Raw genomic sequence first — 115343 nt, 5'->3', positions numbered from 1 at the left:
TACAGATCGGGAATGGACGCATGAATGTGAGAAGTAGCGCGCATTGTGACACACCCCCCCCGAAGTGGCAATCCATTTTCACGCTGTGAAAGCAGATGGTGACGCCGGACGGGTGACGCGCAGGGTTCCCCAGACCACCGCCACCAGTGAGGCGGCCAGCACCGCGAGGGCCAGCGGAATCGCGCCGGGGCCACAACGCGCGGCCAGCACACCCAGCACGTAGGGGGCCACGATGCCGCCCACACTGCCGGAAGTGAGCAAAAACGGCACCAGCCGCGCGGGAAGATTGCGGGTGGACCACACCAGCGCCGTGGGGAACATCGGTCCCATGGCCAGTCCAACCAGAATATAGGCAGTCGGGGCCAGCGCCGCCTGTGTTGCGGCCAGCCCGGCCAGAGTGGTCAGAACCGCGCAGACCAGCACCAGCCGCTCCGGGCGCACCCGCGCGCCAAAAAGCCCGGTCAGAATCCGGCCCATGGTCAGACCACCCCAGTATCCGGCCACGATCACAGCAAACGACGCATACCCCAGACTTTGCAGGTGACGGCCCGCCCACGCGCCAAAGCCCACCTCCAGGCCCACGTAACACGCGATCAGCACCAGAAAAAAAGCCACCTGCACCCCGGCCCGGCCCGGCGCAGTGGGCAGCTCCGGCTCGCGCATCGCCGGAAAACCCCAGATCCGCGCACTCATCAGGGTCACGCCGCACAGCGCAGCCACGGTCAGGAAAGGGATGGCGAGGTTGCCTGACACCCCGGCCACCAGTAAGGGTGACAGAATGCTGCCCACCCCAAACACCGCGTTGACCAGATTGACCGCCCGCGTGCCGATGCTGGCGTAGGCCGCGTTCAGGCCGCCGCTGACGCCGCCCAGGCCAAAGCCGCCCAGCAGCGCCCCGGCAATCGCCAGCGGCCAGGTGGGAGCAAACGCCACCAGCGTGACCCCCAGCGCCAGCGTAACCAGCGCGGCCACCACCACCCGGCACAGGCTCAGGCGCAGCAGCAGCAGGCCCACCAGCGGCGGGGCCAGCGCCGAACCCACAAAATGGGCGCTGGCGATGATGCCCACCCCTGCCGTGGAAATGCCGTAGCGCGTCTGAAACAGCGTGAAGGCCGGGCCGTACATCGCCTGGATCACGCCCAGCGTGAAAAACGCCGCCGTTCCCGCCGCCAGAATACTCAGCGTCAGTGGGGGATTGGAAGAGATTCGGGCGGTCATGCGGCAGTCACGGGGCCATCACGGGGGAGAAGGTAGCACGCCGAATATACCGAGGTGGAATGCTTTGCCCGCTCTCCTTTCCACTCCCTCACACCTTGACGTTCACCACCGTCACCCCATGTCCGCCCTGATTGGGTTCGGCGTCGTGGTACGACTCGACTTTCTTGTCGTTCTTGAGATACTCGCGCAGCAACCGGCGCAGCACACCCTGGCCCTTGCCGTGGACCACCCGCAGCGGCGTTTCCTTGAGGGCCGAGGCTTCCAGGATGGCGGTGCGCAGCTCCTCCACGGCTTCCTCCACGCCCAGGCCGCGCAGTTGCAATTCGGAGGCAAAGTTGCTGGGGGTGGTTCCCGCGAAGCCGCTGCGAAGGCCCCTGCTTTTGGGGGCCGCGACCTTGACCTCGGGGCGCAATCTCACGTCACGCCTCTTGACACCCACCTTCATGACGCCCAGTTGCACCACCAGATCGTCACCGCGCAGCTCCAGCACCTGCCCCCCCGCGTTGTAGGTAGGAACGTCCACCACGTTGCCCACCCGGATCGGATCGCCGCGTTCCTCGCGCACCACGGGGGCAGGGCGGGATTTCTGGGCGGCGACGCGCAGTTCGCGCAGCTCCTGCATCACGCGCGGGCGGGCGCTGTCCTCCTGGGCGCGGGCGCGCAGGGTACGAACGCGCTCCACGGCGTCGGCGTACAGCGATTCGGCCTTCTGCGAGGCCTCGGCCAGCATCTCGCCCCGGCGCATGTCCAGAGATTCACGCTCGTGGCGCACGCGGCCCAGTTCGGCCTCGGCCTCGCGGCGGGCGGCGGCGGTGCTGTCCAGTTGGGCAGCCAGATCGGCCCGCTCACGCTCCAGCCCCTCCAGCATGCGCTCCATGATCCCGGCGTCCTCGCCCAGCAGGGAAGTGGCCCGCTCCAGCACGTCTTCCGGCAGGCCCATGCGCTGGGCGATGGCCAGGGCGTAACTGCGGCCCGGCTGCCCCACTTGCAGCGCGTAGGTGGGGGCCAGCGTCTCCAGATCGAAGCCCATGCTGGCATTCTTGAGGCCGGGGGTTTCCAGCGCAAACAGTTTCAGCGGTGACAGGTGCGAGGTCACAATGCCGCGCGCGTCCTGCGCCAGCAGCGTTTCAATGATGCTCTGCGACAACGCTGCGCCCTCGTTGGGATCGGTGCCGCTGCCCAGCTCGTCCACCAGCACGAGGGTGTCCGGCGAGGCGAAGCGCAGCACGTAGCGCAGGTGCTTGAGGTGGGAGGCGAAGGTACTCAGGCTGGCCTCGATGCTCTGCTCGTCGCCGATGTCTACCAATACATCCGACACGACGGGCAGCTTGGCGCTGGCGGCGGCCACGTACAGCCCGCACTGATGCATCAGCACGGCCAGCCCCAGCGTTTTGAGGGTGGCCGTCTTGCCCCCCATGTTGGGTCCGGTAATGAGCAGAACTTTGGTGTCGCCCAGCCGGATGTCGTTGGGAACGGGGTTGTCGATCAGGGGATGCCGCGCCTCGCGCAGATCATAGGTGCCGTCCGTGACGGCTTCGGGGCGGTTCAGTCGCCAGTCGCGGGCCAGCCGGGCGCGGGCGGCGATCAGGTCCAGCTCCCCGATGGTGGTCAGGGTCATCGGCACGTCGGCGTCGGCGGCCAGCAGGCCCGACAGCTCGATCAGGATGCGCCGGACCTCAGCCTCCTCGTCCAGAATCAGGCGGGTCAGCTCGTTGTTCAGTTGCGTGACGGCTGCTGGTTCCACGAAGTAGGTCTGCCCCGTTGCGGAGGCGTCCACGATGATGCCCTGCACCTGCCCCACGCGGCTGGCCTGCACCGGCAGCACGTAGCGGTCCCGGCGAATGGTGACGATGTTTTCCTGAAGGATGTCGGCCCATTTTTCCAGCGTGGCGGCCAGCTTCTCGCGGATGCGCCCCCGCAGCGGCTCGATGCGCTTGCGGAGATCTCGCAGGCGGTGGCTGGCCTCATCGCGCACGCCGCCGTCGCGGTCCAGGGCCGACAGCACGCGGCGGATCAGCTCCGAGTGTTCGCCCAGGCCCAGCGCCACCTCACGCAATGGCCCGCGTGAATTGGCGTTGATGGCGCGTTTGACGGTCATCGCGCCGTCCAGGGAATAGGCCGCCAGCAGCAATTCCTGACCACTCAGCACCCGTCCGTCCTGCGTGCGGGCGTGCAGTTCGCGGATGTCCTGAATCCCGCCCAGGCTCAGGCTGACGCCGAAGAGGGCGTCTTCCACCTCGTCCAGCTCGCGGGCAATGCGGCCCGGATCGGCAGAGGGCGACAGGCTCCGCGCCCGCTCTGCGCCCAGCGAGGTGCTGCTGCGCTCGGCGAGGGCGTCGCGAATGCGGGGGAAATCCAGGGCGGTCAGGGCGCGAGCATCGAACGGCATCTTAGGGGGAGCATAACAACGCGGGGGCCAGGAAATCGTGCGCCTTGTGGCTTAGGTGGGGGTTAAGTGTCGGGAACCATTGCAGGAACGTTCACGTAACGGGCAGCATCCCAGCCAAGCAAAGGAGATTGCATGTCCCGGTCCGCGAAAACCCCCAGGCAAATCAAGATCAAGGTTCCACCCTTCGTCGGTTCAATCTTGGACCGTCTGTTTGCCGCCTCCACCGTCAAGCCGGGCGCAAGCGTCCAGCCACCACACGCTGCTGTACTTCAAATCAGAGGGCTGTGTGGGCTGCGACAGGCTGGATATGTTCATCGGGCGGCTGGCCTCAGCCTCCGGGCTGGATTTGCGGGTCATTGACGCCCGACGCGGCGAACTGCCCGAACACGGGTACGGCGAACAACTGCTGCTGGACGCGGGTGGCAAAATTGGACGAGCCTACAGCGTGCGCTCTTTCCCACACTTGTCCTGACCACGCCAGCAGGCGAGATAGAAAGAGTGATGGTGGGCGGCAGTTCGGAGGAAGGGGCGATACGGGCAGAACTGGGGCTGGCCTGACGCCGGACGACAGCGCCTTACTGTGGGTGTATGAAACTGGCTGAAGCCCTGATTGAACGCGCCGACTTACAAAAACGCGCCGCCCAGCTTGAGGAGCGCATCGTCAGAAATATGCTGGTGCAGGAGGGTCAACAGCCTCCCGAAGACCCGCAGCAATTGTTGAAGGAATTTATGGAAGTGACGGCTGCGCTGGAACTCCTGATCCCACGCATCCACCGCGCCAATCTGAGCGCCACTCTGCCCAGCGGCCTGACCCTGACCGACGCCCTGAACCGCCGCGACATGCTGGACCTGCGCCTGAAAGTGCTGCGCCGCGCCGCCGCCACCGCTTCCGAGCGGCAGAACCGCTACAGCAACAGCGAGGTTCGGACCCTCTCGGTGTTGCCTGCCCGCGACTTGCAAAAGCAGGTGGACGCACTGGCAAAAGCCCGCCGGGAACTGGAAACCCAGATTCAGCAGGCCAACTGGTTGACGGAATTGCCCGGCTGAGCGCACATTAGGGATGGGTGCGCGTCTGTGCGGGCGGAAACCTACCTCGCAGCGGGGATCATGCTGCACCTCATGGTGACGTCTGGGGCGACGTCTGGGGTTCGACTCCTCACCCCTTCACCGGGCAGGCCCAGCACCTTTCACCACTGACACCGCACATTTCACCCCTCACTTCCACGGCTTCGGCGCACACCGCGCACCCCCACCGCCACTTCTTCGGGGGTGGCGTCGTGGTGTTCAGCCCTCCTCCAACCGCTCCACCAGACTGAATTCCCCTTGCTTGATTTCCCCGCCCCAGGCGCACGCCCCAGCCTCAGCAGTTCTTCAAAGGCGGCAAGGTCTCTATCCATGCCCATGCCACTGGCCGCTACCGCCTGACCGTCCCTGAAGGCAAATTCAATGAACTTCAACTCGTCCGGGTCACCCCAGAGGTGGGTGTCGTCCAGGCTCTCGGCGTGGCCCACGTAGCGCAGGCTCTTGCCGTACTGCTGGGTCCAGAAGAAGGGAACGCGTTGATCCATCGGTTCCAGATTGGCGGACTCCAGGATGCTTTGCGCGGCGGTCATGCCCTCCTGCAAGGCCACGCGCCAGTGTTCCACGCGCATCTCGCCCAGCACGGTGGGGGCCAGGGCGATGTCGCCCACGGCATATACGTTCGGCGCGGCCAGCAGATGGGCGTCCACGGGGACGGCCCCCTTCTCATTGGCGAGGTCAGCCAGCAAATCAGAATTGGGCTTCACGCCAATGCCCAGCAGGACCAGATCAGCCTTGACAGTCTCGCCACTTTTCAGGCGCACGGCCTCGGCCTTCCCTGAACCCTCGATGGCCTCCACCTCGGCATTCAGATGGAATTTCACGCCCTTGTCCTCGTGCAGCTTGCGGATGGCGCGGCCCACTTTCGGCGTCAGGGCGCGGCTTAGGACCTCGGCATCCTGGCCGACGACGGTGACCGATGCGGCCCCCTCGATCAAGCTGGACGCCGCCTCCAGGCCGATGAAGCTGGAGCCGATGACGACGAGGTGCTTACCCTGCGCCGCGTCTTTCAACTGTTCGGCGTCGCGGAATGAGCGCAGTTGATAGAGGCCGTCCAGTTCCGCTCCGGGAACTTTCAACTTGTTCGGCGTGGCTCCGGTGGCGACGATAACCGCATCAAAACGGAGTGAATCGCCGTCCAGACGCACCTCGCGGGCCTCCCGGTCCAGTTTCGTGACCCTCACGCCCTCGCGCAGATCAATCCTGTTTCGCTGCGCCCATCGAACGTGTGCATACCGCCGTCGGTCACGTCGCTGGCTTTGAAAGTCAGGGTCATGGTCTTTCCTCCTTGGCTTGAAGTAGAGAAATCACGGCGTCCGGCTTCTCCAGCGGAATCAGGTGGCCGCTGCCGCGAATAGGAACCGCTGCTGCCTGTGGGAAACGCGCCAGCACTTCCGAGCGGATGGTGTCAGGCGAGATGGCCGGGTCATCCTCCGAATACAGGACGGTGATGGGCAACTTCAGGCCGTCCAGCTCACCGGATATATCCTCGCGGCTGCCCACGTCCGTCTAGGCGGTCCAGGCGTCGCGGCTGGCGCGCAGGCCATCCTGAATCAGTTGCTCGAAATCCTGATCGGGGATGGATTGATGGGTGATCTCGTGGTACTGGGCATTCAGGGCGTCCCGGTCACCGTAAGCGGAGCGGAGTTTGGCGCGGCCTTCCGGTTTCATCGGCTCGGGGGTGGGTGGCGAGAGGGCGATTAGCAGCAGCTCCGAGACGGGTTCGGGATTCCGGGCGGCCAGCAGCAGGGCCACCTTGCCGCCCATTGAATGCGCCTCGACGCGATAAGGTCCGCCGCCTGCCCCGCGCAAAGTCCCGGCCAGCGCCTGCGCCATGTCCCCCACCGTCTGCCCGGCCCGGCCCGCCTCCGCCGCGTCGCCAAAGCCGATCAGATCAACCGCCTGCCCTTCCACACCCTCCAGCACCCGCCGCCAGAGGTGACGCGAGGTGCCAAAGCCGTGGACTAGGGCGAGTGGCGTCATCTCAGGCCCGCTCGGCAAAGTCCTGATCCGGGGGCGAACCCCGGAAGGCGTCCTTCCCCTCTATCTTCTCCAGCTTGACGGGCCTGCCCTCGCGCGCCGACTGGTAAATCGCGGCCATCAGTTGCTGGTCCTGCAAGCCCTCCTCGCCGGGGGTGAAGGGCTGGCGGTCTTCCTCAATGCAGGCCGAGAAATGGTCAATTTCCAGCGCGAACTGATCGGTTTCGGGCAGGCGGTGTTCGGTGATGGTTTCCAGGGTTTGCACTGTCAGGCGCAGGTTGGTGTAGTCAAAGGCGGGGTCCAGCGTCAGGCGGGCCGCAGCGCCGAACACGTCCAGCGTGCGGGCATGCGCCGCGCCGTAAGAGCAGGAGCAGTGGGCGATCACGCCGCTGGGAAAGGTCATCTGCCACGCCACGGTTTCCTCCACTTCCCCAAAGCGCTCGTCGTCAGGGGTGCTGAAGGTCTGCGCGTAAACGGAAGACGGCTCCTCGGCCAGCAGAAAACGGATGGTGTTCAGGCAGTACAGGCCCACATCCAGCAGCGAGCCGCCGCCCGCCAGTTTGTCCGTCAAACGCCACTGGCCGTCATTCGGCTCCACCTGCACGTTGACCGAGTGGATCAGTTTGACCTGGCCCAGCTCGCCATTCTGCATCAGGTCACGCGCCCGCCAGTGGTGCGGGGTGTACTGGCAGCGGTAGGCGGTCATCAGCTTGACGCCGTACTTGGCGCAGACCCTGACCATCGCCCCGGCGTCTTCAGGGTTCGCCGCCAGCGGTTTCTCGCACAGCACATGCTTGCCAATTTTGGCGGCCCGCCGGGTGTATTCCAGATGGAGACTGTTGGGCAGCACGATGTAGACGGCGTGGACGTCCCCGCGCTTTTGCAAGTCTTCAAAGCGGTCATAGTCGTAGGCGTCGTCTTCCGTCAGGCCGTAGGCGAGGGCGGTGACCACTGCCTTGTCATGGTCATCGCTGACCACCGCCGCCAGCCTGGAGCGCTGGCCCACGGCGAAGGCGGGCAGCAACTCGTCGATGGTCAGCGTACCGATGCCCAGCACGGCGTACCCGATCTGCGCTTTTCTGGCCTCAGGCAGAGGCTGAAGGTCCTTGCGTTCGGCGGTGTTCTGATGGGTCATGTGAACTCCTTTGAAGGAAGGTTATTCGGGTGGCGCGGGGCGGATGTTTGCGGTTCGTTCCCTTCCAGTCTCTCCCCTCAAAGTGGAGGGGTCAGGAGCGCGGCGCTTGCCCTTTCAAGTCGCCCAGCAGGGCGTCCGCCGTCCGCAGGCTCAGCGCCATCTGGGTCAGGGCGGGATTGACGCTCAGGGAACTGGGGAAAATGGAGTTGTCGCAGATCCACAGGCCCGGCACGTCGTGGGTGCGTCCGGAGGGGTCCACCACGCTGGTTGCGGGATTGCTCCCCATACGGGCCGTTCCCAGGGTGTGCGCGGCGCGGGGCAGCGCCCACACGTCCCGCGCGCCAACGCGGTCCCACAGCTCACGCATCAGGGCCTCGGCGTGGGCGTTCATCTTCTGCTCGTTCTCGCCGAAGGAGAAGTGCACGCGCGGCTTGGGCAGCCCGCGCCCGTCCAGCTCGTCGGAGAGTTCCAGACGGTTGTGTTCGTAGGGCAGGCACTCGCCCAGCACGTTAATTCCGGCCACATGATTGTAGCCGCTGAGATGCTGAACCAACTCCGGCCCCCACTTGAGTGTGCCGCGCGCGTATTGCGTGGCGTAGGTCACCGGCATCACGCCCAGCGATTGCAGCAGGTAGCCGCCGATCAGGCCGGGAACGCGGTGGGTGTCCTCGCTGATCAGGCCGCCGGGAATGCCCTTGTAGGGGCGCAGATCGTCCTCTACCTGCCCCCACACCTGAATCCCGACATGCGCCATGAAGTTGCGCCCCACCTGCCCGCTGCTGTTGGCGAGGCCGTTCATCAGCAGGAGGCGCGGCGTTTCCACCGCTCCAGCGGCGAGGATGACGGTTTGGGCCGAGAGATGCTCCACCTCTCCCCCGCGCATGAATTCCGCGCCGGTCACGCGCCCATTCTTCATCGTCAGCGCCGTGACCTGTGCGCCGTCCACGATCCGCGCGCCGTGGGCCTCGGCCAGTGCCAGGAAAGTCACGTCCATGCTGGCCTTCGCGCCTATGGAGCAGCCCGCCTGACAAAAGCCCCGGTTGGTGCAGGTGTGGCGCGTGCCGTATCCCTCCTGCTCCTGCGGGCGGCTGAGGGCGGCGTTGGCGGCGGGTGAGGTCTTCATGCCGATCTCGGCGCAGGCTTTTTGCATCAGCCGCGCGGCCCCGTTCAGCGGCAGCGGCGGGTGGCGGTAGGCCCGCTTGCGCGGCGGCCCCCACGGGTACTCGGCGGGACCGGAGACGCCCAGAAAATACTCCAGCTCGTCGTAATACGGCTCCAGTTCGGAGAATTCCAGCGGCCAGTCCTCGCCCACACCGAACTCGGTTCGCAGCTTCAGATCATCTGGCTGGGCGCGTGGTGTGTAGGCGGTGTAATGCAGCGTGCTGCCGCCCACGCCGCGCCCGCTGTTGTTGCGCCCGAAGGACACCGGATCGTTGCCCGCCGACAGCCGCTCATCGGTCCAGAACAGGCCCAGTTGCGCGACTTCATCGGTGGCGATGCCTTCCGGGGGATGGCGCACACCCGCGTCCAGCGCGGCCACCTTCAGACCCGCCGAGGCCAGCCGCGCCAGCAGCGGTGCGCCGCCCGCCCCGGTGCCGATTACCAGGATGTCTAAATCAGTCGGCAGGGAATCAGCGGGGGCCATACGCAACCTCGCGTGGTTCCAGCTCGTTCGGGCCGACGCGGGGCCATTCGGGCGCGTCCGCAAAGCCCGCGTAGCCAAAGCGGTACTGCGTCAGCGGATGCGCCATGAAGGCTTCCGTTAACTCGGCCAGCAGGTCTTCAAAGGCGTGCGGGTGGGCAGACTGAACCCCATGAATGGCGGTGTCCTGAGCGTCGCCGTCCAGCGTCTCAAACCCATCCGGCAGGGCGGCCAGCAGTTCCCGGTAGGCCTCCCCGTCCGGCAGCGCGTCGGCGTAGCGCCAGCCATCGCCCACGCCGGAGTGCAGGCGGTGGTCCACCGTTCCGGTCAGGTTCAGCTCGGCGGGATTGTGGGGAACAAGGCGCAGGGCCAGGGCGCGTAGCCGCTCAAATTCCGCCTCACCAAAGAACTCGCGCTCATACCGGACGTCCAGCCGTTCCAGCAGCGCCCGCCGCGTCGGCTCTGTCACATGCGCCGAGTTCAGCAGGGAGAGGACGGCGCTTCTTTCCTCCACCGTCACGGTGAAGACCCCGGATTGCCAATCAAATTGAACATAACATCCAGTCTAGGGACGCGGCCTGACCCGGCCTGCGTGAATGCCTACGGGGAGGCTTTATCGGGCGTCAACCGATGTCAACAAAAAACACCGCCCGGAAGCGGTGTCGTCTCCTCAACTCTCCTCTAGCGCCCGGCCAGCAACTGCCAGATGGCCGGATTCGCCACCCAGCCATACCAGACGTTCGGCAAGATGCCCAGCACGGTCACGCCCGCCACGCCTAGTCCGATGGTGAGGGTGGTCGGGAAACGCTCGCCGCGCGTGTATTCCTTCGCGGGCGTGCGGTCCGGCATGAACATCAGCATGGCGGGGCGCAGGTAGTACACCAGCGCGGCCACACTGGTCACGGCGGCCAGCACCGACAGCCACACGTAGCCATTCTGGAACGCCGCCTGGAACGCCAGATACTTGCCGAAGAAGCCCGCGAAGGGCGGCAGACCTGCCAGCGACGCCAGACACACCGACAGCGCGATGGCGTAGCCGGGGTGGCGGTAATACAGCCCGCGCATGTCGTTGATCTCGAAGCCCGTCTCGGTGCGCTGAAGGGCGGCCACCACGGCCAGGGCGGCGGCGGTCATTAAGGTGTAGACCAGCAGGTAATAGCCCAGCGCCGCGCCGCCCAGCGCCTGCGTACCCAGCAGGCACATCGCCAGGAAGCCGGTGTGGGCCACCGCCGAGTAGGCCATCATCCGCTTGAAATTGAGCTGAAGCAGCGCCGCCGTGTTGCCGATGATCAGCGTGGCTGCGGTCAGAATCTGGAGGACCCCCGCCCAGCCGGGCGCGTCGGCCAGCGCGCCGCCAAACACGCGCAGCATTCCGGCAAACGCCGCCACCTTGACCACCGTGCTGAGGAACAGCGAGACGGTGGTGGGTGCGCCGCTGTACACGTCCGGGGTCCACTGGTGAAAGGGGACCAGGGCGATCTTGAACGCGAAGCCCGCCAGCAACAGCAGACTGCCGCCCACTAGAATGCCCGTATTCTCGGGCGTCAGGTTGCTCACGCTGCCCACCTTCGCCGCAATCGCGGCGTAATTCAGGCTGCCGGTTGCGCCGTAGACGAAGGCGATGCCGTAGATCAGGATGGCGCTGCCCGCCGCGCCCAGCAGGAAATACTTCAGGCCCGATTCTTCGGCGCGGCGCGAGTCCTGCAAGGTGGCGAGGACGTAGCCCGACAGGCTCATGATCTCCAGGCCGATCAGCATGACGATCAGGTCGCCGGAGAAGACGATCAGCAGGCAGCCGGTCACGGCATACATCAGCATGGCGTCGAATTCGGGGAACGAGACCCGCGCCCGCCACGCCGTATCCAGCGACACCAGCAGGGTCATCAGGGTTCCCACCAGAATGGTCAACCCCAGCAGAATGGCGGCGTTGTCGGCCTGCAAGCCTCCAGCGAACGAACTCAGGCCCTGATTCCACAGGAATATCATGCCCGCGCCTGAAAGGATCACGGTGACGATGTTGATGACGGTCAGCGTGCGGCGGCTGACCCAGAAGCCCAGCAAGGTGCTGAGGAGCGCGCCCGCCAGCACCAGCAGGATGGGCAGCAGTGGAAGAAGGGCGACATCGGGAGCTTGCAACATGTTAACTGCCTCCCAGGGCAGCGAGAACGGATTTCACGGCGGGTTGCATCAGGTTCAGGGCCGGGGCACTGTACACGCCGAAGAAGATGGCGATCACCAGCGGCAGCCCCAGGATCAGCCATTCGGTATGGACGAGGTCACGCACCGCGATCCCGCCAAGGGGCCGCGCCTGCCAGAAGGTGGTCTGAAAAGCAGTGAGGGCGTAGGCAGCGGCGGCAATCGTCGTGAGGCCCGCCGCGAAGGCGACCCACGGCGACACCTGATACGCGCCGAGCAGCACCGAGAACTCGCCGATGAATCCGGCCATTCCGGGAACGGCGATGGACGCGAACCACAGCGCCATCGTCATTCCGCCCAGAGCACCGGCCCCGGTCATCAGGCCGCCCACGCGGGTATCCAGGCTACCGATGCGCTCCTGCACCATGCCCACGCTCAGGAACAGCGCCCCGGTGTAGAGGTTCTGGAAGGCCAGCAGGTACATCGCGCCGATCACAGCCGTTTCGTTCAGAGAAAAGACACCCAGCGCCACGAAGCCCATGTGCGAGAGGCCCGCGTAGGCCAGCAGCCGTTTCCAGTCTTTCTGCCCAAAGGCCACCCAAGCGGAGTACAGCGCGGTGAAGGCGGCCAGTCCCATCAGGATCGGGCGCAGTTCCAGCGAGGCGTCGGGGAACAGCGGAATGGCAAACGTGAACAGGCCGTAACCGCCCACCTTGTACAGCGTGCCCATCACGTCGGGGACGCCGCTGTCGTGGTTCTGCTCGTGAAAGTCGGGCAGCCAGGCGTGCAGCGGCCACAGCGGCAGCTTGACCGCCATCGCCGTCAGGAAGCCCAGGTACAGCCAGGTCTGCGCCGGACCAGTTACTAAGTTCTGCTTCAGATCAACGAGGGCGAACGTCGGGCTGCCGCCCAGGTAGCGCACGCCGATGATGCTCACCAGCATCAGCAGGCTGCCGAACAGCGTGTAGGCCGCGAACTTCACCAGTGCGCGCATCCGGTGGGCCTTGCCGTAGATTGCCAGCATCAGCAGGGAGGGCAACAGGGCATCCTCAAAAAAGACGTAAAACAGGATCAGGTCACGCGCGGCGAAGATGCCGAGCAGCCCGGTTTCCATCGCTAGAATCAGCGCCAGCATGGTGCCGGGGTTAGGAATGCGCCGCGCCGCGTACAGGACAGCGATGAACGACATGAACGCGGTAACAAGCGCCAGCGCCAGACTGACGCCCGACAGTTCCACGCTGTAGGTGATGCCCAGCGCCGGAATCCAGTTCAGGCCCAGCAGCCCGGAGCCGCCCGTATACCAGATCATCAGGCCGAGGCCAAGGGTCAGCACGGCCACGAATCCGGCCAGCTCGTCGCGCCAGCGGTTCGGGGCCAGAAAGAGCAGCAGACTTCCCAGCAGCGGCAGGAAAATCATGATGGTGGGAAGCCATTGGGGATCAAACATGGGGGGCCTCCGGGGTGAGGGGTGAAGGGTGAGAATTAGAGATCAGCGGGAGAGGGTTGAAAAGGTTTGTCCAGCACAAAGACGCCAGCCCCCTCACGCGCCACTCCCCACCATCTTCAGCGCCCAGTACCCAATAATCGCCGCCGTTCCCAGCAACATGCTGACTGCGTAGGCCCGCACAAAGCCGCTCTGCCACAGGGTAAACAGGCCGCCGGGAGCCGCCGCGTTGCTGGCAATGCTCCCGATCAGGCCGTCGGTTCCCCGGTCCACCGTATCCAGCGCCCCGGCAATCCCCCGACTGGGTGCGGCCACCAGACCGTCGTAAACATTGTCCAGATACAGAGCGCTACTGCTGAACTGTCCCAGCGGGCCATTGTCCAGTTTTTTGGCGCGGTGCTGAAGGTACGCCCAGCCCAGCCCCACCACGCCCGCCAGCACGGCGAAAATGGTCAGGCTCCACTCGGTAGAGGGCAGGATTTCATGCGCCTCCTGCGGGATGGCGCGGCCCAGGTAGCTGTCAAAGGCGTGGCCGCCGCCCAGGAAGGTGGGAATGTTCAGGAAGCCGATCAGCGTGGCCCCAGCCGCCAGGATGCCCAGCGGAATCTTGGTGATGGTATCGGCCTCATGCGGGTGAGCGACGCCCGTGGCCTCTGCTCCCCGGTACTGGCCGCGCCACACCAGGAAGTACCAGCGGCCCATGTAGAAGGCGGTCAGCAGCGCCACGATCAATCCGATCAGGTACAGCAACGGCTGCGTCTCGAAGGCGGCGGCCAGAATCGCGTCCTTGGAAAAGAAGCCGCTCCAGATCGGAATGCCGCTGATGGCGAGGACGCCCACGGCGGAAACGATGTGTGTGAATGGCATGAACTTCCGCATCCCGCCCATGCGCCGCACGTCCTGTTCGTTGTGCAGGGCGTGAATTACCGCGCCCGCCGCCAGGAACAGCAGCGCCTTGAAAAAGGCGTGGCTCAGCAGATGGAACACGCCCGCCGAGTACGCACCCACGCCCACCGCCAGGAACATGTAGCCCAGTTGCGAGACGGTGGAAAAGGCCAGAATCTTCTTGATGTCGTGCTGGTTGAGAGCCGCCAGCGCGCCGTACAGCGCGGTCAATCCTCCCACCCAGGCCACCCACAAGGAGGCATTCGGGGCCAGTTCGTACAGGAAGTGGCTGCGCGTGATCAGGTACACGCCCGCCGTGACCATCGTGGCGGCGTGGATCAACGCGGAAACTGGCGTCGGCCCCGCCATCGCGTCGGGCAGCCAGGTGGTCAGCGGCAACTGACCGCTCTTGCCGATTGCGCCCACCAGCAGGAACAGGCAGGCCAGCTCCACTCCGGCGGTGGCGACATTCACGCCTTCCACCCGCGTCGCCAGTTCGGGAATGCTGAGGGTACCGTACAGCTTATATAGCAGGAACATGCCCAGCATGAAGCCCAGATCGCCGATGCGATTCATGATGAACGCCTTGCGGGCTGCGTTGGAATTGTTGACGCCCTCCTGCTCGCCCGCCGCCCGCAGATCCTTATCGCTGGACTCGCTGCCGCGCCCGCTGAACCAGAAGCCGATCAGCAGGTAAGAGGCGGTCCCCACGCCCTCCCAGCCGACGAACATCAGCGGGTAGGAGTCGGCCAGCACCAGAATCAGCATCATGGCGACAAAGAAATTCAGGAAGGCGAAGAAACGCGTGAATCTGGCGTCGTGGCCCATGTAGCTGATGGAATACAGGTGAATCAGGAAGCCGATCCCCGTGATGATGAGAGCCATCAACGCGCTCAGTTGATCCAGATAGAAGCCGACGCTCAGATTGGCATTCAGCGCCATATTGGGCAGCCACGTCCACAGCGTTTCCTGTGCGGGAGTGTCGCCCTGGCCCAGGTAGCGCAGGACGGCGACGACAAAGGCCGCGCCAATTAAACCAGTCGCCAGCCAGCCGCCCGACTTGCCGGGGAACAGGCGCGGGAAGACCATCAGCAGGGCGAAGCCGATTAAAGGCAGCAGCGGAAGCAGATACAGAAGGGGCAACACGCTCGCCACTCAGCCTTTCATCGCCGCGAGATCGTCCACGTTGGTGGTCTCGCGCTTGCGGAAGATGGCGACGATGATGGCGAGGCCAATCGCCACCTCGGCGGCGGCCAGGGTCATCACGATAAATACGGCGGTCTGCCCGGTCAGGTCTCCCCACGAGCGGGCAAAGGCCACCAGCGCGATGTTGGCGGCGTTCAGCATCAGCTCCACGCTCAGGAAGACCATGATCGCGGTGCGGCGGGTCAGCACGCCGATCATGCCCAGGGCAAAAAGAATGCCCGACAGGGCAATGTAATAACTCGTTGGAACCATTAAGCCCTCACCTCCCCTTCGTCGTTGCGGTGTTGGAGACTCTGGTGCTGGAGGACGGGCTGACTGCCGCCTCTGGAAATGGCCGAACCCACCGGCGGGGTCAGCAACTCGGCCTCGCTGTCCGGCACGTCGTCCGGCTGCGGCACGGGCCGTTGCACCAGCGCCACCGCGCCCACAATGGCAACCAGCAGCAGAATACTGACGGCCTCAAACGGCAACAGGAAACGCGTGAGCAGGGTTTCACCGATCACCGACGCCGAGCCTCCGCCCAGCGCCAGCGTCGCCTCGGCCACCGGGCGCGGGTCCTTGTAGGACACTGCCAGGATGGTGAACGCCCCGGCCAGCACCACGCCGCCCAGCCCCGCCAGCTCGCGCACGAAGGGAATCGGATCGCGCCCGGAGATGGGCTGGTTGGCATTGAGCAGCATGATCACGAACAGGAACAGCACCATGATCGCCCCGGCGTACACGATCACCTGCGTGGCCGCCAGGAACGAGGCGTTCAGGGTGGCAAACAGCCCCGCCACGCTGATCAGCGTCCCGACGAGTCCCAGCGCCGCATGCACGGCATTGCGCGCCGCGATGGTAATAACGCCGCCGACCAGGGTGAGTGCGCCGAGGAGGATGAAGGCGATCATCATTGGGGGCCGCCTTTGGCTTGCCGTAGAGGAGCAGATGGAGCATTCAAATATCCAGATTTTTGACCCTTATTCAAGCAATTCACGGATACTCCACCCCCTCCAGTTCCGCGCGTGGCGGGCCGTCCAACTGGAAGCCCAGGCGGACGGGCTTGCCACTCTTGGCAGCCTCGCGGCGCTGGGGAATTGATCCGGTCACGCCCACCAGCATGTCTTCCTTGGCGTACACGAAGTCGCCGTAACGGTAGTCGGCCATTTCAAACTCGTTGCCCATGACTACCGCGCCCGTGGGGCAGGCTTCCTCGCACATGCCGCAGAAGATGCAGCGCAGCATATTGATCTCGTAGACCTTGGCGTAGCGCTCGCCGGGGCTGTGGGGCGAGGCCGGATCGTTCTCGGCGGCCTCCACGTAGATGGCGTAGGCCGGGCAGGCGGCGGCGCACAGCGAACAGCCGATGCACTTCTCCAGACCGGTGCCGGGGTGGCGCGTCAGGACGTGCCGCCCCCGGAAACGCGGTTGCAGGGTGGCCCGCTCTTCCGGGTAACTGACGGTCACGGGCTTCTGGAACAGCTTGCCCAGCGTCAGGCCCATGCCCTTGGCAATGTCAAGAACGCCCATATGGAACTCCTTCGGGGGGTGAGGGTGGAGAGGTCAAAGCGGATTGGGGAGAGGAAACGGAACGCACGAAGCCATCCATCTCAATCGCCTCCCACAGGACGCGTCGCCTTGGCTGGCACTTTTGGCGCGGCGGGCGCACTCCACAGCGAACGCACACGGTCACCCATCACGAACAGGACCAGCAACGCGGCCAGGCTCAGGAGTCCCAGGAACCACAGGCCCAGGCCAGAGGGACGCAGGAACGCCAGGTGAAACGCCACCAGCATGGTGTTGCCCAGCGCCAGCGGCAGCACCAGCTTCCAGCCGAAACGCATCAACTGGTCGTAGCGCAATCGGGGCAACGTGGCGCGCACCCAGATGAACAGGAACAGGAAGAAACCGATCTTGACCACCAGCCAGATGATCGGCCAGCCGCTGATGCCGGGAATAAGGCCGTCCAGAAACACCGGCCCCCGGTAGCCGCCGAAAAACAGCGTCGCCATCAGCGCAGAGGCCGTCATCATGTTCACATACTCGGCCATCTGGAACAGCGCCCACTTGATCGCGCTGTACTCGGTCAGGTAGCCCGCCACGATTTCCTGCTCGGCTTCGGGCAGGTCAAAGGGGGTGCGGTTGACTTCCGCAAAGGAGCTGACCAGAAACAGGGCGAAGGCGAAGACCTGGAACAGAATGGTCCAGCCCTGAAGCGCCTGCCACTCCACGATCACGCGGAAGTTGGTGCTGCCGATCAGCATCAGCGTTCCCAGCACGCTCAGGCCCATGCCCAGCTCGTAGCTGATCATCTGCGCGCTGCTTCTCAGTGCGCCCAGCATCGGGTATTTGCTGCCGGAGGCCCAGCCGCCCAGGAAGATGCCGTACACGCCCATAGAGGTCAGCGCCAGCAGCGCCAGCAGTCCGGCGTCCAGGTTGTAGACCCACGGATCAGCGCCGAACAGGCTGCCCGCCGGACCCGCCGGAATGCCCCCAAACGCCGTCAATGCCGTGCCAATCGCCAGAATCGGCGCGAGGGTGTAGACCAGCTTGTCGGCCATCGTGACCTGAAGGTCTTCCTTGAAGATGCTCTTGATGGCGTCCGCGAGGGGTTGCAGCAGGCCCATCGGCCCCACGCGGTTCGGCCCCCAGCGAATCTGCATGCGGGCCAGCAGGCGGCGCTCCACCAGGGTCATGTAGGCGAAGGCGGTCAGGAGTGCGAGGGCCACCAGCACAGCTTTGAGTAGGGTGATCAGGGCGGGAATCAGCCAGTCGGGCATCAGTCATCCCCTCCCACGGGGGCCGCGCCCAGCATCGGCAGCGGCTGGAGGTTGGCGGGAATCAGGGTCTGGATGGAGGGCTGCATGCGCTCGGTCCACAGGTGCGGAACGTGCGTCTGCTCGGTGGGAGCGACGTGGGAGCTGCGGAAGGCGTGAATGACGCCGCGTTCGGGCAACTCGCCCAGCCTGAGACCCAGTTTCTGCTCCGCCAGCGCCTGCGCCGACTTCAGGCCACGGACGGGGGCGCGGACGCCCAGCGCTTCCGAAACGGCGGTCAGCGTGCGGATCAGATCGGCGGCCTCGCCCGCGCTCAGGGCGGCCTGTTCCAGTTCCAGCAGGCGGCCTTCCAGATTGACCGTCGTGCCGCGCTTCTCGTAGTTGGTCACGGCGGGCAGTACCACGTCCGCCAGCCGCGCGGTGGCGGTCAGGTGCGAATCGTGAACAATGGTCAGTCCCCGCGCCCGCACGCCAGGGTCCAAGCGGCTGATGAACGCGGCGGGAGCATCGGCCACGCGGGCAAACGGCAGACCACCTTCACGCGGCACCAGATTCAGCGCCGCCAGTCCCTTGCTGTTGGCCCCGGCGGGAATCGCCAGCACCTTCGCCCCTGTGCGGGTTGCCAGTTCGCTCAATTGCGCCGCGAACGAGCCGGAAGCGCCGTTCAGCACGTCCGCCCCCAAAATGATGATCACCTTCTCGCTGTCGGTGAGCAGCTTCAGCGCGGCCTGCAATTCGGCGGTGTCCGGGCGGCTCAGGCGTTCCAGCGCGTTGTGGCCGTTGGAGGAGGCGCGGATTCCGGCATGCTGCCACAACCGCGTTTCCTTCCCGATGACCGCCAGCTTTTCCGGCTTGCGGGCCGGACGTTCCACCAGCCGCAGGTCTGCAATCGCCGTGCCATGTGCGTATTCAGGTGGGAGGAGGCCGCCGCGCAGCATTTCCAGAATGCGGAGTTCCAGAATCGGGGCTTCCTCGCCCAGATCGGCTCCGATGACCACCACGGCGTCGGCAGTCGCCACGTCGCTCAGGGTAGCCGCGCCGTTCGGCATGGCGTCCAGCGAGACCTCATAGCGGGGCCAGTGGTCCACATGGGGGCTGCCCACAGCGTCGGCCAACGCTTCCAGCGCCACGCCTTCTTCCAGCGTGCTGTCGGCGTTCAGGTACAGGGCCAGATCGGTGGCGTTGTGACGGGTCATGCCCGCCCGGATGGCGGCGATGGCCACGTCCCAGCTCGCCTCCTGCAATTCGCCGTCCACGCGCACCAGCGGCACGGTCAGCCGCCGCTCGGAGGCGAAGGCGTGACCAAAGCGGCCCGCATCGCAGATCCACGCCTCGTTCACCTCGCGGTTCTCACGGGCCACGATGCGCTCCAGACGGCCATTGCGGGCGTCCACAGTGATAGAGCAACCCACCGAGCAGAGGGTGCAGGTGGTGGGCGTGTGGTCATACTCCCAGTTGCGCCCCCGGAAGCGGGCCACGTTGTCCAGCAGCGCCCCCACCGGGCAGATGTCGGCGATGTTGCCCTGGAATCCGGTGGGCAGGCCGCCCTCCTCGGTGTCAATAAAAGTGTGCCCGCCGCGCTCGATGAAATCCAGCACTTCCTGGCCCGGCACTTCCTCGAAGTAGCGCACGCAGCGTTTGCAGTGAATGCAGCGTTCCTGATCCAGAATGATGAAGTCGCTGAGTGGGTAGTGCTTGTCGGCGTGGCGGCGGTCAAAGCCGAAGCGACTCGCGCCGTAGCCGTATTCAAAGGCGCGGTCCTGCAACTCGCACGCGCCGCCCTTGTCGCAGGTGGGGCAGTCCAGCGGGTGGTTCAGGAGGGTGAATTCCATCATCCCTGCCTGCGCCTTGGCCACCACCTCGCTGCTGCGGGCGGACTTGATGTGCATGCCCTCGGTGGCCTGCATGGTGCAGGAGGCCATCGGCTTGGGGAACCAGAAGATTTTCGGCTGCCCCGTCGCGTCGTCCAGCACGAACGAGCCGTCCTTTTCCTTGCGCGGCGAACCGGTTTCTACCAGGCACATGCGGCACGCACCCACCGGACTCAGGTACTTGTGGGCGCAGAAATACGGCACATCCCCGCCCGCCTCGAACACCGCGTCAATGGCAGAGGTTCCAGCCGGGAGTTCGAGTTCTACGCCGTCTACATGGACTTTCATAGTGCGCCTCCAGCGGCGCGTCTAACCGTCAAACCGTTTAAAGGTCTAAAGGCAAAAAAGAGAGCGGTTAGACGGTCAGACGTTTTGACTTTTAGACGATGAGCGCGGCGAATCATACGTCCTTCCAGCGGTTGCGGGGCGGATAGGTGGGCGTCTGCAACTGCGCCAAGGAGTCGTACTCTTCGCGGAACAGTTCAATGCTGCTCAGCACTGGCCCCAGGCAGGCGTCGGCCAGGGCGCAGAAGCTGCGGCCCCCGATGTTCTCGGACATATCCAGGATCAGTTGCACGTCGCCGGGCTGGCCGTGGCCGCGCACCAGTTTCTCGTACATGCGGGTCATCCAGCTTGAAATGCCCTCACGGCAGGGCGTGCATTTGCCGCAGGATTCGTGGCCGTAAAAGCGCACCATGTTCCAAGTGGCGTTCACGATGCAGTCGGCCCTGGGGATCACGGTGACGCCGCCCGTGCCCAGCATGGACCCGCCAGCGGCGATGCTCTCGTAATCCATCGGCGTGTCCAGGGTTTTATCGTCCCAGCGCATCAGCGGGCAACTGGAGCCGCCGGGGATGATGGCCTTCATCTCCTCCAGGGGACCGCCCGCCCAGTCGTAGATCAGCTCGCGGAAGGTGGTGCCCAGCGGCAGCTCGTACACGCCGGGCCGCGCCACCGGGCCGGACACCTGAAACAGCTTCATGCCCTTGCTCTTCTCGGTGCCCATGCCCGCGTGCCACTCCGCGCCGAACTTCAGAATCTGGGTGGCGGCGCAGAAGGTTTCTACGTTGTTGATGGTGGTGGGCAGCCCGTACAGGCCAGCGGCGGCGGGAAACGGGGGCTTCAGGCGAGGATTGGCCCGCAGCCCTTCCAGGCTGTTCATCAGCGCCGTTTCCTCGCCGCAGATGTACGCGCCCGCTCCCCGGTGCAGGTGGAGCTGGAAGTCAATACCGCTGTTCAGGACGTTTTTGCCCAGCAGCCCGGCGGCCCGCGCCTCGTCAATCGCGACCTGGAGGCGCTCGGCGGCATGAACATACTCACCGCGAATGTAGATATAGCCCACGCTGGCGCGCATGGCGTACCCGGCGATCAGCATGCCCTCGATCAGTTGGTGTGGGTCTTCCGAGAGCAGGTAACGGTCCTTGAAGCTGCCCGGCTCCGACTCGTCCGCGTTGCAGATGATGTAGTGGGGTTTGCCGTCGTTGAGCGGCATGAAGGACCATTTGAGGCCGGTGGCAAAGCCCGCGCCGCCGCGCCCGCGCAGACCGGACTGCTTGACCTCGTCGATCACGGCGTCCGCGCCCATGCCGAAGGCGCGTTCAAGGGCCTCGTAGCCCCCATGCCGGCGGTAATAGCCCAGCGTCCAGCTTTCCGGCTGCCCCACGTGGGCGTACAGCGTGGGCGCGAAACGCGGGTCTTTGCCGCTGGTAATCGGCTTGGGAGGAGTGGGAGCAGTTGCGGGAAAGGCAGCGGTCATGCTTCACCTCCTGGGGTGATAGGCGGGAGCTGGCCCAGGCCGGTGATGCTGGCCCCGATCGCCTCGCCGCTTGCCAGCACCTGACGGCCCTCGGCGTTGACGGTCACAGGAACCGGATTGTCGGGCAGCGGCTGAAGGTCCGCATGCAGCGATTCCAGGATGCGGGCGCATTTGCTGGGAGTGACGTTCTCGTAGTAGCCGTCGTCGTTGATCTGCATCATGGGCGCGGTGCCGCACGAGCCGAGGCATTCCACCTTCTGCACGCTGAACCGCCCATCGGGGGAAACCTCGCCCGGCTGCACGTCCAGCGTTTCCACCAGATGGTCCCACAGCTCGTCGGACCCGGCCAGCGAACACATCACCGTGCTGCACACCTGAAGGTGATACTTGCCAGTGGGCAGCGTGTGGTACGTGGAATAAAAGCTCATGACGCTGCGGACCTCGGTGGCGGTGGTGCCGCACAGGGCCGCGATTTCATCCAGGCGCGTCCCGTTCACAAAACCTTCGGCGTCCTGCACCTCGCGCAGCAGGGGCATCAGCGCGCTGCGGCGGCCCTGCGGGGAATCGGGGTAACGCGAGAAAATATCCGCGACGAGGGATTGTTTATCGGCGAAATAGGTCAACCTGATTCTCCTGACGAGCGAAATACATTATTATCTTGGCTACCACAAGCAAAAAATCCCCTATGATATTGATAGCAACCTGAATGCATCTTTAAACATTGCCTGACAGAAACTTGAATCATTGCTTCGGCCTTTTGAAGAAATACTGCGTACTGTCTAAGGTTCCATGATCATTAACAACTTTTACCAATTTCCAGCCCTGATTTCCGATATTACTCATGATTAATCCTAAAATAGACTCTTCTTTGCTAATTTGACGTCCTATTAACTTTTCACCTAGCTCATTTAAATCTATAGCATTGAAGCTTTTATCTGGAAAGCGTAAGTTGTAGTTTTTTATCAGTGCAGTAACAAATGTCATAATTGAATATTCCCACTTCTGCGCTCCTGATTCTGTTTGTGCCAAAGAGTCAGCAGGATAAATAAATACCAAAAGAATGCCTACACTTAGAAATTTTCCTGCCAGCGACTGCCTGAGAGTATTCATCGGTCCACATCCCCAAGAACGGGGTCAATGGTGGCAAGAATGGTGATCAAATCGGCGAACTGTGCGCCCACACAGGCGTATTCCAGGGCTTGCAGGTTTACAAAGCTGGGGGCACGAATCTTAACCCGGTACGGCATGGAGCCGCCGTCTGACACGATGTAATACCCGACTTCGCCGCGTGCCGATTCGGTAGGCACATAGACCTCGCCCACGGGCGGGTGAAAGCCCTCGGTGACCAGTTTGAAGTGGTGAATCACGGCTTCCATGCTGGTTTCCAGCTCGTGGCGAGGCGGCAGCGAAATCTTGCGGTTGGGATCGCTTACCGGGCCGGGCCGCAAACGCTCCAGCGCCTGCCGGACGATCTTGATGCTCTCGCCGAACTCCCACAGCCGCATGTTGAAGCGGGCCAGGCTATCGCCGTCGGGGCTGGTCACCACCTCGAAATCATAGGTTTCGTAGCCGCAATACGGGTTGTCCTTGCGGTTGTCCAGCGGCACGCCGGAAGCGCGCAGATTTGGCCCGGTCAGGCCCAGATCGAGGGCCACGTCGGGCGGAATGATGCCCACACCGCGCGCCCGGTCCTGAAAGATGGGGTTGTTGGCGAACAGCGTGGTGTACTCCTGCACGCCCTTTTCCATCTGGACCAGAAAGCGCGAGACCATCGCTGGCCAGCCGTCGGGAATGTCGCGGGACAGGCCGCCCACCCGGAAATAGCCCTGGTTCATGCGGTAGCCGCAGACGGCCTCGAACAGGTCCTGAAGGGACTCCTTCTCGCGGAAGGCGTAGAAAAACGGCGTCAGTGCGCCCAGATCCAGCAGCCCCGTTCCCACGAAGACCAGATGGCTGTGCATCCGCCCCAGCTCGTGCAGAATCACGCGGATGGTGGTGGCCCGCTCCGGCACCTCGGCCTGAAGCAGTTTTTCCACGCTCAGCACGTAGGACAGCTCGTGGCTGAAGCAGTGCAGGTAATCGGTGCGCGGCGCGTAGGTCACGCCCTGCTGATACGTGCGGTTTTCAAAGGTCTTCTCGAAGCCGGTGTGCAGGTAACCCATGTGCGGCGTGACCTTGACGACATATTCGCCGTCCATGTCGACCACCAGGCGCAACACGCCGTGCGTACTGGGATGCTGCGGCCCCACGTTCAGCGACATCATCTCGGTGTGCAGCAGCGCCCCGGTGCGCCCGTGCAGCCGCTCATCTATGGTGGATTCCTGGTGGTCCGGCGTCATCTGGCGGCGCGGCAGGGTGCCGGAATCCGGGTCCTGCCGCAGGTCACGCAGGGTCTCGCGCTCCTTGACGGCGGTGCGGTCCTGGTCTTTGAGGGTCATGTCAAACCTCCTTGGGGACGGCCCAGAACTGGCTCGCCCATCACTTCGGTCCCCCCTCCGGCATCACCGGGGGCAGGCGGTCCTCGCCGCGCCCGCGCCGCAGTTCTCCCCGGTAGCCGGTCAGGCCGGACTGCTGCCCGGTCACGCCCGCACGGAAGGCGGCGGGATCCAGAAAGCGCCCGTCGCGGAACAGCGTGGGCGTCTCGCCCAGCGGGAAATCTTTGCGCAGCGGGTGGCCTTCCAGATCGTCCGGGGTCAGTACCTTGCGGAGGTCTGGATGCCCCACGAATTCCACGCCCATCAGGTCATAAACCTCGCGCTCCAGGTAATTGGCGGCCTTCCAGACCGGGTAGAGGCTGTCCAGCGGCTGCCCCTCATCCAGCCACACCCGCAGGAACAGGCGGCGGTGGTCGCGCGGGTGGTAAATGTTGTGCAGCACGGCAAACCGCTTGGGCCGGGGCTGGGTGTAGGTCAGGTAATCCAGGCCCACCGTGTCCATCAACATGAAACCGCGTGCCTTGAGGGCCTGGGCCACCTCGCGCAGCCGCTCTGGCAGAACGAGGGCGGTGGGTTCCGCCGAGTCGTCCTCGGTCAATCCCAGTTCGGCCATCAAGCCAGTCACGTCGCGCGGGTCAGCGGGCGGTGTGGGGGCGGCGACAGGCATCCGGCCCACCGCCGCGCCGCCCTGCGTGACCTCCACGGTTACGGGCAGGGCCGGATTCGGTGTGACCGTGATCGCGGGCGGATCGGCGCGGACAACGATCTGTGCTGGTTTCACCTGGGCCTGATCCGGCGAGGATTGCCTGCCCGCGTCCGGCCCGGTCAGCCGCTCGGCTTCTGACGTGACCTTCTGTCCGTCGTTTTTGCCCGTCACCGGGTCCACGCATCCACCATCGGCAACTGGTGGCCCAACTGGTCAAAGGCCTCGCCGCGCACCTTTTTCTGAAGCTGCATCACGGCGTAGATCAGGGCTTCAGGGCGCGGCGGGCAGCCCGGCACAAAGATGTCCACCGGCACCACGCTGTCCACATTCTGCACGATGGCGTAATTGTTGAACATGCCGCCCGAACTGGCGCACGCACCCATGCTAATCACCCATTTGGGATCGGGCATCTGGTCGTACACGCGGCGCATGATCGGGGCCATCTTCTTACTCAGGCGTCCGGCGACGATCATCACGTCGGCCTGCCGGGGACTGGCGCGGAAGACCTCTGAGCCGAAGCGGGCCATATCGTTGCGTCCGTTGGTGCTGCTCATCATCTCGATGGCGCAGCACGCCAGCCCGAAGGTCGCGGGCCACAGGCTGTTGCTGCGGCCCCAGGCCACCAGTTTCTCCAGGCTGGAAAACAGGATGCCTTCGGATTCCAGTTCCTGCCAGTCGCGGTCGATCAGTTCTTTCAGGGGCATGATGGCACCTCCGTTTCACGGCTTTTCAAGTCCGGTGCAGGGCTAAAGGTCAAAAGGTCTAACGGTCTAAGCGCACCATCTTTAGCCGTTAGACCGTTAGACGGTTTGACGGTTAGACGGCGCACAGCGCTTACGCCCATTCCAGCACCCGCTTTTTCAGCACGTACACGTAGCCCACCAGCAGCAGCAGCACGAAGGTTAGGGCCTCGAAAAAGGCGAAGGGAATCAATTTCTGGTAGGCCACCGCCAGCGGGTAAAAAAAGGCGGTCTCGATGTCGAAGACGATGAACAGCATCGCCACCAGATAGAAATGCACCGGGAAGCGCTGGCCGGTGCCGACGCCGCCGCCTTCCGGGTCGTTGCCGGATTCGTAGGCCATCAGCTTGGCGCGGGTGGCTTTTTTTGGCCCCAGGATGGCGCTGACGATGACGGCCAGCACACCGATGCCCACGGCCACCAGTAACATGATCACGAAGTTGAGGTATTCGATAACGATGCTCCTTTGTGCCCCGGTTTTCCCTGATCCCAGACAACTCGTGAAAAACAGCACGAGCAGCATCAAAAAAAGAGAGGCAAACGAATGAGACGGGTGGGTTATGTTACCCCTCTGTTTTACCACGTTTACGCCCAGCGGGCGCGGTTCTTTGACCCTGTTGAGCGCCGCCGGACTCTTCTCTATCAGAACGCGGGAAGGCCGCCACGGCGCGGGCTGCTGGATGGTCACGAGGCCCGGAGCAGCAAGCTGGGGAGAGGCCCGGCTCCTGGCCATCGCAACAGGGGGTGCCACCGGATCAGCAGCTTTGCCCGCGCCGCCGTCAGTTCACCAGTTCCACGAAATCGTCATCGTCGGCATCGTGGGCCAGCGGCAGCGAGAAGGTAAAGGTGGCCCCGTGGCCGCGCTCGGACTGCACGCCGATGGTGCCGCCGTGTTCCTCGACGGCCAGTTTGCAAAAGGCCAGGCCCATGCCGGTGTCGAAACGCCCGTGCAGGGTCAGGCGCGACTGCTCGAAGGCGGCGAACAGGTTGGGGATGTCTTCCTCGGGAATGCCCTCGCCGTCGTCCTGCACGCCAATCTGCACGGCGTCCCGGATGGCGCGCACCGTGACGGCGATGTGGCCGCCGCCGGTGGTGTGCTTCATGGCGTTGCTGATCAGGTTGGCCATCACCCGGCGCAGGATTTCCGGGTCGGCGCTGGCCGGGCTGAGGTTGCTCTCCACGTCCGTGCGGACCACGCGGTCGTGCAGGCCGCTGCCCACGTCGCCGCAGGCCAGGGTCAGCACTTCCCCGAACATCGGCGAGAACATCAGCTCGCGCCGCAGGTTCATCTTGCCCGCCTGGATCTTGCGGATATCGAGCATGTTGACCGCCAGATGCAGCAGGTGCTGGCTCTCGTCGCGGGCCACTTTTAAGAGTTCGCGGGAGTCGTCGGGGACGCGGGCGTCGTCCTGCACGATTTCCAGCAGGCCCATCACGGCGGCAATCGGGTTTTTCAGGTCATGCACCAGCATGTGGACCAGTTGATCGCGCACCCGTTCCTCGTGTTCCCAGCCGTCGCTGCGGCGTTGCAGGGCAGCCACCCGGCCATGCAGATCGTGATGCTGCCGCGCCCGGGCCAGCATGTTGCCGACCTGCAAGGCCAGCGCATTGGGGGCGGTGGTGTCGCTGATCAGCGCGTCGGCCCCGGCAGACAGCAGCGCGCCCAGGCCGCGCGTGCCCACCGCCAGCCACTGGGTCCCGGCCAGTTCGGCGCGCTGGCGCAGTATGGGCAGCACCTGGGCAAGTGGCACCCCCGGCAGATCGGTGTACAGCAGCGCCACGGCAGGCGGCTGGACATGTGCCTCGCGCAGCAGGGTTTCGGCGTCGGCAACGTGCACCACCGCAGCCTGCGTGAGCAGCGGCGCAAGCTGCGAGGCGCGGTCGCGGTCGGCGGAGACCACAAAGACAGTCTGGACATCGGTGCTGGACATGGTCTGAGGGGCAGTGTACCCCGCAGGCCGGGTCAGCCTGGGTACCTCAGCAGACACCCCGAGACCGTCAGTGGCGGGGAAAGCGCTGAGGGCATTGGTCCGAATGACAGCGTCAGAAAACAGACCGCTGCTGCTTTCAGTCTCTTCAATGCCCGGCAAAACTCACTCACTGTCCTGGGCAGCACAGACTGCCGTCGTGGACAGCCGCCCGGGAGGCCGCCCTTCCTCCCCAGGTGGACGCTCGCCCGCCCCCTTCGGTCGACAGCGAACAGCTCTGTGGACCACTGCTCTGAAGGCGGGCAAGGCCCACTCCTCCTTCCCCGCGCTAAGGAGCCATCAAGTCCCGCGCCGCCGTCTCCAGATTGCCGCTGCCCGCCAGACTGCTGCCCACCAGCACGGCGTCGGCCCGCCCACGAATCTGCGCGATCTGCTGCGGGCTGCGGTAGCCGCTCTCGGCCACCAGGACGCCGGAAAACCCGCGTTGCCGGGCCAGCCGGATCAGGCGCGGACTGACCGCCAGATCGATGTTCAGGGTGGTCAGATCGCGGTTGTTGACGCCGATGATGCGCGCCCCGGCGGCCAGCGCCACCTCCAGCTCGGCCTCGTCGTGGACTTCCACCAGGGCGTCCAGCCCCAGGTGGTGGGCCAGGTGCAGATACGCGCCCGTCGCCGCGCCCAGCACGCTGACCATCAGCAGCGCCGCCGCCGCGCCCCATTCGGCGGCCTCGCGCAGCATGGCGGGGTGGACCACGAAGTCCTTTCGCAGGACAGGCAACCCCACCGCGCCCAGCACGCTGTGCAGCGCCTGCGGGTTGCCGTCGAAATGGCGGGGTTCGGTCAGCACGCTGATGGCGGACGCGCCGCCCGTCTCGTAGGCGCGCGCCGCCGCCGCCGGGTCCAGCGGGGCAATCGCGCCCTGGCTGGGGCTGGCGCGCTTGACCTCGGCGATCAGGGCCAGCACCGGGCCGCGCAGCGCCGCCTCGAAACGGCGGGCGGCGGGGCGCGCGGGGCCGAGGTCCGGGCTGGCCTGCTGGTAATCCCCGGCCCGCTCCTGCACGATGCGGCCCAGGACACCCGGCACGGACTTCAGATCAAGAGGAGGCAGGCCATTCACGCGCCGGAGTATACGGGGCAGCCGCCCCCCAGGAGAACGCGAAACCAGGGGGGCGCATGTTAGCCTGACGGCCATATGAGTTCCCCTTCCGCTTCCGGCCTGGCCCCCGGCCCCGGCCCCGTGCAGATCACCAGCGAGCAGATTCAGGCGCGCGTGCAGGAACTGGCCGCCCGAATCCGCCAGGACTACGCGGGCCGCGAGCCGCATCTGATCTGCGTCCTCAACGGCGCGTTCATGTTCCACGCCGATCTGGTGCGCGCGCTGGGTGTGCCCTGTACCATGGACTTCTTGCAGGCCAGCAGTTACGGCAACGCCAAGCAGAGCAGCGGCGAGGTGCGGTTGGTCAAGGACCTGCAATTTCCGATCAGTGACCGCCACGTCATCCTGGTCGAGGACATCGTGGACACCGGCATCACCATGAATTACCTGCTGCACTACCTGGAAGGGCGCGGCCCGGCCAGCCTCAAGATCGCCGCCCTGCTGAGCAAACCCAGCCGCCGCAAGGTGGAAGTGCCGGTGGAATACCTGGGCTTCACCATCCCCGACGCCTTCGTGTACGGCTACGGGCTGGACCGTTCGCAGTACGACCGCAATCTGCCGTTTATTACCAGTCAGGAATAAAGGTCTAGGGGGAGGATATTTTTGCGCCTCTCTCCCCGTGCGAAAGGGACGCCGCGAAGGCAGCGGGGGTGAGGGGGCCACCGGGCAGGCCGGAGTGTCCGCCAGTCCGCCCCCCGCGCCCCGCCTGTCTGGGCCGCCCGGCCCCCTGACCTGACGCCAGCGCTACCCTGTGGGCATGACCGACACCGCCAAGAAGCGCAAGCTCAACTGGAACTCTCACCAGGTCACCCAGGGCGACGAGCGCGCCCCGAACCGGGCCATGCTGCGGGCGGTGGGCTTCACCGACGGCGATTTCGAGAAACCGATCATCGGTGTGGCCCACGCGCAAAGCAACATCACGCCGTGCAACAACGGACTGGGCGAGCTGGCAGGCCATATCACCGACGCTATTCAAGAGGGCGGCGGGATGCCCCAGGTCTACGGCACTATTACTGTGTCGGACGGCATTTCAATGGGCACCGAAGGCATGAAGTGCAGCCTGGTCAGCCGCGAGGTGATCGCCGACAGCATCGAGACCGTCTCGCGTGGACAGTCGCACGACGGCGTGATCGTGGTGGGCGGCTGCGACAAGAATATGCCGGGGGCCATGATCGGCATTGCGCGGCTGAACATCCCCGCCATCTTCGTCTACGGCGGCACCATCAAGCCCGGCCATTACGGCGGCCAGGATCTGACCATCGTGAGCGTGTTCGAGGCCGTGGGTGCCTTCGGCGCGGGCAAGATCAGCCGCGAGGACTTCACGAAGATCGAGAAGAAAGCCTGCCCCGGCAACGGCTCGTGCGGCGGCATGTACACCGCCAACACCATGAGCAGCGCATTCGAGGCGATGGGCATGAGTCTCCCCTTTTCCAGCACCATGAGCGCGGTGGACGCCGAGAAGGCCACCAGCAGCGCCGACAGCGCCCGCGCCCTGCTGGGGCTGATCGAAGCGGACATTCGCCCGCTGGACATCCTGACCCAGAAAGCCTTTGAGAACGCCATTACCGTGATCATGGCCGTGGGCGGCAGCACCAATGCCGTGCTGCACCTGATGGCGATTGCGCACGCCTGCGACATCGACCTGAGCCTGGCGGACTTCGAGCGCATCCGCGAACGCACCCCGGTCTTCTGTGACCTGAAACCCAGCGGGCAGTATGTGGCCACTGACCTGCACGAGGTGGGCGGCATTCCGCGCGTGATGAAGATGCTGCTGAGGGAAGGCCTGCTCCACGGCGACTGCCTGACCGTGACCGGCAGGACGCTGGCCGAGAATCTTGAGCACGAGCAGGACACCCCCGACGCCGGACAGGACGTGATTCGCCCTTACGCCCAGCCGCTGTACACGCAGGGCCACCTCGCCATCCTGCGCGGCAACCTGGCCCCGGAGGGCAGCGTCGCCAAGATCAGCGGCCTGAAAAGCATCAAGATCACCGGCCCGGCGCGTGTTTTTGAATCCGAGGAAGCGTCGATGCACGCCATCATGGCGGACCAGATCAATCCCGGCGACGTGCTGGTCATCCGCTATGAGGGGCCGAAGGGCGGGCCGGGCATGCGCGAGATGCTGTCGCCCACCTCCGCGATTATCGGCAAGGGCCTGGGTGACAGCGTGGGTCTGATCACCGACGGGCGTTTCTCAGGCGGCACCTTTGGGCTGGTGGTGGGCCACGTCGCTCCCGAAGCCTATGTGGGCGGCCCGATTGCCCTGGTGCAGGAGGGCGACACCATCGAGCTGAACGCTGAGACCTGTGAACTGACCCTGCATGTGGATGACGCCGAGATCAAGCGCCGCCGCAAAGAGTGGGTGCAGCCCGAACCGCGTTACAGGCGCGGCGTGCTGGCGAAATACGCGAAACTGGTCAGCAGCGCAGCGGTAGGGGCGTACACGGATTGAGGTCAAATCCCCAGAAAGTGGGGCCAGCCGGGACTGACGTGCAGGAAAAACTCGTGGGGACGGAAGAGAGCAGGATGGGCCAGTATCGCGCCCATCCTGTTCTCTTCCCTTGGCCCTATGCTTCAGCGCCTGTCGGCCTCAGCTCCGCCGCCAGCTCCCGCACGGCCCGCAGCATCAGCCCGCCTTCAATGGTCTGCACGCGCGCCTTGAGCTTTTCCAGCGTGTCGCCGGGCCGCACCACTACCTCTTCCTGCACCAGCCGCGGCCCCTCATCGATGCCCGTCGTGACCAGATGCACCGTCGCGCCGGACCGGGTGTCGCCCGATTCCAGCACCGCGTGGTGAACGCGGTCCCCGTACATGCCGCGCCCGCCGTGTCTGGGCAGCAGACTGGGGTGAATGTTCAGCACCCGCCCCGCAAAGGCGTTCAGCACGAGCGGCCCCAGTTCGCGCATGTAGCCGCTGAGGATCAGCAACTCGGCGTCGGCCTCCCGCAAAAACTGAAGGATGGCCGCGTCCAGCTCATCGGCGTCCGGATACCTGGCGCTGCTCAGGTGGGCCGTCTTTAAGCCTTCCTGCCGCGCCCATTCCAGTGCGGGAGAGCGGCTGTTGTTGCTGATCAGGGCGACGGGCACGGCGTCCAACTCCCCGGCCTGGCACGCCTGGGTCAGGTGCCGCGCCGCGCTGCCGCCGTGGGAGGCGAGAAAGGCGAGATTCATGGGCGGCCCGCTTCCGGCTTTCCGCCTTGCCTCACTGCCCCAGTTCCTCCAGCAGATAGGCGCTGGTCAGAATCCCGTTGTGGTAGTCCTGCACGGCAAAACTCTCGTTGGGACTGTGGGGGGCGTCCTCGTTGAGGCCCAGATCCACGAACAGCACCGGGCTTTTCAGGATGTCGGCAAAGTAGGCCACGATGGGAATGCTGCCCCCGGTGCGGGCAAAGATGGCGGGCCTGCCGTACACCCGCTGAAGGGCACGGTCCGCCGCCTGCACATACTCGCTGGAGGTATCGAACTTGATCGGCTGGCCGCCGTGGTGATCCATCACCTTGACCGTCACGCCTTCCGGGGCGATCTGCGGCACGTAGTCCTGAATCAGCCTGGTAATCCGCTCCGGGTCCTGCCCCGGCACCAGTCGCATGGAGACTTTCGCCCCGGCCTTCGCGGCGATCACCGTTTTGCTGCCCTCGCCCTGGTAGCCGCCCCAGATGCCGTTCACGTCCAGCGTCGGGCGGCCCCACAGCCGTTCCAGCACGCTGAAGCCCTCCTCGCCGGGCAGGGCGGATACGCCGATGCTCCCCGCAAATTCGCCGTCGTCCTGCGGCAGACCCGCCCACATTTCCCGCTCCTCGTCGGTCAGCGCTTCGATGCCGTCGTAAAAGCCCGGAATGGTCACGCGGCCCCTGTCGTCTTTCAGTTTGGCGATGATCTCGCACAGGGCGTTGATCGGGTTGGGCGCGGCCCCGCCGTAGCTGCCGCTGTGCAGGTCCCGGTTCGCGCCCTGAACGTGAATTTCCACGTAGCTCAGGCCGCGCACGCCGTAGGTGATGGTGGGCACGTCTGGCGCAAAACGGCTGCCGTCGCTGATCACGATGACATCCGACTTCAGCTCGTCCGCGTGCGCTTTCAGGTACGGCACGATGCTGGGACTGCCGATTTCCTCCTCGCCCTCGATAAAGAACTTGACGTTGATGGGCAATTCGCCCTGCGACAGCAGCAGTTCCACGCCGCGCACATGGGCGTAGACCTGCCCCTTGTCGTCGGTGCTGCCGCGCGCATAGATGCGCCCGCCGCGTACCGTGGGTTCAAAGGGGGGCGTGGTCCATTCCTCCAGCGGCGCTTCGGGCTGCACGTCGTAATGGCCGTACAGCAGCGCGATGGGCTGGCCGGGCGCTTTCAGGTGTTCGGCGTACACGGCGGGATGCCCGCCCGTCTCGTCTACCCGCGCCGTGAAACCCAGCGATTCCAGTTTGGCGCGCAGAAATTCAGCGGCCTTCGCCATGTCTGGCTTGTGCGTGGGATCGGCGCTGACGCTGGGAATCCTGAGCAGCTCGAACAGTTCGGCATTGGCGTCGTCGCGGTTCAGGGCGGCACTGAGATCGGTCTGGGTCATGGGGCCGATGATAGAGGGTGGGCGAGGTAGAGGGGTTGGCCCCACGGCATGACCCCTCAGTCGGCCCCGCCGCCAGCTCCCGTTCAAGGGTGCCAGGGCATTTGTCAAAAGAGCTGTTCACTTTTGACCGAGCAAGGTGCGTGAATTGAGTGAATTTTGCCTAGTCTCAGGGAAAGCGGTCCGAGGGGCCGGACCTGCAAAGCTGGGGTCAAGCCGTGACAGCTTTTCCCTTGCCCCCCAGCACAAGTCATCCTTTTTTCCTGTGCACAGCCATGCACCACGGTCCATTCTCATCAACCTTGCTTCGGGTATACTCAGGCTACGTTATGGCCTCGGACTCTAAACATCGCCCAGTGTATGTGATCTCGGTGGCGGCGGAACTGGTGGACATGCACCCACAGACACTGCGCCTGTACGAGCGCAAGGGTCTGATCCGTCCGGGCCGCAGCACCGGCAGGACCCGCCTGTACTCCGAGCGCGACATCGAACACCTGCGCGAGATCCGGCGGCTGACCCAGGAGCTGGGCGTGAACCTGGCGGGCGTGGAAGAGGTGATGCGCCTCCAGCATGAGCTGGATGACCTTCAGGGTGAGTTCGAGGCCGAGATCACGCGCATCGAGGACGAGCTGCGGGACCGCGCCCGCGCCCTGCCCAGCAGCGAGGGGCGCGTGGACCCCAGGGACCGCCCGGTGTACGTGATCTCCATCGCCGCCGAACTGGTGGACATGCACCCGCAGACGCTGCGCCTGTACGAGCGCAAACAACTGATCAGCCCTGGGCGCAGCAGCGGCAAGACGCGGCTGTACTCCGAGCGCGACATCGAACACCTGCGCGAGATCCGGCGGCTGACCCAAGAGCTGGGCGTCAATCTGGCGGGGGTGGAGGAGATCATGCGCCTGCGCCACGAGCTGGACGGTGCGCGCTCCAATCTTGAGGGCAATGTGCGCCGCATCCAGGACGATCTGAGCGAGCGCATGACCAAGCTGCGGACCCTGCCCTCGCCGGAAGCGGCAGAGGAAGACCGCTAGGCGCGTGTCGGTTCCTGCGGTCCAGAACAGGGGGGCGGGGATCGCCGTCGTTCGGGGCGGTCCGGTGCTCCTCGTCCGCCGCCGCGACAATGGACTGTGGGACATTCCCGGCGGCGGTGTGGCAGTGGGCGAGCACGCGCTGGACGCGGCACGGCGTGAAGTCAAGGAAGAAACCGGTCTGGACGTCACAGACGTTACACTTCTGGATGTGTTCAGTGGCCCGACTTACCAGCACATCTACCCCGACGGCAACGTGGTGGAGTGGGTCACGGCGCTGTCTCTGGCACGCGATTTTAGCGGCATGCCCACAGCGGGCGACGACGCCGGGGTGCGCTGGTGGCCGCTGATCCGGCTGCCCACAGACGTTTCTCCAGCCACCGCAGCCTATTTTGCCGCCCTGCGCGCCCACCCTGAGGCCACGCCTTGAGGGCACTGTGGGTCATCGGGGACATTCACGGCGCGTATGGCAAATTGCGGGCCACCCTGTGGCAAGCGGGCCTGATCGACTTCGATGGCGGCTGGACTGCCGCAGACGCGCACCTGGTCTTTCTGGGCGATTACGTGGACCGGGGGCCACAGGGCACCGAGGTCATCCGGCTGATCCGCAGCCTGGAAGTGCAGGCCGCCGAATTCGGGGGCGCGGTGACGGCGCTGCTGGGCAACCACGAGGTCATGCTGCTGGCGGCGCTGCTGTTTGGCCACAGCGACCTGGACGACGCGCTGGGCTTCCGCGAGTACTGGCAGAACAACGGCGGGCAGGCGCGCGACCTGGCGCTGCTGGACCCCGGCGACCTGGCCTGGCTGGAGGCCCGGCCTGCGGTGGCCCAGATCGGTTCCTGGCTGCTGGTCCACGCCGACAGCCCGATGTACCTGCGCCTGGGCGAGAGCACCGGGGCCGTCAACGCGCATGTGCGCGCCCTGTTGCTGGAGCGCGACGCCGATGCCTGGGGCGCGTTCCTGAATGCCTTTGCCGACCGCCTCGCCTTCGCGCTGAACGGCGGCGAGAAGACCGCGCGCCGGATGCTCAGGACCTTCGGGGGGGACCATCTGGCGCATGGCCACACCCCCGTCTACGTGCTGCTTGACGAGTACCTGCACGGCCCGGCGCTGGACGCGGGCGCACCGATCCTCTACGCGGACAAACTGTGCGTGGCGATGGACAGCGGCATGGCCTACCGTGACGACGCCGGATTCATCGCCCGGCTGGACGAGGACGGGATCGCCGAGGTGATCTCGAATCCGGGCGGCAGCCAATCGGACTGAGCGGAGCGGGCGTCATCAGGGCTGGCAGAGGATGAGGAGTTTTTGCGCCCTACGGCTGATGGTCCGCGTGGTCGCGGCTGGCAACACCGATCACACCCCCAAGCTCTACCCCGGACTGGGCCACAGCCTCGGCCCAGCAAAGGACATCACGCTGGACAACTTTGCCCCGACGGCGCGGGGACCGATGGACGACATGGCGGCGTGGCTGCGGGCAAGGGCGCACTGAACAGTTCCAAGCCTGGGCAAGGTCATCCTGATCAGCCACAACATGCCGCACGTCTTTGAAGTCGCAGACCGCATTCACGTTCACCGCATGGGCATGCGCGCCGCCGTGCTGAACCCCAAAAAGATCAGCATGGCCGATACGGTGTCGGTGATGACCGGGGCGCTACGGCCCGAGGACCTGAGCGCGGAGATGCTGGATCACTGAGCATCAGTGTCATGCTCAACCCGCGCCCCAGTCCGCCCCTACCTCGGCAAAACGCTCGTGCCCATCAGGTACTGATCCATGGCCCGCGCCGCCTGCCGTCCCTCGCGGATGGCCCAGACCACCAGGCTCTGCCCGCGCCGCATATCGCCCGCCGCGAAGACGCCGGGAAGGTTGGTCACGTAGCCGCCCTCTTCCTCGGTTCCGGCCATCGCATTGCCGCGCGTGTCCTTGTCGATGCCGAACGCGTCGATCACGCTGCCCACCGGACTGACAAAACCCATCGCCAGCAGCACCAGTTCCGCCGGGTGGATTTCCTCGCTGCCTTCAATTTCTTTGAGGTGACCGTCCACCAGCTCGATGCGGACGGTCTTGACCCCAGTGACCTTGCCGCCCTTGCCCACGAATTCCTTGGTGGCAATGGCAAATTCGCGGGTGACGCCCTCCTCATGGCTGGAGCTGGTGCGCAGCTTGAGGGGCCAGTAGGGCCAGACCAGCGGCTTGTTCTCATGTTCGGGCGGCTGGGGCATCACCTCGAACTGGGTCACGCCCGCCGCGCCGTGGCGGTTGCTGGTGCCGACGCAATCGCTGCCGGTGTCGCCGCCGCCGATGACGACGACGTGCTTGCCATCGGCGCGCAATTGCTTCTTGAGCCTGTCGCCCGCATTCACGCGGTTCTGGCCCGGCAGGAATTCCATGGCGTAATGCACACCGTCCAGCTCGCGGCCCGGCACCGGCAGGTCACGGGGCTGTTCTGCGCCGCCGGAGAGCAGCACGGCATCGAACTCGGCGCGCAACTCGTCCGGGGTCATGGTCTGTGTGGCGAGGTTGGTGACGGTACTTTTCTTATCCCACGCGCCCACCAGCACGCCCGTCTTGAAGGTCACGCCCTCGGCTTCCATCTGCTGTACGCGGCGGTCAATGTGGTGCTTTTCCATCTTGAAATCGGGAATGCCGTAGCGCAGCAGGCCGCCCACACGGTCATTCTTCTCGAAGACCGTCACAGCATGTCCGGCGCGGGCCAGTTGCTGCGCCGCCGCCAGCCCCGCCGGGCCGCTGCCGATCACGGCCACCGTCTTGCCCGTCTTCACCTGCGGCGGCTGCGGCCTGACCCAGCCCTCCTGCCAGGCGCGCTCAATGATCGCCAGCTCGATGGACTTGATGCCCACCGGATCGTCGCTGATGTTCAGCGTGCAGGCGGCCTCGCACGGCGCGGGGCAGATGCGGCCCGTGAACTCCGGGAAATTGTTGGTGCTGTGCAGCGTTTCGATGGCCGAGAGCCAGTCGTTCTCGTACACCAGATTGTTAAAATCGGGGATGATGTTGTTGACCGGGCAGCCGTTGTTGCAAAACGGGATGCCGCAGTCCATGCAGCGCACCGCCTGTTTCCGGGCAGAGTCGCCCGCCAGCGGCAGTACGAATTCAGCGTAATTCTTGAGGCGCGCGTCCACGGGCTGGTACTTCTCTTTGACACGGGGCTGTTCGAGGAAGCCGGTGATTTTGCTCATGGATGCCCTCCGGGCGGGTTGTGGGCTGTGGGTTGTCGGGTGTGGGGAGAGGGGGGAAACGAGGGCTTTTAGCCCCTCCCCCCTTGCGGGGGAGGCTGGGAGGGGGGAAGTTTGGCAAGTTTCCCTGCCACTAGACGAAGCAGCTCCGCCCCTCTCCATCAACCATCTACTTCGTCAACGTCCCCTGTCCGCCCTTGCGGCTCGGCCCCGTTTGCATGCTCGTCGTATCGGCGGCCTCCACGGTTCCGGGCGCGGGCTTACGAGTGGCCTGCTCCTTCAGCGCCCGCTGATATTCCAGCGGGAAGACCTTGACGAAGCGCTTGCGGGCGTTGTCCCAGTCGTCGAGGATGTCGCTGGCGATCACCGAACCCGTCCAGCGGTGATGGCTCTCGATTAAAGTACGGAGCTGGGTCTCATCGGCCTCACCGCTGTGCAGGCTGCGGGCGTCCGCGCTCTGCATCTGTTCGTCGGCGGGCTGCACCCTATGCAGGCTGACCATGCTGTGGTTGCACTTCTTCTCGAAGCTGCCGTCCTCATCGAACACGTAGGCCACGCCGCCGCTCATGCCCGCCGCGAAGTTGCGCCCGGTCTGGCCGAGTACCACCACAGTGCCGCCGGTCATGTACTCGCAGCCGTGATCGCCGGTGCCTTCCACCACGGCTTTCGCCCCGCTGAGGCGCACGGCGAAGCGCTCCCCGGCCACGCCGCGCAGGAACGCCTCGCCCGCCGTCGCGCCGTACAGGGCGGTGTTGCCGGTGATGATGTTCTGCCGCGCGTCGCCCCGGAATTCGATACTGGGGCGCACCACCACGCGCCCGCCGGACAGGCCCTTGCCCGCGTAGTCGTTGGCGTCGCCGATCAGGTACAGCGTCAGGCCCGGAGCCAGGAACGCGCCGAAGCTCTGGCCGCCGGTGCCTTCCATCTGGATAAAGACGGTCTGATCGGGCAACCCCTCGGGGCGCACGCGGATCAGCTCGCCGGACAGCATCGCGCCCACCGAGCGGTTCACGTTTCGCACGTCCTGAAGGAAATGCACCCGCTCGCCCTTCTCGATAGCGGGGCGGCACTTCTCGATCAGCACGCGGTCTAATGCACCCTCCAGGCCGTGATCCTGCGTGCCGGTGTGGCGGTGGCCCACGTCCGGCAACTCGGCGCGGAAGAACAGGCGGCTGAAGTCCAGGCCCTGCGCCTTCCAGTGTTCGATTCCGGCGCGGGTGTCCAGCAGGTCAGAGCGCCCGATCAGCTCGTCGAAGCTGCGAATGCCCAGCGAGGCCATGATGGCGCGCACTTCCTCGGCCACGAAGAAAAAGTAGTTGATGACGTGTTCAGGCTTGCCGGTGAAACGGGCACGTAGCACGGGGTCTTGAGTCGCCACCCCTACCGGGCAGGTGTTCAGGTGACACTTGCGCATCATGATGCAGCCCTGCACCACCAGCGGCGCGGTGGCAAAGCCGAATTCGTCCGCACCCAGCAGGGCGGCCACCACCACGTCGCGCCCAGTCTTGAGCTGTCCGTCGGTCTGCACCCGCACGCGGTCACGCAGGCGGTTCAGCACCAGCGTCTGCTGCGTTTCCGCCAGCCCCATTTCCCAGGGTGTCCCGGCGTGCTTGATGCTGCTCCAGGGGGACGCGCCCGTGCCGCCGTCATGCCCGGCGATGACGATGTGATCGGCCTTGCACTTGGCGACGCCCGCCGCCACCGTGCCGACGCCGACTTCCGACACCAGCTTGACGGAGATGTCGGCGCGTGGATTGACGTTCTTCAAATCGTGGATCAGTTGCTTGAGGTCTTCGATGGAATAGATGTCGTGATGCGGCGGCGGGCTGATCAATCCCACACCCGGAACGCTGTGCCGCAGGAAGCCGATGTACTCGCTGACCTTGCCGCCGGGGAGCTGTCCGCCCTCGCCGGGTTTCGCGCCCTGCGCCATCTTGATCTGGATTTGATCGGCGCTGCCCAGATAGCCCGTGGTGACGCCAAAGCGCCCGGAGGCCACCTGCTTGATCTTGGAACGCAGCGAATCGCCGGGTTCCAGCGGGTAATCCACCTCCACGCGCCGCTCCCCGTTGGCACTGACTCCCAGGATTCCGGCCAGCGTCTCGCCCTCGCCTATCGTCTCGCCGCGCAGCTCTCGCTCGTAGCGCGCCGGGTCTTCGCCGCCCTCGCCGGTGTTGGACTTGCCGCCGATGCGGTTCATGGCGACGGCCAGGGTGGTGTGCGCCTCGGTGGAGATGCTGCCCAGCGACATCGCCCCGGTAGCAAAGCGTTTGACGATCTCGGCGGCGCTCTCCACCTCCTCAATCGGCACAGGTGTCGCGCCCTCGGTCCTGAACTCGAACAGGCCGCGCAGGGTCATGTGGCGCTTGCTCTGATCGTTGATGATGCGGGCGTATTCCTCGTAGGTGCTGGCCGAACCGCTGCGGGTGGCGTGTTGCAGCTTGGCAATCGCGTCCGGCGTCCACATGTGTTCCTCGCCGCGACTGCGCCAGGCGTATTCGCCGCCCGCGTCCAGCCCGCGCGCCAGCACCGGGTCAGCGCCAAACGCCGCCGCGTGCGTCCGCAGGGCTTCCTCGGCCACCTCGAAGATGCCGATGCCGCCAATCTGCGTGGCGGTGCCCCGGAAATACTTCTCCACAAAATCGATCTGGAGGCCTATCGCCTCGAACAACTGCGCGCCGCAGTACGACATGTAGGTGCTGACGCCCATCTTGGACATGATCTTGCTCAGGCCCTTGCCGATGGCCTTGATGTAATTCCGCATGGCCTTGGCCGGGGTGATGTCGCTCAGATTGGGCATCCCCGGAATCTCGGTGTGCAGGTCGATCAGCGTTTCCAGCGCCAGATACGGGTGAATGGCCTCCGCACCGTAGCCCGCCAGCGCGGCGAAGTGGTGCACCTCGCGGGCGTCGCCCGTTTCCACCACCAGCCCGACTTTCATCCGCAGGCCCGCCTTGACCAGATGGTGATGCACGCTGGACAGCGCCAGCAGCGCCGGAATCGCCACCCGTTCCTTATCCACCCGGCGGTCAGAGATGATGATGATGTTGTGGCCGCCTTCTATGGCGTCCACCGCCCACGCGTTGATGGTGGCGATCTTGGCCTCGATGCCGCGTGCGCCCCAGTCGGCGGGATAGGTGATGTCCAGCTCGTAGGCGCTGAACTTGCCGCGCGTGTGTTCGCTGATGGAGCGGACGCGGGCCATGTCGTCGAAATCCAGGATGGGCTGCGAGACTTCCAGGCGCATCTGCGGGTTGACGGCGTTGATGTCCAGCAGGTTGGGGCGCGGCCCCACAAAGGACACCAGGCTCATGACCACCGATTCGCGGATCGGGTCAATGGGGGGATTCGTGACCTGCGCGAACAGTTGCCGGAAGTATGAGTACAGCGGCTTGCTGCGTGCCGACAGGACGGCCAGCGGCGAGTCGTTGCCCATTGAACCCAGGCCCTCCTCGCCGCTTTTCGCCATCGGTCCCATTAAAAACTTGAGGTCTTCCTGGCTGTAGCCGAACGCCTGCTGACGGTCCAGCAGCGTTTCGCTGAACGTTCCAACAGACCCCATTTCCTCCGCGTCGGCCAGCGGGACGCGGGTATTGTCCACCCACTGGCGGTATGGCTTGGCCGAGGCGTACTGCGACTTCAGTTCCTCGTCCTCGACGATCCGCCCGGCTTCCAGATCCACCATAAACATCTTTCCAGGCTGCAAGCGCCACTTCTTGACGATCCGGCTCTCGGGAATCGGCAGCACCCCGGACTCGGAGGCCAGGATCACCAGATCGTCGCGGGTCTGGATGTAGCGGGCCGGGCGCAGGCCGTTGCGGTCCAGCATCGCGCCCACCTGCCGCCCGTCCGTGAAGACCATCGCGGCGGGGCCGTCCCAGGGTTCCATGAGGGCCGCGTGGTACTCGTAAAAGGCGCGGCGGCGGTCATCGAGCAGGGGGTTGTCCTCCCAGGCTTCGGGAATCATCATCATGGCGGCGTGGGCCATCGGGTAGCCCGCCAGGGTCAGCAGCTCCAGCGCGTTGTCGAAGGTGGCGGTGTCGGACTCGCCCTCGAAGGACACCGGGTAGATCTTCTTCAGATCGTCGCCCAGCACCGGGCTGGACATGACGCCCTCACGCGCCCGCATCCAGTTGAAGTTGCCCTTGACGGTGTTGATCTCGCCGTTGTGCGCCACCATGCGGTACGGGTGTGCCAGCGGCCATTCTGGGAAGGTATTGGTGGAAAAGCGCTGATGCACGAGGGCCAGCGCCGAGACGACGGCCCCATCCTGCAAATCCAGGTAATACTCGCCCACCTGGGTTGCCAGCAGCAGGCCCTTATAGATCACTGTGCGGCATGACATGCTGGGGACGTAATATTCCGCCCCGTGCGTGAAATTCAGCGCGCGAATGGCGTTGCTGGCGCGGCGGCGGATCACGTACAGCTTGCGCTCCAGCGCGTCGGGAACCAGGGTATCTGGCCCGGCCCCGATGAAGATCTGGCGGATCACCGGCTCCTTGGCGCGCACGGTGGGACTCATGGGCATCTCGCGGTTGACGGGAACGTCGCGCCAGCCCAGCACCAGTTGGCCCTCAGCCTGCACCGCCCGCTCCAGTTCCTGCTCGCAGGCCCGGCGCGAGGCGATTTCCTTGGGCAGGAAGATCATGCCCACGCCGTAATCCCCGGCGGGGGGCAGGGTCACGTCCTGGAGCGCCATCTGCGCGCGGTAAAACTCGTCGGGAATCTGGATCAGCAGGCCCGCGCCGTCGCCCATTAAAGGATCAGCGCCCACCGCGCCCCGGTGATCGAGGTTTTCCAAGATCTTGAGGCCCTGTTCGATGATCGAGTGCTGCTTGTGGCCCTTGATGTGCGCGACAAAACCCACGCCGCAGGCGTCATGCTCGCGGCCCACGTACAGACCGTGCTGCTGCGCCGCCTCGATCTCTTCACGGGAGGGCGGCAGTGAGGGAGACCCGCCCTGCGGAGAAGTTTGAATTTGAGGCAGGGCCGGAGTGTTCCGGTCAGTGTTGTTCGGCATAGGCACGCTCCCATTTGTAGATGACTGGCCCGCCCGGCTGGAGCGGGGCTTGATGGAAATCACCATACAATGGAGCGCATTTTCATGCAGGACGTTGTTTATAACGCGCCTGGCACACAGTTAGGCTGTCGAATGCCAGGTGGCGGGCTGGAACGCCGTAGGACGCAGTGACAGCCCTGTTCCGGGATCACGGTGACGTTCAGCATTCCGGAGCGGGTTGTCAGCAAGAAGGCAGCCACGCCGAGCGGGGCCAGCGCACCTGGAAGCGTCCAGCAGACCTTCCAGCTTCGCTCAGCGCGACATTGCTTGATGATGCCTGCTCTACCGGGTGGTTTCGGTCCACCGTCGCTTTCGAGGGGAAAGGCCCATGCCCAGGACTGGACTGAACCCACTGTATTGAACCCGCTGTCCTGGCGAAACCGCAACCTGCCTGGCCTTCAGAGCGCCTCAGCTCTATAAGTCCAGCCGCTGCACGCTGCTGCCGGCCACACTTTTCGTCACCAGCAGGCGGCTGGGCAGGCGTTCGGACAGGCTTTCCACATGGGTGACGATGCCCACCATGCGGCCCTGGGTTCGCAGGCTCTCCAGGGCGCTGGCCACGGCTTCCAGCGCCTGCGGGTCCAGGGTGCCGAAACCCTCGTCCAGAAACAGTGCGCCCAGAATCTTGTTGCCCGCCAGGTAGTCGCTCAGGGCAATCGCCAGCGACAGGGAGGCCAGGAAGGTCTCGCCGCCCGACAAGGTCCTGACGCCGCGCACCTCGCCCGCGTTCCACAGGTCCTGGACCACGTAATCGCCGCCTTGCAGCGCCAGACGGTAGCGCCCGTCGCTGATCTCGTGCAGCAGCAGTCCCGCGCGGGTCAGCAGTTGGGCTTCCACCTCGGCCAGCAGGAATTGCTGGAATTCGTTGGCCTTTAAAGAATTGGTCAGCGTCTGCCAGGTGTCGAAGGTGCGGGCGGCCCCGGCGGCCTGCGTTTCGATCTCCGCCTTGCGGGTCAGGCGTTCGCGTCCGGCGCGTTCCTGCTCGGCCAGGCTTCCGGCGCGTTCGCGAGCGGCGCTCAGGGCGGCGTCGGTGGCCGTCAGGTCGCGGCTAAGTTGCGACAGTTCCGCCGGATCGAAGGGGGCCGCGCCGAGCTGGCGTTCCAGTTCGGCCAGGGCCTCGGCCAGTTGCGCCCGCTGGGCGGCCTGGGTCTGGGCGGCCTCCTCCAGCGCGGCGATGTCGTGTTCGGGCAACGCGGCAGCGCGGGCCTGGGCGGCGTCCATTTTTAATCCGGCGAGCGAAGAATCCAGCGCCGTCCGCGCCTCCGAGAAATCAATCTCCCGGCCCGCCGAGGCGTTCTGGGCCGCCGCCAGCGTGGCATTGGCCGCCGCCAGATCGCCCGCCGCGCGGGACAGGGCCGCGCCCGCCTCCTGCACGCGCTTGCGGATGGCCGTGACCTCGTTCAGAAGCTGGCGGCGTTTTCCAGCGGGGTCCGTGCCTGCCGCGCGCACCCGCCCCGCCAGTCCGGCCAGCAGGCGCAGCGCCTCGGTCTGGGGATCGCCGATGACCAGCGTCTCAGCCGCCCGCAGATTGACTTCGCGCTGCTGGGTGGCCTCCTGCCAGTTGCGGTTCTCGGCCTCCTTGTCGGCCAGCCAGGTCTTGCGGGCGTTCAGGGCGGCGCGCAGGTCGCTGAAGCGGGTGCGGCGCTCGTCCTGGGTGGCGCTCAGAATCTTGACCTGATCCTGTGCGGCTCCCAGATCGGCATGCGGGGCGTCGGGCAGTTCGCGCACTTCCTGCAAACACAGCGGGCAGTCCTCGCCCAGATGCAGGTGCGTGCGGTACGAGGCCAGCCCGGAGGTGAGGCGGGCTTCTTCCAGCGCCTTTTGCGCGGCTTCCAAATTCGCCCTGGCTTCCGTTCCCTCGCGCCTGACGCGCTCCAGCTCTGCCGTTTCCTGCGTCTGTGCCGTTTCCTCGGCCTTGAAGCGGGCCAGCGCCGAGTTCAGGCCCAGCCGCTCGGCCTCGATCTGCACGCGCTCCTGCCTGTTCTTCTCGGCCTTTTCCGCTCCGGCGCGGGCCACCAGAAAGGCGTCCTCGTCCCACTCCAGCGGCTGCGCGTGGGTGGTCTGGGGCGTGCCGCCGGAGCGTTTCAGGCGGGCGGCGTCGGTCTCGGCCTCGCGCAGGTTGTCGGCGCGGGCTTCCAGCTCGGGGATACCTGCCTCGGCTTCCTGCGCGGAGTCCAGATTGGTCTGAGCGGCCCCGGCAGCGCGGCTGGCCCCGGTGGCGGCCCCCTGCGCCCCGGCCAGCGCACGGGCCTCGCGTTCGGCGGCAATCCGGGCGCGTTCGGCGGCGTCCAGCAGGGGCAGCACCCCGGCCACCCGGCGGGCCTGCACCGCCCGCACTGCACCGGCCTGCACCCCGGCGGCGCGGGCGTCCAGCGTGGCCAGGCGGCGGCCCGTGTCCTCGCGCGCCTTCCAGACCTTTTCGGTCTCGCGCAAGCGGGCCTGGCTGTTCTGCAAAGCCTCCAGGCGGTCCCGCAGCCCCTCGGCGTCGGCGTCGGTGCGCTCGCGCTCGGCACGCAGGTTCGTTACGGCCTCTGCCGTCACATCTGCGTATTCGTTTTCCAGCACGCTGTTCAGGCTGAGTGCGCGGTGTTTCAAGTCCCTGGCACGGTCAGAGGCGACGCGCTGCATGGCGGCGACGTGTTCCAGCCCCGTCAACTCGCCCAGAATGGCCTGCCGCTCCTTGCCGCTGCCGTGCAGCAGGCGTGCAAATTCCCCCTGCGGCAGCATCACACTGCGGGTGAAATTCTTGAAGGTCAGCCCCACCACCGTCTGGATGCGCTCGTTGACGCCCTTCACGCCGCCGTCGCTGAGGTTGGCCCAGCGCCCGTCCTCATCTCTACGCTCGAAACGCACCTCGTTCTCGGCCTGCTTGCGGCCCTTGGTGCGCGAGGCGCGGTAGGTCACGCCCCCCGTCTCGAAGGTCAGGCCCACGCTCATGCCGCGCTCGCCCTGCGAGATCAGCGCGTCCAGCCCGGACCCGCCCAGCCGCTCGGTATGCCCGTACAGCGCAAAGGTCATGGCGTCCAGCAGGCTGGATTTGCCGCTGCCTGTCGGCCCCACCAGGGCGAACAGTTCCAGATCGCCAAAGTCCAGCTCGGTGAACTGGCGGAAGGCGGTGAAGCCCTGGACTTCCAGGCGGAGGGGCTTCACTGGTGGGCCTGGGGGGGTTTAAGGGTTGAGAGTTGATGGTTGATGGAAACAGCGCTGTTCTCCATCAACCATCTCCCTTCTCCTTTCAACCCTCTCACGCCACTTCCTCCGTCCGGGCTGCCTCGTCCGCTTCCTTGAACGCCGCGCGCAAGTCATCGGGCAACTCGCCGCGCCGCTCGCGGTAGTACTGCTCGTAGAGCTGGGTCAGGCTCAGGCCCTCGCGCTTCAGTTCGGGCAGGGCCAGGTCTTCCTGGGTGGCCTCCAGGTCCACCGCCAGGGTGTTGGGGGCCAGCTTCAGCACGCGGTCTTTCAGGCCGGGCAGGGCGGTGCCGCTGGGGGCGCGCACGACAACTTTCAGCAGGCCGTCAAAGTCGCCAAGCGCTTTGATCCGGGCCTCAACGCTGTCCAGATCGGCGCGCAGGGTCTTCAATTCGCGGCCACTCGCCAGCGGCAGGGCGTGAACACGGGCCGGGCGTCCGGCCTCCACCTCGATCAAATTGACCTGTTTTTTCTCGCCGCCCTCGCCGAAATCCAGTTGAATGATGCTGCCGGGATAGCACGCCAGCGGGGCCTCTGAAATCTGCTGGGGCTTGTGGATGTGGCCCAGCGCCACGTACTGCGCGCCGGGCGGCAGTTGCAGGCCCGAGAGCGTGTAGGCGTTGGTCAGGTCAAATTGCAGCGTGCGTTCGGAGCCGCTGGGCACCGCGCCGTCCATCGTCGCGTGGGCCATCAGCATATTCACGCTGCCCGCGCGGAAGCCCTCGCCCAGGCGGCGCAAAAAGAAGCCCATGCCCTCGCGGTATTTCTGCCGCCACGCGCCGGTGTCGCTGCCCAGCAGGTCCGCCGCCTTGACCAGCCGCCGCTCGGACAGGTAGGGCAGCGCGCCCACGGTCAGGGTCTCGCCGCCTTTGGTTTCAATCGTCCGCACCATGTCCTGCGGGTTGCTGCTGGGCTGGGCCACCGCCTGAATCCCCACCCAGCCCAGCAGGCCCGTGACCGACTCCAGCCGCGCGGAACTGTCGTGGTTCCCGGCGATGATGATGCCCGGAATGCCCGCGTCGCGCAGACGCAAAAAGAAGTCGAACACGGCGGCCTCGGCGTCTGCCGACGGGTTGCCGGTGTCGAACAGGTCGCCGGACACCAGCACGGCGTCGGCGCGTTCGCTGCGGGCCAGCGCGGCGATCTCGATTAACGCCTCGTGGATTTCAGGGGTCCGGTCATAGCCACGCAGGTTGCGGCCCGCATGGAAATCAGCGGTGTGAAGTACGCGCATAGCGGAAAATTTAGCACGGAGAGGGCAAAACAGCCCGCCTCAGTTCGCACTTTTTCTGGGCAGAGCCGCGTCCAGCTAGCTCAGCAATCCCTCTATCGCCTCATCCACCCGCGCCATCAGCCCCAGCGTTCCGGCCAGTGCGCCCAACGTGCGCTGATAATGCTGCACGTCCTCAAAACTCAGCACGCGCCCACGCCGGTCTTTCAGCCACTTTTCGGCCACCTGATAACCGCCTACGCGGAAGGCCCAGACCTCCGGCGGCACGCCCGTAAACCACTGGTGCGGGCTGATCATCACCTTGCCCACGCTTTCGCCTGTTTCCGGCGGCGTGAATCTGGGGTAGCCCTTGACCACCTCGTTGTCTCCGGCTTTCGGGAATCCGCCCAGTTTGGGGGCGGTTTTCAGCAGATGCAGCCCGGCCAGTTCTGCGCCCAGCGCCGCCAGCGCCCGGAACCGCGCCGCCGTATCGGGCAGCGGCACACGCGGAAAGTCCGAGCGCAGGAAGTCCGCGTAGCGCGTGCGGTAGCTGGGGCTGTGCAGCACGGCGTAGATGTAATGGAACACGTCTTCGGGGGTATATTGAGTTTTATCGCCGCCTGTTTCGCCATCTGGGGCAAATTGAAGCTCAATCGCCGCCGAAAGAGCTTCAATGAACGCTTTAGAGAGGTTGGGTGTGCGGCCTTTTGCATCTACTGGGAAGTCGTAGGCGTGCAAGCCTAAACCTTCTGAGGGAGGTGGGTAGAGATAAAGGGGAAAGAAATAATTTGCTTCTTTTAGAGAAAGTGAGTGAAGATCAGTTATTTTGTCAGTTACAAACACATGATTGAAGCCGCAGCTAGAGTCTTCAACGGCACGATTGGCTAAAAGGGCAATATTAGGATGTCGCATATTGCGACTAGTTTCTGGTCTGGGCATGCACATTATGCCTCTAGTGTTCCCTGTAAAAATCGTATACCTGGTGTCAAAAGGGCGATAGTTATACTCAGTAATTTCCAAATGATGAGCCGCACCCTGTACGTCTGACTGTGCTAGCTTCACCTGCCAATCACGAGAGTCTTTCCCCAGTTCAAATTTCTCTCTTGCCACTTCTATATCCATTTTTGAAAATTCTAAAATCTTTTCCAAATATCCGTTTGAGTCTATCGCCACAACAAAGTCATCGCGAGCAGTTGCAATTCCAGCAGATGCCGCTCCAAAGATTTCTGCTATCGATGTTCCCAGCGGAGTTTGACGTTCCTCGACCCACAAATACATCGGCTTACTCGGTTTCAATTCCGCATAATTGGCCGTCATCACATCTTGCTCCGCCAGCCATCCATATTTGCCCTCCCGTTCTCCCCACAAGTCGGCGCGGTGAATCTGGCCGGTGCGGGGGCCGGTTGCGCCGGGCTTGCGGACAAACAGGCCAATGGCAACGCCCGTGCGGATGTCAAAGACGTTTTCATCCTTGCTGCCGTCCGGGGCTTTTTCCTTCTTGTTGGCGTTGCCGTGCAGGTCCAGCACGTAAATGTCGTCGAAGGTGCGGCTCAGGCTCTGGCGCATACCGCGAAAAGTGGGGTTGTTCAGGTAGCCGTGCGGGGTGATAAAGGCGACGATACCCGCCCCGGTCTGTTCCACGCGCCACTGCGCCCAGCGAATGAACTTCACGTAGTCGTCCTGCAACCATTTGGGATTGCGTTCGCCCAGCGGCTGCCCGTCCACCTCGTAATAATTGCCCTCGATGCGTCGGCCCTTCATCTCTTTGCCGCCTGCATCGCGGCGAATCCCTTTCAACAGGTCATCAATCCACTCGTTCTTGTTGGCGCTGTTGCCGCTGTACGGCGGATTGCCCAGCACCACCATGATCGGGTAATCGGCCTTGATCTTCCCGGCGGCCTGCGCCTCGTCGCTGATGGCGCGGAAGGGGCCGGAAAGCTGCTGAATCTCGTTCTGCGGGTCTTCCAGGGTGTTGGTCAGGTACACGTTCAGGCGGCGTTTCAGGTTGACGCTCAGGGCCTGTCGTTCCTCCTGCTCCTCGGCGGTGTCATCGGGCAGGTCCAGGCCGCCCAACTCCATGCTCAGTTTCAGGTGGGCGATGGCGTAGGGGGCCATCATCAATTCAAAGCCATATAGAGCGTGAATCAGGTGTTCGCGGACGTAAGCGGGCCACTGTCCGGCGTTCTCGCCCGCCGCGTACCGCTCGCGCAACAGCTTGATGATCTGGTACGGAAAGGTGCCGGTGCCGGTGGCCGGATCGGTAATGAGCAGGCGTGGGGCGCTGAATTGCCGGGGCTGACCGCTGGCGTCGCTGGTGGTGACCGTGGTTTTCTGGGTGTCGCCCAGGCCGTCGCTCAGGCCAAAGTCCCGTTTCAGCAGCGCGTCCACGCTCCGCACGATGTAATCCACGACGGGGGTGGGGGTGTAATACACGCCGCGCTGTTCGCGCAGTCTGGGGTTGTACTGCGCCAGAAACGTCTCGTAAAAGTGAACGATGGGGTCTTCTTCGCGCACCTGCGTTCCAAACTCGGCCAGAATCTGATCGATGGCGGCGTGGGCCAGCAGCCCCGCCAGATCGTCCACCAGCGTCACGTAAGGTTCCTCATCCAGTTCCGGGCCAGTCAGGGTGTAGAACAGCTTTTGCAGCAGCGGATTGGTTTTGGGAATGTTGTGGGCGGCGTCCCGGCGGGTAAACAGTGTTTTGCCAGGAGTGCGGGCATGTTGCACCCGCGCGGCGAACAGGCCATACGCCAGGGTCTGCGCGTACATATCCGCAAAATCCTCGTGGGTCAGGCCCGGCAGGATGGTCTTGCGAAAGGAGTCCAGCAGGTCTTTCAGCGTCTGGCTGGCCTCATTTTTGAGCAGCACTCCCAGCGTGATCTCGCGAATCAGGGCGGTCAGCCGGGCCATGCGTTGCGCGAGTTCTTTGGCCGTGCCAATTTCCAAAGGTGTCTGGGCGGCGAATCCGTCTAGCACGGTTCGCAGCCTGGTCAAGCCGTCTTTGGTACGGCTCAGCTTGTGGCCGTCCCAACTGCCCAGCGTGGCCGCCTCGTCCCGCTTCTCACTCTTTACGTACCAGCGGAAGTCCAGATAATCGGTTAGCAACAGGTTGGGCAGGGCGTCGCGGTAACGCCGGAGCTGTTCCGTCTTCTCGGTGTCGTTCAGGCTGACGCCCACATCCTTTGCTTCGGCATAACCCAGCGCAAGAGTTGCCGAGTCGTCCTCACGGGTAATCAGGTAATCGGGCGCACCGAACTTGCCGCGCTTGGGTTCGTTGGTGGCGGTGGTGCCGGGCATCAGCACATCGAGCAGGGTGCTCAGCGCGGCTCGGTGGGTGTGTTCGGTGGCGTGTCCCGCCTTCAGATCCTTCTCTATGCGGTCAAGATAGACAGTGACGGCGGTCTTGGCGTCCGCGTCGCTGAGTGGGGAAATTGAGGCCATGTCCCGCAGTTTATGACTTATCTTCGCCAGCGCCCGTAGATTTGGGGATGACCGTCGTACCCTTTATCCATGTCTCCCGCGTTGCACGGCCCGATGAGCAAGGCACAGTATCTACGAAGCGAACTGGCAAGCGAGTTCCGGCGCGAATGCGTGGGCGGCTTCTGGTACGGCCTGCACGGCGAATCGGGAGAGGAGGACGGGACAAGCCGGGCGCACGCTGGAATCGCCGGAAATATCCTGTTTCGCCTGCATGGCGTTAGCCGCAGCCTCGGCTACGAAGTTTTCATCTCGCAATTCAAGCTGCATCTGCCCGCCAGCAACTGCTTTTTTTACCCGGACGTGGCGGTCTACGCCCACCAGTCTGCCGAGGAATATTACGGAACAGAACCTTGTTTTCTGGCTGAGATCATCTCCGAACGGTCTCGCGAGATGGATCACTTCATCAAATATCCTGCCTACACCTCCATTCTCAGCCTCCAAATCTATTTGATTGCCGAGCAGACCGAGCGGCGCGTGTACGTCTACAGCCGCGAGGATGGGGAATGGGTTCTGGCCGAATACGTCGGTCACGGCGAGATTCCACTGCCCTGCCTGAACACGGCCATCACGCTGGCCGAGATTTACGACGGGGTGCTGTGAGGGCGGCTAGTCCACGCTTTCCCCTGTCATGCGGAGTAGCCCGGGCCGCAAGCTGAGGCATGACCCCCTCCGGCCTGGGAACGGAAGCCCCGACAACCCTCTGGAATCGCAATTTCGTGATCTGGTGGCTGGGCAACGCGCAGAGTGCATTGGGCAGCGCGCTGGCGGGCATCGCCACCAGTTTTCTGGTTCTCGAACAGACCGGCAGCTCCGGGGCGATGGGGGTCAATCTGGCACTGGCGCTGCTGCCCGCGCTGCTCTCGCCGCTGTTCGGAACGCTGGTAGACCGCCTGCCCGTCAAGCTGCCGCTGATCGCCGGGAATCTGCTGCGGGCGGCCCTGCAACTGGGCGTGGGGTTCTGGGCCTTGCGCGGCGCTGTGCCCATCGAGGTTTTGCACGGCGCGGCGCTGCTGACTGGCCTGATCGGCGCGTTTTACGGCCCGGCCAGCATGGGCATCACGCCTCGGCTGGTGCCGCCCAATCAACTGCAACGGGCAGGCGGGCTGATGCAGGGCATGAGTCAGACCATGCAGATGGTGGGGCTGGTGGGCGGCGGCCTGCTGATCTCGCAGGTGGGCAGCGCCCCCGCCCTGATCTTCGACGGCGTCGCGTTTCTGTTGTTCAGCTTCTTACTGACGCTGGTACGCTTTCCAGCCCACAAAGCGGGAGCGGCGGGCGAGGGATTCTGGCAGGCGTTCTCGGCGGGACTGCGCTACATGCGCGGCAGCCCCATGTTGGTTGGCCTGCCGCTGATGGCCCTGCTGGTCAACGCCAGCATCGCCCCCATGGAAATGCTGCTGCCCAAGCGGATGCTGGCGCTGGGCGCGGGTGCGGCGGGGTACGGGCTGTTCTTCGGCGTCATGCTGGGCGGCATGGTGGTGGGCAGTCTGGGCATTGCCTGGCTGGGTGAGCGTGCCAGGCCGCGCGCCATGAGCATCCTGGGTCTGAGCGGCCTAGGCGCTGTCGTGCTGGCCCTGTCGTTCACGCAGACCGCCATGCAGATGTATGTTCTGGCCGCTGTGCTGGGGCTGGCGAGTGCGATGACGAATGTGTCTATCGCCGTGCTGTTCCAGAAGCGCGTGCAGCCGGAGTATTACGGGCGGGTGGGCAGCCTGCTGAACATGGTGAGTACGGCGGGCATCCCCATCACCTTGCTGGCGCTGGCTCCAATTGCGGATCGGCTGTCCACCGCCTTGATCTTTGGCGTGGCGGGCGTGATTACGCTGCTGGGCGCGCTGGCCTGGGCCGGGGTGCTGCGGCAGGAGCCTGTGCCTCCTACTTCTCCAGTCCTCCCAGCGTGAACAGGAGGACGGCGATGCAGTCCTGGGCGTCTGCTAACTCCGGGCGCTGAGCGTCCTGCTCTGCTATCCATTCCCTCAATTCCCGCATTCGCCGTTCCGCCTCTTCCCTCGCTTCCTGGCTCAGACGAATCTGCACGCAGGTGCCGTACATGCCCCGCAACCCCGATTTGTATTTGTTCCGGCTGCCGTCCAGACTGATACTGATCTGCTTCCGTGCGTCCAGTGCGACCAGCACGTCACGGTCTATCTCGTTCTTGAACAACTGGCCGATGGCTTCCAGAGAGGCGGTGACATAGGGCTGAATCATCCCAGTGGTCAGTTCGGTGACCGTCGCCGCTTCGGTCAGCTCGAAGGGAACCCGGTAGACCTCAGCCAATGCGCGGTACACCTTGACCGGACGCCCGCCACGTTTGCGCTCGCCTGTAATCTCGATCAGCCCGGCACCTAGCAGCCGCGTCAGGCGGTGATGCGCCTGCTTGAGCGTGATTTCGGCTGCCGTGGCAACCTCGCCCGCGCTGGCCTCGCCGTGCAACAGCGCCCCCAGCACCGGGGCATAGGGCGGGTTCAGAAGCAACCGCGCCTGCTCGGCGGTCTGGGCGACAAAGTGAGCCGTGGGAGCTGCGTTCACGCCCCCAGCCTGACACACGCTCTGGATCGGGTGAACGGGGTGCTGCCACCGCAGTCCTGACCCTGCCCCGGCGCTAGACTAAATCCGTGACTGCTTTTTCGCCCCCTGCCGAAGCCTTCCGCGTGACCGGCGGGGTCAACCGTGTGCGCTACCGCGCCGAATCCGGCTTTACCGTCATGACCGCCCGCATCGTCAATGACGACGGTGAGGACCCCGACGCCACCGTGATCGGTGTAATGCCCCCGCTGGACGCCGGGGACACCTTCAGTGCCGACGTGCTGATGGAAGAACACCGCGAGTACGGCTATCAGTACCGCGTGCTGAACATGGTGCTGGAGGCCGTGCCCGCCGACCTGACAGAAGCTGGGATCGCCGCCTATCTGGAGGCCCGCGTGGGCGGCGTGGGCAAGGTGCTGGCCAAAAGAATTGCCGGGATGTTCGGTCCCACCACCTTTGACGTGCTGGAAAACGATCCGAACAGGCTTTTGCAGGTGCCGGGCGTTACGGCGTCCACCCTGCACAAGATGGTCAGCAGTTGGTCCCAGCAGGGCCTGGAGCGGCGTTTGCTGGCCGGATTGCAGGGGCTGGGCCTGAGCATTTCTCAGGCACAAAGGGCGGTCAAGCACTTCGGCGAGGCGGCGCTGGAACGCCTGAGCGCCGATCTGTTCGCATTGACCGAAGTGGAGGGCATCGGCTTTCTGACCGCCGACAAGCTGTGGGCCGCGCAGGGCGGCGAAGGTGACGATCCGCGCCGCCTGACCGCCGCCGCCGTCTACGCGCTTCAGCAGGCCGCGCAGCAGGGCGGGCATTCCTTCCTGCCGCGCCACCGGGCCGAGCGCGGCGTGTCGCATTACACCCGCGTCAGCGCAGCGCAGGCGAAACTGGCGGTGGAAACGGCGGTGGAACTGGGCCGCCTCTCAGACGATGAAGCTCCGCTGTTTGCCGAGGAAATGGGCGAGTCGGAACGCGCCGAGAGCCGCATCTACCTTCCGCACGTCCTGCGCGCCGAGAAGAAGCTGGCCTCGCTGATCCGCACGCTGCTCGCCACGCCGCCGGGCGGGGATGAGTGGACCGTCCCGAAAGGCGCGGCGCAGGACCTGTCGGGCGAACAGGCAGGGGTGTTGGACCTGCTGGCCGAACACCGGCTGGTGGTCTTGACGGGCGGCCCCGGCACCGGCAAGAGCACGGCGACGCGGGCGGTGGCCAATCTGGCGGAGGGGATGGGCCTGGAAGTCGGCCTGTGCGCCCCCACCGGCAAGGCGGCGCGGCGACTGGGCGAGGTCACGGGGCGGAGCGCCAGCACCATTCACCGCCTACTGGGCTACGGCCCCGCCGGATTCCGGCACAATCACCTGGAACCGGCCCCCTATGACCTGCTGATCGTGGACGAGGTGAGCATGTGCGGCGACGGCCTGATGCTCTCGCTGCTCTCGGCGGTGGGTGCGGGCGCGCGGGTGCTGCTGGTGGGCGACACCGATCAGTTGCCCCCGGTGGACGCAGGGCTGCCCCTGCACGCGCTAACGCAGACCGCGCCCACCGTGCGGCTGGAAACCGTGTACCGCCAGGCCGCGCAAAATCCGATCATCCGCGCCGCCCATGACCTGTTGCATGGTTCCGCGCCCCAGTGGGGTGATCCCCGCCTCAACCTGACCGAAGCCGATCCCGACGGCGGCGCGCGGCGGGTGGCCCTGCTGGTGCGCGATCTGGGTGGCCCCACGCAGGTCCAGGTGCTGACCCCCATGCGCCGGGGACCGCTGGGCATGGAACACCTGAACTATCACCTCCAGGGCCTGTTCAATCCTGGCGAGGGCGGTATCAAGATCGCGGACGGCGAGGCGCGGGCCGGGGACATCGTGGTGCAGACCAAGAACGACTACACCAACGAGGTCTTCAACGGCACGCTGGGCACGGTGTTAAAGGCCGAGGGCAACCGACTGACGGTGGACTTCGACAACAACGTGGTAGAGCTGGCCGGGGCGGAACTGTTCAACGTGCAACTGGGCTACGCGCTGACGGTCCACCGCGCGCAGGGCAGCGAGTGGCACAGCGTCCTGACCGTGCTGCACGAGGCGCACATGCCGATGCTGTCGCGCAATCTGGCCTACACCGCCCTGACCCGCGCCCGCGAACGCTTTTTCGCCGTCGGCTCGGCCTCGGCGTGGCAGAAGGCGGCGGGGCGGCAGCGCGAGACGCGGCACACGGCGCTGCTGGAACGGGTGCGGGCGCGCTGAGCCTCTGCCGGGCGCGTTACAACATAAAGACTGACAACTCTCTGACTTACCCCCACTTTGGGGTGAAGTTTTTCGCATTCGTCCTGCATACTGGCTTGATGCTTGCCTCTTCCCGCGCTGCGGCCCGATCCACCGAGGGGGCCACGCTGATCGTGTCGCTGCTGTTCGTGATGCTGCTGCTGGCGGTGATCATGTCGGTGACGGCGCAGGTCACGCTGTCCTCGCGGCGTTCCAGCGTGGACCAGCACTCGCTGCTGAGCGCGCGCTACGCCGCTGAATCCGGGGTGGCGCGGGTGCAGGCGCGGCTGACCGTGATGAAGGCGCTCCTGGAAGACGCCAGGATGGATGCCACGGTCAGCAACTCGGAACTGGCAACAGAGATCGCCGCGCTGTGCGGGATTGGCGCACTCCCCGCAGCCAGCCCTGATCTCAAAACGGTGTGTACCTTTGGTCCAGAAGGATTGAGGACCGGTCCGGACGACGCCAACCCGCGTGTCAGTCTATTTCTGAAGGCGGTCAACGCCCAGGCGTTCGGTGAAGCGGGCTTCCAGAACGTCAGTGACGCCACCCGCTCCCGGTTCTGGTCCCAGATGTTCGCCGGGACCGCAGGCTACGCCTATGCCGGGGCGCAGGATCAGTCCAGTGCCAGCGCGTATACGGCCAGCTTCGGGCTAATTCCGGCGCGGCTGGACCGGCAGGCCAACATCTACCGGCTGTACTTCGACGTGCCCCCGGCGGCGTCTGAGGGAAGAGCCGGACCAACCACCCAGAACCTCAGCGCCCGCGCCGCCGTGGGCGGCCATGCCAGCTACTTTCTGCTGATCAGCCGCGACACCTTTGCCAAGTACGCGCTGTTCACCAACCACCACTTCCAGAGCGCGCAGGCGGAGGCCGACAACGACCCCATCAACTTCACCAGCCGGACGCTGTTCAGCGGTCCGGTGCACACCAACGGGCAATTTCTGTTCAACGAAACGCCCACCTTCTGGGGTGAGGTCACCTCTGCGGGCTGTCCCAGAACGCAGATGGGTACGAATCCGGTGACGGGCGAGCCAGGGTGCGGCGTGGACCTGGAGCCCGGGGCATTCTTCGGGGCGAACGAGAACAAGTTCCTGTCCCAGGCCGAAATGACGGGCGTGCCCGGTTCGTCGGAGTCCAGCCCGGTGTGGGGCGACAACCGCCCAGTCTTCAGGTCCTCGGTCAAGTGGGACGCCAGATACACCAGGCTGCCGACCAACTCGCAAAACCAGCAGTTGGACGCGGCGGGCTTCCGGGTCAATCCGCAGACGGGCACCCTGGAAGCTGCGCCGACCGGCGGCCTGCTGCTCCAGGGGGACGTGCAAAAGCTTCAGCTCTGGCGCGACGAGATCGGTGGGCAGGAGCGCCAGCGGATCAGCTACACCCAGGGCGATCAGACGGTGGATCTCTCCTTCGGGGCGGACCGTCAGCTTTACATTCTGAACGGCGAAGATTGGGTGCCCGCCGGGCGCAACGCTGCCGGGCAGCTCAGTGTGCTGGGCGGGGATTTTGCGATCAGCAAACCCTTCAACGGCGTGATCGCGGTCCAGAACGGCTCGGTGGCCGACCTCAACGGCGGCCCCAACGGCAACAGGAACGGCAAGGCGGGGGCCAGCATCGCCACATTCGCGGGTGTCACCGTCGCGGCCACGGGCAATATTGCAATCACCAGCAGCCTGAAGTACACCGATCCCCCCTGCTCCGGCCAGAACACCACGGCAGCCGCCGCTCCCTGCGACAACCCGCAGGCCCAGAACATCCTGGGCGTGTACTCCAGCGGCGGGAACATCGAGCTGGTCAGTCCCCGGAGTTGCCCGGACGGGAACGACACCTGCCCCAACGTGGGCACGGACCCGACGATTCATGCGGTCCTGATGGCCAGTCAGGGAGCAGTTCAGGTGCGCGGCTACGATCAAAGCCCCGCCGACAATTCGCTGGGCAGCGTCAACCTGATCGGCGGCCTGATCGAGAACTATTACGGTGCCTTCGGCAAGACCGATGGCCGGGGCTACGGACGAAACTTCGTCTACGATCAGCGCACCTACGACGGTTACAGCCCCCCGTCCTTTCCCACCCAGGAAGACTGGACCATCGAACTGCGCCTCAAAAACGGGGACCAGTTGGTCAGCGCTGGCCTGGGCATCCGCCTTCAGGGCGACGCCGTGAGCACTGGCAAGGGGGGCCAGTAATGCGGGCGCGGACGAATGCAAACCGCATTCAGGCAGGCTTTACCCTGCTGGAACTGCTGGTGGTTATCGCTATCCTGGGCATCATCGCAGGTGCGTTCGGCCTGTTCCTGATTCGCAGCCTCCGCCAGAGCGAACTGCGCGACGCTGCCTACCAGATGATCGGCGACCTGCGCCGCGCCCGCACCGGGGCACAGAAAATGGGTGTGGACAATGCCGTGGCGATCACACCCAACACCTCCGAATACCTCTTGGCCGTGGGGGGAGGCACTGGCCAGGTCCGCACCCTGCCGCACCGCGTCAAGGTCAGTCCAGTGGGCAACACAAATCTCTTGACTTACAAGCCGCCCTTCGGCACCCTGGACACCATTGGCGTTTCGTGGAAGCTGACCAGTCCCGCCGATCCCAGCCTGAACTTGTGGGTCAAGGCCATCGGCATCACGGGGAAGGTGATGCTCAGTGCAACCCAGGATTAAGCCCCACCATGCGGCGGGCCTGACCATCATCGAGGTGCTGGTCAGCATTGCCCTGCTGAGCGTGATCGTGCTGGTGGTCCTGACCCCCCTGACCGGCTTTTTTGGCCTGGCCCGCCAGAGCAACCAGCAGGTCAGCACCACCCAGGCTGCCCAGCGCGCGCTGGAATCCCTGCGCGGCGATTGGCTGAATCAGGGCAACTACGACAAGAATTGCCTGACCAATCCGGCGGTGCTGGACCATCTGGACATTGAGATCACAGCCCTGGATGTGGACAACCAGGCCACCGGCACCCTGGGCAAGCCTGGCAGTTGCGCGGCGGTCATCAGTCAGCCGCCGCTCAAGCGCGTGCGGATCACCCGGTCCAATGCCCAGGGCAGGCTGCTGGCCGATCTGACCGTGGTGGTGGACCGCCGGTGACGCGCCGCCCACACCTTCAGGGTCTGACCCTGATCGAATTGCTGGTCGCCATCGCGCTGGGGCTGATCGTCTTTCTGGTGGCCGCCAACCTGCTGGAGTCCTCGTCGCGCAGCGCCACGGATTTGCAGGGCCGCAGCGAACTGCTCGAAGAAAGCCAGATCGCCCAGAACTATATGGCCGCGCAGCTCAGGGAAGCGGTGTACGTGTTTCCGGCGGGGACGACTTTTGATTTGGGCGGCGGTGAGACGGTGAAACGCCCAGGCGGGGGAGCCTGGAAGGTTGGCGAGGTCGATAAACCTTCTATTGCCGCCTTCGTTCGTCCGCCGCAGCTTTTGCCTGCGGCCAACTGCTCCGGCGATGTCAGATACTGTTATCAGTTCTTTGCCTATTACCCGATGTTGCGGAGTTCCTGGGTGGCTCAGGCTGGGCCTCAGAACAATCCCGGTGCCGATCTCGGCAATGCCAATCGTTGGGTGTTGGTGGAACTGCGCCGGAAGTACGCGTCTGCGCCGCTCCTCTCCAGCTTGCAAGTGAACGGCTATACGCCGCCCTACACCAACGGTGAATATGGCCGTCTCCTCCTCGATTACGTCCAGTCTCAGCCGCTGGCCCTGCCCGACACGCCGCCGCTGTTTGAAGTAAAGACCGACACGCCGCAGGCCCCAGGCAACACCTCTGTCACCATCAATCTGGCCCTGTCGCGGCAGACGCGCGGGCGGGCCATCACGGTGCCGGGGCGCGATGCCGCAACCACCGGCCCGCAGAGCGTGACGCCGCTGGTGGTCACGCCGCGCAACGTGGGCAATCTGGCTCCCTGAATGCCCACACCTGGGGCGTGATACCATCAAATCCCGGAGGCCGAGCGCCCCGGTTTTTCTTTTCTGGCCCCGCCAGCAACGCGCACAGGCCGCGTGCGGGGGTCAGGCGCTTGGAGATTTGGGCAGCATGAAATATATCTTTGTCACGGGCGGCGTGGTCAGTTCTCTGGGAAAAGGCGTGGCGAGTGCCAGCCTGGGCGCGCTGCTGCGGGCGCGCGGTTACCGGGTCACGGCGGTCAAGATCGATCCATACATCAACATCGACGCGGGGACCATGCGCCCCTACGAACACGGCGAGGTCTTCGTGACCGCCTCCGGCGCGGAAACCGATCTGGACATCGGCAATTACGAGCGCTTCCTGGACCTGGACATTCCACCGGGCAGCAACATCACCACCGGGCAGGTCTACCAGGAGGTGATTCGCAAGGAGCGCGCCGGGGATTACCTGTCACAGACCGTTCAGGTCATCCCGCATGTGACCGACGAGATCAAGCGCCGGATCAAGGTGGCGGGCGAGAACGCGGGCGCGGAGATCGTGCTGATCGAGGTGGGCGGCACGGTGGGCGACATCGAATCGCTGCCCTTTCTGGAGGCCATCCGGCAGTTCCGCTTCGACGAGGGCGACGAGCACGTGCTGTACCTGCACCTGACCCTGGTGCCGTACCTGGGCACCTCCAACGAGTTCAAGACCAAGCCCACGCAGCATTCGGTGGCCACCCTGCGCTCGGTGGGCATCAGTCCCGACATCGTGATGGTCCGCAGCAAGGAAAAACTGCCGTCCGAGATCACCCGCAAGATCGCCCTGTTCACCTCCGTACGCGAGAACCGGGTCTTTAGCAGCTACGACGTGTCGCACGTCTACGAGGTGCCGCTGACGCTGGAGGAGCAGGGGCTGGGCAAGGCGGTGGAGGACCTGCTGGGGCTGGAGCGGGTGCATCCCAATCTGGGCGTGTGGGTAGGCGCGGTGCGGACCATCAAGCAGCCCACGCACGCCGTCACGATTGCGCTGGCGGGCAAGTACACCGCCATGCCCGACGCGTACCTGAGCCTGCTGGAATCGCTGACGCATGCCGGAATCGCCAACGACGCCCGCGTGAATATCAAGTGGATCAATGCCGAGGAACTGGACCCGTCCAGTGGGGAGGAGGGCAGCGGCGAGGAGGGCATCGGGCAGGAGGGCGGCCTGGAAGCGCAACTGGGCGACGTGGACGGCATTCTGGTGCCCGGTGGCTTTGGCATCCGGGGCATCGAGGGCAAGATTCATGCCGCGCAGTACGCCCGCGAGGGCGGCGTGCCGTACCTGGGCATCTGCCTGGGCATGCAGATTGCGGTGATCGAGTACGCCCGCAACGTGGCCGGATTAGAGGGGGCCAACAGCGCCGAGTTCGACGAGTACGCCCCGCACCGGGTCATCGATCTGATGCCCGAACAGGTAGAAATCGCCGGGCTGGGCGGCACCATGCGGCTGGGCGACTGGCCGATGGACCTGCGGGCCGGAACCAAGATCGCCGAGTTATACGGCGTCCCCGAGGGCGGCACCGTGCGCGAACGCCACCGCCACCGCTTCGAGGTCAATCCGGCCTACACCGAGCGCCTTCAGGATGCGGGCCTGACCATCAGTGGCGTGACGCCAGGGGTGGCGGGCCGGGGCGCGGGACTGGTGGAGAGCATCGAGATTCCTGGCCATCCCTTTTTTGTGGCCCTGCAAGCCCACCCCGAATTCAAGAGCCGCCCGATGCGCCCCAGTCCGCCGTTCGCAGGCTTCGTGGCGGCGGCGCTGGAACGGCAGAAGGCCAAACGGTCCAACCGGCTGACGGTTTAGAGTATTTGTCCGAATGGAAGCATCGGAAAGCAAGACTCCCGATGCTTCCATTCTCTCCTGCGGAGCTGTGCTATTCCCACATACTCGGCAACATTCACTCATCGTCTTGGGCAGAACAGACGGTCATCACGAACAGCCGCCCATGAGGACGCTCTTTCTCCCAATGTGAACGCTTGCTCGCCCGTTCCGTCAAAAGTGAACAGCTCTTGTGACAAATGCTCTAACCGCAGAGCTGGACATTCACGCGATGCCCAGCGCCCGCAGCGCCGCGTCCACCTGGGCTTCCAGTTCGGGCAGGCCAGCGCCGTTCTCGATCACGACCGTGGCCTTCTGCCGCTTCTCGGCGGCGGGGGTTTGGCGGGCGTCTCTGGCCAGCACCTCTTCACGCGAGAACCCACTACGTTCCATCACTCGCTGCACGCGCAATTCCAGCGGGGCGTCCACCACCAGCACGGCGTCCATACCCGTCTCCAGGCCGCCCTCGAACAGCAGGGGGATGTCCTGTACCACCCAGCGTGCGCCCGCGTACGCCGCCTGCTGTTCCAGCGCCGCCATGCGGGCGCGCACGCGGGGGTGGACGATGGCGTTCAGCTCGGCCAGGCGAACCGGATCGGCGAAGGCGACGGCGGACAGGGCGGGGCGGTCCAGCACGCCGCCCCTGACCGTGCCGGGAAAGGCGGCCCCGATCCGGGCCAGGGTCTCCGGCTCCTCCGTGACCAGGCGGGCCTGGGCGTCGGCGTCCAGCACCCTCAGTCCGCGCTCACGCAGCAGCGCCGCCACGGTGCTCTTGCCCGCGCCGATGCTGCCAGTCAGGCCCAGGCGCTGCGGCGGGGCAGATGAAGGTTTGGAGCCAGCCATGGCCGTGACTATACGGGGCAGGTGGACTGTGCAGGGCAGGTGGACTGTGCGGAGCAGGTGGGCCGTCAGCCCCGCGTCAAACTGGGAGTGGACACTGCGGCCAGATGAAACCATTGCGCGCTCCGCACCTTCTTCCGCCGCTCTCACTGGTGCTTCACCCCCACGTGCCCGGCGCTCCGGTATCATGCCGGGCGTGTCCCATGACGGTCAGGACGTGGTTTTGGATGGGCGAGGGGGCCAGCACAGTATGAATGGGCGAGGGGGCCAGCACAGTATGATCTGTGAAACTCACCCCACCATTGCCAACCCACGGAGGTCTTCCAAGTGAATCGACGCACGAGTATTCCCGGTCTGCTGTTGCTGGCCGCCACCCTGCTGGCCGCCACACTGGGCCGCGCGCTGGCCCAGGACCAGACGGCACCGGTCCAGCCGCCCGCCCCGGTGCAGCCGCCGCCCGCGCAGACTGCGCCTGCCACGCCCGCGCCTGTCCCGGCCACGCCCTCTCCCACAGAGGCTGCGCCCGCCGCACCGCGCACCATTCCGGCGGCCAATTACGTGGCCCAGGGCGTGTTCAATTACGAGCAGGGCAAGTATGACGAGGCGTATGTGGCCTTCCGCGCCGCTTCCGAGCTGGACTCCAAGAATGTGGAGGCGCTGCTGGGGCTGGGGCGCTCGCAGGTCAAGCTGCGCCTGTTCGGCCCGGCGCTGGAGACGCTGAAAAAGGCGCTGGAGCTGGACTCGCGCAACCTGAACGCCTTTATCTACCTGTCTCAGGCTTACGTGCAGCAGTACATCGGCTCGGGCGATCCGCAGGCCTTTGTGGGCAACCTGCCCGAGGCGTTAAAGGTGCTGGACAGCGCCGTGGGTTTTGCCAAGGCGCAGACCGGCAAGCCGGGCGAGGTCAGCCTCAGCCGGATTTACAACGACCGCGGCTACGTGTACAAGTTGCAGGGCGACGCCGGCAGGGCCATCGAGGCCTTTAAGCAGGCCAACACCCTGAACCCCGACAACAGCGTGCTGCTGTTCAATCTGGGCGACATGTACTACGCCACCGGGGACCTGAAGGCAGCGCTCGACTACCTGCAACAGGCCGTGATCGCCGATCCGCGCGATCCCTACAACCGCGCGTACTACGCCAAGCTGCTGGCCCTGAACGGCGACGCGGGCGCAGCCAAATCCGAGGCTGCCCAGGCCGCCCGGCTGGCCCCCGCCAATGCCTACGCGGTGGGGCAGTACGGCGTGGTCAGCTACCTGGCCGGGGACCGCGCCACCGCCAAGACCCAGCTCACCCAGGCCGTGACCCTGGACCCGCTGCGCAATCCCGAGTTCTACTACTACCTGGGCCGCCTGAGCCTGGATGTCGGTGACCTGAAAGGAGCGCGCGACTCGCTGACCCGCGCGGCCTCGCTGGGCAGCCGCACCCCCGAGTACCTGTACTACCTGGGACTCAGCTACGAGCGCGGCGCAGGGGCAGTGGCCCCGGACCGCCTGAAGGCCCGCGAGAATTACGACCGCGCCCTGCAACTCAGCCCCACATACAAGGCCGCGCAGGACGGGCTGGCCCGCGTGCGCTAGAGCATTTGTCAAAAGAGTTGTCCACTTTTGACCGAACGGGCGGGCAAGCGTCTTCATGGGCGTCTGTCCTGCCCAAGACAGTGAGTGAATTTTGCCGAGTATTTGGGAGAGTGGAAGCATCGGGAGTCTTTTTTCCCGATGCTGTAATTCGGACAAATGCTCTAGAGCGTCAGGAGGACAGGGGAAGCGAGAGGAAGAGGCCAGTGCCGCGTGCATCTGGCCCCTTTTTCCGCTGGGGCCATGTTGACTGACCGAGAGCGGCGTCAGAGATTCCCCCTTCATCCCCCCTGCCGTCACCCGCTGGCAGGACTCCGCGTCCTACTTTGCAGGTTCCTTGACGACGATCCCTTGAGGCATTCAACTCTCGCCGTTCAAAAGGTGGCGGCGCACAACCGTTTTGCACGCGTCTCGCCGGACGGGTTCAGACCACAGGACCGCACCAAGAAGGCGGGCTACACCGGCGGCCTGAGCAGCGATCAGGGCCACGGCGAGGCGCTGATGAATCCAGCCTTCAAGGAAGTGGGCTTCGGCCAACCTCCCAGCACAGGCGGCGACCACAGCGCCGACTGGGTGCAGGATCTGGATACACACTCAAGGTCTGGGCAATGACGGCTCCTCGACTCAGCCCCGCGCCGCCCGCTGCCGCGCCACGAAGTCCAGAAACTCTGCCTGACCCAGCGTGTTGATGATCTGATCGGCCCTCAGCCCCGCCTTGCGCGCCACCGCCACCCCGAAGCGGGCATCCGCCAGGCCGCCGGGAACGTGGGCGTCGGTGTTGATGGCGAAGGTCAGGCGCTCACGCCAGCGCAGGGCCTCGCGCCAGTCCAGGTCCAGGCGGGCGGCGTTGGCATTGATCTCCACCACCGTGCCGTTCGCCTCGCAGGCGGCCAGCACGGCGTCCAGGTCCAGCGCGTAGCCGGGGCGGCGCAGCAGCAGGCGGCCCGTGGGGTGGCCCAGCACCGTGATCAGCGGGTGCGAGGCGGCCCGCACCAGCCGCTCGGTCTGCCTTGCGGGGTCTAGCGTGAACAGGCTGTGGACGCTGGCGACGACGTAATCCAGTTTCAGTAGCTCCTCGTCCAGGTAGTCCAGCGCGCCGTCGTCCAGAATGTCCACCTCGGCCCCGGCCAGCACCGGCAGCCCCTCGGCCTGCAAGTCCCGGATTTCTGCAATGTAGGCGTGCAGGCGCTCGATGCTCAGGCCATTGGCGTAGTGCGCAGCGCGCGAGTGGTCCCCGGTTCCTAGATAGGCGTGCCCCAGCGCCACCGCCGCCCCCACCATGTCGCGCACCGTCGCCGCGCCGTCGGACCAGACCGAATGGGTGTGCAGCATGCCGCGCAGGTCTCCCACGGTGACCAGTTGCTCTGGCTGCGGCAGCGTCTGCCAGATGGCGTCGTGTTCGGGTTCGCGGTACTCGGCGGGGCGCAGGGGCAGGCCCAGTGCGTCGGTCACGTCCTGCTCGGCGGGGGCGGGGATCATCTGCCCGTCCTTCTTCAGTCCGCGTCCGCTGAGATCGAAACCGCGCGCTTTGGCCTCCGCCCGCAGTTCCTCGCGGTAGCCCGCAGCGCCGCCCATCATTAGGTCCAGTGCGCCGCGTGCCTCGGCGGGGGCGTAAGCGATTTCCACGGGTACGCCGTCCACCCGGCCCGCCAGCACCGGCTTCTTTTCTACCGGGGCGAGGTCTTCCACCACGCCCGCCAGCCGCGCCTCCACTTCCTCCGCCATTCCCGTCACCGTCACGCGGGCCACCCGCACGGTGTCCAGGCCTCGCCGCGCGTCGCCGGAGATGCGCCCGTCCAGATCGGCCAGCCGCGTCGCCAGCGCCTGCGAAACGTCCAGCCCGCTGCTGAGGCTCTGGCGTTCCTGGGAGGCCAGCGCGAAGTCCACCGCCTCCAGAATGGTGGCTGCACTCCTGGCCCCGAAGCCCTTGGTAGAGGCTACCCCGCCATTCTGTGCGCCCTCGCGCAGGCGTTCCAGCGAGTCGAAACCGGCGTCCCACAGGGCACGAATCTTTTTTGGCCCCAGCCCGCGCACGCGGAACAGGCCCAGCACACCGGGCGGAATCTGGCTGGCGGCGTCCTCCAGCGGGCCAAAAGTTCCGGTCTGCATGTACGCGCCCAGTTCGGCGGCGATGTTCTTGCCCACCTTGGGAATGCCCGCGAAGTCTTTTGCCGCAAGATCGGACGCTTCGGCTTCCAGCCCCTCCAGACTGCGGGCGGCCCCCCGGTACGCCTGCGCGCGGAAGGCTTCCTCGCCCAGCAGGTCCAGCAGATCGGCGGTGGAATTGAGGGTGTGGACAAGGGATTTGCGGGTCAGGTCAGCCACAGGGGCAGTTTAGTGCGGCCTGCCCTCATTTTCTGCCGCCCCTTGCAGAGTGACGTTCATCCCGGGCCAACGGGAGGCAAAATACAGTCATGCCCCTGACCCTGTCCCAGTTGCGAAAAACTGTCGCCGAGATGGACGCGCCCGAATTGTGCGGCCTGATCGAGGAATTGTTCAGGGCCAACGTCACCAACAAACGTCTGCTCACGGCGCTGCTGGAAGGCGACAGCAGTGACCTGCTGGCCAAGCTGGACAGCGAACTGCTCAGAGCCTTCCGTGACGAGGGCCGCCTGCCCACCATGCGGGTGGGCGGGGCCAAAAAGGCGCTGGCGGCCTACCTGAAAGTCGCCTCGCCCGTGCAGGCGCTGGACGCGGAGCTGCGCTACGTGGAGGCGGGGATTCGGTGCCTGAACGCCTACGGCGACTGGCCGGAGAACAATTACAGCAGCATGGAAAAGGTCTTCGAGTCCGCCCTGAACCGGGCGCGCACCCTCAATGCCGAAGCAGTGCCGCAAGAACGTCTGGGCCAGCTCGTCCGGGACGGCGACGGCTTCGGCTACGGTTTTTCCGATCAGCTCCAGTGGCTTTACGACGAGTTTATGGAGGAGCTGGAGGAAGATTAAAGAGGGTAGGAAGCATCAAGCCTCCCACCCATTTTCTATTTGAATTACTCAGTCCGCAAAGCGCTTCAACACGTCCCGGCTGATCACCAGACGCTGCACCTCGTCCGTGCCCTCGCCGATGCGGGTCAGGCGGTTGTCGCGCCAGAAGCGCTCGACGGGGTATTCCTTGACGTAGCCGTAGCCGCCCAGCATCTGAATGGCCTCGTCGCAGGCCTCGACGCCCACGGTGGTGGCGAACAGCTTGGCGCGGGCCACAGGCGTGGTGAAGGTCTCGCCCGCGTCCTTGAGGTCGGCGGCCTTGCGGATCAGCAGGCGCGCGGCCTCCAGCTTGGTGTCCATGTTCGCCAGCCGGAAGGAGATGTCCTGGTTGTAGGCAATCGGCTTGCCAAACTGCTCGCGGCCCAGCGTGTACTTGGCGGCGAACTCGAAGGCGGCCCGGCCCAGGCCCAGGCCCATCGCAGCGATGCCCACACGCCCGCCGTCCAGCACCTTCATCACGTCCCTAAAGGCATTGCCGCGCTCGCCCAGCAGGGCGTCTGCGGGCAGGTGAATATCCTCAAAGATCAGTTGGGCGGTGTCGCTGCTTCTCAGGCCCAGCTTGTCTTCCTTGCGGCCAACGCTAAAGCCCGTGACCTCATCCCTGTTGAACACGAAGGCGCTGATGCCGTCGTTCTTGCTCTTTCCCTCGCGCGCGGCGTCGGTGCGCGCCAGAATCACGTAGGTGCCGCCCACGCTGCCCTGCGTGATGAAGTTCTTGGAGCCGTTCAGCATCCATGAGCCGTCTTCTTGCTCTACGGCTTTGGTCTGGAGGCCGCCGCTGTCGCTGCCGCTGCCCGGTTCGGTCAGGCCCCATGCGCCCAGTTTCTTGGCCGAGGCGAGGTCCGGCAGGAACTTCTGCTTCTGTTCCTCAGTGCCGCCAATTAAAATGTGGCCCTGGCACAGCGAATTGTGACTGGCGACGGTCAGGCACAGCGAGCCGTCCACCGCTGCAATTTCCTCGATGATCATGGCGAAGGTGGCGGTGTCCAGCGCCGAGCCGCCGTATTCCTCGGGCGTCTGCGCCCCCATAATGCCCATCTCGCCCAGTTCCCCCACGATCTGCATGGGAAATTCCCCCGTCTGGTCCCGCTCGGCAGCGCCCGGCTCCACCTTATTCTTGAGGAAGGACTTCAGGGCGCTGACGATCGTGCGCTGATCGTCGTTCATGGGCTGCACGTTGGGGCTGATGGCGGGGGTGGTGCGGTCAAGGGTACTGGTCATGGGTGTTACCTCCAATTGCTTCCAACGGATTTGATGGGTGTCTGTTTTTGAGATTCGAGGTCTGATTTTCCTAAACCTGAAATACACCCACCCGCAGTTCATCCTGATGCGGATTGCCCGCACAGGCGTCCAGCGCGCGGATCAGGCGGTCACGGGTGTCGTTGGGCGGGATGATCTCATCCACCCACAGGCGGGAAGCGGCGTAACGGGGATCAAGTTCGGTGTCGTACTTGGACTTGACCTCATCGTAGAGGCGTTTTAATTCCTTGTCGTCCGGTTCATGTCCAGCACGCTTCAGGGCCGCGAGTTGAATGTCCAGCAAAGTCTTGGCCGCCGCGTTGCCGCTCATGACGGCGTATTTGGCGCTGGGCCACGCAAAGATGAAGCGCGGGCCAAAGGCCTTGCCATTCATGGCGTAATTGCCCGCGCCAAAGCTGCCGCCCGTGATGATGGTGATCTTGGGCACCACGCTGTTGCTTACGGCGTTCACCAGCTTCGCCCCCCGGCGGATGATGCCCTCCTGCTCGGAGTCGCGGCCCACCATGAAGCCGGTCACATCAGACAGGAAAACGAGGGGAACCCCGGCCTGATTGGCGTCCAGGATGAAGCGGGCAGCCTTGTCGGCAGAGTCGCCGTAAATCACGCCGCCCACCTCGATTCGCGTTCGCAGGCCCGGCTCACCGCCCGCCTTGAGCTTCTTCTTGATTACGGTGCGCTGATTGGCGACAAAGGCCACCGGATAGCCGCCCACCCGCGCGAAGCTGCACACGATGGTCTCGCCGTATTCCGGCTTGAACTCGTGGAACTCGCCGCCATCCGTCATTGCGGTGATCAGATCGCGCACATCGTAGGTCTTGACGCTCTCGAAGCCGACGATCTCCTCCAGGTCACGCCCGGACGCCTCCCGCACCTCTGCGCGGCGTCTGGCCCACGGGGCGACGTCGCCCTGCGCGTACAGATCGGCCAGCGCCCGCACCCGCTTCAATGCCGCATCATCGTCCGGCTCCTTGTAGTCCACGGTTCCGGCAATGGCGGCGTGCATGTCGGCCCCGCCCAGTTCCTCGGAGTCCACCACCTGTCCAATCGCGGCCCGCACCAGCGCAGGCCCGGCCAGATACAGGCCCGAACCCTCGGTCATGATCAGGGTGTCGCACATGACCGGCAGGTACGCGCCGCCCGCCACGCAGTTGCCCATGATGGCCGCGATCTGCGGAATGCCCCGCGCGCTCATGCGGGCGTTCAGGTAAAACACGCGCCCGAAGTCGTCCTGATCGGGAAAGATCTCGTCCTGCATGGGCAGGTAGACGCCCGCGCTGTCCACCAGATAGATCAGCGGCAGATGGTTTTCCAGCGCGATAGTCTGCGCCCGGATCACCTTTTTGGCGGTGATGGGAAAGAATGCGCCCGCCTTGACGGTGGCGTCGTTGGCAATCACCATCCACGGACGGCCCGCCACGGTCCCGATGCCGGTGACCACGCCGCCGCTGGGGCAGCCGCCCACATCGGCGTACATCTCCCACCCGGCGAAGGTCATCAGCTCGTCGAACGGCGTATCGGTGTCGGTCAGGCGGGCGATGCGCTCGCGGGCGGTCAGGCGGTTCTTGTCGTGCTGGCGGGCTTGGGCCTTTGCCCCGCCGCCCGCGCGAACCCTGCCCTGATCGGCTTCAAGGCGTGCCAGGGCATCAGCCCAGGCTGTATTGGCCGGGCCGGAGCTGGCGGCAGACTGCGCCGGGGCGCTGGTGTCGGTTTCGGTCATCTGTAATGGGCAGTCTAACAAACGCTCGTTAGGTTGTGGGGCAAGAGGAGGCACACTCCAGCAAGAAAGCCGGGTGGTGAGGGCACGGTGAAGCTGAAGCGAGCGAGAGGCAGACTTCCTCAGTGAGGGTTGCCCAGGACGTCAGCCAGCCTCACGGCCATAAACCTGCCGAATGAGAGGCCAGAATCGCCCGTGTCGCAGGTCCGGAGGCAACGCTGCTTATGACAACTCCAGCTCGCCGGGTCAGTATTGAAGGCCCATAATCCCAACCCTCACTTGGTAAACTGAAGCATGACCGTTACCGACCCGCCCGTTCCCGCCGAAAGCGGCATGACCAGTGGCATGGGGTTTGCCCTGAATGACGACAGCCGCATGATCGTGCAACACGTCCGCGACTTCTGCCGCGCCGAGATCGCGCCGCACGCCGCCGAGTATGACCGCAGCGGCGAGTTTCCCCACCCGCAGTTGCGCGGCCTGGCCGAGATGGGCCTGCTGGGGGCCACCGTCCCCGAACAGTGGGGCGGCGCGGCCCTGGACAGCGTGACCTACTCCCTGTGTCTGGAAGAAATCTGCGCGGCGGATGCCAGTGTGGGCGTGATCGTCAGCGTGCAGAACGGATTGCCCGAACAGATGATCCTGAAATACGGCACCGACGCACAGCGCGGGAAGTACCTCAAGCCCCTTGCCAGCGGGGAAAAGATCGGCGCATTTTGTCTGACCGAGGCCAGCGCGGGCAGTGACGCCGCCAGCCTGCGCCTCAAAGCGGTGCGGGGCGGCGACGACTGGGTGCTGGACGGCGCGAAAGCCTGGATCACCAGCGGCGGTCAGGCCGAGACGTATCTGGTGATGGCCCGCACGGGCGGCCCCGGTGCGCGCGGCGTGAGCTGCTTTATCGTCGAGAAGGACATGGGCGGCCTGAGCTTCGGCAGGCCGGAGGAAAAGCTGGGCATGCACGCCGCGCACACCACCACCGTTACCTTCGATGGCGTGCGCGTTCCCGCTGAAAATATGGTGGGTGAGGAAGGTCAGGGGCTGATCGTGGCCCTCGCCAGCCTGGATGCCGGGCGGATTGGTATTGCCATGCAGGCCATCGGCATTGCCCGGGCGGCGCTGGAACACGCCAGCAAGTATGCCAATGAGCGCGAGCAGTTCGGCAAGAAGCTGCGCGAGTTCGAGGGCGTGTCGTTCAAGATTGCCCGCATGGCCGCGCGCATCGAGAGTGCGCGCCTGGTGGCCCTGAAAGCCGCGTGGCTCAAGGACCAGGGCGCTCCCTACGGCAAGGAGGCCAGCATGGCCAAACTGCTGGCCTCCGAGGCAGCGGTGGACTGCGCGCGCGACGCCATTCAGATCTTCGGCGGCAACGGCTACAGCCGCGATTACCCGGTGGAGCGGTTGTTCCGCGACGCCAAGGTCACCGAGATCTACGAGGGAACCTCCGAGATTCAGCAATTGGTGATCAGCCGGGCCGTGTTCGCGGAGTTGGACGGCTGAGCCGGTGCTGATGGCGCTGGCGCTGGGCTTTACCCTCCAGACCGCGCAGGGTCAGCCGTGGTCCCTGGCAGACGTGCTGAGCAAGGAACGCCTGCTGATTTTAAGCGACCCGCCCGCCTCTTACCTGGCCGAAGTTCGGCGGCAGGACGCGGCCTTGCAGGTGCGTGATCTGCGCGTGGTGGCGCTGCTCCCGCCTGGCGACGCGCGGTTAAATGGCCCGGGCACGTTGATGGTGACCCTGCTGGCCGATCCCGGCGGCAGGGTGGGCGCGCCATATGGCCGCGCCGCCTTGATCGGCAAGGACACGGGCATCAAGGCCAGATACACGACCTTTCCAGCCCTGAACACCGTGGCCGCCCTGATCGACACCATGCCCATGCGACAGCAGGAGCGGCGGGCGCGGGGGCGTTAAGACAGGGGCATTAGGGAGAAAGCCTCCTGATGAGCTTGCAGCTTGCCATGTCACGGCCATCAGCAGACATGAGCAGCCTCAGATCGCAGGTGATCACGGTAGAGGCCACCCAGAATGGAGCGGAACGGTCTGCATGCTGTGGCGCGCGGAGCAGCACTCGTCAAAACGCTGAGCACGTCGCCAAGCCTGCTCCTGTTCGTTCCTGGTGGGGTGGGCGGGCGGCAGGAAAATCTCACCACCGGAACTTGTTTTTAACCTCGTGTCAGCCGCGCCCGCGTCCGCCCCGGCCCCGTGCGGGCTGCGGTCCCACGCGGCCCGCCCCTGTGCCAGCCGGTGCGCTGCCGCCCGAGTCCGAGCGCCGCTGGCCGGACGGCTGCGCGCCGCGCCCGCCCCGATCCGAATGTCCGGCCTGTCCACGGGCCTGAGACTGACCGCGCGACTGGCCGACACCCTGCCCACCCCGGCCCTGTCCGCCCTGACTTCTGCCACGTCCGCCACCGCTCTCGCCGGGCATCAGACCGTTGCCGGAGCCGCGTCCCTGCTTCTCCTGAATGGCGCGGTCCACCTGGGCCTCCTGGTTGGTCAGTGGCGGGTGCAGCGCGGGCGGCAGATTGCGGCGCACGGTCTGCCACAGGCCGCGCTGTTCGGGAATCAGCAGCACCAGGTTCACGCCGGGACGGCCCGCGCGGGCGGTGCGGCCCGAACGGTGAACATGGTCCTCGGCGGTCTGCGCCACGTCCATGTGGATCACCAGTCGCACCTCGGGGAGGTCGATGCCGCGCCCGGCGATATCGGTGGCCACCAGCACGCGGGATTTGCCGTCGCGCAGCAGGGCCATGGTGCGCTCGCGCTTCTTCTGGTCCATGTTGCCCTGCAAGGGACTGACGATCTCGCCGGGCAGCATCCCCTCCAGGCGTTCGGCACGGCGTTTGACCAGGGACTTGGTGCGGCTGAAAATCACCACGCAGCCGCCCGGCGCACGCAACGCCTCGCGGGCCTGCTCGGCGGCCACGTCCATCACGTCGTCGCGGGTGGTGTGGACCAGCAGGTGCGTGGCCCCGGTCGCGCCGCCCAGGATATCGTCCTGATTGGTGTTCTCGGCGCGGGCAGCGGGGGCGATGTCGATGCGCTCGGGGTTGACCATGAACTGCTGGGCCACCGTGCGAATCTCGGCGGGAAAGGTGGCCGAGGCCATCGCGATCTGGAGTTTCTGCCCCGATTGAGCCTGGCTCTGAGTCTGGGCCGAACGCAGAATGTCGCCCACGTCTTTCAGGAAGCCCAGCGACAGCAGCTCGTCGGCCTCGTCCAGCACCACGTAACGCAGCCCGGAAAGGTTCAGCTCGCGGCGGCTGATCAGGTCTTTCAGGCGGCCCGGCGTGCCGGAGATCAGGCCCTTGCCCGTCGCCTCGCTGCGGGTCTGCCCCGGCGTGATGCCCCCGGTGATGCGCCCGGCGGTCATGCCCAGCTCGCGGGCCACGTCGCGGATCTGCACGGCCAGTTCGCGGGTGGGCGTGACCACCAGCACCTCGGGGCGCATGCCGCGCACGGGATTCATGCCGATGCTCCGCACGACGGCGGGAATGAGAAAGGCCAGCGTCTTGCCGCTGCCGGTGCGTGCGGTGGTGATCACGTCGCGGCCACTCAGCAGCGCGGGAATGGCCCCGGCCTGCACCGGGGTGGGCGTGTCGTGACCCAGCATGCTGTGCCAGTCGGTGGTCTGAGCGGCGAACTGCGGGGCGGCCTGCCGGGTCTGCGGCTGGGCGTCGTTCTGGTTGCGGGGGCGGTCTGGGGTACGGGTTCGGGTCATGGATATCCTCTGGGTGCGTCCACAGGTGAACGCGCCGAAAATCGGCTGGGGAAGAAACGTTGGAATGAGGGGCGGGAGGGCCGTGTCAGACTGCGTGACGCTCGCGAGCTTGCAGTCCAGGCACCTCCGGCAAAAGGCACCAGCAGGCTTCAGAGGCCCGCGTTCGTCCCCACTATGCCGCATTTGTGTGAGTACAACACCAACCCAGCCCACTGCCGATACGAAGGCAGTGTCACAGGGCTGGGGACGGGCTGGGAGAAAACCCCTCAGTCCGCTTCACTGCCAACCTCCCTCAGAGGGGAGCCAGGGGGCACAGAAGATCGTTTAGCACGAGAATTTTCTCGCCTTCCTTTCGAGGGAATTCAACCGGAAGGGTGAGACGGGTCTAGCAACCCCACAATCTCAATCTGGCCCTGCCCCTACCCGTGCCGGGGTTTGATGATCAGCCGCCGCGACGCGCCCTCGCCCACGCTCTCGCTCATCACGTCGGGGTGTTCCTTGAGGGCGATGTGGATCACGCGGCGTTCGGCGGCGGGCATGGGTTGCAGCTCGTGGGCCTCGCCGCTCTTGGCCACGCCGATGGCCAGTCTCTCGGCCAGCTTGGTCAGGGTGTCGGCCTGGCGCTTGCGAAACCCGCCGATGTCCACCCGCACGCGGGTATCGCCCCGGCCCTCTTGCTTGGACAGCACCGTATAGGCGATGACCTCGATGGCCCCCAGCGTGCGCCCGTCGCGTCCGGCCAGTCGGGCCGCGTTCTCACCGCTGATCTCGGCCTCGATGGCGTCGTCGACCTCACGGACGGTCACATTCAGTTCGGGATCGATGCGCGCGATCAGCCCGCGCAGAAAGCGTTCCAACACGGCTCTGGGGTCCGTGGCGGCGGCCTCCAGCGTGGGCATGGTGCCGGGAGTCTCGGGCGCGGGCGGCGGCGTGACGCTCTCGTCCGCCTCGCTGATGCCCAGCTCCGCGAGGTAATCGTCGAGATTCGTGCGGTTGTCCATGCCCCGCAGTCTACCGCGCGCCTCTCACCAGTTTCCCACATGACCCCAGAAAGCTTCAGTCCGCCCGTTTGCGTTGCGCCGCGAAGGCCTGAGCGCTGCGCTCCAGCATGGCGTACACGGTCTCAAAACCGCCCAGACCATCGGAATCGGAGCCGCCGTAATAGGGGTCCGGCACATCCGCGCCGGGGGCCTGGGCATCCCACTCGCGCATCAGGTGGAGGCTGGCCCGCGCGTCTACCGGGGCCAGTTGGCGGGCGTCGTGCAGGTTCTGGGCGTCCATCGCCACGATCACGTCGAAGTCCGTGAAATCCTGCGCGGTCAGTTGGCGGGCGCGGCCATTCAGGACCAGACCATGTGTGCGGGCCACCTCGGCACTTCGTGGATCGGCGGGGCGGCCCACATGCCAGTCCCCGGTCCCGGCGCTGTCCACCGTGGCCCGCACCCCGGCGGCCTCCAGCTCACGGCGCAGCAGCGCCTCGGCCAGCGGACTGCGGCAGATGTTGCCCAGACACAGTGCCAGCACGCGCAGGGGTGGGGTGGGGGAAGTCATGAATCGGATTGTGGCATGGCAGAGGGACGGTCAAACCGTTACACGGTCCAACTGCCCGGCATCCTTTTAGAGCATCAGTCAAAAGAGTTGTTTTAACCGAACGGGTGGGCAAGCGTCCTTATGGGGAGGAGCGGCGTCCTTGTGGGCGTCAATTCATGGCGACAGTCTGTTCTGCCCAAGACAGTGGGTTAATGTTGCCGAGTATCTGGGACTGGCACAGCTCCGTAGGAGAGAATGGAGGCATCGGGAGTTTCTTTTCATGGTGCTGTAACTCGGACAAATGCTCTAGACGCTTAGACCTCTCATCACTTCCAGTACACCACCCGCCGCACCAGCCATTCCAGCGGACCCGTGCCGAAGCGGCGCAGCCACCACACGCTGATCGGCAGTTGCAACAGACCCACGATCAGCGCCAGCCCCACCGACAGCGCCGCGCCCCACTGACCGAACTGCGCGCCCGCGTAGGGATAGAAGATGGCGGTCATGATCAGGCTCTGGGCGATGTAGTTGCTCATGGCGACGCGCCCGCCCGCCGCGAAGGCGCGCAGCGGCCCCAGGCGCTCCCGCACGGTCAGCAGGCCGATCACGCCCACGTAGCCCAGCGCCGAGGCCAGCCCGCCGCCCATGCGGACCGGAATGGCCAGCAGGCCGCTGGCATAGTCGCCCCGCGTGTTCAGCCACGCCAGCAGCGCGCCCAGCGGCAACCCGGTCAGCAGGCCCCAGAGTGCCAGCCCGCGCAGCAGCCGGGGGTGGTCGTGCGGGCGCAGCAACACGCCCGCGCGCCCCGCCGCCGCGCCCAGGCTAAGCAGCGACAGCAGCCACGCGCCGTTGTAGAGGCCGCCCCCAATCAGATCACCCAGGAACTCGTCGGTCCGCCCGGAAACCACCTCTGGATAGGTCTGACCGGCGAACAGGGCGGGCAGACCCGTGAATCTGGCCGCGCCCAGGCCCTGCGCCAGCGCGGCAAAACCTTCCAGCAGGCCCAGGCCCAGCCACCATGCGCCCAGCACCGCTGCCAGCGTGACCAGCCCCCGCGCCGTCAGGCGGGCGGTGGCCAGCAGCAAAAAGGCCAGCACCGCATACAGCGAGATGATGTCGCCATGCCACACCAGCATGAAATGCAGCGATCCCACCGCCAGCAGCACCAGATGCCGCCGCAGGAAAATTGCGATGCCCTGCCGTTGCAGCAGCCCCGCCGCGCCCCAGCCGAACAGCATGGCGAAGATGCTGATGAACCGGCCATTGGCCAGCACATCGGTCAGGACCTGCACGGCGCGGTCCAGCCCGGTCTGGGTCCACTCGCGGAAGCCCGCGAAATCCTGGGCGTTGACCAGCAGGATGCCCAGCAGGGCCAGCCCCCGCAGCACGTCCGGCAGCGGGGCGCGCGTCCTGACCGGGCCGCGTTCGCTGTGGGCGGGCGGCGCGGCGTCCGGCGGCAGCGGCGGCGGGGCAGTCATGGGATCTAGGCTAGCGCGCGCCCTGCTGATGTGCGAAGACCGAAGAGGCACTCATTCTGCGTGGTGTTCACGACTTTCCCATGCCGCCCGGAGGCCCGGCCCCGGCCCCTGCTCATCTCAGATTGTGGCTGGAGTCCTCACTGTAATCCGGCTGGCAGGAGAAGCAAAGAACACGCGTTGCGTGATCTGGAAGTACAGACGGCGCTTTCCTGTGCATTCTGGAATGGAACGCAACGCATATCACCCTTCATCCCCCTGCCCGATTTTCCTGAACTGGGCAGTGGAATCTGCGCCCGAATGCGTGTAGCCTGCACTCAACTGAAGGGAGAGAAGGGTGGCGGGTGCCTCAGCTTCCCTGTTGCCCTCCTGTCTACACCGAGGTCCCCTTGCAAAACGCCCCGATTCAAAACGCTCCACACCACAATGCCGGACCACAGGATGAGTCGCCGCTGATCAGCGTGGTGATTCCCACCTACCGGCGTCCCGAGCTGCTGCTGAGCAGGGCACTGAAAAGCGCACTGGACCAGCGTTACCCGAATCTGGAAGTGCTGGTGGTGATGGACGGCCCCGATCCCGAGACGGCGGCGGCGCTGGAGACCATCGACGATCCCCGGCTGCGCCCGCTGACCCTGCCCCGCAACCAGGGGCCGTCTGCGGTCCGCAACTACGGCGTGCAGCACGCGCGCGGCGAGTGGATCGCCTTTCTGGACGACGACGACATCTGGCGGCCCGACAAGCTGGCCCGGCAGATGGAGGTGGCGCAGCGCTCGGAGTACGCCCTGCCGGTGGTCCTGAGCGGGTACATCGAGCGCACCCCTTACGGCGACCGCCTGTCTCCAGCGCGCCCCAGGGAAGCGGGCGAGCGGCTGGGCGATTACATGCTGGCCCAGCGTTCGGCCAGGCAGAGGCCGTGCGCGCTGATCTGTAGCCTGTTCCTGGTTCCCCGGCAGTTGGCGCAGCGCGTTCCGTTTCGTCCGGACCTGCGCAACAACGAGGACTGGGACTGGCTGCTGCGCGCCGAGGAGGTTGCGGGCGTCGGCTTCGAGCAGCTTTCCCCGCAGGAGGCCTCGACGCTGGCGATCTACCATGTGGGCGAGGACCGGGCCAGCGGCAGCGGGGTCTCGGTGTGGCGACCCATGCTGGAGTGGGCACAGGAGCACCGCCGGGCCGGGCGGCTCTCGGACCGGGCTTTCGCCGGATTTCTGCTGGCGCAGGTGGTGCCGCGCGCCGTGCGGGTGGGCGATTTTGGCGGCCTGCCGGTGCTGGAGCGGGCGCTGCTGTCCACCCGCCCCAGTGCGTACGAGCTGGCCAGCTTCGTCCGGCAATGGGCCGTGCCCGCAGCGCTGCGGCGCAGGCTCAGGCGCTGGCTGAACACCCGCCGTCCGCCGGTCCGCCTGGACGCCGCCGTTTCCCTGAACGACACTGGCCCCCCGGACATCGTTGGCCCTCTGGACGCCGCCGCGCCGGTTCCGTTTCCGCTGGCCGCCCCACCCGCAGTCCAGGCCACAGAGCAGGGGATCGGCAGCGCCATTCCCGCCGTCAAGGTCACCTTTTTAATCGACTCGATGGCCGGACGCGCGGGCATGGAGCGGGTCACGGCCACCGTGGCGGGCGGCCTGGCCGGGCTGGGGCTGGACGTGCAGATTCTGACCCTGCGCGGCCAGACCGTGGCCTTCGAGCTGCCCGAGGCGGTCCAGGTGACCTCGCTGGGATTGCCGGAGGGAGACCTGCGGATGCGGGGGCAGACCGTGCCGCTGGCGCGCGGGGTGCGCCGTGAGCTGCTGCGGCGGCGGCCCGACGTGCTGATCACGGTGGACACCTTCCTGGCCGGTTTCGTCTTTCCCGCCGTCCTGGACCTGCCGATGCTGCGGGTGGCCTGGGAACACTTCAATTTCCGCACCACCCTGAACATGCGCTCCCGCCGCCTGGCCCGCGTGATCGCCGCCCATCTGGGGCATCAGGTGGTCACCCTGACCGGGCAGGACCGCGAGTGGTGGCGCTCGGCCTTTCCGCGTGCCCGCGCCGAGATCACGGTCATCGCCAATCCGCTGACGGTGGAGCGGCCCGCCGCGAATCCCTACTCGCCGTGTAGCCGCGTGGTACTGGGTCTGGGTCGTCTGGACCCCCAGAAGGGGTTTGACCTGCTGCTGCGCGCCTGGGCCAGGGTGGAGGCCGACGCGGTCAATTCTGACGGCCCCGGCTGGCAGCTCCAGATTTACGGCGACGGCACTGAGGAACAGCGCCTGCGCGATCTGGCCGCAGAACTGGGGCTGCGCCGCTGGGCACTGCGCTGCGCCGTTGCTGAGGTCACGGAGATCTACCGGACTGCTGGCATCTATGCCCTCAGTTCCCGGCACGAGGGGCTGGGTATGGTCCTGATGGAATCTCAGGCCTACGGCGTGCCGGCAGTGGCCTTTTGCTGCCCCACCGGCCCCGCCGAACTGCTGGCGGCGGGGGGCGGCGTGCTGGTCCCGCCCGGGGATGTCACGGCCCTGGCCGCGGCCCTGCGGTCCCTGATGGAGCGCCCCGACCTGCGCCAGGAGCTGAGCGGGCGGGCCTACGCCGGGGCCGAACGCTACCGCCTGGAGCCGGTCCTGGGCCAGTGGCTGCGGCTGCTGGCGGCGGGGCGGGGCCGGGCCACAGACCAAGACGCCCCGACAGCCTCCAGCGGCCCCCACCGGGACACCAGCAACCGCCAGGACACCAGCAACCTTTAGAGCACCGGCAACAGTGCCGCCACTTCAGAATCCGTCTCTCAGCCGCCCATACCTCCGCATCACCTCCAGCGTGCGCACGTGCGGCAGGGCGTGGACGGTGCGCCCATGCAGGCCAGTCATGGTCTCGGCGGCGAACAGGGCATTCACGATGGCCTCCTCGGTGGCCTCCACCGTCGCCCTGAACAGCGGATCGAGGCTGGCGTTTAGCAGCGCCCGCCAGCGCTCCAGGCCGCCCTGCACCTCCGGGAACGCCGTGGAAAAGGCCAGGAACAGGTCACCGGAGCCGTTGTGGGCCACGCTGCCGGTGCGGGCCAGTCCCAGGGCCGCGCGCCGGGAGAGACGCTTGAGTTGATGCGGCAGCAGCGGCGCGTCGGTGCCGACCAGAATGATGATCGAGCCGTCGCGCCCGCCCGTGTTCTCGCGCTCGGGGAGCAGATCGGGGATGTCCTGACCTAGCGGCACGCCCAGGATGGTCAGGTCCTCACGCGCGCCGAAGTTGGCCTGGACCAGTACGCCCACCGTGTACGGCAGCGGTTGCTGTAGCACCCGCGAGGCCGTGCCGATGCCGCCCTTGAAGCCGGAGACGATCATGCCCGTGCCGCCGCCGACATTGCCCTAGGCCACCGGGCCTCCTGAAGCGGTGTCCAGCGCCGTAAAGGCATGTTCGGCGGTGACGTGAAAGCCATGGATGTCGTTCAGGAAACCGTCGTAGGTCTCGGCCACCACCGGCAGACTCCACTGCTCGGCCCAGCCCCGCGCCCGGCCCCAGGCCACCACCGCGTCGCGCACCACGCCCACCGAATGGGTGTTGGTCAGCATCACCGGACCCGCCAGCCCGCCGGATTCGTCGATCCAGGCGGTGCCGGTCATCTCGCCGTTGCCGTTCAGCGAGAACCACGCGGCGGGAACCGTGTGCGCCCCACTTGTGCCGCAGGGCAGGACGGCACTCACTCCGGTTCGGACGGCGTGCGCTCCCTCGCCGGAGATCAGCGTGACGTGGCCAACTTCCAGCCCCGGCAGGTCGGTGATGGCGTTGAGGGGGCCAGGTGTGCCAGGAAAGGGCAGGCCGAGGTCGCGGGGATTGGGCATACGGAGAGTGTAAGCGGGAGCGTGCGATCCGCGTTGCGTTTCCTTCCAGAACAGCCGGGCAAGCGCCGATCATCGTGCCATGCCACGCGGCGCGTCTTCTCTGCCCCTGCCAGCCGGGCTGAAGTCCAACCCCAGTCCGTATCATCTGGAAAGGGTGGTCGGGAACGCAGGAAAAAGTGGGTTGAGGCGTCTTAGCACCAGGTGGGGGCGCAACGGGACCACGGCGCTGGTGGTGCTGGGTCCGTTACCGTGCCCTTACCGGGCCGGGACCGCGCCCAGCACCTCGTCCGCGATCTTGAAGGCCGCCTCTGCCGCCTGGCCTACCAGTTCCGGGTCCAGCAGCGTGTCGCCGGGCTGATGGTAATTGGCGTCCAGGCCCCGGTGGAAGAACAGCGTCGGCACACCGGCCTGCCGGAACGGCACCTGATCGCTGCTGCCGGATGTCCTCTCGCTGGCCTCCACCCCCGCACGCCGCGCCGCCGCCACCAGCGGGGCCTCGCCGCTGATCATCAGGGGCATGACGTTCACGCCCACCATGTCCAGATTGAGCATGGCCTTCAGGCCCCTGACGGTTTCCGGGTTGTCCTTGACAAAGGCGCGGGACCCCAGCAGGCCGTCTTCCTCACCGTCGAAGAGCGCAAAGAAACTGCGGGCCGCAAGCGGCGTGCCCACCGCCCGCCGCGCGATCTCCAGCACCGCCAGGCTGCCCGACAGGTTGTCGTTGGCCCCCGGCGCGCCCTGCACCGAGTCCAGATGCGCGCCGAACAGCACTTCGGGTTTGCTCATGCCCGCTTTAAAGGCGATCAGGTTGACGGCCTGTACCTGGCCCTCGCGCACGCGGACGCGCAGGGTCACGGGCTGGCCGTCCTCAATGGCTGCGCCCACCGTGGGCGATACGCCCAGGACGGGCAATTCCACCCGCACGCCCAGCGTTCCCCGGAACCCACCGGACGCGTTGTTGACGATCACCACGCCCGCCGCGCCTGCGGCCAGGGCCGCGCGGACCTTGTCGATAAAGGGAATCTGCCCGCGCTGAACCACCGCCACCCTGCCGCGCACGTCCACCTGCGCGAAGTCGGCGGCGGTGCCTGGCCCCGGCACACGCACGGCAGGCGCGGACACCTCGCCCCCGGCAGAGTCCTGCAAGGCGCTCCCCCCCAGCACCTGTTCACCCACCCGCACGTCGGATCCCAGATCGTCGAAGCGCGGATACGTGAAGCTCTCGCGCCGCGTCTGGTAGCCCAGCGCCCGGAACTGCGCTTCCAGGTAGGCCCTGGCCTGCTCGCCCGCCGCGCTGCCCGCCACACGGGGGCCGAATGGCAGGATGGCCGCAGCGTGGTCCCCGGTGCTGACGGCAAGTCCGGGACTGGAGACCGTCAGCACCAGGAGCGCGGGCCACAGCAGAAGTTTCATGTGGGGAGTAGACCACGGCTGGGAGGGCATTACGGTGGGGGTCGCCGCCTTCTTGGGCCGTACAGGAACAGGTATGGAAAGACCCGCCGACTAGGGCGGTTCTGATGTGGTTCTGAAAGGCTCAGCCGCAGCGCGTGACGGCAGAGCCACGCTGCCTGAAAGTGCGATCGGTGCCAGCACCGACATCGACCTGGAGCAGGGCACCCGTGCTGATGGCTTACACGAATTCCGATTGAAAGTGTTGAGAACGCCTGAACATCCAAGTGGGACTTGCAGAGCTTCAGACAGGAGGAGCAGCGTCCTCATGGGCGTCTGTCCGCGACGAGAGGAGAGCGAGCAAAAGAAAAACGGGCTGCCGGACGTGACACGGAATCCGTAGTACAGCGTGCCGCCCGTCCGCACCATGTCGGTGACTGAGGCGGACTTTGACAGACCGACTTCTTTCTCATCGCCGCCATCCCTGTACAGGCCGGTCGCGTGCAGGGCATTGAAGGTCACGGCACAGGCCCACACACTTTCGGGCGGCGGATTCCCAGGACCGCCCCCACCGTCCTCTTCCGGCGGGGGTCCGTTTCCCCCGCCCCCACATCCGACGGGCGGGGCGGCGCTGAGGCCAGACAGCAGGAACAGTTTTTTTATGGGCCATCGCCGCCGCTCGGCAAACATCGCCGAAAAGAAGGGGATTCAGGTGGCCTTGATCACACTCGCCGGACCACCAGCGGCCCCCTCGGGCCCAGCGTGATGCCGGGGACCGGACTGTCGTCGCCGCGCACCGCCCGCAATGGAGGCAGCGCCGAGAGCACGTCCAGAATCAGCATCTGCGCCAGGTGCATGCCCAGGCACAGGCGTTCGCCGCCGCCGAAGGGCAGGTAGGCCCAGGCGGGCGGTTTAGCCTCCCAGCGCCCAGGCCGGAACTGACCGGGCGCGTCCCACAGTTGCGGATCACGGGCCGAGAGGTACGGCGCGTACAGCGCCAGCGTGCCGCGCGGGAGCCGCACGCCGTTCCAGTCCAGCTCGCGGCTCAGGCGGCGGCTGCCCATCCAGCCGGGCGGATGCAGGCGCAGGGTTTCCTTGAGGACGGCGGCGTGATGTTCTGGCGCGTGCCACTGCGGATGCTGGGCCAGATGCCAGACCGCGTAGGCCAGCGCGTGCGTGGTGGTGTCGTGCGCGGCGGCCAGCGACACCCGCGCTTCTTCCAGCCCGCCGGGAATGGGCGCGAGAACCGCGAGGAGATCATCTCCGCCCGCCGTGAGCCGCCGGGTGGCGAGGCGGCGCAATTCGGCGTCCACGCGCAGGAACAGCAGCGGACGGGGCAGGGCCGGAACCGGAAAGGGGCGGCGCAACGGGGCCAGAAAGGAGTGGAGCAGATGCGAATTGAACTTGCCGCCAAAGTACGCCGCGTTCAGCAAGCTCAGCACCGCGCCGTCCGCCCAGGCCAGGGCATCGAATTCGCCGTCCGGGATGGAAGGCAGGGCCGCCTGCGTGCGCCCGCGCAACGTTTGCAGATGCTTCTTTCCAAAGCCCGGATTGATGGCCTGCCGCCGCCGCCGGTGCATCGGCGCGTCGGTGAGGATCACGCCGCCCGCCAGGTACGGCACCACCGCCGAGAAGCCCCCCGCACTGCGGAAGGTGTCCAGATCGCTCAGCAGCCGCCGGTTCCAGGCCGGGCTGAAGCCGACGACGCAGGGGATGCCCAGCCGCAGGCGGAACAGGTCCGTTCCCGCCGCCCGCGCCCGCCGCGCGCCGTCCTCGATCAGCGGCAGCGGCGACAGCGCCCAGTCCTGAAGGTGGCCGTTGCCGGGGCGGGTGGGCGGCTGGGGCAGCGTGGAAAAGGAGATCAGGGGCGGCAAGCGGGGGCCTCTGACATCTCGCTTTCGTTTATGGCCTGCCTGGTGAACCCCTTACCCCGCCCCTTCGCAACGCCCTTCTCACGCAAGGATAGAGAGGCCAAAAAACTCAAATCTCTCCTCCCTATCCTCACGCCCACGTCTCCCCCACTTCTGGCACGTCCAACCCGCCCAGCGCGTCGTAGCGCAGGCCCAGCAGTTGCCCCGCGCCGTTCCAGCCGCTCAGCATGCTCAGCGGGACGCCGCCGCCGGGATGCACCGTGCCGCCCACCTGCGCCAGGTTGCGAATCTGCGGCACGGTCCAGCCGGGGCGCAGGCTGCCGCCCAGCCCGTGTGGGGCGCGTCCGTACAGTGCGCCGCCCTGCGAGACGCGGGCGTACTCGGCGGGACCCAGGGGCAGCCAGTCCTCGATTTCCAGCGGCTGCAACTCCGGGGGTAGGCGATCTTGCAGCAGCTTGAGCAGCAGCAGGCCGTAGGCGCGTGGGGCGTCTTCCAACTCCGGTTTGGGGGGCGCATTGACCAGCAGAAAGGCACGCTGGCCGTCCAGATGCAGGTACAACGTGGGATCGCGCGGCAGGTGTCCGGCGCGGATGTCCTGCCACTCGCGGGCGTACTGCGCGGGCCAGAAGATGTGGTGGGCGCGGCCCCGGTCCTCTTTCAGGTGCAGTTGCAGCGCGAAGCCGCTGACGCCGCGTGGGGTGGGTTTCTCACCCACGCCCAGCCAGCCCAGCGTCAGGGCGCGGTCCGCCGCGCTGACCCAGGCGTCGGCGGCAAAGGCCCCCCGGTCGGTGTGCGCCCCCAGCACACGCCCGCCGTGGACCATCAGATGCCGCACGCGCGTGCCGTATTCGAAGCGCACGTCCAGCTCCAGCGCCTTTTGATGCAGCCGCCCGGCCAGCGCCAGCAGGCCCCCCTGCAGGTGCCACACGCCGTAGCCCAGTTCCACCCAGGCGATGTTGTGCAGCACGGCAGGAGCGCGGTAGGGGTCCGCGCCCAGATACGTGGCGAAGCGCAGCCAGAACGGCGTCATGAACGCCCCCGAACGCACGTAGCGCGCCAGCGAAGTTCCGGGCGCGGCCCGCAGCCCGCGCGTCAGGGCGTAGCGGGCCAGCCGCGCGGACGTGGGCGGCGGCGCGAACAGAAAGGTGGGCGCCGCGTCCAGATACATCCGGCGGGAGGCGGCCAGCAAGCTTGAATAACGTTGGCCTTCAGTTTTCGAGAGCTGCGAGAGCGTCGGCTCCAGACTGCCCGCCACATGCAGGGCTTCGGGCGCAAAGGTGCGGCCCTCGCCGGGCCGGGCGGCGTGCGCGTGGTAGGTGGTGGTGGGCCGCGCGGCCTCCAGTTCGGGAGCGGGCAGGTCCAGGCGCTCGTGCAGCGCGCGGAAAATCTGGGGCATGGTGACCACCGTGGGGCCGCTGGAGAAGTCCTCGTAGCCCAGGGCGGCCTTGCCTCCGGGCCTCTCCAGCGCGTCCAGCACGGTCACCTGCGCCCCGGCCTGTGCCAAACGCAGCGCCGCCGCCAGCCCCGCGAAGCCCGCACCGATCACCGCGACGTGTCCTGGAGCGTGTTTCAACCCCGCGTTTCCCGCTTAATCCTGCCGTTCATGGTTTAAGGATAATGCGGACGGCGGGGCGGGTCCGTCACTTCGCCACACTCAGCGAATAGGCCAGCAGCTCCTCGCGGCTCAGGACCTGTCTGCCCCTGAGCACGCTCAGGCTGCCGCCCGGCTGAGCCGCCTGGCCCAGTTGCAGCACGTATTCGTAGCCCGCGTTGGTCCAGACGTAGCGTTCGCGGCCTGACGCAGTGTGCGCGCCGCCCGTGAGCTGAATGCCCGGCGTGCCGTCGCGGTTGCGGCTGGCGTAGGTGACCCTGCCCTGCGCTTCCCAGACGATCACAGAATGTTTTGCAGTGGCGGCCAGCACGGTGGCCTGCGGCACGTAGCGGCACTGGAACCGGCCCGCCGGAACGACATATGCATTGATGTGGGTCATGCGGTAGTGCGGATCATCGGTGTTTTCCACATTGCTGCTGTGGATGAAGTCTCTGGATGCGTTACTGGCCCTTCGGCGTGCCTGATCCTGGGCCTGGCCCAATGGAATCAGAGGCGTGTAGATCTGGCCCGCTCCAGCATCGGGCAACCCCAGTTGCCAGTCCCGCGCGGTCAGTTGACCGCCCATTCCCGGCTCAGTGTTCCACTGCACCAGCGTGACCAGACTCGCTGCGCGTTTCGGAAATGACAGCGCCAGCATCCGCCGGGGCGTGTCGCACCACGACTGGACCGTTTGCCAGCCGCCGATGTTGGCGTAAGAGGATTCCCGCCACTGCGCCTGCGCGTCCGCGCCCCCGGCCAGGGCCAGGGCAACTAAAACCGTGCGCTTCATGTCCCCAGCCTCGGCCTGAGCGCTGAGGCGGATCTGACGACAGGGTGATACAGGCTTGAGCAGCAGGAATGGTTGAGAGAACAGCACAGATCAGCACCGCCTGACATTGATTGGTGGGGCGGCGCTGCGGTGGCTTAGAGCATTTGGGAATTTGAAACTGCGGGACAGCTCAGGAAATGAACTCTACCTTGCCGTCGTCCAGATCGTAGCGAGCGCCCACGATCTTGAGTTTTCCCGCTTGCAACGGCTTTTCCAGCAGTTCACCCGAAATTTTCAGGCGGGCCACCACGCGGCGCACGTTCTCGCGCACGGCGTTGTCCAGCAGGTCGCCGGATTTGCCGCGCACGCCCAGCACGGCGGGAATGATCGGCTCGCCCATGTCGCCAATGGCCCCCGGATACACCGTGTTGTTCTCTACAATGTCCACGGCGGCCACTGCGCCGCATTTTTCGTGGCCAAGCACCACGACCAGCGGGGTTCCCAGCTCGGCCACGGCGTACTCAATGCTGCCCAGCGCGGCGTCGTCCACGGTGTTGCCCGCGATACGGATGGTAAACAATTCGCCCAGCCCGCGCCCGAACAGGATTTCGGGGGCTACCCGCGAATCGGAGCAGCCTACCACGATGGCAAGGGGTTTTTGGCCCTTGGCAATTTGCAAGCGCCGCGCATTGTTGGACAGCGAGGCGTCGTAGCTGCCTGCCAGATAATCGGTGTTGCCCTTACGCAGCATGGCAAGCGCCTGATCCGGCGAAACCTGCGGCCCCTCTGCGCCGCCCGCCTTGGCCAGCGACGTGCCAAAACCTGTAGCAAGCGCCGAAGCGCCGAGCATGCCCAATACACTTCTTCTGGATACGGTCATCTATACCTTCTGAGAATGAAAAGGTGGAAATAAAAAAAGTGCTGCAAATCCCCAAATTTACTGTAACGGACTTGCCCTCCCGGTTTTTCTAACTGAGCAGCTTCAGACTTGAACTATTGCTTATATTCCCGGCCCTTCCAGCGCACCCGCCGCCGCGCCGCCCGCAGGTAGACCGGCAGCGCCAGCAGCGGAGTCAGCGGCCCCAGCAGGCCTTCCAGCAAGTCGGCGGGCGTGCGGCGGCCCGCAGTCAGGGCCACGGCGGTCCGCTCCAGCAGCCCCAGCACGCGCAGCGCCCGCGCCCCCGGCACCGGCCACACCCACGGCAGCGTATACACCGCCAGATGTGCGGCAGCGCTCAGCAGCAGCAGCGGGCGCGAATGCAGGTGAATGGGTAGCACGTTCTTGGAAAACCCGCGCACCGAATCCGGATAAGAGCGGTACATTCGCACGCCGATGGCCCCGCGCCCCATCGCCGAGGCCACCCGGCCCCCACGGGCTTTCAGGCGGCGGGCGAGCTGGGTGTCTTCCAGCAGCTCCCGGCGCACCAGCGCGTAGCCCCCGGCCCCCTCCAGTGCTGGGCGGCGAAAGGCCATCACCTGCCCGTTGGCAACCGTGGCGGCGGGCTGCGGCAGCGTGATAAAGGGATAGGGAAAATACGACAGCACGGCGGCGTCCACCAGCGGCGTCAGCAGGCGCTCGCCCAGGGTGCGGTTGTCCTGGCGCGGCTGGACGCTCAACAAGTCGGCGTCGCTGGCCGTCAGTTCGTGCAGCACGGCCCCCAGCGCGCCCGCATGCCACGTCACGTCCGCGTCGGTGAAGATCAGGATGTCGCCGGAGGCCAGCACCGCAAGTTGCTGACAGGCCCACGGTTTGCCAAACCAGCCGGGGGGCAGCGGCTGGCCCCGGACCACCCGCGCGCCCATTCCATACGCGATCTTTGCCGTGTCGTCGCTGCTGCCGTCGTCCAGCACGATCACCTCGTCGGCCCCCTGCGCCAGCACGCCGGGAAGGGTCAGGGGCAGGTTGGCGGCCTCGTCGCGGGCGGGAATCAGGATGGACACGCGCGGGCCGCCCTGCGGCGTGGGGCGGGGGCGCAGGCGCGGAAAGGTCACGGCGTTGATCAGGAGCACCGCCGCCTTGCTCGCCAGCCACGCAAAGGCAAAGGTGTGGTACACGCGGGCGGCGGGTTTCACCGGTCACCCGTGATCAGCGTCAGCAGGCGGGCGGGCCAGTCCACCGCATCGCTGCCGCTGGACCGCCCCCGCATGACGCGCAGGTATCCGGCCAGGGGTTGCTCCGGGTCACTGGAGGCAAGTTCAGCGTCCAGCAGGCCCAATTCGTGGACCAATGCCCCGGCCAGATCGGTTGTCTGCTTCCCAATCCGTAGATACGCCTCCGGCCACTGCCCGCCGCGCATCACCACCCGCAGGGCCACGGGAATCAGGGGAACGCCCGCCGCCCGCGCAATCCAGGCCGCGCCGGGGTGCAACTCGGCCAGGGGTCCGGCACTCTGCACGGCTCCTTCGGGAAAGACGGCCACCCACGCACCGTTCCGCGCACCGCGCGCCGCCTCCCGCACCCGGCCCGCTTCCAGTGCGCCCACGCGCCGCAGAAAGGGAAAGCGCCGCAGTTGCCGCGTCACCGTCAGGATTCGGAAGTCTGCACCCGCCCACCACGCCAGCTCCCGCAACACGTAGCCGTCCCACCAGGAATTGTGGTTGGGAGACAGCACCGCGCCGCCCGACGGCAGAAAACCGCGCACCCACACGCCGCCCAGCCCGGTGTGGAGGCTGCGGCGAATGCTGTGCCTCAGAACCGGAGTGGCCCACGGCGCACGGTCAGGCACGGCCCCTCACCGCCCGCGCCAGACCCAGCCCCAGCAACATGGCCAGCAGGGTAACGGCGGCTTCCGGGTAGCGGCCCACAAGGATTAACCCGCCGGGAAGGAAGAAAGTTTCAATGGGATAGGCGACGGCAAAATTGAACGGAGCTGGGCGGATTGGATGCTGAACGTTCTCCACGACAGGAGAAGGGGAAAAGACCTGCGGCCCGATTTTCAGCAGCACCCACGAAATGCCGCTGCCCACCGCCCACCAACCCAGGAAATTCTGGATGGGTGCGCCTGCCCACAGCGGGTTCGGATCACTCCACAGCCAGTAGCGCTGGGCGGTCATCAATGGCTCCAGGCCCACGTCCCACAGCGCCAGCAGCAGCCCGGCCAGCCACGCCCGCCCGCCAGACAGCAGCAGACCCGCCAGGGTCAGGGCAAACCAGCCCAGCGGGACCATCAGCGGCACGCCCAGAATCAAAGGCTCGGGGGCAGTGGCATACGAATAGATGCCAAAGGGAAAGCCGGTGCGGGTGCCGATGACCTCGGCGCTCAGGCCCAGGCCACAGGCAAAAGCCGCCATCAGCCAGGAGCGGCCCCAGCCTACCCGCTCGGCGGCGTAGAGCAGCGCGCCCACGAACAGCGCCGCCGTACTCGCCAGCCCCAGTATGCCGAAGCCTTGCGGCCACAGCGGAACGGGGACGTGCAGAACGGCATAGAGGGCAATCAGCCACATCCACGGGCGCGTTTCGGAAATTAGAACCTGGGTTCGTCTTTGAAGCGTTGTGGAAAAATCGCCGCCCAGCGCGTCTCCCGCCAAAGCCAGCACACCGGACAACGGCAGACCAATGGCGATCAGCGCCCAGCCTGTTTTCTGTTCCGCCAGCACCAGCAAGGCACCTAAAAAGGCCACCCCCAGAGCGGCGAAGGCGAGGCCGGAGCGGAGAAGGGTGGGCGTCATAGAACGGGCGGAGGCTGACGAGGGGCAGAGCGCCTAAAGTCCATGCGACCTGCTGGCAGTGTGGCCTGCCCGGTGGCCCACCCTTCCAACCTCCCCCGCAGGGGGGGAGGAGAAGAAGGTGCTGGACCCTTAGACCCTTTGACCCTTTGACCGCGCCCCACACATTCCCTCACTTCCACCCTCTCCGGGTCAAGTCCTTGACCAGCACCTGCGCGGCGTTGCGGCCACTGGCCCCCATGATTCCGCCGCCGGGGTGCGTACTCGCTCCGGTCAGGTACATGCCCTTCAGGCCCGGCCATTTGTACTGGCTGGCACGCATCCACGGGCGGAAGGAGAACATCTGGTCAAAGCTCATTTCCAGATGCATCACGTTGCCCCGGTGCAGACCCAGGTTGGTTTCCAGCCACTGCGGCGTCTGCACCAGCTCGCCCACGATGGTGTCGCGCGTGCCGGGGGCGTAGTGTTCAAAGGCGTTGAGGATGTTCTCGCGGGCCTCGGCAGTGCGCGTTTCCCAGCTTCCAGACGACAGCTCATACGGGTAATACTGCGCCCACAGCCACAGCGCCTCGCCGCCGGGAGGGGCCAGCGAGTCGTCCACGGCGCTAAAGCTCATGGCGATTAAAGGCGGATCGCTCGTCGGCTCTCCGGCCAGATATTGACCGTAACCCTTCATCAGTTGCTGCTCGCTCTTGATCAGCAGGCCCAGGCCCACGCGGCTGTCCGGTTCAGTGTGGTGGCGGTACTTGACCTGCTCGGACAGCGCGAGGCGCAGCACCATCCCGAAGCCGTTGCCCACTCGCACATTGCGGGCAGAGGCAGGTACGAACTCGTCGGGCAGCGCCCCGGCGGTGGTCAGCACATGCGCCCCGGACACGACGGCGCGGGCGGTGTAGGTCTCGCCGTTCTCCAGGCGGATGCCCTGTGCTTTGCCATCCTTAACGAGGATGTCTTTAACGGGCGCGTTGACGAAGACCTCGCCGCCATTGGCCTCAATCGCGCGCTTGAGCGCCTGGGTCAGCCCGCCGCTGCCGCCCTTGGGCCGGGCCACGCCGCCCTCGTGATACAGCGGGTGCCACAGCAAAAACGGCGCACTCAGCGGGTCAGACGGCGGCGGCCCGCTCTGGGCGGCCATCCAGGTCAGCGGCGCACGCACGCGCTCGTCGCTGAAGTATTCCTTTGCCACCTCGCCGTAGGGCTTGAGGATGCGTGGAAGCTGTTCCATCCAGTCACGGCCCTTGCCCGAACTGACCACCATTTTCCCCATGTCCAGCGGCCCCGGCGCGGAGTTGAACAGGTCTGCCACGCTGCGGGCGAACGGCGTCCAGTCGTCCAAAAAGCGGGTGTACGCCTCGCCCTGGCCGGGAAACAGCGCCTCTAACTCGCGGGCGGTGCGCCCCGCGTCGCGGTGGATGAACCACGGCTGATCGCCGTCGTAGGCGTGAAACATCGGGTCCACTTCCAGGTAGTGCAGGCCGTGGCGGGTCAGCTCCAGCTCGCGCACCACCGGGGTCATGCGAATCAGGATATGGGCGCTGCCGCCGTAGTCGAAGCGGTAGCCGGGGACCAGCTCCTCGGTGCTCACGGCCCCGCCGACGATGTGCCGCCGCTCGAACACGCCCACTTTCAGTCCTGCTTTGGCTGCGTAGGCCGCCGTTACCAGCGCGTTGTGGCCCGCGCCCATCACGATCACATCAAAATCTGGCATTGGGGCAAGTCTGTCATGAAGACGGCGGGAGAGAGGGGAAGGAATGCGCCAGAAGGCCGATGCGTGCGGCTTCCCAAACCCTTCACACTGAAGCCATGCCTCCTTTCACCGTCCGCCGCCTCGGTTCTGGCGATGAGCAAGCCCTCGCCCTCGTCGCCCACGATGAAACCGACTTCACGGGCGAGGAACCCAGCCCGCCGCTGACCCCCAAAGCTGCCCGCGCTTACCTGTCCGATCCCGCCGTGTGGCACTGGCACGCTGAAGCGGACGGGCAACCCATCGGCTTTCTGATGGCCTACGTGCAGCGGCAACGACACGGCGACGCCCAGCACGTCATGTTCTACGAAATTGGCGTGCGCGAACTGTGGCGGCGGCGGGGTGTGGGCCGCGCACTGGTGGCCGCCCTGCATGAGCAGATGCGTGTTGAGAAAATAACAGAAGTCTGGGTGCTGGCCGACAACCCGGAAGCTCAGGCGTTTTACGAGAACTGCGGGTATGCGGTGGACGAGTTGCAGGGGGTGATGCTCTCGCGGGAGGCATAGTTCAGAGCAAACACAAAATCCTCTCACTTGACTTTCTGTTGTATTTCTACAACAATACGCAGCATGGTAGCGAAGTCTTCCGGGCGTTCCCCTGCGCCTCCCCTGCACAACCGGCTGCCCGTTTTGCGGGCCGAGCGCGGGCTGTCGCGGCAGGAGCTGGCAGCCGCCATAGACGTGAATTACCAGACCATCGGCTACCTGGAACGGGGCGAGTACGCGCCCAGCCTGGACCTCGCCCTGCGCCTGAGCGAGTTCTTTGGTCTGCCCATCGAGGCGATCTTTTCGCGCACGCCGTTCACGCCGCTGAGCGAGAAAGTGTATGGAGGTCCGTCATGAATGCTGCCGTGAGCCGTTCCCGCCCGCTGCCCAGTCGCCAGTCCCGCCGCCGCATCGTTGTGATGTACGGCGTTGGAGTGTCGCTGATCGCCGTAATCAACCTGCTAAGTCTGGCCGTTCACCCACAAAGTTTGCTGTGGATCGCCTTGCTGCTGCTTTACGTGGTGGGGGTCATCCTGACCATTTACGGCGGTCTGAAGCTCAGCCAGCCCGCGCTTCAGGGGCTGCCGCAGCAGGCAGGGGCCACCCTAGACGAGCGCCAGCGTGAGCGACTCTCGTGGGCCATGGCCGCGTCCTACCGCGCGATGTCCTTGCTGCTGATAGCAGCCCTACTGGGCTTCCTGTTCGCCAGCGACGACGTGCTGGGCCGACTGCGAAATACAGCCGTCGGCGGCGGTGTGGCCGTTGCATTTTTGTTGCTCATTCCCTTCCTGCCCAGCGCCATCCTCGCCTGGACCGAACCTGACATAAGCGAGTAAGAACCCCTCCCCTATCCTGCCCCCATGTTTCGCAACCGCCGCGTGCCGCCCCACCTCGTCCTGACCTTCAGCGTGCTGCTGGGGGCGCTGTGCACGGTGGGGGCACTGTGCGCGGTGGGGGCCTTTTTCGCCGTGCGTTCGGCAAGCTGGCTGTGGGCCGCGCTGGCTCTGGTGCTGGCGGTGTGGTTCAGCGTGGACGCCGTGCGTTCCTACGGCTGGAAGGAGAATAAGAAGCGTCTGGCCGCAGAGAAAGTTGATCTGAGCTGACCTGTACTTAGGAGTACTTAGGAGTACTTAGGAGCTGAACCGTACTTGAGAGCTGGCCCGTACTTGAAACCGTCTCGCTCTGAGCCAGCATCGGTTTCCTCGCCCCTCGTCGCCAGCCTCCAAATACGATGACCGCTCCGGCCCGCACCCCGTCTTTATTTCAAGGCTCAGCCGCCCACCTGCCGGGTCCAGTCCTGGAGGTTGTGGTAGCTGGTCACACGGGTGATCAGGCCGCCGTGAACCTCGAAAAACGCGCCTACCGGCAGCGCGTACACCTGGCCCCTGGCGGTGGGCAGATCGGCGTCGGTCTTGAGGTACTCGCCGTGAATCACAAACTCGGCGGCGGCGCGCACGCCATCGGGGCTGACCATCACGGTCAGGTCGCGGGCCTCCTGGCGGTAGTGGGCGTTCATGTGGGCCAGAAAAACGCGGAACGCGGTCCGGCCCAGCTCGGTGCCGCCCTGGTTGACGTCGTGCTGCACGTCATCGCTCAGCAGTTCCAGCAGGCCCTGCGAATCGGCAGCGTTAAAGGCGGCGTAGTAGCGGGTGATCAGGTCCTGCGTGGTGGCCCGTGGCGTGGGCGGCGTCTGGGGAGCCGGGTGGGGTTCGGGGGTCCGGGAACTCATGCCCGCCAGGATAGAGGGACCGCCCAAGCGCCTCATTCGCCTGGCCGAGGGTCAACTTGAGCGTCACTTTAGGGTTGCGGGTCCGCCTGGCCTGGTGGGGGGAGGTCAATGGGGCATTGAGAAAAAACCTGTGCCCCGCAGGCCGCCGCGTTCTGCTACTTTAGAGACAATTCAGACCGCAGCACCACGCGCCGTTGGCCTGCCAGGCCAGGTGCGTGCGTTTAAATGGAGGTTTTCCGCATGAGATCAATGCGTTACATCGTGACCCGTCCCTGTTTGCAAGAAGGCAGCCTAAGCATCCTGAAATACCTGCAATCCACCTTTTCCCAGAGCGGCCCGGCGGTGTTCGTGGACGACAAGGGCGACGAACACAGCGTGCAGGTGGACACCGAGCGCGCCCGGATCTGGGGCCTGGGCGGGCTGTACCACACCCAGCATCTGGGTGTGAACGACGTATTGATCCTGACCAGTCTGGCCCCGGCGCGCTATCAGGTGGAGGCCATCGTCAAGCCCTACGCGCCGCCGCCCTCGCCCCGCCGCGAGGCCAATAAGGCCCTTGAGACCCGGCGCGTGGTGGTGGCCTCCACCGCCCACGTCCGCGAGGTGCGGATGCAGGAAGTGCCGCAGCCCCAGCCTGCCAAAGCCCGTCCAGCCCAGCCTGCCGAGGCCCCCGTGCCCGACACTGGCGTGGGCGAGATCCGGGTGACCGAGGTGCGGGCGGGCGCGGCGGAGACGGCAGACTGGATCCAGACTGAGCGGACCCAGACTGAGCGCATGCAGACTGAGAAGTCGGGCGAGCGCAGCCGCGCCGGGTGGACCGCCGCGACCATCCCCAGTGCGACCGCGCCCTCCAACACGCAATCTGGCGGCGCGCAATCCGGCAGCACGCAGGCTCCCAGCGCCGTGGCGGAAGAACCGTTCATGTCCGCCCCGACGCCGCGCCCCGCTCCCGCCACTGAAATCAGGAATGCTGCGGAGGCCGAGCGGCCAGCGGGCCAACTGGCCGAACTGGCCCGATTGACCGGTTACCGCCTGGACGATCTGGGCGGCGGCGTGCTGCGCCTGAAGGCCGAACTGGGCGCGCACGGCTACGCGGTGCTGGTGGCGCTGGACGGGCAGGCCATGACCTCGCCCGCCTGGAAGGAGGAAGAGGGCCACCGCGTGCTGCTGTGCGGCGAGGGAGAAGAGCCGCAGGGCGTGGCCCGCCTGACCCACGAGGCGCTGGCCGCTTTAATCGAACACGCGCGGCTGGCCCCGCTGTCCCCGGTGGATCTGCGCGGGTACTGGAAGGCCGGGCACGTGGACCTGGAATCTGCCGCCAGCGTCGCTGAACTGGTCAGCGCGCACCTGGCTCAGCGCGGCGTCTTTAGCTTCGTACTGCTCACGCTGGCGCAGCAGCCCGCCCACAGCGTGGTCAGCGTGGCGCGCCTGGCCGAGAAACTGGGCAGCGGCGTCAACTACGCCGAGCTGGGCAGCATCCTGGAAACCCTGACCCGCGCGCCCTTCCTGGCCCTGACCCCGCTGCCCGGTGGCCAGTTCCTGCTGCGCGTGGGCGTGACCGAGATCCTGACCGATCTGGCCGCCTACGCCGATGGCGTGCGCCGCCGCGTCCGCACCCCGGCCACACCGGCGGGCAACAGGGCGCAGGCGGCCCAGCGCGAGGGCCTCCGGGCCTAAAGCTGATCTGGACAGAGCTGAGCTGGGAATTCCCACCAAAAAACACTGTTTTCCCGTCACCGCGCCCCTACACTGGCGCGGTGACTGCTGTTCCAGACCCCATCCCCAGGCTTCGCAAGGCGCTGCTGGCCTGGTTTGACGCCTCGGGCCGGGCGCTGCCGTGGCGGCTGGGCGCGGAGGGGCGGCGCGACCCCTACCGCGTGTGGGTGGCCGAGATTCTGTTGCAGCAGACCCAGGTGGCGCGCGGGCTGCACTATTACGACCGCTTTCTGGAGGCGTTCCCTGACGTGGGGGCGCTGGCTGCCGCGTCCACCCACGCCGTGCTCAAAGCCTGGGAAGGCTGCGGCTACTACGCCCGCGCCCGCAACCTGCACCGCGCGGCGGGCATCATCGCCGCAGACGGCTTTCCCAGCGATTATGGCGGCTGGCTGGCGCTGCCGGGGGTGGGGCCGTACACCGCCGCCGCCGTCTCCAGTCTGGCCCACGGCGAGGCCCGCGCGGTCAACGACGGCAACGTGCGCCGGGTTCTGGCGCGGCTCTACGGCGAGGCCCGCCCCACCGACGCTTGGATTCAGGCGCGGGCCGACGCCCTGCTCTCCCCTGTCCGCCCCGGCGCGTGGAACGAGGCGGTCATGGATCTGGGCGCAACCGTCTGCACGCCCAAGGCTCCGCGCTGCGCCGCATGCCCGCTGGCGGCCCACTGCGCGGCGCTGGCAACGGGCACCCCTACCGCCTTTCCCGCGCCCAAGGTCCGGGCGGCAGTGCGGGCGGTAGAGGCGGTGGCCGTGCTGATCGGCAATGGGCAGGAGGCGGTGCTGGAACGGCGCGGGGGTGGGTTGCTGGGCGGCCTGATGGGGCTGCCGACGCGCGAACTTGTCCCGCAGGAGACGGCGGCGACGGCGCTGGAGGCCCTGTGCAAACGGCTGGACGCGCGGCCCGGCGAACTGCTGGGCCAGGTCCAGCACCGCATGACGCACCGCCAGATCACGCTGCACGTCTATGCGGCGGCCTCCAGCCTGCCCCGGCAGGTGGTGGCGACGGCGGCCCTGTCCCGGCTGGACCACAAGGCGCTGGGGCTGCTGCGAACGCGGCAGGACAGCCTGTTTGCCGCCCCACTCATGGGCCGTTCATCCATTTGAATGATGGCCTGGCCGTGGGGCAGCGCGCTACACTACGGCGTTTATGAAGTCCAAACCCGCCGCCGCCGCCGTTCGCACGTTCCAGAAAACGCGCACTGCGGCGCGTGGGGCGCTGCTGTGGAGCTATGAACAGCGCCTGGCCCGCGAAGTGGGCAGCGGCGGCAAGCTCCCGCGTCACCTGGGATTGATCTTGGACGGCAACCGCCGTTACGCGCGGGCGGCGGGCGTGGAGCGCGAACTGGGCTACGAGTTCGGCATCGACAAGGCCCACGAGGTCTTGCAGTGGTGCCTGGAACTGGGCATAGGGGCCGTGACCATCTGGGTGCTGTCCACCGACAACGTGGCCCGCGACCCCGACGAGGTCCGGCACCTGATGGGCCTGTTTGACCGCGAGGCCCGCAACCTGGCCCGCGATCCACGCATCCACGCCAACCGGGTCAAGGTGCGCGCCATCGGGCAGCACGGCAGCTTTCCGGGCCATGTGCTGGACGCTCTGCGGGAATTGGAAGAAAAGACCGCCCACTACGACGGCATGAGATTGAACATCGCCGTGGGCTACGGCGGGCGCGAGGAGATCGTGGACGCGGTCAAGATGCACCTCTCAGCCCAGGCCGCCGCCGGGGTCACGCTGGAGCAGGCCGCCGCCGCGCTGGCCCCGGACCACATCAGCGCGCACCTGTACACCACCGACACGCCGGACCCCGACTTTATTATCCGCACCAGCGGCGAGATCCGGCTGTCGGGCTTCATGCTGTGGCAGAGCGTGTATTCCGAGTACTACTTCTGCGACGTGTACTGGCCGGGCTTTCGCCGGGTGGACTTCCTGCGGGCGCTGCGGGACTTCCAGGGCCGCGACCGGCGGTTCGGCAAGTAGCCGGAACGGAGGTGGGACTGAGCAACTGGGGAGCAAAAGCGAAGGGAGAAAGAAAAGGGTCGCTGGAAGGGCGGCCTTAATTACTGCTTGCTTCTTTGCGGGCATAGACCCAAACAGCCTCAAGCTTGATGGCTCCGGGCGCATCTATTCGCACCAGTCGGACTTCCGTCAAGACATCGGCAGCAAAGTCGGCGAGGATTTCTGTCTCGACAACGCTCATCTCTTCACTGAGGCTCTCGCTTGATGCGCCGTCATAAATGCAGAATAACTGAATCTTTCGCCCATCCAGCAGAAAGCCTACCCGACGCATTTCCGGCGTAACTGCACCCAGTAAGGCACGAACAACGCTTAGAGCGACGTTTTCTCTTCCAGGGGCATTCCCTGCGAGAGCATCCATGTCCTTACGCCTCGCGCACGCCCGTGACCCAGTAGCGCACGCGTTCGGCGACGTTTTCCATGTGGTCGCCGACGCGTTCCAGGCTGCGTCCCACCCGCATCAGCATCAGCGCCTTGCTGATGTTGCGCGGGTCCTCGAGCATGTAGGTCACCAGCTCACGCTGAATCTGCTCGTACAGGTCGTCGACCTCGTCGTCCATCCCGATGGTGGTCTCGGCGCGGGTCACGTCGCGGTCCGCGATGGCCGTTCTCAGGTTCTGGCTCATCTCGCCCAGGCGGGCCAGCATGCGCGCCAGGTTGACGTATTTCTTGAGGGCCGGGGCCTGGGCCAGCTCCGCGCCGTCCTCGGCCACGTGAACCACGTAGTCGCCCATGCGCTCGATGTCCGACAGACTTTTGAGGATCAGCGCCACCAGCCGCAGGTCACGCGCCACCGGCTGATACCGCGCGATGATCCGCAGGCATTCGGCCTCGATGCGGGCCTCCTGCGCGTCCACCTCCAGGTCCAGGGCGCGCACCTCTGCCAGACGCTCGGTCTGCTCGTGCAGCAGCACGTCGGCGGCCACCGGCAGCATCTGCTCGACGGTGCCCAGCATGTTCAGCGCGCCGTTCAGCACGCTCCGCAGATCATTTTCAAGCACTTCACGCATGGGAACTCCTGGGGGCGGTCATTGGGGGGCAATGGAACACCGGGGTGTCAGGGGAGGGTCAGGGGCGTCTCCAGGTCACCAGGGCCGAGGGTCTGAACGCAAGAGCCTCGCCCACGTTGAGACCTTCAGACGGTACAGACGTTCAGACATTCTCTCATCCCAGCCCCCCCACACCCGGCAGCGTGAAGCAAAAGGCGTTGCGCCCGTCTGTGCGCGTCGCCCAGGCCTGGCCGCCCCAGCCGTGGACGACGCTGCGGACGATGTACAGGCCCATGCCGCTGCCCTGGCCGCTGGCCCCCGCGCCGCGCGTGTGGGCCTGAAACAGCGTGTCGGTGTCGGGGATGGGCGGGCCGTGGTCCAGCACGCAGACCTCGACCCAGGTGCCGCGCCCGGCGGTCTGGACCTCGATGTCCTGGCCCGGCGGGCCGTATTTCAGGGCGTTCTCGATCAGGTTCAGCAGCACCTGGAGCAGCTTGTCGGGATCAGCACGCACCAGATGGTCCGCCCCGAAACTCAGGTGGGAGCCGCGCAGGGTCAGTTCGCTGTCCAGCAGGCGCTCGGCGCGGGCAAAGGCCTCGGCCAGCGGCAGGGTGCGGGCGCGGGTGGGGCGAAAGCCCACGGCCAGGTCCTCTACCAGCCGGGCCAGGCGTGCGGTTTCCTGGAGGCCCTGGCGCACGAAGTTCTGCGACAGCTCGCGGGGCATGTCGTATTCCAGCGCCTCCAGCACGCCCCTCAATGCCGTGACCGGGGTGCGGAACTCGTGCGAGAGGACGGCGGTGGCCTCGCGCAGTTCGGCCTCGCGGCGGTGGTGATCGGTGATGTCCTCCACGATTAAAGCCGCCGCGTCGCCGTCCCGGGTGGCCGCGCAGCGCAGGGTGCGCCCGCTGACCTCCAGCTCCAGCTCGCCGCCACGCTCGATCAGCGCCTCCAGGGTATGTCGCCGCACCACCTCTAACACCGGACGGCCCGCTGCCCGCGCCTGCGTGACGCCCCACAGCCGCGAGGCCGCCGCGTTCAGGCGGTCCACCTTGCCCCCCTGGCACAGCAGCACGGCCTGGGGCAGCGCGTCAATCCAGAAGTCCGGCGCGGTGGTGCCCGCCCGCCCCTGCGCCGTCACTTGGCCCCGGTCCACGGGCGCATGCGGTAGCCCTTGCCGCGCACCGTTTCCAGAAAGGCGGGCTGGCCCACCGTCTCACCCAGGTGCGAGCGCAGTTGCGTGATGTGCTGGTCCACCGTGCGCTCGCCGCCCAGGAAATCCGCGCCCCACACCCGGTCCAGCAGCTCGGTGCGCGAGTACACGCGCCCGGTGTGCTGGGTCAGAAAGGCCAGCAAGTCAAACTCACGGCGGGTCAGGTTCAGTTTCTGCCCGGCCACCTGTGCCTCCGCGCCGCCCATATCGATTGCCAGCGGGCCGTTGGTCAGCGTCTGGGGCGTGTCCGGCTGGGTGCGGCGCAGCAGGGCGCGCACGCGGGCCACCAATTCAGCGGCGCTGAACGGCTTGGTCAGGTAATCGTCCGCCCCGGTTTCCAGGCCCTCCACCCGCTCGGCCTCGGCGGCGCGGGCGGTCAGCATCAGCACCGGCAGGCGGCGCAGCTCGGCGTCGTCGCGCAGCCGGCGCAGAAAACCCAGACCGCTCTCGCCGGGCAGCATCCAATCCAGCACCAGCGCGTCGGCCCCGGCCAGCGCCTCCAGCCCGCCCGCCGTGGATTCAAGCGCGGTCACGCGCAGCCCGGCACGTTCCAGGTGGAAGCGCAGCACATCCCGCACGGTTCCCTCGTCCTCGATGACAACGACGTGGCTCATTGCCTCTCATTGTGGAGGGTCAGGTCAGGGAGATGTCAGGCGCAGACGGGGGGAGGACTGTTTCCTTCCCACCTCTCCTGGCCTGCCAGAGTCCAGCCGTGACCACCCCGTAGCGCCCCGTTTCTGCAAGCCTGCTTACCAACCCCAATGAACTCGCAAGCCCAATTGAACCGAACCTTTAAGCTGTGAGTTTTCGTACCTTATGAGTAGCGGCTGTTTTGAGAGCCAGCTTACTGTTCCGCCTGAAATCGGTTGAGGCGGAGGGGGGTGAGTCTGGCTTGAAAGTTCACCGTGTAAAGGGTGACGCCCCGAACGCAGCCGCTTCAAGGAGAAACATCATGAGGAAATTGCTGCTTTTCGGTTCTCTGGCCCTGACGCTCGCCGCCTGCGCTCCCGCGACGACACCGACGAACATGTCTCAAACCTTCAAGGTGCGCGTTCAGAACGTCTCCACGCCCACCACGCTGGCCACGCCGGGCGGTCCCAACGCTGCCGTGCCAGCGCCGCTCTCGCCCGTCGTCTGGATCGTTCACAGCGGAAGTAACCCGATCTGGACGCTCGGCACCAAAGCCAGCGCAGGCCTTGAAAGTGTGGCGGAGGACGGCAGCCCCATGACGTTGGCGGGCGAACTTAAGGGCAAGGGCCACAGCAGCGGCGTGGCCAGTATTCCTGTCGGTGCCTCCGCACCCGGCCCGATCCTCCCCGGCGACGCCTACGAATTCACGCTCAGCGCGGTGCCCGGAGACCGGCTGTCCTTTGCCACCATGTTCGTGCAGTCCAATGATCTGTTCTACGACTTTTCCGGCGCGGGCCTGAACCTGTTCGGGGCGGATGGCAAGCCGGTGTCCGGCGACGCGACTGGCGGGGTGGTGCTGCTGGACTCGGGAACCGAGGTCAACGAGCAGCCCGGCGTGGGGCCAGCTCAAAAGCCGCGCCAGCCGAGCGACAATTTTGGCCCCAGCGAAAACGACGTGGTGCACCTGGTCAACGACGGTTACGTTTACCCGGCGGCCAGCAGCGTGATCAAGGTGACGATCACGCCCACTCAGTAACGGGAGGCCAGGCCAGGACCCTGGCAACCCACCCTGGGACAGACTTCGGCGGTTGACCACCGAGACCGTCCTGCGGGTGGGGCCAGAAGCGCGAAAGAGACGAGATGCAATCAGCCGATATGACCGCTCCGTCGCCGGGCGTACCGTTCGCTGGCCTGCCGCAATCTGTGCCGCAGTCCGTGGGGGCCAGTTCTTGCCATGTCGCGTGGCTGGGTCACGGTCTTCACGCCTCTGGTGTTTGGAGCTGTGGTGGCCCCGATCTACAGGAGGTTGCAATGCCCAGGACCCCTCTCCTGACAGCTTGATCCAATGAGGACGGGCGGCTCTAGCACTTGGGGGAGCCGTTGCCCCAGTTCAGTACCCCAGCTCAGTATTAGCCCGATTCAGCATGGGCCGGAGGTCCAGATGAAAAAAAGCATTCTCTATTCCAGCCTGCTCGCCCTCATCACGCTCGCCGCCGCGCAAAACGCCGGGAATGACAGCACGATGGGTGGGACGGGTCTGAGCAACGCGCACGCCGGAACGGGCGGCCTGAACGCGCAGAACGTGGGCAAGCTGAAACTGGCCTGGAAGTTCCAGGCTCCCGGTTATGTCTCGCACAGCCCGCTGGTTGAAGGCGGCCAGGTCTATTTCGCCGACTGGAGCGGCAACGCTTACGCGGTCAACGCCACGAGTGGTCAGCTCACCTGGAAAAAGTCGCTGGAGCAGCCGGTCAAGGCTTTTCCGTGGCACGGCTTCGCCGGAACCGGCGCGCTGGGTCAGGGCATGTTGTTTGAGGCCAGCGTGGAGGGCTACGCTTTTGGCCTCGACCAGACCACCGGCGAGGTGAAGTGGAAGACCGATTTCGTGCCGGAAAGTCAGTACGGCGGCAGCATCAGCACGCTGCTGTACCACGGCGGCCTGGTGTACATTGGGGTGTCCTCGGTCGAGGAAGCCGTTGCCGGGGCCATGAAACGGGCGGGCAAGCCCTTTGCCCCCAGTTTCCGGGGCAAGGTGGTGGCGCTCGACGCCGCGAGCGGCAAAATCGTCTGGGAAAAGTCACTGGTGCCTGCGCCCGGCAACGGGGTTGCCATGTGGGGATCGTTCGCACTGGACCCCGCCAGCAACACTCTGTTTTTTGCAACGGGCAACAACTACAGCGGCAAGGCCACCGATCTGTCCGACAGCATTGTGGCAGTGAATGCCAAGACCGGCGAGACGGTCTGGGCCACCCAGGCCACCGCCTTTGACGTGTGGACGCCCGCCACACCGACGGGGCCGGATGTGGATTTTGCCGCTGGGCCGAACTTGTTCAGCGCACAGGTGGGGGGGCAACCCCGCGACTTCGTGGGCATTGGGCAGAAAAACGGCATTTACTGGGCGCTGGACCGCAGCAGCGGCGAGGTCATCTGGAAGCATACCGTCGGCTACAGCGGCGTGGGCGGCGGCGTGCGGGCCGAAGCGTCGGTCGCGGGCAGCAAGGTGTATGTCTGGAGCAACAACAGCTTTGACGACACCACCCAGCTCAATCCGGCGGAATTTCCCATCAATGTCAAGGCCATTGACGCGGGCAGCGGCAGGCTGATCTGGGCCAAGCCCAAGGTCATGGCGGCGGGGGCCACCGGGGCGGGTTACCTGTCCAATGACATTTACCTGGTCGGCACCCTGAGCGGCTTTATCAAGGCGTTCCGCGCCTCGGACGGACAGGTCGTGTGGACCAGCGGCGGTCATCCCTCAATCGCGTCTTCGCTGGTGGTGTCGGGCGATCAATTGTTCTTCGGCACCGGCGTTCCCAAACGCTTCAGCGGCCAGGGCGAGGGCATGGTCTACGCCTATACCACCCGCTAGGCCCTAGCCCGTTGCCTGATGGGCAGCGCAAGCCGCCAAATATTCCCGTCCCGAGAGTGGTCTTGGGGCGGGAGGCTTCGTGCTGGCTCCAAGCGGCGCTTTACAATGCCCGGATGCTCACCCGGCTGTTTTCGCTTTCTTGCCGTCGCCGGAGTCTCCTGCTCTCCTTCTCCCTTCCCAAAACCTCCGCTTGACCACTCCGCAACTCCTCGTCTTCGCCACCCTGTTCGGCGCGCTGGTGCTGTTCGTGTGGGGCAAGTGGCGCTACGACGTGGTGGGCATGCTGGCGCTGCTGACTCTCACATTGACCGGCGTGATCAAGGGCAACGAGGCGTTCCGGGGCTTTTCGGAACCCGCCGTGATTACGGTGGCCGCCGTGCTGGTGATCAGCCAAGCGCTGCAAAAGACCGGGCTGGTCAATGTGCTGGTGCGCGGGCTGGGACGGGTCGGCACCAACATGACCGTGCAGGTGCTGGCGATGTCGGGCGTGGTGGCCTTTCTCAGCTCGATCATGAACAACGTGGGCGCGCTGGCGATCATGCTACCGGTGGCGATCACGCTGGCCAATCGCGCGGGCCGTTCGGCCAGCACGCTGCTGATGCCGCTGGCCTTCGCCTCGTTGCTGGGCGGCATGACCACCCTGATCGGCACGCCGCCCAACCTGATCATCTCCAACCTGCGCCGCGAGCTGCTGGGCGAGTCCTACAACATGTTCAGCTTCACGCCGGTGGGCCTGGCGGTGGCGGCGGCGGGCATCCTGTACCTGGCCGTTCTGGGCTGGCGGCTGCTGCCCCAGCGGGTCTCCGGCGAGAACCGCGCGGACCTGTACCGCATGGCCGACTACATGACAGAAGTCCGGCTGCCAGCGGGCAGCGCCCTGGCCGGGCAACGCGTGCTGGACCTGGGCAAGGTAGAGGGCGTGCAGGTGGTGTCGCTGGTGCGCGGCGAATCGCAACGCCCCTTTCCCACGCCGTTCACGGTGCTTCAGGCCGATGACGTGCTGATCGTGGAGGCCACCGCCGCCAAGCTGACCGAACTGGTGGAAGACGGCCAACTGACCCTAGTGGGCAACGAGACGATCACCCCCGAGCAACTGGCCTCCGACGACGTGACCCTGGCAGAAGTGGTGGTCACGGCGCTGTCGCCCATCGTGGGCCAGAGCGCCGTGAGCCTGCGGCTGCGCCAGCGCTTCAACATCAACCTGATCGCGGTGTCGCGCCAGGGCCAGCGCCTGCGCGAGCGGCTGGTCAACGCCCGGTTCAGCGCCGGGGACGTGCTGCTGATGCACGGGCCGCGCAACAGTATCGAGGAGGCCCTGCACACCCTGGGCTGCCTGCTGCTGCGCGAGCGTGCGCTGGACATGGTGCCCGCCGGGCAGACCCGCAAGATGCTGCTGACCGGCGGTATTTTTCTGGCCGCCATCCTGGCCGCCACGTTAAATCTGCTGCCCGTCGCGGTGTCCTTTACCGCCGCCGCCACCGTCATGCTGCTGCTGCGCCTGATCAACCTGCGCGACGTGTACGAGAGCATCGAGTGGCCGATTCTGGTGCTGCTGGCCACGTTGATCCCGGTGGGCGCGGCGCTGTCCAGCACCGGCGGCGCGAACCTGATCGCCGAGACCATCCTGGGCCTGACAAACGGCTGGCCCATTATGGCCGTGCTTGTGGTGGTCATGATCCTAACCATGAACCTGTCGGACATCATCAACAACGCCGCCGCCGCGCTGATCACCGCACCGATTGCCATCAAGATCGCGCAGGGGCTGGGGGCCAACCCCGACGCCTTTCTCATTGCCGTGGCGGTGGCGGCCAGCAGCGCCTTTTTAACTCCCATCGGCCACCAGAGCAACACGCTGGTGATGGGGCCGGGGGGCTACAAGTTCAGCGACTACTGGAAGGTGGGGCTGCCGATGGAAATCATCGTGGTGGCGGTGGGCGCGCCGATGATCGCGCTGGTGTGGGGGCTATAGGGAAGAGGATTGGGTGAGAAATCCCTACCCGCCGCGCCCCGCTTCCGCCAGATCGCCCAGCGCGTGAACGGTGGGACGGGTCTGGGTGTAGAGGTCATGGTACAGCTCATATAGGCGGTCATACCCGGCCCGCATTTCCGTGTTGGGCTGCACGGTGTCTGAAATCTTGACCCAGCTTTGCAGGTCTCCGCGCTTCAGTAGTCCCGCCGCCAGTCCGGCCAGGAAGGCGTCGCCGTAGCTGGCCCCCACGGTCACGGCGGGCAGTTCCTGCGCCTCGCCGGAAATATCGCTAACGATTTGCAGCCAGGTGCGGGTCTTCGCGCCGCCACCCACCGCCACGATGCGCCGCACGTCCGCGCCCAGGTCACGGAACGCCTCGATGTTCTGGCGAATGCCGAAGCCCACGCCTTCCAGCGCCGCCCGGAACAGGTGCGCGCGGGTGTGCGAGAGGGTCAGGCCCGCGATCACGCCCTTAGCCCTGGTGTCGTTGATCGGGGTGCGCTCGCCGCTGAAGTACGGCAACAGGAGCAGGCCGTCCGCGCCGGGAGCCACCGCTGCCGCCTCGCGGAACAGCGCGTCATACGCCTGATCGGTGGGCAGTTCGCGGGCCAGTTCGTCGGCAATCCAGCGCGTCAGACTTCCAGTGGTACTCATGCCCGCCGCCAGATTATGCTGAGGCGCGAAAGCTCCGCCCACACTCCAGACCCGTGAATCGGGCGTCGGCGTGTCCTGCACCAGCACAAAAAAGGTAGTAGAGCCGTACATCACCATTAAATCGCCCGGCTGGCTCACACCCACGCTGATGGCCTCGCTCAGCGCGTCCACTGTTCCCACGGCCACCGGGGTTCCAGCACGCAAGCCGGTCAGGGCGGCAGCTTCTGGCGTAACCTCTCCGGCTTTCTCGTCGCCCCAGGCCAGGCGGGGCAGAGCCTCCAAGTCCTTGTCGCCCAGCACGGGGAGAGCAAACTGATACGTCCAGGTGCGCGCCTTAGGGTCATACAGCGGCATGGTGTGGGCCGCCGTGTGGTGGTCCATGACGTGCTGTCCGGTCAGTCGGTAAGTGAGGTAGCTGCTGGCCGTGGTCAGGGTCCGTGTCCGCGCCCAAATCTCCGGCTCGTGTTCGCGCAGCCAGCGAATCTTGGGGCCAATCGCCTGGCTGGTCAGGGCCATGCCGCTGTGGGCCAGGATGGTGGCCTCGCCAATCTCGCGGTTCAGCGCCTCTATCTGGTCCTGCGCGCGGATATCCACGCCGTACAGGATGCCGGGCCGCAGCGGCCTGCCCGCCTCGTCCAGCGGCAACAGCGTCGGCCCAATCGCGCTGCACGCCACACCTGCCACGTCCGCGCCTGAGTACGGCCCGGAGAGCAGCTCTTTCAGGATGCTCAGCGTATCGGCCCACCACACCGCGTCGGCGTCCTGCTCGACGTGGCCAGGTGCTGGCATAGAAATGCCGTGCGGAATGACGTGCTGGCGCAGCACCTCGCCCTGCAAGTTGACCAGCACGCCTTTAGAACTGTAGGTGCCGACATCGATGCCGATGAGTAGCTCAGCGGGCATGGGCAGGCTCCACGGGGATAAACGGGTTCAGAACGCCGATGCAGGGCGCTCCCGTGAGATTCAGAGGCATGGGGCAGCATAGCAACTGGGGCCGCCGCCCTGAATCGTAATCGGCGGGAAAGTAGACAGGCTGCTCCCTCCTTTTTGACCAGCACAAAAGCTGAGCGCGAGCCTCCATCCGCCCGCACCCAGCTTCCAGAACTCCGCCCATCTTCAATCGGGAATCAGCAGAATCTTCATGGATTTGTCGCCCTGCTGCATCAGGTCAAAGCCGGTCTTGAATTCGCTCAGTTTCAGACGGTGCGTCACCATGCCCTCGCTGGGCAGGCGGCCATCGGCCAGGGCGGCAATCGTGAAGGGATAGCAGTACGGCCCCAGGTGAGCGCCGTAGATGTCCAGCTCCTTGCGGTCCCCGATGATGCTCCAGTCCACGGTCACGTCCTGCCCGAACACGCTGAACTCCACGAAGCGGCCCAGCTTGCGGATCATGTCCAGCCCCTGCACCACGCTGGCGGGGTGGCCGGTGGCCTCGATGTACACATCACAGCCGTAGCCGCCCGTCATGTCCTTGATCATCTGCACGGCGTCCGCTTCGGACGGATTGATCACCACGTCGGCCCCGAACTTCTTCGCCATTTCCAGACGGTCATTTTTGAAGTCCAGCACCACCAGGGTCTTGGGACTCTTCATCTTGGCCGCGCCGATCATGCCCATGCCCAGCGGCCCCGCCCCGGCCAGCACCACCACATCATCGAACTCGATCTTCGCGCGGTTGACGGCATGCACCGAGCAGGCGAACGGCTCCACCAGAATGACCCGCTCCAGCGGCGCGTCCTGGGGAACCTTATGGGTCCGCGAGTTGGCGGGGAAGCGCATGTACTTTGCCATTGCGCCGTTCACGTTGAACTGGAAGCCGTAGATGTCATGTTTCTGGCACATCCAGTACTCGCCGCGCTTGCAGTAGCGGCATTCCTCACACGGCACGATCTGCTCAGAAATCAGGCGGTCCCCCACCCTGAATTCGCCCTTCCTGGTGACATTCTCGCCCACTTCCACGGCGCGGCCCACGAACTCGTGACCAGGGATCATGGGAGCCTTGACCCAGGCGGGTTGCCCGGCCCCGCCCCACAGGCTCTGCGCCCCGTGGAAGGTCTTGATGTCGCTGGCGCAGATACCGCAGGCCTCCACCTCGATGATGATGTCGTCCGGCCCGGCGCGCGGCACCTCCACCTCTTCCAGACGGTAATCGTCGGGGCCATAGGCGACGATGGCCTTCATCGTCTTGGGCAGCTTCACGTCCGGGTTGACGGTGTCGGGCTGGAGCATGATCAGTTTGTCAGGAGTGGTTTCGGGGGTTGAGGGCGGCTGGATGGTGTTGGTCATGGCTGGACTCCTGTGGAGAGGCGAGGGGCAGATGGACGGCGCGTGAGAGGGCAATTCTTATTTGATGGCTCCCATCGTCAGCCCCTGAACCAGATGGCGCGATACCAGCAGCGAGAAGACAATCACGGGCAGCACGATCAGCGTGCCCGTCGCCATGATCTCGCCCCACGGCACGTCGTAGCCGCTCAGGAAGCCGGTGGCGCGCACCGGGGCCGTCACGCCGTCGCCGCGTGTCAGGAACAGCGCGAACAGCAACTCATTCCAGCTAAAGATGAAGCTGAGGATGCTGGACACCACCACGCCGGGCAGCGCCAGCGGCAGCGCAACTTTGAAAAAGATGTAGCTGGGCGTGGCCCCGTCCACCATCGCCGCCTCGTCCAGTTCGCGCGGGATGCTGCGGAATTGATCGGTGCAGATCCAGATCACGATGGGAACGCTGAAGGTCAGGTACATGGCGATCAACAGGACCGGGTTGCCGATCAGCCGGAGCTGCGAGGCCACCAGATAGATCGGCAGCACCAGCACAACCGGAGACAGGAAACGGTTGGAGATGAACCAGAACCACAGGTCATCCTTGCCCTTGAAGCTGAAGCGGGCCAGCGCGTAGGCGGCGGGCGTTCCCAACAGCACGGCCAGAGCGGTGGCGCTCGTGGCAACGATCAGCGACACCACCAGACTGCCGCCGACGTTGTACTGATCGCCCAGAATGGAGCGGTAGTGGTCCAGTGTGCCGCTAAAAAACAGCAGCGGCGGGTTTGAAGTGATCTGAGAAGTGGTCTTGAACGAGGTCAGCACCATCCACAGGAATGGAAATAGGGTGCCGAACACCACCACGAGGAGGCCCAGGCCGTGCAGCGCCGTGGTCAGAGTGTTGTTCTTACGGGGCCGCGCCTTGGAAATGACGGCGGGGCGCGGCAGGGTGGAGGTGGACTGGGTGGTCATGCGTCATCTCCCTTGTAGAGGTATTTGATGTATAGGCGCGAGAGCATGATGGTCAGCACCAGCATCAGAATGGCCTGCGCTGACGCCACGCCCTGATCAAAAGCTCCGCGCAGTCCGATGCGGGTGATGTACAGGTTGATCAACTCGGTAGAGCTGCCTGGGCCGCCGCCGGTCAGGGTGTACACCATGTCAAATTGCTTGAGAATGTCCGCTGTCCGCAGAATCAGAATGGCGGTCAGCGCGGGCATTAAAAAGGGCATCTGAATCTGGCGCAGCATCACCCAGAAGCTGCGGGTTTCCAGTGTGGCGGCTTCCTCTACTTCTACTGGCACGGCGGTCAGGCCCGACAGAAAGATCAGCGCGGCAAACGGCGTCCACTGCCAGATTTCCAGCAGCAAAATGGCGGCGAAGGCCATCGTGGGGTTGCCCAGCCATTCAATGCCCACCTTGTTGCCCGTGATGGTGGTCTGGATGTAATTGGCAATCCCGAACTCCTGGTTGAACATCAGGCGTCCGATAAGTCCTGTCACCACCGGGGTCATGGCAAGCGGAATCACCAGCGCCACGCGGGCAAAGCCGCGCAGGGCGGCCCAGCGCCCACGCCTCAGCATGAGGGCGATGCCCAGCCCCAGCACGATCTGTACGGGCAGCGCCACCGCCAGATAAAACAGCGTGCGGCCAATGGAACCCCAGAACGCGCCGTCCTGGATCACGGTCAGGTAATTGCTGAACCAGATGAAATCATGCGGAATATTGGGCTGCGCCAGCAGGTAGGTGTGCAGCGACACCCAGGCGGCAAACAGCAGCGGGTAGATGCCCACCACGGCCAGCACGATCACCGCTGGGGCCAGGAACAGGAACGGGGTGATGCGTTTTTGGGTATGCATGAACGGCATCCTCCGGAGAAGTGTGGGACAGAGCTTGGGCCGGTAAATAGGCCGCTTGACTCGGATGGCGGGAACGAGCAAGGGGGGCCACCACGAAACAAAGCAGCATGACCGACACCGTTCGCGGCCATGCTGGAATACGGGAACTTGCCCCCGGTCAGGCCGTGCTTACTGGAGCTTGGCCTTCTTGCCGCTGTAGTACCCGGCGCGGGTCAGGATTTCTTTTACGCGCCCGTCGATGACCTTGGCCCCAGCCTGCGGAGTGAGCTGGCCGAGCATGATCTTGGTGCCGTTCTCGGCCACGATCTGCGAGATCTGGGGCCACTCGGCGAAGCGCGGGCGGAAGTTGGGGACGGCGGTACCGGCACTCCAGGACTTGACCATCGGCTCAACAAAGATGTACTTGGCACGGATGGCCGGGTCTTTGTAAACCGCTTGCCGTCCGCTGACGCCGCCCGCCTGCACATAGGGTTTCGCCATCTTTTCAGAGGTGATCCACTGCGCGAACAGGTACGCTGCTGCCTGGTGCTTGGCGTCGGAGTTGCTGTTGACGCCCAGGCCGAAGCCGCCCAGGGCAGGTTTGAGTCCATCCGCGCCCAGCGGTTCGGTGGTCACGCCCAGGCAGTTGGCCGGAACCTTGGATTGCTTGGGATCGGCGATGGTGGTGTAGAACGACGACCACTCGGTCAGCAGCGGCACGGTGCCGTTGTTGAAGGCAGCCACGGCTTCTGCATGGTCCATGTCGACCACGCCGGGCGGCATGAACTTCATCAGGTCCTGGCGAAACTTCAGACCTTTTTGGGACGCGGCGCTGGTCAGCGTCGGCTCGAAGGTCTTGGGATCAATCAGCCCGCCGCCGCTGAGCCACAGCGTCCGCATAAAGCTGTCGGCGCTCTGGGTCTCGCCCCGGCGCGATTGCAGCGCGAAAGCGTACTTGCCGTTGCCGGTCAGCTTGGGGCCGTACTTGGTGAGCAGCTCGGTCCATGTTTTGGGCGGACCAGCAAAGCCCGCCGCCTTCAACGTGCATTTGTTGTAGTACATCAGCCCCGAGTAGTTGTCGAAAGGGTAGCTGTATATCTTCTTGTTCCAGGTGCCAAAGCTATCGAGCAGCACGGGAAAAAAGCCCTTGACGTTCAGCGCCGGGTCCGCCAGCTTGGGATCGTTGTAGAACTTCTCCAGCGGCACCATCCAGCCCGCGTCCACGAATTGTCCGATCCACACCACGTCGTTGAGCACCAGGTCCGCACCGCCACCCGAGGTAAAATCCAGGACGTAGCGCTGGTTTGTACTCTCGTAGGGGACCGTTTCGTAGCTGACCTTAATGCCGGTTTCCTTCTCGAACTGCGGGATGAGTTGTGCGGCGGCCTTGTAACCAGGGCGATCCAGAAAGATGGCTTTGATGGTCGTCCCTTTGTAGGGCGCGGCGGCGGTTGCCAGGCTCCAGCTCTGGGCGTGGGCCTGCGCGCCCAGCGTGACGGCGAGTAGTGCGGCGGACAGTGCGGTGATTCTTTTCATGTCTTCCTCCTGAATCTGAGAACAGCCTGAATCTGAGAACAGCGTGTGCGAATGCGGTGGAGCAACGGGCCAACGAAAAGGTGGCGAACGGACGCCGGAACAACAGGTCTGCACTCCTCGCTGTTGAGGAACGGCCTTGATCATTTGCACTTTGCTTGAGCAATAGTTAAGCACTTTGCTGGCGGCGTGTCAACGGCTCTGCCACAGGTCATCCGATGGACTTAGGATCGAGAAAGCCCATATCAAAGGTATTTTTTTGGCTCTATGAAGCGGTACGGGTATAGGCTGAGTGCAGAGATTTTGGTTAGACCTCTTGACTTCCACAGACAATTGCCCCCCTAATAAGAGCCTTACCGTGGACATTTGATCATCAGATAAGAATATATTCAGATCGGGCGCTCAGCCAGCCTGCTCATTTGCCCGGAGGTTCATGCTGTATGACCGTGACCCGAACTTCGCCCCCGGCGCTGGACCACAGCGCGACGCAGACCCTGACCGAACTTGCCACCCTGTACTACGTGGACGGCCACACCCAGGAGGAACTGTCCAAACGCTTTGGCGTGTCGCGGGCCACCATCGGGCGGATGCTCAAACGCGCCCAGGACGAGGGCATCGTGGAAATCCGGGTGCGCCAGAGCCTCAAGCACAGCGACGAGTTGCAAGACGCCCTGGTGCGGCGTTTTGGCATCATGCGGGCCATCCTGACCCCGGACCACGCCGACGCCGACAAGCAGCGCGGCATGCTGGCAAGCTTGGTGGCGGGCTATCTGGACAAGCATTTGCAGGACGGCGTGATTGTGGCCGTAGGCATGGGCCGTAACATCAACGCGGTGTCAGATCACGCAATTTCCACCGCGCCGCGCGCCTGCACCTTCGTGTGTGCCATCGGCGGCACGTACCTGGGGGGCGAGGCCATGAACCCGGACCATATCGCCCGCCGTCTGGCCGCGCAATTTGGCGGCCAGAGCGAAACACTGTATGCGCCCGCGCTAATGGATAGCCCCGAGGTGGCGCGGCAGCTCAGCGCCAACTCCACGGTGCGCCAGACGCTGGACAAGGCCCGCCGCGCCGATCTGGCCCTGGTGGGCGTGGGCGACATGTCCGAGGACAACAATCTGGTCCGCATGGGCTGGTTCTCGCCCCGCGATCTGGCGGCGGCCAAGAGTGTGGGAACGGTGGGTGACCTGATGGGCTACGACTTTCTGGACATCCATGGGCGCAGCGCCCGGACCATCCTCCAGGGCAGGGTGGTGGGCCTGAGCGTGGAAGATCTGCGGCGCATCCCCAACGTGATCGCCATGGCCAGCGAACCGGCCAAAGTCACGGCCATCCTGGGCGCACTTCGCACCGGCTCGATCAATACCCTCGCCACCAGTGTCTCGAACGCCAATACCCTGCTCCAGATGGACGACGCCATCACGGCGGGGCGTCCGGCGTAGCCTTGAGGCGGCACCCGCCTACAGGCGTCAGGACCAAGGACATCAATAAAGGCGCGGCCCCTTCCACCTTCATCCTGATGGGTAAGAGCAGTTCCATAGTGGAGGGTGTTGCTCTAAGCGTCCCGGTTTCAAAGAATGACGGTCAAGAGCGCCCACCCAGAGCGCCCAGCCAGAGCGCCCAGCCAGAGCCTGTAGTCGCACGAATCCTCACGGAGGTCTGTTATGAACCCCACGCAAACTGCACCTGAACCCCAGCTCGCCGTCGATACCAGCAAACTTGAACAGCTCAAGGCCGTAACCGTCGTCGTCGCAGATACCGGAGACATCGAGGCCATCAAGAAGTACCAGCCGCAGGACTGCACCACCAACCCGTCCCTGATCCTCAAGGCCGCGCAGCTTGAGGGCTACAGCGGCCTGATGGGCGAGGCGCGCGGCTGGCTCAAGTCCGGCGAGAGCGTGGACGACGTGATCGACAAACTAACCGTCCGCGTCGGCACCGAGCTGACCAAGATCGTGCCCGGCAACGTCTCGACGGAGGTGGACGCCCGGCTGTCCTTTGACAAGGACGCCGCGCTGGCCCGCGCCCGGCACCTGATCGCGCTGTACGAGGAGGGCGGCGTCGGCAAGGACCGCATCCTGATCAAGCTGGCCGCCACCTGGGAAGGCATTCAGGCCGCGCAGATTCTGGAGAAGGAGGGCATCCGCTGCAACATCACCTTGCTGTTCAACATGGAGCAGGCGATTGCCGCTGCCCAGGCCGGGGCGTACCTGATCTCGCCCTTCGTGGGCCGGATCACCGACTGGTACAAGAAGTCCACCGGCACCCAGGATTACCCAGTCGATGAGGACCCCGGCGTGCAGTCGGTGCGCGAGATCTACCACCACTTCAAGTCGCACGGCTACCCCACCATCATCATGGGTGCGTCGTTCCGCAGCGCCGCGCAGGTCGAGGCGCTGGCCGGGTGTGACCGCCTGACCATCAGCCCACAGCTTCTGGGCGAACTGGCCGCCGATAGCGGCAAGCTGGAGGTCAGACTCAGCGAGGAGATGGGCCACGAGACCGAAGCGCCGATCACCGAAGCCCAGTTCCGCTACAGCTTGGCCGACAACGCGATGGCGGGCGATAAGCTGTACGAGGGCATCCGGGGCTTTGCCGCCGACACCGAGAAGCTGGGGAAAGTGCTGGCCGAGGTCAAGCAGAGCTGAACATCGCCTGAACGTCTGGAAGTCAAACCCTTTAGTCGCCCCCAATCTCTGAGCGGTTAAACTTTTTTACGCCACTGATTCGCCCGTTCGCCCCTGGCCGCCCCCTCTGCCGTCGCCCGCACACACCGCTTGCGGGTGGAATCGGTTTTGGCATTTGAGATCCATTCCAGCAGGGCGCGCTGGGCGCTGGCGGGAAAGGCGTTCCAATATGTGGCCGCCTCGCCCGCATGCTCCAGAGCGGCACGCAAATCGGGCGGCACTTCTAGGGCGTGTGCGGCGTCGAGCCTGAGCCACGAGCCGTCGTGGATGGCCGCCTCGATGCAGGCCAGGCCAGGGGCCGCCAGCAGGCCCGCCGCTTGCAAGCCCTCCAGGCGGCGCTTGTTCACGGCACTCCAGCCGCTGCCCGCTTTGCGCGGCGCGATGTACAGCAGCGAGCGATGTTCGTCCAGCCTGCGCCCGGTGCTGTCGATCCAACCGAAGCACAGCGCCTCCTCTACCGCGTCACCAACAGTCAGGTTGGGCGTGGTCAAGGCCTTCTTGTGGATGACCAACCATACCCCCTTTTTCTATTGGCGGTGGGCGGTCATACGGAATGCGAAAAATCTGCCAACATCGATGAATCAAACAGCCACTGATTCTGACCCCCCATCACACCACGGCTGAGCTGTGGGATCACTACCGGCATTGCCGTTGCGCCGTGGAGCAACGCCGCACTCAAGCTGTCGCCCTTCTTTCAGAAGGCCGCTCACCCGGCGAGATTCGGAGCCTGACCCAATTGAGCCGTCCCACCTATGCCAAAACGGTCCACAACTACAACAAAGACGGTCTGGCTGGGTTGCGGGATCGACGCCACGAGAATCCTGGCGCACCACCACTCCTGACTGACGCACAACTCCTGCTGCTCGTTCAGACGGTCCGCGCCGATTATGAGGACGGCATCCTGTGGGATGCCGTCAAGCTCCAGGCATGCGTCGAAGACCTGCTGGGCGAGAAGATCCATGCGCGGCGCAGTTATGAACTTCTCGAACTGGCCGGATTGAGTTGGCAGGTCCCCCGGCCCGCTCATGAGCGGGCCAATCCAAAGGCGCAGGCCGACTTTAAAAAAAAAGCCTCCCTGAAGCGGTTGAAACGGCTGGGCATCTCGTCCCCAACGTAGAGGTGTGGGCGTTTGACGAACACCGGGTGGGATTGAGACCGATCATCAAGCGGGTGTGGTCTCCACGCGGCAAACGCTGGGTGGCGCGAGTCAACCATCGTTTCGACTGGCTGTACGTATACGGCTTTGTTCATCCTCACAGTGGCAAGACCGTGTGGTATTTGCTTCCCGTGGTGAACACGCCAGCGATGCAGGCGGTGCTGGACAGCTTCGCAGTGGCGAGTGGGGCGGGACAGGACAAGCACGTGGTGCTTGTCTTGGACAATGCGGGCTGGCATACCAGCCATGAACTGGTGGTGCCGGAGGGCATCACCCTGCTGTTTTTGCCGCCCTATGCTCCAGAATTGCAACCTGCGGAGCGGTTGTGGGATGGGGTGGATGCCGCGTTGTACAACCGGACCTTTGAAGACCTGGATGAGCTTCAGCGCGTTGTGAATGCGCAATGCGTTCGACTGATGGCTCAGCAAGCTCAGATGTGTGGTCTGACCAACTTCCATTGGTGGCCCGATTGTTAGTTATTTTTTCGCAATCTGTATCAGCTACTCCCGCCACTCAGCGCGCGCGGCTGGCTCGAACTGCTGAATACCGGAGATGGTCATAGGATTCAGAATGGCATAAACGCTCAGAATCTCAACTGTGAACAACTCTATTCTGGTGTCTTTATCTCCCAGCCGTTCACGATGTCCCAGCGGCCCCAATGTGGCTTGTTGCCATCTACATCTGTGAAGCCGTACCTGGCGGCCTGACAAATTTTATGAGAGCGGACGAAAAACGAGTTGCCAGCCGACTTCAAGGGTGGTTTAAGGAGGGGCATGAAGGCGTTTCCGCTGACTTGGTGGCTCAGGGTCAGGCCCGCCCTGGAGCGTCAGGTGAGAGAAGATTGCCTGACCACGGCTCAGCGCGTAATGAACCGCCCGGAGACCGATCTTGAGGTAGCTCAGCGCCCGCCGCCAGTGGGGATCGACGTGTCGTCGATCCCCACGCTGCACCACCTCGATACCTTCGGAGACGAGCAGCAAGGTCGCCACCG

At 65.5% G+C, this 115343-nt stretch carries 99 protein-coding genes and 1 pseudogene; 38 read left to right on the top strand and 62 right to left on the bottom strand.

Annotated features, from left to right (window positions below; translation table 11 throughout):
• Window positions 1-78: 78 nt before the first annotated feature.
• Both Q322_RS0100510 and Q322_RS0100505 read right to left on the bottom strand, forming a co-directional pair.
• Window positions 79-1218: an MFS transporter gene (locus Q322_RS0100510; RefSeq protein ID WP_029474870.1), complete on the bottom strand. Its 1140-nt coding sequence runs from the start codon at window positions 1216-1218 to the stop codon at window positions 79-81.
• A gap of 88 nt (window positions 1219-1306) precedes the next feature.
• The gene (locus Q322_RS0100505; protein WP_029474869.1) at window positions 1307-3607 is read right to left on the bottom strand and encodes an endonuclease MutS2; all 2301 of its coding nucleotides are present in this window, start codon (window positions 3605-3607) and stop codon (window positions 1307-1309) included.
• A gap of 211 nt (window positions 3608-3818) precedes the next feature.
• Here Q322_RS0100505 and Q322_RS0100500 point away from each other — a divergent pair, with 211 nt between their 5' ends.
• Window positions 3819-4079 (top strand): thioredoxin domain-containing protein, encoded by a 261-nt coding sequence (locus tag Q322_RS0100500; RefSeq protein ID WP_156952806.1) that lies wholly within the window; start codon window positions 3819-3821, stop codon window positions 4077-4079.
• A 116-nt stretch (window positions 4080-4195) separates the two neighbouring features.
• Window positions 4196-4654 carry a DIP1984 family protein gene (locus tag Q322_RS0100495; protein ID WP_029474865.1) on the top strand — a complete coding sequence of 153 codons (459 nt, stop codon included), beginning with the start codon at window positions 4196-4198 and terminating at the stop codon, window positions 4652-4654.
• Between the two features lie 161 nt (window positions 4655-4815).
• Here the strand turns inward: Q322_RS0100495 and Q322_RS0100490 are convergent, their stop codons facing one another.
• The 23 genes from Q322_RS0100490 to trpC all read right to left on the bottom strand — a co-directional run bounded on the left by Q322_RS0100490 (window position 4816) and on the right by trpC (window position 28424).
• Window positions 4816-5871: an NAD(P)/FAD-dependent oxidoreductase gene (locus Q322_RS0100490; protein WP_051667940.1), complete on the bottom strand. Its 1056-nt coding sequence runs from the start codon at window positions 5869-5871 to the stop codon at window positions 4816-4818.
• Between the two features lie 88 nt (window positions 5872-5959).
• Window positions 5960-6190: an alpha/beta fold hydrolase gene (locus tag Q322_RS0100480; protein WP_029474861.1), complete on the bottom strand. Its 231-nt coding sequence runs from the start codon at window positions 6188-6190 to the stop codon at window positions 5960-5962.
• Between the two features lie 6 nt (window positions 6191-6196).
• Window positions 6197-6670, bottom strand: coding sequence for an alpha/beta hydrolase (locus tag Q322_RS0100475; RefSeq protein ID WP_034417130.1), 474 nt, complete (start codon window positions 6668-6670; stop codon window positions 6197-6199).
• Between the two features lies 1 nt (window position 6671).
• Window positions 6672-7802 (bottom strand): Gfo/Idh/MocA family protein, encoded by a 1131-nt coding sequence (locus tag Q322_RS0100470; protein WP_029474857.1) that lies wholly within the window; start codon window positions 7800-7802, stop codon window positions 6672-6674.
• A gap of 91 nt (window positions 7803-7893) precedes the next feature.
• The gene (locus Q322_RS0100465) at window positions 7894-9447 is read right to left on the bottom strand and encodes a GMC family oxidoreductase (RefSeq protein ID WP_034417127.1); all 1554 of its coding nucleotides are present in this window, start codon (window positions 9445-9447) and stop codon (window positions 7894-7896) included.
• On the bottom strand, window positions 9434-9964 hold the full coding sequence (locus tag Q322_RS0100460; protein WP_029474853.1) for a hypothetical protein: 531 nt from the start codon (window positions 9962-9964) through the stop codon (window positions 9434-9436). The genes Q322_RS0100465 and Q322_RS0100460 overlap by 14 nt, the downstream gene beginning before the upstream one ends.
• Window positions 9965-10125: 161 nt before the next feature.
• Window positions 10126-11583, bottom strand: a complete 1458-nt coding sequence (locus Q322_RS0100455; RefSeq protein ID WP_029474852.1) for an NADH-quinone oxidoreductase subunit N — start codon at window positions 11581-11583, stop codon at window positions 10126-10128.
• A gap of 1 nt (window position 11584) precedes the next feature.
• A complete protein-coding gene (locus Q322_RS0100450; RefSeq protein WP_029474850.1) occupies window positions 11585-13027 on the bottom strand; it encodes an NADH-quinone oxidoreductase subunit M in 1443 nt (480 codons plus the stop codon).
• A gap of 93 nt (window positions 13028-13120) precedes the next feature.
• Window positions 13121-15055, bottom strand: a complete 1935-nt coding sequence (gene nuoL / locus Q322_RS0100445; RefSeq protein ID WP_029474848.1) for an NADH-quinone oxidoreductase subunit L — start codon at window positions 15053-15055, stop codon at window positions 13121-13123.
• Between the two features lie 9 nt (window positions 15056-15064).
• Entirely contained in the window at window positions 15065-15367 is a 303-nt protein-coding gene (nuoK, locus tag Q322_RS0100440) for an NADH-quinone oxidoreductase subunit NuoK (RefSeq protein ID WP_029474846.1), read from the bottom strand.
• Window positions 15367-16008, bottom strand: a complete 642-nt coding sequence (locus Q322_RS0100435) for an NADH-quinone oxidoreductase subunit J family protein (RefSeq protein WP_029474844.1) — start codon at window positions 16006-16008, stop codon at window positions 15367-15369. Before Q322_RS0100435 ends, nuoK begins: the two co-directional genes overlap by 1 nt.
• Window positions 16009-16087: 79 nt before the next feature.
• Window positions 16088-16624 (bottom strand): NADH-quinone oxidoreductase subunit NuoI, encoded by a 537-nt coding sequence (nuoI, locus tag Q322_RS0100430; RefSeq protein WP_029474842.1) that lies wholly within the window; start codon window positions 16622-16624, stop codon window positions 16088-16090.
• Between the two features lie 80 nt (window positions 16625-16704).
• Window positions 16705-17874, bottom strand: coding sequence for an NADH-quinone oxidoreductase subunit NuoH (gene nuoH / locus Q322_RS0100425; RefSeq protein WP_029474840.1), 1170 nt, complete (start codon window positions 17872-17874; stop codon window positions 16705-16707).
• Complete coding sequence (gene nuoG, locus Q322_RS0100420; protein ID WP_029474838.1) at window positions 17874-20030, bottom strand: NADH-quinone oxidoreductase subunit NuoG; 2157 nt, start codon at window positions 20028-20030, stop codon at window positions 17874-17876. Before nuoG ends, nuoH begins: the two co-directional genes overlap by 1 nt.
• A gap of 112 nt (window positions 20031-20142) precedes the next feature.
• Window positions 20143-21498, bottom strand: a complete 1356-nt coding sequence (nuoF, locus tag Q322_RS0100415; RefSeq protein WP_029474836.1) for an NADH-quinone oxidoreductase subunit NuoF — start codon at window positions 21496-21498, stop codon at window positions 20143-20145.
• Window positions 21495-22121 carry an NADH-quinone oxidoreductase subunit NuoE gene (nuoE, locus tag Q322_RS0100410; protein WP_034417123.1) on the bottom strand — a complete coding sequence of 209 codons (627 nt, stop codon included), beginning with the start codon at window positions 22119-22121 and terminating at the stop codon, window positions 21495-21497. The genes nuoF and nuoE overlap by 4 nt, the downstream gene beginning before the upstream one ends.
• A 118-nt stretch (window positions 22122-22239) precedes the next feature.
• A complete protein-coding gene (locus Q322_RS22935; protein ID WP_156952805.1) occupies window positions 22240-22608 on the bottom strand; it encodes a hypothetical protein in 369 nt (122 codons plus the stop codon).
• Complete coding sequence (gene nuoD / locus Q322_RS0100405; protein WP_051667953.1) at window positions 22605-23837, bottom strand: NADH dehydrogenase (quinone) subunit D; 1233 nt, start codon at window positions 23835-23837, stop codon at window positions 22605-22607. Before nuoD ends, Q322_RS22935 begins: the two co-directional genes overlap by 4 nt.
• A 139-nt stretch (window positions 23838-23976) precedes the next feature.
• A complete protein-coding gene (locus tag Q322_RS0100400) occupies window positions 23977-24600 on the bottom strand; it encodes an NADH-quinone oxidoreductase subunit C (protein ID WP_084147685.1) in 624 nt (207 codons plus the stop codon).
• A gap of 206 nt (window positions 24601-24806) precedes the next feature.
• Window positions 24807-25343 carry a NuoB/complex I 20 kDa subunit family protein gene (locus Q322_RS0100395; protein ID WP_029474828.1) on the bottom strand — a complete coding sequence of 179 codons (537 nt, stop codon included), beginning with the start codon at window positions 25341-25343 and terminating at the stop codon, window positions 24807-24809.
• 130 nt (window positions 25344-25473) lie between these two features.
• Complete coding sequence (locus Q322_RS0100390; RefSeq protein WP_245593089.1) at window positions 25474-25902, bottom strand: NADH-quinone oxidoreductase subunit A; 429 nt, start codon at window positions 25900-25902, stop codon at window positions 25474-25476.
• A gap of 256 nt (window positions 25903-26158) precedes the next feature.
• The gene (locus tag Q322_RS0100385; protein WP_029474824.1) at window positions 26159-27310 is read right to left on the bottom strand and encodes an ATP-binding protein; all 1152 of its coding nucleotides are present in this window, start codon (window positions 27308-27310) and stop codon (window positions 26159-26161) included.
• Window positions 27311-27635: 325 nt separating this feature from the next.
• Window positions 27636-28424 (bottom strand): indole-3-glycerol phosphate synthase TrpC, encoded by a 789-nt coding sequence (gene trpC / locus Q322_RS0100380; protein WP_029474822.1) that lies wholly within the window; start codon window positions 28422-28424, stop codon window positions 27636-27638.
• 75 nt (window positions 28425-28499) lie between these two features.
• On the opposite strand from trpC, the gene hpt reads away from it, so the two are divergent.
• The gene (hpt, locus tag Q322_RS0100375) at window positions 28500-29045 is read left to right on the top strand and encodes a hypoxanthine phosphoribosyltransferase (RefSeq protein ID WP_029474820.1); all 546 of its coding nucleotides are present in this window, start codon (window positions 28500-28502) and stop codon (window positions 29043-29045) included.
• Between the two features lie 175 nt (window positions 29046-29220).
• Window positions 29221-30915, top strand: coding sequence for a dihydroxy-acid dehydratase (gene ilvD, locus Q322_RS0100370; protein ID WP_029474818.1), 1695 nt, complete (start codon window positions 29221-29223; stop codon window positions 30913-30915).
• Between the two features lie 115 nt (window positions 30916-31030).
• Here the strand turns inward: ilvD and purN are convergent, their stop codons facing one another.
• Together purN and Q322_RS0100360 are read right to left on the bottom strand one after the other, a co-directional pair.
• Window positions 31031-31633 (bottom strand): phosphoribosylglycinamide formyltransferase, encoded by a 603-nt coding sequence (gene purN, locus Q322_RS0100365; protein ID WP_029474815.1) that lies wholly within the window; start codon window positions 31631-31633, stop codon window positions 31031-31033.
• 31 nt (window positions 31634-31664) lie between these two features.
• Complete coding sequence (locus Q322_RS0100360) at window positions 31665-33023, bottom strand: dipeptidase (protein ID WP_029474813.1); 1359 nt, start codon at window positions 33021-33023, stop codon at window positions 31665-31667.
• Between the two features lie 326 nt (window positions 33024-33349).
• On the opposite strand from Q322_RS0100360, the gene hspR reads away from it, so the two are divergent.
• The 5 genes from hspR to Q322_RS22075 are packed head-to-tail and all read left to right on the top strand — an operon-like array spanning window position 33350 to window position 35744.
• A complete protein-coding gene (hspR, locus tag Q322_RS0100355; RefSeq protein WP_029474810.1) occupies window positions 33350-34051 on the top strand; it encodes a heat shock protein transcriptional repressor HspR, fused homodimer type in 702 nt (233 codons plus the stop codon).
• A 4-nt stretch (window positions 34052-34055) separates the two neighbouring features.
• Window positions 34056-34478 (top strand): NUDIX domain-containing protein, encoded by a 423-nt coding sequence (locus Q322_RS0100350; protein ID WP_029474808.1) that lies wholly within the window; start codon window positions 34056-34058, stop codon window positions 34476-34478.
• Entirely contained in the window at window positions 34475-35314 is an 840-nt protein-coding gene (locus Q322_RS0100345) for a metallophosphoesterase (RefSeq protein ID WP_029474806.1), read from the top strand. Before Q322_RS0100350 ends, Q322_RS0100345 begins: the two co-directional genes overlap by 4 nt.
• A gap of 58 nt (window positions 35315-35372) precedes the next feature.
• Entirely contained in the window at window positions 35373-35540 is a 168-nt protein-coding gene (locus Q322_RS22930; RefSeq protein ID WP_156952803.1) for a hypothetical protein, read from the top strand.
• Between the two features lie 42 nt (window positions 35541-35582).
• Window positions 35583-35744, top strand: a complete 162-nt coding sequence (locus tag Q322_RS22075; protein WP_245593088.1) for a hypothetical protein — start codon at window positions 35583-35585, stop codon at window positions 35742-35744.
• Between the two features lie 38 nt (window positions 35745-35782).
• Here Q322_RS22075 and Q322_RS0100330 read toward each other — a convergent pair whose 3' ends face one another.
• The 5 genes from Q322_RS0100330 to Q322_RS0100310 form a co-directional block, all read right to left on the bottom strand.
• Entirely contained in the window at window positions 35783-37249 is a 1467-nt protein-coding gene (locus Q322_RS0100330) for a glutamate synthase subunit beta (protein WP_029474802.1), read from the bottom strand.
• Window positions 37250-37415: 166 nt separating this feature from the next.
• A complete protein-coding gene (locus Q322_RS0100325) occupies window positions 37416-42266 on the bottom strand; it encodes a glutamate synthase-related protein (RefSeq protein ID WP_029474800.1) in 4851 nt (1616 codons plus the stop codon).
• A gap of 453 nt (window positions 42267-42719) precedes the next feature.
• The gene (locus Q322_RS0100320) at window positions 42720-45455 is read right to left on the bottom strand and encodes an AAA family ATPase (RefSeq protein ID WP_029474798.1); all 2736 of its coding nucleotides are present in this window, start codon (window positions 45453-45455) and stop codon (window positions 42720-42722) included.
• Window positions 45456-45549: 94 nt separating this feature from the next.
• On the bottom strand, window positions 45550-46728 hold the full coding sequence (locus Q322_RS0100315) for an exonuclease SbcCD subunit D (protein WP_029474796.1): 1179 nt from the start codon (window positions 46726-46728) through the stop codon (window positions 45550-45552).
• 75 nt (window positions 46729-46803) lie between these two features.
• Window positions 46804-50145, bottom strand: coding sequence for a type ISP restriction/modification enzyme (locus Q322_RS0100310; protein ID WP_051667938.1), 3342 nt, complete (start codon window positions 50143-50145; stop codon window positions 46804-46806).
• A 69-nt stretch (window positions 50146-50214) separates the two neighbouring features.
• Between Q322_RS0100310 and Q322_RS0100305 the strand changes: the two genes are divergently transcribed.
• Both Q322_RS0100305 and Q322_RS0100300 read left to right on the top strand, forming a co-directional pair.
• A complete protein-coding gene (locus Q322_RS0100305; RefSeq protein ID WP_029474793.1) occupies window positions 50215-50784 on the top strand; it encodes a Uma2 family endonuclease in 570 nt (189 codons plus the stop codon).
• 59 nt (window positions 50785-50843) lie between these two features.
• Window positions 50844-52085, top strand: coding sequence for an MFS transporter (locus tag Q322_RS0100300; RefSeq protein WP_029474791.1), 1242 nt, complete (start codon window positions 50844-50846; stop codon window positions 52083-52085).
• Here the strand turns inward: Q322_RS0100300 and Q322_RS21460 are convergent.
• Window positions 52060-52713, bottom strand: coding sequence for a helix-turn-helix domain-containing protein (locus tag Q322_RS21460; RefSeq protein WP_051667936.1), 654 nt, complete (start codon window positions 52711-52713; stop codon window positions 52060-52062). The genes Q322_RS0100300 and Q322_RS21460 overlap by 26 nt on opposite strands.
• A gap of 86 nt (window positions 52714-52799) precedes the next feature.
• On the opposite strand from Q322_RS21460, the gene recD2 reads away from it, so the two are divergent.
• The 6 genes from recD2 (at window position 52800) to Q322_RS0100265 (ending at window position 60682) form a co-directional block, all read left to right on the top strand.
• Window positions 52800-54944: an SF1B family DNA helicase RecD2 gene (gene recD2, locus Q322_RS0100290; protein WP_029474788.1), complete on the top strand. Its 2145-nt coding sequence runs from the start codon at window positions 52800-52802 to the stop codon at window positions 54942-54944.
• Window positions 54945-55042: 98 nt separating this feature from the next.
• Entirely contained in the window at window positions 55043-57151 is a 2109-nt protein-coding gene (locus Q322_RS0100285) for a DUF4900 domain-containing protein (RefSeq protein ID WP_156952802.1), read from the top strand.
• On the top strand, window positions 57151-57624 hold the full coding sequence (locus Q322_RS0100280) for a type II secretion system protein (protein WP_029474784.1): 474 nt from the start codon (window positions 57151-57153) through the stop codon (window positions 57622-57624). The genes Q322_RS0100285 and Q322_RS0100280 overlap by 1 nt, the downstream gene beginning before the upstream one ends.
• Entirely contained in the window at window positions 57608-58042 is a 435-nt protein-coding gene (locus Q322_RS0100275; protein WP_029474782.1) for a type IV pilus modification PilV family protein, read from the top strand. The genes Q322_RS0100280 and Q322_RS0100275 overlap by 17 nt, the downstream gene beginning before the upstream one ends.
• Window positions 58039-58860 (top strand): PilW family protein, encoded by an 822-nt coding sequence (locus Q322_RS0100270; protein WP_029474780.1) that lies wholly within the window; start codon window positions 58039-58041, stop codon window positions 58858-58860. Before Q322_RS0100275 ends, Q322_RS0100270 begins: the two co-directional genes overlap by 4 nt.
• Before the next feature lie 127 nt (window positions 58861-58987).
• On the top strand, window positions 58988-60682 hold the full coding sequence (locus Q322_RS0100265; RefSeq protein ID WP_029474778.1) for a CTP synthase: 1695 nt from the start codon (window positions 58988-58990) through the stop codon (window positions 60680-60682).
• 240 nt (window positions 60683-60922) lie between these two features.
• Here the strand turns inward: Q322_RS0100265 and coaE are convergent, their stop codons facing one another.
• Complete coding sequence (coaE, locus tag Q322_RS0100260) at window positions 60923-61540, bottom strand: dephospho-CoA kinase (protein WP_029474776.1); 618 nt, start codon at window positions 61538-61540, stop codon at window positions 60923-60925.
• A gap of 324 nt (window positions 61541-61864) precedes the next feature.
• Between coaE and Q322_RS0100255 the strand changes: the two genes are divergently transcribed.
• Both Q322_RS0100255 and Q322_RS0100250 read left to right on the top strand, forming a co-directional pair.
• Window positions 61865-63115: a tetratricopeptide repeat protein gene (locus tag Q322_RS0100255; protein ID WP_029474775.1), complete on the top strand. Its 1251-nt coding sequence runs from the start codon at window positions 61865-61867 to the stop codon at window positions 63113-63115.
• A 348-nt stretch (window positions 63116-63463) separates the two neighbouring features.
• On the top strand, window positions 63464-63724 hold the full coding sequence (locus tag Q322_RS0100250) for a CAP domain-containing protein (protein ID WP_156952801.1): 261 nt from the start codon (window positions 63464-63466) through the stop codon (window positions 63722-63724).
• Between the two features lie 12 nt (window positions 63725-63736).
• On the opposite strand, the gene Q322_RS0100245 is transcribed toward Q322_RS0100250, so the two are convergent.
• Window positions 63737-65437, bottom strand: coding sequence for a DNA polymerase/3'-5' exonuclease PolX (locus tag Q322_RS0100245; RefSeq protein WP_029474771.1), 1701 nt, complete (start codon window positions 65435-65437; stop codon window positions 63737-63739).
• Between the two features lie 89 nt (window positions 65438-65526).
• Between Q322_RS0100245 and Q322_RS0100240 the strand changes: the two genes are divergently transcribed.
• Entirely contained in the window at window positions 65527-66057 is a 531-nt protein-coding gene (locus Q322_RS0100240) for a hypothetical protein (RefSeq protein WP_034417116.1), read from the top strand.
• Between the two features lie 48 nt (window positions 66058-66105).
• Here the strand turns inward: Q322_RS0100240 and Q322_RS0100235 are convergent, their stop codons facing one another.
• Window positions 66106-67317 carry an acyl-CoA dehydrogenase family protein gene (locus Q322_RS0100235; RefSeq protein WP_029474767.1) on the bottom strand — a complete coding sequence of 404 codons (1212 nt, stop codon included), beginning with the start codon at window positions 67315-67317 and terminating at the stop codon, window positions 66106-66108.
• 70 nt (window positions 67318-67387) lie between these two features.
• The gene (locus Q322_RS0100230; RefSeq protein ID WP_029474765.1) at window positions 67388-69073 is read right to left on the bottom strand and encodes an acyl-CoA carboxylase subunit beta; all 1686 of its coding nucleotides are present in this window, start codon (window positions 69071-69073) and stop codon (window positions 67388-67390) included.
• A gap of 291 nt (window positions 69074-69364) precedes the next feature.
• On the opposite strand from Q322_RS0100230, the gene Q322_RS0100225 reads away from it, so the two are divergent.
• Entirely contained in the window at window positions 69365-70564 is a 1200-nt protein-coding gene (locus tag Q322_RS0100225; protein WP_415831082.1) for an acyl-CoA dehydrogenase, read from the top strand.
• 10 nt (window positions 70565-70574) lie between these two features.
• Window positions 70575-70976 carry a DUF4174 domain-containing protein gene (locus Q322_RS0100220; RefSeq protein ID WP_051667947.1) on the top strand — a complete coding sequence of 134 codons (402 nt, stop codon included), beginning with the start codon at window positions 70575-70577 and terminating at the stop codon, window positions 70974-70976.
• Between the two features lie 262 nt (window positions 70977-71238).
• Here the strand turns inward: Q322_RS0100220 and Q322_RS0100215 are convergent, their stop codons facing one another.
• The 4 genes from Q322_RS0100215 to Q322_RS0100200 all read right to left on the bottom strand — a co-directional run bounded on the left by Q322_RS0100215 (window position 71239) and on the right by Q322_RS0100200 (window position 75791).
• Window positions 71239-72783 carry a DEAD/DEAH box helicase gene (locus Q322_RS0100215; protein ID WP_029474760.1) on the bottom strand — a complete coding sequence of 515 codons (1545 nt, stop codon included), beginning with the start codon at window positions 72781-72783 and terminating at the stop codon, window positions 71239-71241.
• A gap of 419 nt (window positions 72784-73202) precedes the next feature.
• The gene (locus Q322_RS0100210; RefSeq protein WP_029474759.1) at window positions 73203-73784 is read right to left on the bottom strand and encodes a Jag family protein; all 582 of its coding nucleotides are present in this window, start codon (window positions 73782-73784) and stop codon (window positions 73203-73205) included.
• A gap of 55 nt (window positions 73785-73839) precedes the next feature.
• Window positions 73840-74334 carry a low molecular weight protein-tyrosine-phosphatase gene (locus Q322_RS0100205; protein ID WP_029474758.1) on the bottom strand — a complete coding sequence of 165 codons (495 nt, stop codon included), beginning with the start codon at window positions 74332-74334 and terminating at the stop codon, window positions 73840-73842.
• Between the two features lie 305 nt (window positions 74335-74639).
• Complete coding sequence (locus Q322_RS0100200) at window positions 74640-75791, bottom strand: DUF418 domain-containing protein (protein WP_029474757.1); 1152 nt, start codon at window positions 75789-75791, stop codon at window positions 74640-74642.
• Between the two features lie 386 nt (window positions 75792-76177).
• On the opposite strand from Q322_RS0100200, the gene Q322_RS21455 reads away from it, so the two are divergent.
• Entirely contained in the window at window positions 76178-78508 is a 2331-nt protein-coding gene (locus Q322_RS21455) for a glycosyltransferase (protein ID WP_156952800.1), read from the top strand.
• Between the two features lie 24 nt (window positions 78509-78532).
• Here Q322_RS21455 and Q322_RS24310 read toward each other — a convergent pair.
• The 10 genes and pseudogenes from Q322_RS24310 to Q322_RS0100140 form a co-directional block, all read right to left on the bottom strand.
• Window positions 78533-79597: pseudogene (locus tag Q322_RS24310) on the bottom strand (DmpA family aminopeptidase).
• Window positions 79598-79852: 255 nt separating this feature from the next.
• Window positions 79853-81010 (bottom strand): M28 family metallopeptidase, encoded by a 1158-nt coding sequence (locus Q322_RS0100180; RefSeq protein ID WP_029474755.1) that lies wholly within the window; start codon window positions 81008-81010, stop codon window positions 79853-79855.
• 698 nt (window positions 81011-81708) lie between these two features.
• Window positions 81709-82860, bottom strand: coding sequence for a cytochrome P450 (locus Q322_RS0100175; protein WP_029474753.1), 1152 nt, complete (start codon window positions 82858-82860; stop codon window positions 81709-81711).
• Between the two features lie 127 nt (window positions 82861-82987).
• Window positions 82988-84430: a phytoene desaturase family protein gene (locus Q322_RS0100170; RefSeq protein ID WP_029474751.1), complete on the bottom strand. Its 1443-nt coding sequence runs from the start codon at window positions 84428-84430 to the stop codon at window positions 82988-82990.
• A 67-nt stretch (window positions 84431-84497) separates the two neighbouring features.
• A complete protein-coding gene (locus tag Q322_RS0100165; protein ID WP_029474749.1) occupies window positions 84498-85238 on the bottom strand; it encodes a hypothetical protein in 741 nt (246 codons plus the stop codon).
• Window positions 85239-85407: 169 nt separating this feature from the next.
• The gene (locus tag Q322_RS0100160) at window positions 85408-86097 is read right to left on the bottom strand and encodes a carbonic anhydrase (protein ID WP_029474747.1); all 690 of its coding nucleotides are present in this window, start codon (window positions 86095-86097) and stop codon (window positions 85408-85410) included.
• A gap of 113 nt (window positions 86098-86210) precedes the next feature.
• A complete protein-coding gene (locus tag Q322_RS0100155; RefSeq protein ID WP_029474745.1) occupies window positions 86211-87290 on the bottom strand; it encodes a glycosyltransferase family 2 protein in 1080 nt (359 codons plus the stop codon).
• Window positions 87287-87943, bottom strand: coding sequence for a lysophospholipid acyltransferase family protein (locus Q322_RS0100150; RefSeq protein WP_029474742.1), 657 nt, complete (start codon window positions 87941-87943; stop codon window positions 87287-87289). Before Q322_RS0100150 ends, Q322_RS0100155 begins: the two co-directional genes overlap by 4 nt.
• On the bottom strand, window positions 87936-88886 hold the full coding sequence (locus Q322_RS0100145) for a carotenoid biosynthesis protein (RefSeq protein ID WP_029474740.1): 951 nt from the start codon (window positions 88884-88886) through the stop codon (window positions 87936-87938). Before Q322_RS0100145 ends, Q322_RS0100150 begins: the two co-directional genes overlap by 8 nt.
• A gap of 169 nt (window positions 88887-89055) precedes the next feature.
• Window positions 89056-90591: a phytoene desaturase family protein gene (locus Q322_RS0100140; protein WP_029474738.1), complete on the bottom strand. Its 1536-nt coding sequence runs from the start codon at window positions 90589-90591 to the stop codon at window positions 89056-89058.
• Window positions 90592-90686: 95 nt separating this feature from the next.
• On the opposite strand from Q322_RS0100140, the gene Q322_RS0100135 reads away from it, so the two are divergent.
• The 4 genes from Q322_RS0100135 (at window position 90687) to Q322_RS0100120 (ending at window position 92215) form a co-directional block, all read left to right on the top strand.
• Entirely contained in the window at window positions 90687-91133 is a 447-nt protein-coding gene (locus Q322_RS0100135; protein WP_029474736.1) for a GNAT family N-acetyltransferase, read from the top strand.
• A 63-nt stretch (window positions 91134-91196) separates the two neighbouring features.
• The gene (locus Q322_RS0100130; protein ID WP_051667931.1) at window positions 91197-91469 is read left to right on the top strand and encodes a helix-turn-helix domain-containing protein; all 273 of its coding nucleotides are present in this window, start codon (window positions 91197-91199) and stop codon (window positions 91467-91469) included.
• Window positions 91466-91948, top strand: coding sequence for a hypothetical protein (locus Q322_RS0100125; RefSeq protein ID WP_029474732.1), 483 nt, complete (start codon window positions 91466-91468; stop codon window positions 91946-91948). The genes Q322_RS0100130 and Q322_RS0100125 overlap by 4 nt, the downstream gene beginning before the upstream one ends.
• 24 nt (window positions 91949-91972) lie before the next feature.
• A complete protein-coding gene (locus Q322_RS0100120; RefSeq protein ID WP_029474730.1) occupies window positions 91973-92215 on the top strand; it encodes a hypothetical protein in 243 nt (80 codons plus the stop codon).
• Window positions 92216-92382: 167 nt separating this feature from the next.
• Here Q322_RS0100120 and Q322_RS0100115 read toward each other — a convergent pair whose 3' ends face one another.
• A complete protein-coding gene (locus tag Q322_RS0100115; RefSeq protein WP_051667929.1) occupies window positions 92383-92841 on the bottom strand; it encodes a ketosteroid isomerase-related protein in 459 nt (152 codons plus the stop codon).
• A gap of 240 nt (window positions 92842-93081) precedes the next feature.
• Here Q322_RS0100115 and Q322_RS0100110 point away from each other — a divergent pair, with 240 nt between their 5' ends.
• The 3 genes from Q322_RS0100110 to Q322_RS0100100 all read left to right on the top strand — a co-directional run bounded on the left by Q322_RS0100110 (window position 93082) and on the right by Q322_RS0100100 (window position 96531).
• Window positions 93082-94518: a hypothetical protein gene (locus Q322_RS0100110; protein WP_342667645.1), complete on the top strand. Its 1437-nt coding sequence runs from the start codon at window positions 93082-93084 to the stop codon at window positions 94516-94518.
• Window positions 94519-94598: 80 nt separating this feature from the next.
• Window positions 94599-95657 (top strand): A/G-specific adenine glycosylase, encoded by a 1059-nt coding sequence (gene mutY / locus Q322_RS0100105; RefSeq protein ID WP_029474724.1) that lies wholly within the window; start codon window positions 94599-94601, stop codon window positions 95655-95657.
• 43 nt (window positions 95658-95700) lie between these two features.
• Window positions 95701-96531 (top strand): isoprenyl transferase, encoded by an 831-nt coding sequence (locus tag Q322_RS0100100; RefSeq protein ID WP_029474723.1) that lies wholly within the window; start codon window positions 95701-95703, stop codon window positions 96529-96531.
• A 76-nt stretch (window positions 96532-96607) separates the two neighbouring features.
• Here Q322_RS0100100 and Q322_RS20400 read toward each other — a convergent pair whose 3' ends face one another.
• The 4 genes from Q322_RS20400 to Q322_RS0100080 form a co-directional block, all read right to left on the bottom strand.
• Window positions 96608-96928 carry a MafI2 family immunity protein gene (locus Q322_RS20400; RefSeq protein WP_029474720.1) on the bottom strand — a complete coding sequence of 107 codons (321 nt, stop codon included), beginning with the start codon at window positions 96926-96928 and terminating at the stop codon, window positions 96608-96610.
• Window positions 96929-96932: 4 nt separating this feature from the next.
• Window positions 96933-97577: a phosphate signaling complex protein PhoU gene (phoU, locus tag Q322_RS0100090; protein WP_029474718.1), complete on the bottom strand. Its 645-nt coding sequence runs from the start codon at window positions 97575-97577 to the stop codon at window positions 96933-96935.
• Between the two features lie 154 nt (window positions 97578-97731).
• Complete coding sequence (locus tag Q322_RS0100085; protein ID WP_245593087.1) at window positions 97732-98709, bottom strand: sensor histidine kinase; 978 nt, start codon at window positions 98707-98709, stop codon at window positions 97732-97734.
• Window positions 98691-99380 carry a winged helix-turn-helix domain-containing protein gene (locus Q322_RS0100080; RefSeq protein ID WP_029474714.1) on the bottom strand — a complete coding sequence of 230 codons (690 nt, stop codon included), beginning with the start codon at window positions 99378-99380 and terminating at the stop codon, window positions 98691-98693. The genes Q322_RS0100085 and Q322_RS0100080 overlap by 19 nt, the downstream gene beginning before the upstream one ends.
• Window positions 99381-99718: 338 nt before the next feature.
• Between Q322_RS0100080 and Q322_RS0100070 the strand changes: the two genes are divergently transcribed.
• The 3 genes from Q322_RS0100070 (at window position 99719) to Q322_RS0100060 (ending at window position 104228) form a co-directional block, all read left to right on the top strand.
• Window positions 99719-100432 (top strand): spondin domain-containing protein, encoded by a 714-nt coding sequence (locus Q322_RS0100070; protein ID WP_034417115.1) that lies wholly within the window; start codon window positions 99719-99721, stop codon window positions 100430-100432.
• Between the two features lie 405 nt (window positions 100433-100837).
• Window positions 100838-102259 (top strand): outer membrane protein assembly factor BamB family protein, encoded by a 1422-nt coding sequence (locus Q322_RS0100065; RefSeq protein WP_029474710.1) that lies wholly within the window; start codon window positions 100838-100840, stop codon window positions 102257-102259.
• A 190-nt stretch (window positions 102260-102449) separates the two neighbouring features.
• Window positions 102450-104228 (top strand): SLC13 family permease, encoded by a 1779-nt coding sequence (locus Q322_RS0100060; RefSeq protein WP_029474709.1) that lies wholly within the window; start codon window positions 102450-102452, stop codon window positions 104226-104228.
• A gap of 24 nt (window positions 104229-104252) precedes the next feature.
• Here Q322_RS0100060 and Q322_RS0100055 read toward each other — a convergent pair whose 3' ends face one another.
• The 5 genes from Q322_RS0100055 to Q322_RS0100035 all read right to left on the bottom strand — a co-directional run bounded on the left by Q322_RS0100055 (window position 104253) and on the right by Q322_RS0100035 (window position 110512).
• Window positions 104253-105785 (bottom strand): FGGY-family carbohydrate kinase, encoded by a 1533-nt coding sequence (locus Q322_RS0100055; RefSeq protein ID WP_029474707.1) that lies wholly within the window; start codon window positions 105783-105785, stop codon window positions 104253-104255.
• 213 nt (window positions 105786-105998) lie between these two features.
• Entirely contained in the window at window positions 105999-107168 is a 1170-nt protein-coding gene (locus tag Q322_RS0100050; protein WP_245593086.1) for an alcohol dehydrogenase catalytic domain-containing protein, read from the bottom strand.
• Between the two features lie 57 nt (window positions 107169-107225).
• Complete coding sequence (locus tag Q322_RS0100045; protein WP_084147661.1) at window positions 107226-108110, bottom strand: carbohydrate ABC transporter permease; 885 nt, start codon at window positions 108108-108110, stop codon at window positions 107226-107228.
• Window positions 108107-108997, bottom strand: a complete 891-nt coding sequence (locus tag Q322_RS0100040) for a carbohydrate ABC transporter permease (protein ID WP_051667946.1) — start codon at window positions 108995-108997, stop codon at window positions 108107-108109. The genes Q322_RS0100045 and Q322_RS0100040 overlap by 4 nt, the downstream gene beginning before the upstream one ends.
• Before the next feature lie 168 nt (window positions 108998-109165).
• Entirely contained in the window at window positions 109166-110512 is a 1347-nt protein-coding gene (locus Q322_RS0100035) for an ABC transporter substrate-binding protein (RefSeq protein WP_029474699.1), read from the bottom strand.
• Between the two features lie 437 nt (window positions 110513-110949).
• On the opposite strand from Q322_RS0100035, the gene Q322_RS0100030 reads away from it, so the two are divergent.
• Together Q322_RS0100030 and tal are read left to right on the top strand one after the other, a co-directional pair.
• Complete coding sequence (locus Q322_RS0100030; RefSeq protein WP_029474697.1) at window positions 110950-111951, top strand: sugar-binding transcriptional regulator; 1002 nt, start codon at window positions 110950-110952, stop codon at window positions 111949-111951.
• 222 nt (window positions 111952-112173) lie between these two features.
• The gene (gene tal, locus Q322_RS0100025; RefSeq protein ID WP_051667924.1) at window positions 112174-113157 is read left to right on the top strand and encodes a transaldolase; all 984 of its coding nucleotides are present in this window, start codon (window positions 112174-112176) and stop codon (window positions 113155-113157) included.
• A gap of 56 nt (window positions 113158-113213) precedes the next feature.
• Here tal and Q322_RS0100020 read toward each other — a convergent pair whose 3' ends face one another.
• Window positions 113214-113687, bottom strand: a complete 474-nt coding sequence (locus Q322_RS0100020; protein WP_245593085.1) for a YdeI/OmpD-associated family protein — start codon at window positions 113685-113687, stop codon at window positions 113214-113216.
• Window positions 113688-113854: 167 nt separating this feature from the next.
• Between Q322_RS0100020 and Q322_RS22070 the strand changes: the two genes are divergently transcribed.
• From Q322_RS22070 to Q322_RS22925, 3 genes are all read left to right on the top strand, one after another.
• Window positions 113855-114313 (top strand): winged helix-turn-helix domain-containing protein, encoded by a 459-nt coding sequence (locus Q322_RS22070; RefSeq protein ID WP_084147652.1) that lies wholly within the window; start codon window positions 113855-113857, stop codon window positions 114311-114313.
• A 2-nt stretch (window positions 114314-114315) separates the two neighbouring features.
• Window positions 114316-114828 (top strand): IS630 family transposase, encoded by a 513-nt coding sequence (locus Q322_RS0100010; RefSeq protein ID WP_029474689.1) that lies wholly within the window; start codon window positions 114316-114318, stop codon window positions 114826-114828.
• Window positions 114829-115125: 297 nt separating this feature from the next.
• Window positions 115126-115343 (top strand): hypothetical protein (locus tag Q322_RS22925; RefSeq protein WP_034417110.1); only part of this gene is annotated, 218 nt, incomplete at its 3' end.

The sequence above is a fragment of the Deinococcus frigens DSM 12807 genome (genome assembly GCF_000701425.1).
Taxonomy (GTDB): Bacteria; Deinococcota; Deinococci; order Deinococcales; family Deinococcaceae; genus Deinococcus; species Deinococcus frigens.
This window is presented reverse-complemented; position numbering and strand designations above follow the sequence as displayed.

Excerpts from the sequence above, each read along its gene's own strand:
- Q322_RS0100140 (WP_029474738.1), bottom strand. The coding sequence starts at position 90,591 with ATGCCAGATTTTGATGTGATCGTGATGGGCGCGGGCCACAACGCGCTG.
- Q322_RS0100070 (WP_034417115.1), top strand. The coding sequence starts at position 99,719 with ATGAGGAAATTGCTGCTTTTCGGTTCTCTGGCCCTGACGCTCGCCGCC.
- Q322_RS0100215 (WP_029474760.1), bottom strand. The coding sequence starts at position 72,783 with ATGACCCGAACCCGTACCCCAGACCGCCCCCGCAACCAGAACGACGCC.
- ilvD (WP_029474818.1), top strand. The coding sequence starts at position 29,221 with ATGACCGACACCGCCAAGAAGCGCAAGCTCAACTGGAACTCTCACCAG.
- Q322_RS0100510 (WP_029474870.1), bottom strand. The coding sequence starts at position 1,218 with ATGACCGCCCGAATCTCTTCCAATCCCCCACTGACGCTGAGTATTCTG.
- Q322_RS0100390 (WP_245593089.1), bottom strand. The coding sequence starts at position 25,902 with ATGCTGCTCGTGCTGTTTTTCACGAGTTGTCTGGGATCAGGGAAAACC.
- Q322_RS22935 (WP_156952805.1), bottom strand. The coding sequence starts at position 22,608 with ATGAATACTCTCAGGCAGTCGCTGGCAGGAAAATTTCTAAGTGTAGGC.
- Q322_RS0100280 (WP_029474784.1), top strand. The coding sequence starts at position 57,151 with ATGCGGGCGCGGACGAATGCAAACCGCATTCAGGCAGGCTTTACCCTG.
- tal (WP_051667924.1), top strand. The coding sequence starts at position 112,174 with ATGAACCCCACGCAAACTGCACCTGAACCCCAGCTCGCCGTCGATACC.
- Q322_RS0100050 (WP_245593086.1), bottom strand. The coding sequence starts at position 107,168 with ATGACCAACACCATCCAGCCGCCCTCAACCCCCGAAACCACTCCTGAC.
- Q322_RS0100385 (WP_029474824.1), bottom strand. The coding sequence starts at position 27,310 with ATGTCCAGCACCGATGTCCAGACTGTCTTTGTGGTCTCCGCCGACCGC.
- Q322_RS0100325 (WP_029474800.1), bottom strand. The coding sequence starts at position 42,266 with ATGCCGAACAACACTGACCGGAACACTCCGGCCCTGCCTCAAATTCAA.
- Q322_RS0100265 (WP_029474778.1), top strand. The coding sequence starts at position 58,988 with ATGAAATATATCTTTGTCACGGGCGGCGTGGTCAGTTCTCTGGGAAAA.
- Q322_RS0100135 (WP_029474736.1), top strand. The coding sequence starts at position 90,687 with ATGCCTCCTTTCACCGTCCGCCGCCTCGGTTCTGGCGATGAGCAAGCC.
- Q322_RS0100300 (WP_029474791.1), top strand. The coding sequence starts at position 50,844 with ATGACCCCCTCCGGCCTGGGAACGGAAGCCCCGACAACCCTCTGGAAT.
- Q322_RS0100495 (WP_029474865.1), top strand. The coding sequence starts at position 4,196 with ATGAAACTGGCTGAAGCCCTGATTGAACGCGCCGACTTACAAAAACGC.
- Q322_RS0100120 (WP_029474730.1), top strand. The coding sequence starts at position 91,973 with ATGTTTCGCAACCGCCGCGTGCCGCCCCACCTCGTCCTGACCTTCAGC.
- nuoI (WP_029474842.1), bottom strand. The coding sequence starts at position 16,624 with ATGGGCGTTCTTGACATTGCCAAGGGCATGGGCCTGACGCTGGGCAAG.
- Q322_RS0100160 (WP_029474747.1), bottom strand. The coding sequence starts at position 86,097 with ATGACCGTATCCAGAAGAAGTGTATTGGGCATGCTCGGCGCTTCGGCG.
- coaE (WP_029474776.1), bottom strand. The coding sequence starts at position 61,540 with ATGGCTGGCTCCAAACCTTCATCTGCCCCGCCGCAGCGCCTGGGCCTG.
- Q322_RS0100400 (WP_084147685.1), bottom strand. The coding sequence starts at position 24,600 with ATGCCTGTCGCCGCCCCCACACCGCCCGCTGACCCGCGCGACGTGACT.
- Q322_RS22075 (WP_245593088.1), top strand. The coding sequence starts at position 35,583 with ATGCCGCACGTCTTTGAAGTCGCAGACCGCATTCACGTTCACCGCATG.
- Q322_RS0100110 (WP_342667645.1), top strand. The coding sequence starts at position 93,082 with ATGAGATCAATGCGTTACATCGTGACCCGTCCCTGTTTGCAAGAAGGC.
- Q322_RS0100115 (WP_051667929.1), bottom strand. The coding sequence starts at position 92,841 with ATGAGTTCCCGGACCCCCGAACCCCACCCGGCTCCCCAGACGCCGCCC.
- Q322_RS0100330 (WP_029474802.1), bottom strand. The coding sequence starts at position 37,249 with ATGAGCAAAATCACCGGCTTCCTCGAACAGCCCCGTGTCAAAGAGAAG.
- Q322_RS0100465 (WP_034417127.1), bottom strand. The coding sequence starts at position 9,447 with ATGGCCCCCGCTGATTCCCTGCCGACTGATTTAGACATCCTGGTAATC.
- Q322_RS0100065 (WP_029474710.1), top strand. The coding sequence starts at position 100,838 with ATGAAAAAAAGCATTCTCTATTCCAGCCTGCTCGCCCTCATCACGCTC.
- Q322_RS0100130 (WP_051667931.1), top strand. The coding sequence starts at position 91,197 with ATGGTAGCGAAGTCTTCCGGGCGTTCCCCTGCGCCTCCCCTGCACAAC.
- Q322_RS0100210 (WP_029474759.1), bottom strand. The coding sequence starts at position 73,784 with ATGGACAACCGCACGAATCTCGACGATTACCTCGCGGAGCTGGGCATC.
- Q322_RS0100315 (WP_029474796.1), bottom strand. The coding sequence starts at position 46,728 with ATGCGCGTACTTCACACCGCTGATTTCCATGCGGGCCGCAACCTGCGT.
- Q322_RS0100475 (WP_034417130.1), bottom strand. The coding sequence starts at position 6,670 with ATGACGCCACTCGCCCTAGTCCACGGCTTTGGCACCTCGCGTCACCTC.
- nuoK (WP_029474846.1), bottom strand. The coding sequence starts at position 15,367 with ATGGTTCCAACGAGTTATTACATTGCCCTGTCGGGCATTCTTTTTGCC.
- Q322_RS0100230 (WP_029474765.1), bottom strand. The coding sequence starts at position 69,073 with ATGACCGAAACCGACACCAGCGCCCCGGCGCAGTCTGCCGCCAGCTCC.
- Q322_RS0100310 (WP_051667938.1), bottom strand. The coding sequence starts at position 50,145 with ATGGCCTCAATTTCCCCACTCAGCGACGCGGACGCCAAGACCGCCGTC.
- Q322_RS0100455 (WP_029474852.1), bottom strand. The coding sequence starts at position 11,583 with ATGTTGCAAGCTCCCGATGTCGCCCTTCTTCCACTGCTGCCCATCCTG.
- Q322_RS0100030 (WP_029474697.1), top strand. The coding sequence starts at position 110,950 with ATGACCGTGACCCGAACTTCGCCCCCGGCGCTGGACCACAGCGCGACG.
- Q322_RS0100125 (WP_029474732.1), top strand. The coding sequence starts at position 91,466 with ATGAATGCTGCCGTGAGCCGTTCCCGCCCGCTGCCCAGTCGCCAGTCC.
- hpt (WP_029474820.1), top strand. The coding sequence starts at position 28,500 with ATGAGTTCCCCTTCCGCTTCCGGCCTGGCCCCCGGCCCCGGCCCCGTG.
- purN (WP_029474815.1), bottom strand. The coding sequence starts at position 31,633 with ATGAATCTCGCCTTTCTCGCCTCCCACGGCGGCAGCGCGGCGCGGCAC.
- nuoF (WP_029474836.1), bottom strand. The coding sequence starts at position 21,498 with ATGACCGCTGCCTTTCCCGCAACTGCTCCCACTCCTCCCAAGCCGATT.
- Q322_RS0100450 (WP_029474850.1), bottom strand. The coding sequence starts at position 13,027 with ATGTTTGATCCCCAATGGCTTCCCACCATCATGATTTTCCTGCCGCTG.
- Q322_RS0100505 (WP_029474869.1), bottom strand. The coding sequence starts at position 3,607 with ATGCCGTTCGATGCTCGCGCCCTGACCGCCCTGGATTTCCCCCGCATT.
- Q322_RS0100435 (WP_029474844.1), bottom strand. The coding sequence starts at position 16,008 with ATGATGATCGCCTTCATCCTCCTCGGCGCACTCACCCTGGTCGGCGGC.
- Q322_RS0100220 (WP_051667947.1), top strand. The coding sequence starts at position 70,575 with ATGGCGCTGGCGCTGGGCTTTACCCTCCAGACCGCGCAGGGTCAGCCG.
- phoU (WP_029474718.1), bottom strand. The coding sequence starts at position 97,577 with ATGCGTGAAGTGCTTGAAAATGATCTGCGGAGCGTGCTGAACGGCGCG.
- nuoD (WP_051667953.1), bottom strand. The coding sequence starts at position 23,837 with ATGACGCCGGACCACCAGGAATCCACCATAGATGAGCGGCTGCACGGG.
- hspR (WP_029474810.1), top strand. The coding sequence starts at position 33,350 with ATGGCCTCGGACTCTAAACATCGCCCAGTGTATGTGATCTCGGTGGCG.
- Q322_RS0100205 (WP_029474758.1), bottom strand. The coding sequence starts at position 74,334 with ATGACTTCCCCCACCCCACCCCTGCGCGTGCTGGCACTGTGTCTGGGC.
- Q322_RS0100305 (WP_029474793.1), top strand. The coding sequence starts at position 50,215 with ATGTCTCCCGCGTTGCACGGCCCGATGAGCAAGGCACAGTATCTACGA.
- Q322_RS0100470 (WP_029474857.1), bottom strand. The coding sequence starts at position 7,802 with ATGACCCATCAGAACACCGCCGAACGCAAGGACCTTCAGCCTCTGCCT.
- Q322_RS0100100 (WP_029474723.1), top strand. The coding sequence starts at position 95,701 with ATGAAGTCCAAACCCGCCGCCGCCGCCGTTCGCACGTTCCAGAAAACG.
- nuoG (WP_029474838.1), bottom strand. The coding sequence starts at position 20,030 with ATGAAAGTCCATGTAGACGGCGTAGAACTCGAACTCCCGGCTGGAACC.
- Q322_RS0100360 (WP_029474813.1), bottom strand. The coding sequence starts at position 33,023 with ATGACCCAGACCGATCTCAGTGCCGCCCTGAACCGCGACGACGCCAAT.
- Q322_RS0100395 (WP_029474828.1), bottom strand. The coding sequence starts at position 25,343 with ATGCCCCTGAAAGAACTGATCGACCGCGACTGGCAGGAACTGGAATCC.
- Q322_RS0100285 (WP_156952802.1), top strand. The coding sequence starts at position 55,043 with ATGCTTGCCTCTTCCCGCGCTGCGGCCCGATCCACCGAGGGGGCCACG.
- nuoH (WP_029474840.1), bottom strand. The coding sequence starts at position 17,874 with ATGCCCGACTGGCTGATTCCCGCCCTGATCACCCTACTCAAAGCTGTG.
- Q322_RS22930 (WP_156952803.1), top strand. The coding sequence starts at position 35,373 with ATGGTCCGCGTGGTCGCGGCTGGCAACACCGATCACACCCCCAAGCTC.
- Q322_RS0100235 (WP_029474767.1), bottom strand. The coding sequence starts at position 67,317 with ATGACCAGTACCCTTGACCGCACCACCCCCGCCATCAGCCCCAACGTG.
- Q322_RS0100180 (WP_029474755.1), bottom strand. The coding sequence starts at position 81,010 with ATGAAACTTCTGCTGTGGCCCGCGCTCCTGGTGCTGACGGTCTCCAGT.
- Q322_RS0100145 (WP_029474740.1), bottom strand. The coding sequence starts at position 88,886 with ATGACGCCCACCCTTCTCCGCTCCGGCCTCGCCTTCGCCGCTCTGGGG.
- Q322_RS0100240 (WP_034417116.1), top strand. The coding sequence starts at position 65,527 with ATGCCCCTGACCCTGTCCCAGTTGCGAAAAACTGTCGCCGAGATGGAC.
- Q322_RS0100200 (WP_029474757.1), bottom strand. The coding sequence starts at position 75,791 with ATGACTGCCCCGCCGCCGCTGCCGCCGGACGCCGCGCCGCCCGCCCAC.
- Q322_RS0100040 (WP_051667946.1), bottom strand. The coding sequence starts at position 108,997 with ATGCATACCCAAAAACGCATCACCCCGTTCCTGTTCCTGGCCCCAGCG.
- Q322_RS0100035 (WP_029474699.1), bottom strand. The coding sequence starts at position 110,512 with ATGAAAAGAATCACCGCACTGTCCGCCGCACTACTCGCCGTCACGCTG.
- Q322_RS0100055 (WP_029474707.1), bottom strand. The coding sequence starts at position 105,785 with ATGCCCGCTGAGCTACTCATCGGCATCGATGTCGGCACCTACAGTTCT.
- Q322_RS20400 (WP_029474720.1), bottom strand. The coding sequence starts at position 96,928 with ATGGATGCTCTCGCAGGGAATGCCCCTGGAAGAGAAAACGTCGCTCTA.
- Q322_RS0100045 (WP_084147661.1), bottom strand. The coding sequence starts at position 108,110 with ATGACCACCCAGTCCACCTCCACCCTGCCGCGCCCCGCCGTCATTTCC.
- Q322_RS0100080 (WP_029474714.1), bottom strand. The coding sequence starts at position 99,380 with ATGAGCCACGTCGTTGTCATCGAGGACGAGGGAACCGTGCGGGATGTG.
- Q322_RS0100225 (WP_415831082.1), top strand. The coding sequence starts at position 69,365 with ATGACCGTTACCGACCCGCCCGTTCCCGCCGAAAGCGGCATGACCAGT.
- Q322_RS0100165 (WP_029474749.1), bottom strand. The coding sequence starts at position 85,238 with ATGAAGCGCACGGTTTTAGTTGCCCTGGCCCTGGCCGGGGGCGCGGAC.